Origin of the sequence: Nonomuraea sp. NPDC003709, assembly GCF_040610775.1 — a bacterium.
Lineage (GTDB): Bacteria > Actinomycetota > Actinomycetes > Streptosporangiales > Streptosporangiaceae > Nonomuraea > Nonomuraea angiospora_A.
The window spans coordinates 56,641-171,983 of record NZ_JBEXMW010000009.1; the positions used below are offsets into that span (position 1 = coordinate 56,641).

Genomic DNA, 115,343 nt, shown 5'->3' on the forward strand with positions numbered 1-115,343 from the left:
CGCCAGCAGCGCCACGGACGCGGCCGTGAGCAGCACCGTCCCCGGCAGGTCCAGCGGGGTCGACGCCAGGCGGGGCGCGCGCGGCACCAGCACGGCGACCAGCACGGCCAGCACTCCGGCCAACAGCACCGGCACGCCGAACAGGGCCCGCCACGGCAGGTACTCCATGACCGCGCCGCCGCCCACGTTGCCGACCACCCCGGCGGCGCCGGTGGCGGCGGTCCACGCGGCCACGGCGTGCCCGCGTTCGGCGGCCGGGTAGACCCCGACCGTCAGGGCCAGGGAAGCGGGCATCACCAGGGCCGCGCCCGCGCCGCTGAGCGCCCTGGCGGCGATCAGCGTGCCGACGTCCGGTGCGAGCGCCGCCAGCAGGCAGCCCGCCGCGAACACGCCCAGGCCCGCCAGCAGCACCCCCTTGCGGCCGAACCGGTCGCCGGCCGCTCCGGCGGGGATGAGCAGGCAGGCGAAGACGATGACGTACGCGTCCACGATCCAGAGGATCTGGGACGGTGACGGGCGCAGCTCGCTCGCGGCGAGCGTGGGGATGGCGAGGTTGACGGCGGCGACCAGGGCGACCGCGAGGATCACGGAGGAGGCCATCAGGGCCATGATCCGCGTCCTGGCGGGATGACCGGTTTCTAACGTCGATGCGGGCATGCGAAACCCCCGGGTTGTGGAGATGGGTGATGATTCGAGCGGAGGCCTCCCGCGGAATTCACCGTAAACTCGATCCTGACTTGACCTCAAATGCATCTTTTTCAGGTGATATATGCGTCAGACGCAACCCAGCCTGGACCTGCTGATCGCGCTGGACGTCCTGCTGGAGGAGGGCAGCGTCTCGGCCGCCGCGCAGCGGCTGCACCTGTCGGAGCCGGCCATGAGCCGCACGCTCGGCCGCATCCGCAAGGCGATGGGCGATCCCGTGCTGGTGCGCTCGGGACGGCACATGGTGCCCACGCCGCGGGCGCTGGCCGTCCGCGACGAGGTGCGGGCGCTGGTCGAGGCGGCCAGGAAGGTGTTCACGCCGCCGGGCCGGCTGGACCCGGCCACGCTGGTACGGCGCTTCACGATCCTGGCCTCGGACGCGGTGATCACGGCCATGAGCGTGGCGCTGCTGACGGAGGCCGCCGCGTCGGCTCCCGGGGTGCGCTTCCACTTCATCCCCGAGGGGTACGGCGACGCGCGGGCGCTGCGTGACGGGAGCGCGGACCTGGAGGTGACCGTGATCTCGGACCCGGCGCCGGAGACGCGGGTCGAGCCGATCATGGTTGACCGGGCGGTGGGCGTCGTCCGTCCCGGGCACCCGCTGCTCGACGGGCCGGTCACGGCGGAGCGGCTGGCGGCGGCCGAGCACGTGATCGCCACCCGGCGGGGCCGCGACGAGGGCCCGGTGGACGAGATCCTGGCCGGCATGGGGCTGACGCGCCGGATCGCGGGCTCGGTGCCGACATTCGAGGCGTCGCTGCTGGTGGTGCGGCAGTCCGACCTGGTGGGGATGACGCCGGAACGGCTGACCCGGCCGCTGGTGGAGGCTCTGGGGCTGGCGACGTTCCCGATCCCGTTCGCGTTGCCGGAGATGACGCTGTCGCAGGCGTGGCATCCCCGCTACGACGTGGACCCCGCGCACGTGTGGCTGCGCGACCTCGTACGCGAGATCCTCGGCCGGCACCGCTGATAAGTGCTCAATCGATGAGCACTTTGACCGGGAGGATGGGACGCATGTGGATCGACGGCACGGCCCGGCTCGGGATCGGCGGATGGAGCCACGGCGGATTCATGGCCGCCTGGGCGGTGGGGCGGTGCTGCCGCGGACGACGAGCTCCGGCGTCGGGGCCTGGACCGCGCGGGGCTCCGGGCGCTCGGCCATCGTGTGGAGCAGCTCGGTCGCCGTCAGCGTGCCCAGCGCGTACGTGTCTCGGGTGAGGGCGGTGATCGGGGGATGCGGCAGATGGGTGAGGATGGAGTCGTCGAAGGACACGATGGACACCTCGCCGGGCACCGGCACGGCCATCTCGGTGGCCACCCCGAGCCCTGCGGCGGCCATGACGTCGCTGTCGTAGATGATCGCCGTGCACCGCGGGCTCGCCTCCAGGAGGCGGCGGGTGGCCGAGGCGCCCTGGGTGTCGGAGTAGTCGGTGGCCACGCTGGCGATGTCGATGCCGAGGCTCTCGCGGGCGTCGCCGATGGCCCGCAGGCGGCGGCGCGTGTGCTGGTAGGACGGTATGCCGCTGACGTGGCCGATGAACCGGTGGCCGAGCGCGGCGAGATACTCGAGGATGCGGGTCATCGCCGCGTGGTCGTCGACCCAGACGCTGGACAGCGGCAGCGGGGCCCCGTGGCCGCCCAGGATGACGGCGGGGACGCGCAGGTCGGCGACGAGCCGGGGCCGGACGTCGTCGACCGTGAGGTCCAGCAGCACGAGCCCGTCGACCCGGTTCTCGGCGGCCCAGCGGCGGTAGACGGCCACCTCCGCCTCGGTGTCCTCGACGATGAGGAGCTGGGTGGCGATCCCCTCGTTGGACAGGCGGGACTGCAGGCCGGACAGGAAATGGGCGAAGAACGGCTCGACGCCGAGCGTGCGGGCCGGACGGGCGATGACGATGCCGGCCACGTCGTTGTTGGCCCCCTTGAGGGCGCGGGCGGCGCGGTGCGGGCGCCAGTTGAGCTCCTCGGCGACCTCGAGGATGCGCTTGCGCGTGGCGTCGCTGATGCCGGGGCGGGCGTTGAACGCCAGCGACACCGCCGACACCGAGACCCCCGCCAGCCGCGCGATGTCGGTGCTCCTCAGCCGGGCCGGCGCAGTGCCCGCCAGGGACGCGGGAGGCTCGGACGAACCGTCTGAGTCCTGGAGCGGAACCTGGTCGTTCGGCGGCATCGATCCTCCATGGCGGACAACCGTCGTTATGCAAACTTGATGAGCCCCCGGGTGACCGCAGCACCTAAAACGTATTAGTCTGCGGTCGCTTGCTGATCATAACGTACTAAAACGTATTAGGCCGATTGTGATATCTCCGCTACGGAGAGGTACGGAATGCACAACCACCTCAGCCGCACGCTAGAGAGGCTCGCCCGCGTGCGGCGGGAACGGATTCAGCCCCGGCTCCACACCCGGCTGGGCGGTGTCGAGGTCGAGGCCTGGACGGTCCCGGACGACGGCGAGCCGGTGCGCGCCTGCCATGCCCTCGGGCTCGAACCCGACGCCGGCCGGGCCGCCCCCGCCTACCGCCCCTTCCCCCTGGGCGCCGCCTGGGGCGAGGCCTGGGCCACGACCTGGTTCCGGATCCGGGGCACGGTCGACCCGGGGCAGGACGGCCCGATCGACCTGGTGCTGGACCTGGGCTGGTTCGACCACTCCGTGGGCGGTCACTGCGAGGGCCTGGTCTTCACCCCGGACGGGACGATCGTCAAGGGCCTGCACCCCCGCCAGTCCGACATCCGGTTACGCGGTCACGGGGCCGATCTGGTCGATGCCGGCGGCTCGTTCGTGCTGTATGTCGAGGCGGCGGCCAATCCCCTGCTGCTCGGCCTGCCGCCCTTCGTCGTCACCGAGCACGGCGAGAAGGGCGCGCAGGAGCCGTTCGAGCAATTCAGGCTGCGCCGCGCGGAGATCGCCGCGTTCTCGCCCGAGATCCACGCGCTGTGCTGCGACCTGGACGTGGCCGGCGGCCTGGCCGCCGAGCTGAGCGCGGACGAGCCGCGTCACTGGCGGCTGCTGCGCGCGATCGAGGAGGCCCTGGACGTCTACGACGAGGCGGACGCCGAGGCGAGTGCCGGGCGGGCGCGGGCGATCCTCGCTCCCGTCCTGGCCACGCCCGCGCACGCCAGCGCCCACCGGATCACCGCCGTCGGGCACGCGCACATGGACACGGCGTGGCTGTGGCCGCTGCGCGAGACGGTCCGCAAGCTCGCCCGTACGGTCTCCAACGCGCTCGCCCTCCTCGACGCCGACCCCGGCCTGGTGTACACGATGTCGGCGGCCCAGCACTTCAGCTGGCTCGAAGAACACTATCCGGAGCTGTTCGAGCGGCTGCGGCACTATGTCGAGCAGGGCCGGTTCGTGCCCGTCGGCGGCATGTGGGTGGAGGCGGACGGCGTCATCCCCACCGGCGAGTCGATGGTGCGCCAGCTGACCTACGGCAAGCGCTACTTCCTCAGCCGCTTCGGCCGCGAGCCCCGCGAGATGTGGCTGCCCGACTCCTTCGGCTACTCGGGCGCCCTGCCGCAGCTGGCCCGCAGGGCCGGGTCCCGCTGGTTCCTGACGCAGAAGATCTCCTGGAACGACACCACGGTCTTCCCGCACCACTCCTTCTGGTGGGAGGGCATCGACGGCACCCGTGTCTTCACCCACTTCCCGCCTGCGGAGACGTACGCCGCCGAGGTGACCGCGCGCGAGCTCCATCACGCGGTCGCCACGTTCAAGGACAAGGCGATCGCCTCCCATTCGCTGCTCCCGTACGGCTACGGCGACGGAGGCGGCGGCCCCACCCGGGAGATGGCCGAGCGGCTGCGCCGCTTCGCCGACCTGGAGGGGGCGCCACGCGTGATCTCCAGGACCCCGGCGGAGTTCTTCGAGGAGGCCGAGTCCGAGCTGCGGGAGGCCGGGGCGCTGGAGCCGGTCTACCGGGGCGAGCTCTACCTGGAGCTGCACCGGGGCACCCTGACCTCGCAGGCGGCCATGAAGCGGCACAACCGGCGCTGCGAGTCGCTGCTGCGGGCCGCGGAATATCTCAGCGCGGCGGCGAGCGCGCTGCGCGGGGCGCCGTACCCGCGCGAGGACCTCGACGAGATCTGGCGCACCGTGCTGCTGCACCAGTTCCACGACATCCTCCCGGGTACGTCGATCAGCTGGGTGCACCGCGAGGCCCGCGACACCTACCTGGCGATCGAGGAGCGCCTGCACGATCTGATCAAGCGAGCAGGCGCGGCGCTGGGCGACGAGCGGGCCGAGGGCGGCCTGCCCCCGTTCATCACGCCGGTGCGGCCGGGTGCGGCCCCGGTCGTGGTCGGGGTCGAGGTCTCCGACGGCGAGGCCGGCGCCACCGTGCTGGACGACGGCCTGCTGCGGGTCGTGGTGGACGGCGGCGGCCACGTCGTCTCGCTCCTCGACCTGCGCAGTGGCCGGGAGGTCGTCCCGCCCGGCCGCCGCCTCAACGAGCTGCAGCTCTTCCGCGACGAGCCGGTGCGCTGGGACGCCTGGGACGTGGACCGCCACGTGCTGCGCCACCCCCGGGCGCTCGACGACGTCACCAGCCGCAGGGTGGTCCGCAGCGGGCCCGACGCCGGCGTGGAGGTGGTCCGGCGGACCGGCGCGTCCACGGTCACGCTGACCATGTGGCTGCGGGCCGGCACCGGGCGGTTCGAGACCGAGTGCACCGTGGACTGGCAGGAGCGCGAACGCCTGCTCAAGGTCGCCGTCCCGGTGCGGGTCCTGGCGCGGACCGCGCGCTTCGAGACCCAGTACGGCTACGTCGAACGCCCGCTGCTGACCAACACCGCGACCGAGGAGGCGATGTTCGAGGCCGCGATGCACCGCTACGTGCACGTGGACGACGGCGACTTCGGCCTCGCGATCGTCAACGACACGATGTACGGGGCCGACGCCCGCGCCGACGGCGACTCCACCGTTGTCCGGCTCTCCCTGCTGCGAGGCGCGCGCTTCCCCGACCCCCGCGCCGACCTCGGCACGCACACCTTCCGATGGGCGGTGCTGCCCGGCGCGGACGTGCCGGCCGCGGTCGAGGCCGCGTACGCGTTCAACGCGCCCGACCTCACCGGCCTGCCCGCACCGCTGGTCCGGTTGGAGCTCCTCACCGGCCACGCGCTCGTCGACTGGGTGAAGCAGGCCGACGACGGCTCCGGCGACCTGGTCGTACGCGTGTACGAGACGCGGGGCGGACGGGCGGGCGCCCGGCTGAGCTGCCACGAGGAGCTCGGCGCGGGAGCCGTCGTGTGGGAGACCGACCTGCTCGAACGGGAGCTCGGCGCGGACGAGGACCTGCCCGTGGCCCTGGGCCCGGCGGGCGCGCGCCGTCCCGTGGGCGAGGCGCGGCTGGACCTCGGCCCCTTCCAGGTGGCGACCCTGCGGATCGCCACTCATGCATCACTCAAGGAGGATGTCCAATGAGAACACGGACCTGCGTCGCGGCGCTGGCCCTGGGATCGCTGCTGCTGTCCGGGTGCGGTGACGGCGGAGCGACGCCGCAGGCCTCGGGCGGGGCGCTGACGGGATCGATCAAGTTCCAGACGTGGAACCTGAAGAACGAGAAGTTCACGCCGTACTTCACCGAGCTGATCGCGGCCTTCGAGAAGGAGCACCCGGGCACGAAGATCGCCTGGGTGGACCAGCCCGCCGAGGGCTACCAGGACAAGCTGTCGGCCGACGCCGCGGCGGGGGCGCTGCCCGACGTCGTGGACATGGGCCCCGAGGCCGCCTACACGCTGGCCCAGGCCGGGGTCCTGCTCGACCTGAACAAGGCCGACCCCCAGGCCAAGGGCCAGTACCTGGACAAGGCGTGGCAGGCGATGACGTTCAGCGGGCTCGGCGGCGGGACCTACGGCTACCCGTGGTACCTGAACACCGGGCCGGCGTTCTTCAACACCGCGCTGTTCAAGAAGTGCGGTCTCGACCCGGCCAAGCTGCCCGCCACCTACGACGAGCTGTTCGACCAGGCCGAGACCATGGCCAAGAACTGCTCGGACGTGTCGATGATCGCCCGGATGCCCGTCATCGAGATGTTCGGCGAGTACGGCGTGCCCCTCATGGACGCCGCGGGCAAGCAGTTCACCTACAACGACGCCAAGGGCGCGGAGTTCGTCGAGCGCTTCCGCAAGCTGTTCGCCAGCAAGGGCCTGACCCAGGAGGCGCTGAACAACCTGCAGACCAAGGAGGTCGAGGAGTTCAAGGCCGGCCGGCTGGCGTACCTGTCGGGCAGCTCGTACACCCTCAACGACCTGAAGGACACCGCGCCCGAGATCTACAAGACGCTCGGGATCGGGCCGCGGATCAGCAACGCCGCCCCCAACATGTACATCGAGTCGCTCGTCGTGAACGCCGCCGGCAAGAACCAGCCGCTGGCCACGGCCTTCGCCAAGTACGTCACCAACACCGCCAACCAGCTCGCCTTCGCCAAGAAGGCCTCGGTGTTCCCCTCGTCGGCCGGGTCGATGGACGACGAGTACTTCACCAAGGACGACGGCGACCCCGCCACGAAGGTGCGCCTGGAGAGCGCCGCCCAGGTGAAGAAGGCGGTCGTGTGGTGGCCTCCGGCGTTCTCCGGCTCGGCCGACGCCGACACGCTGCGCGAGCAGATCGCCCAGGCGCTGCTGGGCAAGAAGACGGTGCAGCAGGCGCTGGACGAGTCGGCCAAGTACTCCAACGAGCGGCTGGCCGCGCACGGATGACCGGCTCCGCCACGCACGACGAGGGCAGCGCGCCGGCGACCCATCGCTGGCGCCTGACCCCGTGGCTGTTCCTGCTGCCGGCGCTGGCCGTCATCGTGGTCCTGGTCCTCGTGCCGTTCCTGAATACGCTGCGCCTGGCGTTCACGGACTCCACCCTGCTCAGGACCGGGGAGTTCACCGGGTGGGACAACTTCCGGCGGATGTTCACCGACGAGCGCTTCGGCACCGCGCTGCTGAACTCCACGCTCTACACGGTGTGCGTGGTGCCGCTCATGGTGGCGCTGCCGCTCGTGCTCGCGTCGCTGCTGAGCGGCGCCGGCCGGCTGATGGGCTTCTTCCGCACCACGATGTACCTGCCGGTGATCATGTCGCCGGTCATCGTCGGGCTGATCTGGACGAACATGCTCGACAAGCGCGGCCTGGTGAACGAGCTGCTCGGCACGCTCAAAGCGGTCGCCGCGCCGGTGCCCTTCCTGACCGACCGGTGGCTGCTGCTGTTCAGCGCGATGTTCGTCACCGTGTGGATGGGCCTGGGCTACTACATGGTCATCTACCTGGCCGCGCTGGCGAACATCGATCAGAGCCTGTACGACGCGGCGGCGATGGACGGCGCGGGCCCGATACGCAGCTTCCTCAGCGTCACCGTCCCGGGCGTGCGCTCCACGATGGGGCTCATCGGCGTGCTGTCCTCGGTGGCGGCCTTCCGGGTGTTCGGCGAGATCTACGTGCTCACCGACGGCACCGGCGGGGTCGGCGGCGGCGATCTCACGATGACCATGCTCATCCAGCGCGAGGGCACCGGCCTGCAGGCACGCACCGGCTACGCGGGCGCGATCAGCCTGGTCATGTTCGTCATCCTCGGCGGGCTGCTGGTCGCGCAGCTCGTCCTGCAACGCAAGCAGAGGTCCTCCTGATGTCCGGTCCGTCCGCGCGACGCCGCATCGCGGCAGGCATGGTCGTGCGCTACCTGATCCTCCTGCTGATGGCCGTGCTGCTGGCGGGCCCGCTGCTGTGGCAGGTCTCGCTGTCGCTCAAGGGCGCCGGCGACGCGCTCTACACGCGGCCGCCCGAGCTGCTTCCCGGCCATCCCACGCTGGGGAACTTCGCGACGGTGCTCGACCGCGTCCCGGTGCCGCACTACCTGCTCAACTCCCTGCTCGTGGCCGCCATGGCCGTCACCGGCAACGTGGTGGGCGCCACCTGCGCCGGGTACGCGCTGGGCAAGCTGCGCTTCCGCGGCCGCGGGGTGGCGGCGGCCATCTGCGTCGCGGCCCTGCTCGTCCCGGCCGAAACCGTGCTGATCTCCCAGTTCCTGCTGGTCAGGGCGGCCGGGCTGGCCAACACCCTGCTGGGGGTCGTCCTGCCGACGATCGTGGCCGCCCTGAACGTCCTGCTCATGCGCAACGCGTTCCGCAACCTGCCGGCCGAGTTCGAGGAGGCGGCCATCGTCGACGGCGCCAACGCCTGGCAGCGGTTCATCCGCGTCTCCGTCCCCCAGGTCAAGGGCGTCATCACGGTCGTGGCGATCTTCGCCTTCGTCGGCTCGTGGAACGACTTCCTGTGGCCGCTCATCGTGCTGTCCGACGAGGACAACTACACCCTCACCGTCGGGCTGAACCGCCTGCGCGGCACCTTCTACGACGATCCGCGCCTCATCGCGGCCGGCACGATCATCGCCCTGGTTCCCATTGTCACGTTCTTCGCCATCTTGCAGCGCTACTTCTTCCGCGGGCTCGAAGCGGGAGGCTTGAAAGGTTGAAATGCTGAGATTCGGGGTCAACTACACGCCTTCCCAGGACTGGTTCTACTCCTGGCTGGATCCGGACTGGGCGGCCACCCGGCGGGACATGGAGGCCCTGGCCGGGCTGGGCCTGGACCACGTACGCGTGATGCCGTTGTGGCCCGTCCTGCAGCCGAACCGGACGCTGATCCGCCGCCGCGCGCTCGACGACGTCCGCCGCGTCGTGGAGATCGCCGGCGAGGCCGGCCTCGATGCGAGCGTGGACGTCCTGCAGGGGCACCTGTCCGGCTTCGACTTCGTGCCGAGCTGGCTGACGGACTGGCATCGGCGCAGCATGTTCACCGACCCCGACGCGATCGCCGCGCAGGCCGAGCTGGTGGAGGCGCTCGACGGGCACCTGTACGACCTGCCCAACTTCCTCGGCCTGACCCTGGGCAACGAGGTCAACCAGTTCACCTCCGCGCTGCATCCGAGCCCGATGCCGGCCACCGCCCGGCAGGTGACGGCCTGGCTGCGGGCGCTGCACGGCGATGGGCCGCGCGACCGCCGCCACTTCCGGCTCAACGCCGAGTACGACGCCGTCTGGTACGCCGACGACCACCCCTTCACCCCGGCGCACTCCAGCCGGCACGGCCAGATGAGCGTGATCCACTCGTGGATCTTCAACGGCACCGCCCAGGGCTATGGGGCGATGTCACACGAAAGCATCACCCATGCCGCGTACCTCATCGAGCTGTCGCGCGCCTTCGCCCTCGACCCGGCGCGTCCGGTCTGGCTGCAGGAGGTCGGCGCGCCGCTCAACCACCTGACCGAGGACCAGGCGCCCGGCTTCTGCGAGGGGACCGTGCGGGCGGCGGCCGACAGCGACGCCCTGTGGGGCGTCACGTGGTGGTGCTCGCACGACGTGGAGCGCCGGCTGGCCGACTTCCCCGACCTGGAGCACAGCCTCGGCCTGATCGGGGCGGACGGCGCGGTCAAACCGATCGGCCGGCGCTTCGCCGACCTGGCCGCGGAGCTGCGGCACCGGCCGCGCCCGTCCCCGCGGACCGAGGCCGTCGTCGTCCCCGTCGGCGCCGACGACGTCCCCGTGTCCCGGGCGGAGCTCTCCCCCGGCGGCGGCGTCTTCGAGACCTGGATGGGCCGCGCCCGCGCCGGGGCCCGCCCCGCCCTGGTGACCTCCGCGACCGCGGGCGACCCGGCCGCGCTGCGCGCCCGCGGCATCGAACGGCTCGTCCACGCCGAGCCCACGGGCCGCACCTTCTACAGTTCGGTCGCCGACGACGAGGTCCTCGACCGGATGGCCGCCCATGCCGACCGCTGAGCCGGTCGAGCGGCTGCTCGCCAAGCTGTCCCCGCGCGAGAAGGTCGGCCAGCTCAACCAGCGCCTCTACGGCTGGCAGGCCGTCGAGCGGGCTCCTCGGGGCGGATTCCGGCTCACCGATCTCGCCCGCGCCGAGCTCGACCGGTGGGGCGGGCTCGGCGCGCTGTACGGGGTCTTCCGCGCCGACGCCTGGTCGGGCCGCACCTGGGCCGACGGGATCCGGCCGGAGGAACGCGCCGAGGTCGCCGCCCTCGTCCAGGACGAGGTGACGCGGGCCGGCGGCCACGGGATCGGGGTGCTGCTGTCGGAGGAGGCCCCGCACGGGCACCAGGCGCTCGGCGGGACGCTGCTGCCCACCAACCTCGCGGTGGCCGCCGGGTGGGATCCGGACCTGCTGGCCGAGGCCGCGGCCGCCGTCGCCGCCGAACTCGCCGCGAGCGGCGTGCACCTGGCCCTGGTGTCCGCGCTCGACCTGCTGCGGGACCCGCGCTGGGGCCGGGCGGAGGAGTGCTTCGGGGAGGATCCGCTGCTGGCCGCCGAGCTCACCCGGGCGCTGGTGATCGGCATGCAGGGCGCCGATCGCGGCGCGGTGGGCCGCGGCGGGGTCGCGATCGTGCTCAAGCACCTGGCCGCCCAAGGAGAGGCGGTCGGCGGGCGCAACGGCCAGTCCGCCGTCATCGGCCCCCGCGACCTGCGCGAGCTGCATCTCCCGGCGGCGCGGGCCGCGGTGGAGGCCGGGGCGCTGGGGTTCATGGCGGCCTACAACGACATCGACGGGGTGCCGTGCTGCGGCAACCGCGACCTCCTGACCGGCTTCCTGCGGGACGAATGCGGATTCGACGGGATCGTCATGGCCGACGGGCTGGCCGTGGACCGGCTGACCTCGATGACGGGCGACCCGGCGGGCGCCGCCGTGGCCGCGCTGGAGGCCGGGGTGGACCTGTCGCTCTGGGACGAGTCCTTCACCCTGCTGGAGGAGGCGGCCCTGGCGGACCCGCGGGTGGCCGAGCTGGTCGACGCCGCCTGCCGCCGGGTGCTCACCCTCAAGCACCGCGCCGGCCTGCTCGGGGACACCGAGGGTGAGGCCGCCCCAGGTGCCGAACGCGAGGCGCTCACCCTGGCCGGCCGCCACGAGGCGCTCACTCTGGCCGGGCACCGCGAGGCGCTCGTGCTGGCCGGGCGGGCCGCCGACGGCCTGTCCCGCCGCCTGGCCCGGCAGTCCCTGGTGCTGCTGCACAACGCCGGCGGCCTCCTGCCACTCGAACCTCGGTCGCTGACCAAGGTCGTCCTCGCCGGCCCGAACGCCCGCGACGTCACCGCCCTGCTGGGCGACTACGTGCCGCCCCTGCCGCCGGGGTCGGCCGCCGGCCTGGACCTCGCCCTGCGGCAGGCCCTGCCGGACGCCGAGGTGGTGTGCCCGCCGGGCGTCCCCACGGCGGCCGACCTGAGCGGCGCCGACCTGGTGATCCTGGCGCTCGGCGGGACGAGCCACCGCACGTACGCCGAGGAGTTCGCGGCCAACGGGGCGATCGCGGGCCAGGCGGCCACGGCGACCGCCGGGGAAGGCGTCGACCTGGCCGATCTCACCCTGCCCGGCGACCAGGACGACCTGGTCGCCGCCGTCCGGGCGCGGGCCGGCTGCCCCGTGGTGGCCGTCGTCGTCGCCGGCCGGCCGCATGTGCTCACCGGCGTCCTGGCGCACACCGACGCGCTGCTGTGGGCCGGCTACCCCGGCCCGCACGGAGGCCACGCGATCGCCGACGCGCTGTTCGGCGGCTACGAGCCGGTCGGCCGCCTGCCGTTCACCGCGCCCGCCCATCCGGGCGCCGTGCCGGTCCGCCACAACGACCGGCACCCCGCCGGCGACGTCTACCAGGACGCGCCGGACCCGGTGCTCTTCCCGTTCGGCCACGGCCTGCGCTACCGGCCCGTGCTCCTCGACCGCCTCACCGCCGAGGCCGGCGCGGACACGGTCCGGGTGAGCGTCGAGGTCGCCAACCCGGGCGGCGCCGCGGCCGAGGTCGTCGTGCCGCTGTTCGGGCGCCGTACCGGAGGCCGGGTGCTGCCGCGCCTGCGCGAGCTGCTCGCCTTCCGCAGGGTGACCGTCCCGGCGGGCGGCCGTACCGCCGTCGTCTGGGACCTGCCCGCCGCGCGCTGCTTCGCCGAGGACGCGGCGGACCGGGCCCGTACCGACCTGTACGTCGCGGACCTGCACGAAACCATCCGCCCGGCCGTCCACTCCCCCGGACCGGCCGACCCCCTTCCTGACAGTGAGGAGTCGTGATGGCCCGATCACATCGCACCCGCAGACGGGCGGTGACGCGCGCCGGCACCGCCGCCCTGGCCGCGATGCTCGCCGTCGCGCTGACCGCCACCGGCGCCGCGGCCAGCGACACGCTGCCCTGGACCGGCGAGAGCGCGGTCGGCGCCAGTCAGCCCTACCAGCACGGCTACTCCGTCACCGACCTGCTGCGCTGGAACCCCGCCGACGACGCGGGCGCCGAATTGCTGCGCGCCAAGGTGCCGCTCCAGCAGCGCAACGCCGCCAACGCCGCCACGCAGCGCAACCCGGCACTGCCCGCCGGCACCCAGCTGCTGACCCTGGCCGGCGACTACGGCAACGCCTTCTTCGAGAGCCACCCCTACACCAACGAGTTCAGCCAGTACCTGTTCAACTACTGGCAGTACGCCGACTTCTACGGCTCCTGGCACGGCATGCCCACCCAGGGAGTCCCGGTGAACTACTACGACCCGGCCGCCGACTGGCGGGAGAAGTGGTTCGAGTTCGGGATGCTCAACCTGCCCAACCCCGGCTACACCAACGCCGCCCACGCCAACGGGGTGCGCTCGCTGGGCTGCATCTTCTTCTCCGACAACGACCGCGGCGACCAGACCTACTCCGAGCTGCTGGTCCGCGACACCGCCGGCGGCTTCCCCGTGGCCGCCAAGCTGATCCAGGTCGCCAAGTTCTACGGCTTCGACGGCTACTTCATCAACCAGGAGGCGCGGGTCGCCCCGGCGGACATCCCGGTGTACAAGCAGTTCCTCAAGCAGCTGCGCGACGGCGGCGTCTACGTGCAGTGGTACGACTCCATCGACAACTCCACGGGCGCCATCTCGTACCAGAACGAGTTCAACGCGGTGAACGGCCCGTTCGTGCGCGACCCGCGGCTCGGCGACGTGTCCGACTCCATCTTCCTCAACTACTGGTGGAACCGGACCAAGCTCACCAACTCCAAGAGCTACGCCGCCGGTCTCGGGCTGGACTCCCGCAAGAGCGTCTTCGCCGGGGTCGAGGCCGGGCAGTACCAGTTCAACCAGCCGTACAACCTCGAGGACAACCTCGACGCCGGCGGCGCGCCGATGAACGCCATCGCCACGCTCGGCGCCGACTTCGTCTCCTCCGACTACGCGAACAAGACCGACGACGCCGCGCAGCGGGACGTCTTCGACCGGGAGCGCCGCTGGTGGACCGGCTCCTCGGCCGGCGCCACCACCCCCGAGGGCACCTGGAAGGGGATCTCCAAGTACGTCGCCGAGCGCTCCGTCATCGGCGGCACCACGTTCGCCACCTCCTTCAACACCGGCCACGGCCTGTCCACCTGGACCAAGGGCCGGCTGTCCAACCCGAAGGAGTGGGGCAACATCAACCTCCAGGACATCCCGGTGACCTGGCAGTGGTGGATCGACGCGGCCGGGACGCCGCTCAGCGCCGACTTCGACTACGGCCCCGCGTACACGCCGGCGAGCCGGTTCTCGTACCAGAAGATCGGCGCCTACAACGGCGGCAGCTCGCTCGTGCTCGGCGGCACGCTCGACGGCGACAACACCGTACGGCTCTACAAGACGGACCTGCAGGTCGCCAAGGGCTCGACCCTCGACCTGACCTACACCAAGCCCTCGGCGAGCGACGATTCCGAGCTGCGGCTCGGCCTCGTGCTCGCCTCCGACCCCACCAAGGTGGTCCAGCTGCCGCTGGCCGGCTCGGGCCAGCGCACCACGGGCTGGACCACGCGCTCGGTGGACCTGTCGGCGTACGCCGGCCGGCGCGTCGCGGCGCTCGGCCTGGTCGTCGCCGCCGGCGCCCGCCCGATCCAGGGATACCAGGTCAACCTCGGCGCGCTGGCCCTGCGCGACGGCAAGGACCGCACCCCCGCGGCACCGCAGGACCTGCGCATCACCCAGCTGCTGCCCGAGACCGGCGAGCTGTTCCTGTCCTGGAAGAGCGCCGGGTACGACAAGGTGCGCCGCTACGACGTCTACCTCGACGACACCTACCTCGGCGGGATCTACGACGACGTCTACTACGTCAAGCGCTTCACGGCCACGTCGGGGACGATCAGGCTGGTGGCGGTCGGCCCGGACGGGTCCGAGAGCCCGGCCGCGACCACCTCGTTCGACCTGGCCACGGCGCCGGCCACGGTGAAGGCGTCGGCCAGGCCGGACGGCACGCTGACCGCCTCCTGGACTCCCCCGGCGAACGGCCGGCCCGTCACGCTGAAGGTCCAGAGCCTCGACACGTCCCGCCCGTACAGCAAGGAGGTCGAGCTGCCCGGGACCGGCACGGGCACGACGCTGACCGGGGTGCCGGTCAACGGCGACGGCTACCTGCTCACCCTGCGGGCGGGGCCTGGCACGGCCACCGCGGTGCGCGGGAAGTTCGCCGACACCGAGATCGCGCCCTACCCGGCGTCGGCGGTGAAGATCAGCGGGAACACGTTCACCTTCTCCCGGCCGACGCTTCCGGACTGGCACACCCTGACCGTCCTTGAGAACGGCCAGGCGAAGTCGTTCGCGACGACGTACGGGTCGGGCGCCAAGCCGTACGTCATCCGCGGCCGCACCACCCGGGCCGCCGAGACGGTGACCCTGTCCAGCGCCGGTAGCAAGGTGGTCGCGGTGCTGGAGGACTACGCCGGCAACAAGGCCACGACAGTGCTGCGCGGCAACTGATCACGGGGGCGCCGCGGCCGTCGCGGCGCCCCCCACTACTGCGCCTCCAGCAGCGCCCGGTGCCGCCGGACGAACGCGCGGTCGGCCGTGGCCCAGGCGACGGCCGCTTCCGCGTGGCGGTGGCGCGCGGGCGGGAGCGCGGGGTCGTCGGGGTTGGCCGTCTCGACGTCGCGGGCGCGGTGGGCGGGGCGGCGATCCGGCACGATGGCCGCCATGACCTTGGGGACGATGACTGAGCCGCCGCCCGGCGTGCTGGCGGCCTTCGGGCTGACCGCGCCCGTCCGCCCGCTCGCCGGCGGCCGGGGACGGACTTTTCGGGCCGGCGACGCGGTCGTGAAACCCGTGGACGGCGCGGAAGAGGCCGAATGGTCCGCGCGGGTGTTCGCGGGCCTGTCCCCCACGGCCGGTTTCCGGGTCCCCCTCCCGCTCCGCTCCCGCGACGGGGCCTACGTGGTCGAGGGGTGGACGGCCTCCGAGTTCCTGGACGGCCGGGAGGGGCCGGCCGGGAAGTGGGGGTCGCTGATCGCCGCCGGCAGGGCGTTCCATCGGGAGCTGCGGCACCTCCCGCGCCCGGCCCTGCTCGACCGGCGCGACGATCCCTGGGCGGTCGCTGACCGCGTCGCCTGGGGCGAGGCCGCTCCGCCGCGGCCGACCAACGCCGATGATCTGCTGGGCAGGCTGGGTGAGCTCGCGGGTCCCGTCACGGCTCCCAGCCAGCTCATTCACGGCGATCTGACCGGGAACGTGCTCTTCCATCCCGGACGACCGCCCGTCGTGATCGACTTCTCGCCGTACTGGCGGCCGGTCGCGTACGCCGAGGCCGTCGTGGTCGCGGACGGGCTGCTCTACCACCGGGCGGACCCGGAGCTCATCGAGGCCGTCCTGCCCGGCCGCGAAGGGCTTCACGTGCTGGCACGCGCGCTCATCTTCCGGCTGGCCACGACGGCCGTCTGGGCGGGCCGCGTTCCCGAGGACGAGCTGACCCGCTTCGCGGGCGTCACTCACCTCGTGGAAGAGCGCGGCCTCAGGGGGTGAGGACGAGGCGCCGGTGGAGATCTCGGCGGCCGGGTCGAGCATCGCCCGTCCGCGCCCTGACGGCCGGTCTCACCGAGGCCGAGCAGGCCGCCATGGCCGCCCTCGCCGCCCGGCGACCCCCGTAGCGGCGCCGGAAATTGAGCGGCGTGCCCCGGATCGGGAGGGATAGGGTTGCCCGCGTGATTTCCTCCCGGCTCGGCGCATACCGATCATCCCAGGCAGGCCCCGTGGGCGATGCGCGCTGACGCGCCGCCGGTGAGCCGGTCGCTGTGGCGCGACCGTGACTTTCTGATCTTCTGGTGTGCCCAGACGCTGTCCGTGGCGGGCGACTCGTTCGCGCTCATCGCGGTGCCCCTCCTCATCCTCGACGTCACCGGCTCCGTCGCCCAGATGGGGCTGCTCACCGGCGTGTCGGGGGCGGCGTCGGTGGCGGCCGGGGTGTTCGCGGGGGTGCTCGCCGACCGGTTCGACCGGCGGCGGCTGCTCATCGCCTGCGACGTCATCCGGCTCGTGCTGTACGTGACGATCCCGGTGGCCTGGGCGTTCGGCCAGCACGTCTGGCTCCTGTACGCGGTGCTGCCGCTGGCCGCCGCCGTGGGCATGGTCTTCCAGGTCACGTACGTGGCCGCGGTCCGCGGCCTGGCCGGCGAGAAGCGCGTCACCGAGGCCAACAGCATGCTGTACGCCACGGCCGCCGCGGCGGGCATCCTCGGCCCCACCCTGGCCGGGGTGGTGAGCGGCCACCTGGGCTCGACCGCCGCGATCGCCATCAACGCCGCCAGCTTCGGGCTGTCCGCGCTCGGCGTCCTGCTGACCCACGCCTCCCGCTACGCCGTCGAGACCGTCGAGCCGGTGGAGCCCGCGCCCGGCCGGCGGCCGTGGCGGGAGCTGCTGGCCGGGGCGGAGTTCCTGCTCCGGCACCCGGTGCTGCGCACCCTGACCATCCTGCTGTCGTTCTTCATCTTCATGACGCTCGGGCTGACGGACATCGTCATCTACCGGCTCAAGCACGACCTCGGCCAGCCGGATTCCGTGGTGGGCGTCGTGCTGGGGGTCGGGGCGGTCGGCACGATGGCCGGTTCGGCGCTGGTGGCCCGGATGCGGCGGATGCTCGGGTTCGGACCGTTGTGGATCGGGGCGCAGATCGTGTCGGGCCTGGCCATCCTCAGCCTCGGGCTCGCCGGCTCCGTGTGGGGCGTGGCCGCCATCATGGCCCTCTATCTGGCGTGCGTGAGCCTGGCCGGGATCAACTCCATGTCGCTGCGGCAGCAGGTGACGCCCGCTCACCTGCTGGGCCGGGTGACGTCGGCGTTCTGGACGATCCACTTCTCGCTCGGGCCGGTGGGCGCGGCCGCGCTCGGCTGGGGCGCCGCGCACTACGGCGCGACGACGGTGTTCGTCGTCGCGGGGGCCTCCTGCCTGCTGCTGGCGCTGATCGCGCTGGCCACCCCGGTACGCCAGCGCCACCCCGAGAAGGCCTGAGGTCACGCCCATGACGAAGGACGACACCGCCGGCATCGCGACATGGCTGTGGCGCGAGGTGGATCCCGGCGACTGGTCCGGCGCGGCGCTGCGACCGGCGGCCGAGGGGCGCGGCCGCCTGATGCCGGTGCCGGTGGCGGAGGAGCGCGGCCCGCTGGTCCCGGTGGCGGAATGGCGCGGCCGGCTGGTGCCGGTGGCGGAGCACGAGCGGCGGTACGCGGGTGATCGTGAATATCGCGGCCTGACCGTCCCCCTCTCCCTGGAGGGCGCACCGGCCGCCGCGTTCCGGCGGCACGCCGAGGCGGTGGAGGCCGCGATCGGCCCGGCCGACAGCGTCGGCAGCCACGGCCCGACCGGCCCCTGGTACGAGCCGTCGCCGGAATGGGGAGCCCCTTTCCTGCGCTGGCGGCGGCCCGGCGCCGAATCGCTGGAACTACGTGCCACCGCGACCGGCGCAGAGCTCTCCCTGCAGCCGACAGAGCCTTATGAGGAGTGGCGACAGGCCACGTTCGAGTGGGGCGAGCCGTCGCAGTCGCCGGGTGGATTCGTCATCGAATATCTGACCCCCGCCAACGAAGGGCTCAGCACGCCGGGCGGGTGGCGGGTGCCCCGGTGGGCGGCGCTGCCGCCGCTGCTGGGGGAGTTCCTGCGCACGCTGCCCGCCGAGACCGGCGCGATCGGCAGGAACGTGAGCGTCACCCTGTTCGCCGGAACCCGCTCCGTCCTCGCCATCCGCTCCGCCGAACGGCTCACCGTCGAGGGCTGGTTCAAGCACTTCTCACCGGGCGCGGAGCAGGGCTGGTCGCAGCGGGTCGAGCGGACCGTACGCTCCTGGACGCTCGACGCGGGCGGCCCCGGCGAGGTCGACGGCGAACGGCTGGCGCGGCACCTCGCCGACGTCCTCAAGGCGGAGAAGGTGTCCTCCCCGGCGAAGCTGAGCAAGCACGTCCGCGGCCCGGAGGGCGCGCACACGGTGCTGCTCGGCCTCGGCTTCTGACTCGCGGGCGGCGTGCAAGTGCGCGGCCGTATCGAGCGCGAACGCTGCGCTGCATCCGGCCCATGTCGGGCCGATCCGCGAGGCGGGCGACGCGCCGGAAAGCGATTGCTGAGGCCGCCTGATCACCCTAGGGTGGCGGGCATGTCCCTGTTGAGCTACGACCGGATGCGGGCCGAGATCGCCGGGCAGACCGAGCTGCTGCGATCGCTGATCAAGAACGCGGACATGAAGACGCCCGTACCCACCTGCCCTGGATGGTCTCTGGGGCAGTTGCTGCGGCACGTCGGCGAAGCCCATCGCTGGATGGGGACGGTCGTGGCGTCGCGGTCCGTGGAGCCGGTCTCCGACGAACGGATCAACGACCTCGACGCGTACACGGACGAGGTGGCGGCTGAGCTCGATCCCTGGCTCGGGGAGGGCGCGGAGCGGCTGGTGGAGGCGTTGCGCGGGGCCGAGGGGCCCGTGTGGACGCCGCAGGGGCTGGACACGCCGGCGTTCTGGGCGCGGCGCGCGCTGTTCGAGACCGTGCTGCACCGGGCCGACGCCGCGCTCGGCCTGGGCACCGGCTTCGAGGTCGACGACGAGGTGGCCGTCGAAGGGCTGGAGGAGTGGCTGGGGTTCAGCTGCGTGCCGGAGGCGTACGAGGGGCACGGGCTGCTCGGCCCGGGACGGGCGCTGAGCTTCAACGGCGAGTGGCTGGTCGACCTCGGTGGGGACGCGCCCGTCTGGAGGCGCGGGCAGGGGGACGCCTCGGTGACGGTTCGCGGGCCGGTGAGTGAGCTGCTCCTGTTCGTCTACCGGCGTCCCGCGCCGAAGGTCGAGGTCTCCGGGGATGCGGCGCTGCTCGGGCGGTGGCTGGAGCGGTCCGGGTTCTGGCTGGAGGAGGAGGACGGCTGAGTCCGGCCCCATGAGCAGTCCCAGCCTGGACGAGCGCCTGGCCGCCCTCGGGATCACCGGCCTCGAACCGCTGGGGCGGGGCCTGGAGTTCTCCGTCTTCCGCGGCCGGCCGGGCGACGGCGGGCCGCCGGTCGCCGTCCGCGTAGGCGAGCGCCGCTTCGACTCCAACGCCAACGACCCTCGGGTCGACACCCGCGCCCTGCTGCGCCAGGAGTACCGGCTCACCCGCCTGCTGGGCGACCACGGGCTGCCCGTGCCCGAGCCGGTCGCCCTCGTCCTCGCCGAGACCCCGGACGAGCCGGACCTCCTGATCAGCCGCTACGTGGAGGACGACGGATCGGAGCTGGACTGCTTCCGGCTCGGCGAGCTCCTGGCGCGCCTCCACGCGGTCCCGCTGCCCGGACCGCGACCCGTCGCCGCCGAACAAGTGACGGCGTCCCGGCTCGTGGTCGGCAGGATCCTGCGCCGCTGGCGGGAGATCGCCCGCCTCAGGGACGGCTGGCCGCCGCCGCCCGCCCCCGGACGGCTGCTCCCGATCGCCGCGCCGCTCAGCCGTGGCTCCCTGCTCCACCTGGACGTCCGCAGGGCGAACGTCCGCTGTCAGCAGGGCCGGGTACGCGCCCTCCTCGACTGGTCGAACGCCCTGCACGCCCACCCCGCCCTGGAGTTCGGGCGCCTGGGAGAGTTCGCCAGGCTCCCGGAGAACCAGCTCGACCTCGAGGCGTTGCGCGCCGGCTACGCGCGCCACGCCGAGCCCCCGCCCGACGCCGGGCCGCTCGCGCTGCTGTGCCGGCTGGACGCGGCGGTGATGCTCGCCCTCGTCTTCCTCTCCGAGTCACCCGACCCCGCCCGCGCGGACACCGCCGTGGAACGGGTCCTCGAGCTGGCCGCGCCGTGAGGTCAGGCGGCCGGGTCGTCCCCGATGACCGGGGCGGTGCAGGTGTCCACGTCCACGGCCGAGCGGGCGACGATCTCCCCGTCGCTGACCAGGGCGATGTGCAGCCGGCCGCTCGTCCAGCCGTCCGGCAGCGCGGCGCCGACCTCGGCGGGGCCGCTGAGCAGGAACGGCTTGGCCTCGATCCAGGAGCCCGCCGCGCCGAAGGCATCGGGGGCGGGGCCGAACACCGGGGTCCAGGCGGTGTGCAGGTGGCCGTTGACCGGCTCGCTCCCGTGGTGCGAGACGCGGACGGGCACGGTGACCTCGCCCGACTCGCTCAGCAGGTCGCGGCCGGGCGCGACGGGGACGACGTCCAGCACGAGCGTGGTGGTGGCGTTCACGTCGGCGGGGTGCACGCCGGCCAGGTCCTTGGCGCGGCGTTCGAAGTCCAGCAGGCCCGCGGACTCGTGCTCGACGTCGTACAGCTCGGTGTAGACGTAGCCGGCCAGGCGGTCGTGGCGGCGCAGCTCCTGGGTCTGCCAGCGCAGGTGCCAGGCCCGCTCGACGCAGGTGAAGCCGCCGCCGTACTCGCTGTTGAGGTTGGGCAGCCCGCGCAGCGGCTGTGACGGGGATCCGGCCAGCTTCTTGCGCACGACGTAGTCGGGGCCGAGCCGGACGGGGAAGTCGTCCTGCTCGCCGTCCATCAGCGCGGCCACCGTCCGGCCCCAGGAGGCGGCGGACTCGTCGTAGTAGTGCCAGTCGAGCAGGTCCGTCTTCACGTGGGTCCAGCCGGAGTTGTCCACGGCCGGCCTGCTCGGGTCGAGGGCCTTGAGCAGCTCGTACGCCCGCGCCGCCGCCTGCTGCTTGGCCGGGTCGCCCGGGATGTCCCAGTCCAGGCCCCATTCCTCGTTGTACAGGCCCCAGATGACGATCGCGGGCGAGTCGCCGTCTCGCTCCACCATCGGCGCGATCTGCTCCTCGAACGCGGTCACCGACTCCGCCGAGAAGCGGCCGGTCGAGGCGGGCTCGGCCCAGACCAGCATGCCGAGGACGTCGGCGTGGTGGACGAAGCGGGGGTCCTCCAGCTTGAGGTGCTTGCGTACCAGGTTGTAGCCCGCCGCGGCGGCCAGCTCGATGTCGCGGCGGAGCGCGGCGTCGTCGGGGGCGGTGATGCCGGTGCGGGGCCAGTATCCCTGGTCGAGCACGCCGCGCACGAACAGGCGACGGCCGTTGAGATACAGGTCCTCGCCGATCACCTCGACGCGGCGCAGCCCGGTGTAGGCGGCGACCTCGTCGGTGCCGTCGGCCGAGGTCAGGCGGGCGTCCACGTGGTAGAGGTGCGGGTCGTCCGGGGACCAGAGCCGGGGCCCGGCGACGGGGAGCACCGCCCGTACCGCGCCCTCCACGACCGGGACCTCCACCGTCGTGTCCGTGCCGCGCAGGGTCAGGCGCAGCACGGACTCCGACGGCCCCGCCACCCGGGCCTCCACCTCGATGGCGTCCAGCCCGGCCGAGGGGCGCAGCTTCAGCCCGGCCAGGTGCGTGGCGGGCCGGGCCTCCAGCCAGACGCTCTGCCAGATCCCGGACGACGGGGTGAAGCAGACGCCGTCGTAGTCGTCGCGCGGGATGCTGCGCTGCTTGCCGTGCGCGAGCTCCCGCTTGTCCAGCGGCGCGCAGACCCGTACCACGATCTCCTGCGGGCCGTCGCCGCGCAGCGCGTCGGTGATGTCGGCCTCGAACGGCGTGTAGCCGCCCCGGTGCGTGACCACCTCGACGTCGTTGACCCAGACCGTGGCCTCGTGGTGCACTGCCCCGAAGTGCAGCACGACCCGCTGACCCGCCCACCCGGCGGGGACGGTGACCGGGCGGCGGTACCAGGCCACGGGCAGCCAGTGGGCCTCGATGCCCGACGCGGGGGTCTCCCAGGCGAAGGGCACGGTGATGGTCCTGTTCCAGCCGGGCTCGGTGTCGGCCCGGAAGTCCCACTCGCCGTTCAGGCTCGACCAGGAGTGCGACCGGTCGAAGTGGGGGCGGGGGTATTCCATGATGCTCTCTTCCATAAGGGTGAGGGTCAGCCCTTGACGCTGCCCGCGAGGATGCCGTTGATGAAGTGGCGCTGCAGCAGGACGAAGATCACCAGCAGCGGCAGCATGGCGATGCTGCCCGCGGCGAGCAGCTCGCCCCACACGGTGGCGAAGTCGGCGCCGATCCGGTTGCCGGTGACGTTCTGCGCGAGAGTGGACAGGACCACCTGGAGGGTCTGGTGCGAGGTGTCGTTGACGGCGACGACCGGCCAGACGAAGTCGTTGTAGACGTTCATGGTGGTCAGGACCGCGAGCGCGGCCAGCCCGGGACGGATCACGGGCAGCACGACCTTGGCGAAGATGCCGAACTCCCCCGCGCCGTCCACCCGGCCCGCGTCGATGAGCTCGTCCGGGATGGCGGCGATGGTCTGCCGCATCCAGAAGATGCTGAACGCGTCGATGCTGCCCGGCAGGATGAGCGCCTGGTACGTGTTCACCCAGCCGAGCGCGCTCATCTCCAGCAGCAGCGGGATGATCAGCACGAGCGTCGGCAGCATCAGCGTCAGCAGCACGACGCCGAACAGCAGGTTCTTGCCGGGGAAGGCGTACTTGGCGAAGGCGTATCCGGCCAGCGGGCAGAAGAACATCGTCATGGCGCCCCTGACCACCAGCACCAGCGCCGTGTTCGCGAACCCGGTGCCGATCGGCACGTCGGCGAACATGGCCCGGTAGTTGTCGAGGGTCAGCGCGCCAATCGACAGGGGGTCGGCGATGATGTCGGCCGCGGGCTTGAGCGAGGAGCTGACCGCCCACCAGATCGGGTACAGGAACACGATCGCGAGCAGCGCCAGGACCGCGTACTGCAGGGGTCCGGGGCGGGTCTGGTTCATGACACCTCGTCTTTCGGCCGCAGCAGCCTGACCGACACCAGCGACAGGCCGAAGACCAGCAGGACCAGCAGGAACGAGTTGGCGGCGCCGGTGCCCAGGTCGGAGGCGGTGATGTGGTCGTACAGGTACAGGCCCGCGGTGGTGGTGGAGCCGTACGGGCCGCCCTCGGTGACCACGAACGGCTCCGCGAACATCTGGAAGACGGCCAAGGTCTGCACGACCACCAGGAACGCCATGCTCCGCCGCACCAGCGGGACGGTGATCGACCAGAACTGGCGCCAGCGGGAGGCGCCGTCGAGGGCGGCGGCCTCGTACACGCCTCCGGGGACGGCCTGGAGGCCGGCGAGCAGGATGATGATCGCGAACCCGGTGGTCTTCCACAGGAACAGCAGGGCCAGCGTCGGCTTGGACCACGTCGTGGACGTCAGCCAGCCCACGTCGGGCAGGCCCACCAGGTTGAGCAGGTGGTTGACCAGGCCGTAGTCCTGGTCGAACACCACGATCCAGACCTGCGCCATGGCGACCAGCGGGGTCACGAACGGCGCGATGAACGCCACCCGGAACAGCCCGCGCAGCCGCAGCTTGGCGTTGGCCAGCAGCACCGCGCCGCCCAGCCCGGCCACGACCTGGATCGGCACGATCAGCAGCCACATGACGGCGCTGTTGCCGAGCGAGGCCCAGAAGTCCGGGCTGGTCAGCAGGTAGAGGTAGTTGTCCGCGCCGACCCAGTGCGCCGCGCCCGCGCCGCGCCAGCGCATGAAGCTGAGCTGGAGCGCGTAGATCAGCGGATAGATCCCGAACGCGGCGAAGACGAGGAAGAACGGGGCGATGAACAGGTACGGCGACAGCCGCGTGGCCCTCATGAGCGGTCGATCAGGTTGCGCTGGATCTTCTCGGCCGACTCGGTGATCACCTGGTCGGGCGACATCTTGCCCTCGATCAGGCGCTGCACGTTGTTGCCGAGGTAGTCCACCGACTGGGCCCACCACCAGGGGATGGGCGCGGCGGCCGGGATGGTGCCCGCGGCCTCGACGGCGACCTTCCACAGGTCCTGGCCGCCGAGCGCCTCGATGGGCTTGAACAGCGGCTTGGCCGGGTCGAGCGCGGGGGTGAAGCTGGGGATCGAGGTGGACAGGCCGCCCGGGTAGACGGCGTTGGGGCCGTACACGGAGGTGTAGCCGGGCTCCTTGAAGCACAGGAACTCGTACAGCAGCCAGGCCAGCTCGGGGTTCTTGGCCTTGGCGGGGATGACGAAGCTGCTGCCGCCCATGGCGCCGCTGCGCGCGCCGCCGGGCGTCCAGGCCGGCAGCGGCGCGGCCCGCCACTTGCCCTTGGTGGCCTTGAGCAGCTGCTGCGGCGCGAACGACCACCAGATGGCCCACGGCACGAACACCTGCTGCCCGCTGTCGAGCGTGTTGACGTCGGCGGGCTCCAGGTAGGGGGCGTGGGTGACCAGGCCGTCCTTGACCGCGCTGTCGATCCAGCCGAAGATCCGCCGGTATTCGGCGGAGTCCAGCCGCAGCTTGCCCCCGGCGTCGGTGAGGCTGGTGCCCTGCTGGTTGGCCAGCATCTCCAGCCAGAGCTGGCTGAGGAACGGGGTCTTCTCCAGGTGGATCGGCCTGGTCCTGGGGTCCTTCTCCTTGACCGTCCGGGCGGCGGCGAGCAGGTCGTCGTACGTGGCCAGGCCCGCCGGATCCACTCCGGCGCTCTCCAGCACGTCCTCGCGGTACCAGAGCAGGCCAGGGTCCAGGTCCCACGGGACGCCGTAGATCTTGCCGTCCACGGTGTTCACGGACAGCTTGTACGGCGAGGTCCGGTCCCGGTACGGCGCGATGAGGTCGGTCAGGTCGTACAGGTGCTCGGCCTGCCCGCCGATCTTGGCGTCGTCCCAGAAGCTGCCGTCGGGCACGTCGGTGCCGCTGATGAGGGTGTTGGCCAGCTTCGCGTCGATGTCCACGGCCTGGTGGTTCACCTTGACGTTCGGGTACGCCTCGCGGAACTTGCCGATGGCCGCGTCGAACACCTTGAACAGGTCGCCCGACCGGTTCCAGACGGTGATCTCACCCTTGACCGACGACGCCGACGCGGCGGGCGCGGCCAGCTTGCTCGGCTGCGCGCTCGGGCCGCCCGGCGCGCAAGCCGCCAGCGAACCGGCGGCGGCGATGCCCAGGGCGCCCTTGAGGAAACCGCGCCGGTCTATGAGGGGTGTGGACATTCTCTGACTCCTCGGCCTGGGCTCATGTTGGGGCTCTGCAACGATGCAGACATAATGCATACTTGTCTGCAACGATGCAAGAGCGGGTCTAGGATCTTCCCAGGCACGAGCCTTCGGGAGTATAGGAGACGCATGGCCGGTCCAACGCTTCGCGATGTCGCCAAACGGGCGAATGTATCGATTCGCACCGTGTCCAACGTGGTCAACGGTTACGCGCCGGTGTCAGACGAGCTGCGTGCCCGGGTGCAGGCCGTGCTGGACGAGCTCGACTACCGTCCCAACCTCATCGCGCGCAATCTCAAGCAGGGACGCACCGGGATGATCGCCCTGGTGGTGCCCGAGCTGGACGTGCCGTACTTCGCCGAGCTGGCCCGCGAGGTGATCACGGCGGCCCGCGCCCGCGGCTACGTGGTGATGGTCGACCAGACCGACGGCGACGGCGACCGGGAGCGCGAGCTGCTCGGGCGGGACTCGCGGGCCACGATGTTCGACGGGCTGCTGCTCAGCCCGCTGACGATCTCCGCCGAGGAGCTGCGCGGGCGCGCCAACCGGATCCCGATCGTGCTGCTCGGCGAGCACATCTTCAACGGCAGCTTCCACCACGTGGCCATCGACAACGTCGCCGCCGCCCGCGAGGCCACCACCCATCTGCTGGACCTGGGCCGCCGCCGGGTGGCCGCCATCGGCGACCAGCCATACGCGACCGGCGAGACCGCCCAGCTCCGCACCGCCGGCTACCGCCAGGCACAGGCCCGCGCGGGCCTGGAGGTGGATGAGCGGCTCGTCGTCTCCACCCCGCACTTCCACCGGCGGCTGGGCGCCGAGGCCATGGAGCGCCTGCTCGCCCTGCCCGAGCCGCCCGACGCGGTGTTCTGCTACAACGACCTGCTCGCCCTGGGTGCGATCAGGGCGCTGACCAGGGCCGGTCGCCGCGTCCCCGACGACGTGGCGGTGGTCGGCCTGGACGACATCGAGGAGGGCCAGTACAGCACGCCCAGCCTGACCACGATCGCCCCGGACAAGGGGGAGATCGCGCGCCGGGCGGTGAACACGCTGATGGACACGATCAACGGCTCGGCCGCCGCGCCCGCCGAGATCATCGTGCCGCACCGGCTGATCGTCAGGGAGAGCACCGCCGGCTGACCCCGGGGCGCTCTAGCCGGACAGCTCGAGAGCGGCATCGAGCAGGCTGCGGGTGTACTCGTGCCGGGGCGCCCCCAGCACCTCCGTCGCCTGCCCCTCCTCCACCACCACACCCTGGCGCATGACGGCGATCCGGTCGGCGATCTGGTGCACCACGCCGAGGTCGTGGGAGATGAAGAGCATGGCCAGATGGTGGCGCTCGCGCAGGTCGACCAGCAGCCGGAGGATCTGCGCCTGGACCGACACGTCCAGGGCGGACACCGCCTCGTCGCACACCAGCAGCCGGGGCCGGACCGCGAGCGCGCGGGCGATGCTGACCCGCTGGCACTGCCCGCCGGACAGCTCGGCCGCCCGCTGCCCGGCGACGCTCGCGTCGAGTCCGACGTCGTCGAGCAGGCGGTGCAGCGCGGCGGTGCGGTCGCCGGACGGGGCCGAACTCGGATGGGTGCGCCACGCCTCGTCGATGATCGCGGCGACGGTCATGCGCGGGCTGAGCGACGACCGCGGGTCCTGGAAGACCATCTGCGCGGCACGCTGCTGCGCCGTGGTGCGCCGCCCGACCGGCCCCAGGGGCACGCCGTCGAGCAGGACGGCGCCGGAGTCGGGCCGGACGAGGCCGACGATCGCGCGGGCCACCGTGGTCTTGCCCGACCCCGACTCCCCGACCACCCCCACGATCTCGTCGGGGGCCACCGTGAGGCTCACGCCGTCGACCGCGACGAAGTCCCCGGACCGGCGGGCGGCGCGCGACCGGAACCACGCGGTACGCCGGCCGAAGCTGACCCGCAGGTCCCGCACCTCGAGCAGATCGACGCTCATCGCTGCAGCAGCTCCTCGGCGAAGTGGCACGCGGCCCACCGGCCGGGCGCGACGGTTCTGGTCTCCGGCTCCTCGGTGCGGCACCGCTCGCGCGCCAGCGGGCACCGGGGGTGGAAGGCGCACCCCGGCGGCCGGTTCGCCGGGGTGGCCGGCGTGCCCGGCAACGGGTGGGCCAGCGCGGTACGGGTCCGCACCGCGGGCACGCTGTCGACCAGCGCGCGGGTGTACGGGTGAGCCGGGCCGGCCAGCACCGCCTCGGTCGGGCCGCGCTCGGCGACCCGGCCCGCGTACATGACGACGACCTGGTGCGCGACGTGCGCCACCACCCGCAGGTCGTGGCTGACGAGGAGCATCGCCAGTCCCTCGTCCTGCTGGATGGAGCGCAGCAGGCGCAGGATGCGCGCCTGGACGGTCACGTCCAGCGCCGTGGTGGGCTCGTCGGCGAGCAGCAGCGCCGGGCTGCCCGCCAGCGCCAGGGCGATCATGGCCCGCTGCCGCATCCCGCCGGAGAACTCGTGCGGGTAGCTGCGCATCCGGCTGTCCGGCTCGGGGATCCCCGCCCGCTCGAGCAGTTCGAGCACCCGCCGGCGCACCTGGTCGCGGGGGCGGCCGGCGCGGCGGAGTATCTCGCCCACCTGGCGGGCGATCGTCTGGGTCGGGTTGAGCGCGGCCAGCGGGTCCTGGAAGATCATCGCGATCTCGTGGCCCCGCAGCCGGCGCCGGTGGGCGGGGCTCGCCTTCAGAAGGTCCTCGCCCCGCCAGCGCAGCTCCCCGCCGGTCGCCGCCCCCTCCGGGAGCAGGCCGATGACGGCGTTCGCGGTCATCGTCTTGCCGCTGCCCGACTCGCCGATGAGCCCGACCGTCGTCGCCGGCGGGATGTCGAACGTCACCCGGTCGACGACTCGGACGGGGCCGCGGGCGCCGGGCAGGTCGACGACCAGCCCGGCCACCTCGAGCAGCCCGTCCACCTCGACCGGCGTCTCGACCGGGGTCCGCACGCCGCTCATGAGCTGCTGACCCGCACGCCGGCGAAGTCCGGCAGCCCGTTCGGGTCCGGGGTGACGCCGGTGACGCGGTGGTTCCAGGCGTAGGCGTACTTGACCGCCATCGGGAACATGCCGACCGCGTCCTGCCAGATGATCTTGCTGGCCTCGCCGTACAGCTTGACCCGCTCGTCGCTGTCCGAGCTCGCCCCGGCGGCGGCGAGCAGCTTGTCGAGCTCGGGGTTGCAGTAGCCGTTGCGCTTGGCCGCGCAGGGGTAGAGCCGGCCGAGCGTGTTGGCCGCGTCGAACGTGGGGTTCGACAGCTGCTGGAAGTTGACGTCCCAGTTCAGGGCGAGCAGGTCCTTGGTGAACACCGCCTGCTCCTTCTCCAGCAGGTCCACCTGGACGCCGATCTTCTGCAGGTCGGAGACGATCGCCTGGTTGAACGGCCGGAACTCGGCGTTGGCGAACTGCAGCCGCAGCTTCGTGGAGAAGTCGAATTTCGCGTCGGTCAGCGCGGCCTTCGCCGCGGCCGGGTCGTAGCGGACGGGCTCCTGGGGGGCGTAGCCGAGCGTGACGGGCGAGACCGGGGCGTCGGCCAGGGTGCCCGTCTGCGGATAGAGCCGCTTGATGATGGTGGCGAAGTCGACCGCCTGCCACAGCGCCCGCCGCACCTTGGCGTCCTTCAGCGCGGGAGTGGAGGAGTTGAACCACATGGTGAACACGGCGGTGCTCGGCACCGTCTCGACCTTGAGGGTGGACTCGCGCTGCAGCTCCGCGAGCTGGTCGTCGGGGATGCCCCAGGCGAGGTCCACCTCACCGGTCCGCAGCGCGGTCAGCCGGGCCGCGAGCTCGGGCATCTTGCGGATGGTCACCCGCTTGACCTGGGGCGCACCGCCGTAGTGGTCAGGGTTCGGCACCAGCACGAGCGTGCCGGACGGGTCGAACTTCTCCACCTTGAACGGCCCCGACCCGACCGGGTGCTGGAAGAACGCCGGGTTCTCGCCGGTCAGGCTGCCGGGCAGCACGTAGAAGATGGCGAGCTTGTACGGGACCGCCGCGTCCGGCTTCGGCGCCTTCAGCACGACCTCGGTGGGCGACGAGGCGGTCATCGTGTAACCGACGAAGTTGGCCGCGTTGGTGCTCTTGAGATCCATCATCCGCTTGAACGAGGCGACGACGTCGTCCGCGGTGACGGCCTTGCCGTCGCTGAACTTCACGCCCTGGCGCAGCGTGAACGTCCACTGCGAGGCTGAGCCGTCGGGCTTCCACGCGGTGGCGAGGTCGCCCTCCAGGGTGCCGTCCGGGCGGGGCCGTACCAGCCGGCTGAAGATCGCCTTGGAGGCCAGCTGCGTGCCGGTGGCGCTGCCGCCCGTGGGGCTGGCCGGGTCGAGACTATCGATCGCGTAGGTGCCGGCGACGGTGATCTCGCCGCCGGTGCCACCGCCGCCGCCCGTGCCGCCGCCGGTGGCGGCGCTGCAGCCGCCGAGCACGAGGGTCGCGGCGGCGATGAGGGCCAGTGCCGCGAGCCGCGGCCTACCTGAGGCAAGGGGTCTGGTCATGGACGTCTTCCCGCCTTCCGGGGATGGTTCTTCGGGGGGTGCTCGTGATGGAAGGGGTTATGTGCCTGCCGGACGACGGTCGCCGCAATCACCTGAGGTGTCCGCGTCCGTATCTGGCGGTGAGCTGGTCGCCGAGGATCCCGATGTTGATGATCAGCAGCGACAGCGCGACGCCGGGCAGAGTGGAGATCCACCAGGCGGTTTCGAGATACTGCTTTCCGTTCGCGATGGTCTGGCCCCAGGACACCGACGAGCCGGGCAGGCCGATGCCGAGGAAGCTGAGCCCGGCCTCGGCCAGCACGACGAGGGCGAACTCCAGCGTCGCCAGGGCCACGACCGGGCCGACCGTGAGCGGCAGGATGTGCCGGACCAGGATGGACGCCGGCCGTACGCCGAGCACACGGGCCGCGTCGATCCAGGCCCGCTCCCGCATCGACAGCGCGACGCCGCGGGTGACCCGCGCGAAGGAGATCCAGGCCGTCGCGGAGAGCGCGATCACCACCACCAGCACGCTGCGCTCGAAGGCGCCCGCGATCACGATGGTCAGCAGGATCGCCGGGAAGGCGAGCAGGATGTCGATGCCGCGGGCGAGCACCGTGTCGAGCCGGCCGCGGAAGTAGCCGGCGACGATGCCGACGGTCACGCCGATCACGCAGCAGACGACGACCGTCGAGACACCGATGATCATCGACGTGCGGGCGCCGTAGACGACCTGGGCGAGGACGTCACGGCCGAGGCCGTCGGTGCCGAGCCAGGCGACGCCGCCCGACGCGAGCCGCGATCCCGGACCGAGCAGGCGGTCGTCGAGGGAGACGCGCACGGGGTTGTAGTCGAGGACCAGCGGTCCCACCCCGGCGACCACGACGTACAGGGTCAGGACGGCGTACGGGATCCGGCTGAGCCACCGGCCGAGCACCAGCGGCCGGCGGACGGCGACGGCGGTCATGCCGCACCGTCCAGCTTGATGCGCGGGTCGAGCTGGGAGTACAGCAGATCGGCCACGAGGTTGAACAGCATCACGATGCCCGCGATCAGAAACGTGGCCGCCTGCACGACGGCGTAGTCACGGTTGGAGACCGCGTCCACCACCAGCGTGCCGAGCCCCGGCCAGGCGAAGACGTTCTCGACCACGACCGCGCCGCCCATCAGGCCGCCCATGTGCAGCCCGACGATGGTCACCACCGGGATGAGGGAGTTGCGCAGCGCGTGGCCGAGCAGCACCTGCTGTTCGGTGAGCCCTTTGGAGCGGGCCGTCTGGATGTACGGCTCGCGCATCGTCTCCGCGACGCTGGTCCTGGTCAGGCGGGCCACGATGGCGGTGAACGGCAGAGCCAGCGTGACCGCCGGCAGGACCAGGTGAGCCGGCGAGCCCGCCCCGGCGCTGGGCAGCAGGCGGAAGGCCAGCGCGAAGACGAGGATCAGCATGATGCCCACCCAGAAGGTGGGGAACGACTGCAGGGCGATGGTGCCCGCGGTGACCAGCCGATCGACCGCGCCGCCCGGGCGCGCGCCGGCCAGCAGTCCGAGCACGAGGCCGAGGGACACGGCGATGACGGTGGAGGCGAGCATCAGGTCGGCGGTCGCGGGCAGGCGCTCGAACACCTCCGACATCGCCGGCCGGTCGAACCGGTAGGAGTCGCCGAACTGTAACCGGGCCACCTCGCCGAGGTAGCCGAGGTACTGGCTGAACACCGGCCGGTCGAGCCCGAGTTTCCCGGTGAGCTCGGCCACCTGCTCCCGGCTCGCCTCCGGGCCCAGCAGGATCGTGGCCGGATCGCCCGGAGCGACCCGGACGATGAGGAAGATGAGCGAGGCGGCGCCCCACATCACCAGCACGCCCACGAGCAGTCGTTTGGCGATGACCCGGATCATGTGGGCTTACCTGGTTCGGTCACTGCTGTCTCCTTGGTGGGGCCACGGTCGCGCCCGGCATGAGGGGGCACTCGACGTTCTCTCTGCGGGCGTCCGGCTCGGTTGCCTCCAGCAGCCGCACCAGCAGGTGGGTGGCCTGCCGGCCCATCTGCTCCCGTGGGACCACCAGGCCGGTCCAGGGGGTGTCGGTGCGGTGCGCGCCGGTGGAGTCGCCCAGCACGACGACGCTCAGGTCGTCCGGGACCGACATCCCGTGCCGTCGCGCGCACTCCAGGAGTTCCTCGGCCAGGAGGACCTGCTCGGCGACCACGGCGGTGATGCCGCCGTGCCGGATCTCGGCCAGGAGGCCCGCCACGTCGTCGGCGGATTCCAGCGTCCACACCGGGCCCGTGAGCCGCCTGGCCTCACCGGCGGGCATCGCCCGCCGGAATCCCTTCTCCCGGTCCCGGCTGGGCTGGGCGTCGCCGTCACCGATGCGGGCGTACGCGACGCGCCTGTGCCCGAGCTCGAAGAGCCGTTCGGTGAGCTGCTGGGTCGCCGTGGCGTAGTCGGCCGCCACGTAGGAGACCGGCTCTCCCGACACCTCCCGGTGTCCCACGTAGACGAAGGGAAAGCCGGTGTCGCGCAGCCGCTGGATCTCCTCGACGTTCGGGTCACGCCCGAGCAGCAGCGCGCCGTCCGCGAGCGACAGCCGGGTGGACCCGTCGCGGAAGACCTGCCGCTCGCCGCCGAGGCTGGTGAACAGCAGGAGGTCGTAGCCGAGCTCCGCCGCCGCCTGCTCCATGCCGAGCAGGAACGGGAAGTAGAAGTCGACGCTGGTCGTCGGGAAGACCGGCTCGAAGGTGAACACGCCGATGATCTTGTTCTGGCCGCCGGCGAGGGATCTCGCCGAGGCGTTGGCGACGTAACCCCACTCGCGGATCGCCGCCAGCACCCGCTCCCGGGTCGCCTGGCTGATCCGGACGTCGGAGTCCCGCTCGTTCAGCACGAGCGAGACGGTGGCCTGGCTGACCCCCGCGAGGCGCGCGATGTCGGCCTGGGTAGGCCTCCGTACCGGTCCGCGACTCATTCGGGCCTCCTGCTAATGCGCCTGACCCAACGAACGCAAAGTTTGACCCTCGCTTCTGTGAGGCGTCAATGGACCTGGGCGAAAAAGAACGCGGGAAACAAGAGCGAATTACTAATACCCATTAGCATCTAGCGTCCCGCGTAGATCGCGGATACCGTCCGGAGCGTTTGCCGAGGGAGGTGCCATGGATACCGACCATCCGGTCACCGGCATGATCATCCCGCTCGTCACCGCGCTCGACCGGGGCGGGCGGCCCGACCCGCCCGCCGTCCGGCCGCTGCTGGCCCACCTCGCGTCCGCCGGCGTCACCACGCTGATGCTGGCCGGCACCAACGGCGAGGGCCCGCTGCTGCCGGCCGACGCCGTCCGGGCGTACGCGGTGGAGGTGTCCGCCATGTGGCGCGACCTGGCCGGGGCGCCCGCCCGGGTCATGGTGGCCGCCGCCGGCACGGGCACCCGGGAGACCCTGCGGCGCATGGACCGCCTCGCGGAGCTCGACCTGGACGCCGTGGTCGTCCTCGCGCCGTCCTACTTCCGGCACACCGAGAGCGAGCTGCACGCGCACTTCCGCGACCTCGCCCGCCACGGCCGCCCCGTGGTCGTCTACAACAGCCCCGGGTACACCGGCAACCCCGTCCCCGTGTCCGTGATGCGCCGCCTGCTCGACGAGCCGGCCGTCATCGGGTTGAAGGACAGCTCGGGGGACGCCGCCCTGTTCGCCGAGTTCTGTGCCCTGGCCGGAGAACGCCCCGGCTTCCAGGTGGCCCAGGGTGCCGAACGGCAGCTCGCCGACGGGCTCCGCACGGGGGCCGCCGGGCTGGTGCCGGGGGTGGGCATGCTCGCGCCCGCGCTCTGCGTCGACCTGCTCAAGGCCGGCCGTGGCGGCGACCACGCCACCGCGGCGGCACTGCAGCACGACGTCGACCGGCTGGCCGCGCTCTTCGCAGTCCGTCCCGGGGTCAGCGGCGTGGTCGTGATCAAGACCGCGCTGCACCTGCTGGGGCTCTGCCCGCCGCACGCCGCGGCGCCGTTCCTGCCTCTCACCGAAACCGAGCTCGCCGAGCTGCGCGCCGCGCTGGGCCGGATCCATGACCTCGTAGGACCCCTCGACCCGCAATAGACCCGAGCAGCCCCAAGCTCCTGCCGAGGAGAGTCGCATGACCATGCCCATCAGCCGGCGGGCCTTCGCCCTCGGGCTCGCCGCGGGCGCCGCAGCGGCCGCCCTGCCCTCCCCCGCCGCGGCCGCGCCGGCCGCGGCCCAGCCGTTCTTCGCGGAGGCCACCTTGTGGGACTCCGCCGTGGATCCGCTGGCCAGCTACCACGTGTACGGCCTGGCCGTCCTGCCCGACGACACGATCCTGGCCTGCACGGAAGGCCGGCACAAAGTGTGCGACGCCGGACCGCACGACCTGCTCGTCCGCCGCAGCACCGACGGAGGGAGGACCTGGAACCCGTCGCAGACGGTGGCGGCGTCCGTCGACGGCGAGTCCTGGTCCAACCCCACCTTCGTGGTGGACCGGGTGACCGGCGAGGTGTTCCTCTTCCACGGGCTCTGCGTGCAGTTACCCGAGAACACGAGCTGCTCCGCCGACTCCAGCACGGTGTACGTCATCTCCAGCAAGGACGGCGGCGTCACCTGGAGCGAACCGCGCAGCCTGGCCGGGCTCTTCGACCACTTCCCGTACAACTGGGCGATGCACGGCCCGGGGCCCGGCCACGGCATCCAGCTCGACTCGGGCCGGCTGCTGCTCACCGTGTCCCACCGCACCATCATCACCGGCGTCCCCACCGCCGATCGCCACTACGGCGCCTCCACCGTCTACAGCGACGACCACGGCGCCACGTGGCAGTCCGGCGGCGAGGTGCCGATGGGCGACGGCTACCCCGTCGTGGGCGAGGCCAGGCTGGTGCAGCGTGCGGACGGCACGGTGGTGATGAACAGCCGGCCCGGTTCGGGCAACGACTGGCCACGGGACATCGCGGTCAGCACGGACGGCGGCCTGACCTGGTCGCCGCCCAGGATGGACTTCAGCCCCGCACTCTTCAACGGCGTCGACACCGGCCTCATCCGCTACACCGGCGGGCCGGGCAGCGAGGACGTCAACCGCGTGCTGTTCAGCCGGCCCGACTCGCCGATGCGCTGGAACATGACGGTCGCGGTGAGCTACGACGAGGGCCACTCCTTCAGGTACAGCCGCTCGGTCAACCCGGGCCGGGGATATTACTCGGACCTGGCGTCGCTGTCCGACGGCACGATCATCCTCCTCTACGGCTGCGACGGCGACCTTGACGGCTCTCCGCGACGCGTGGCCGCCGCCCGGTTCAACCTGGAGTGGCTGACGCAGGGCCGGGACAGCCTGGTCACCGTTCCGAAGCTGGCCGAGAGGACGTACGACCTGGGCCGCCCGGCGGTGCGGGCCACCCGGTCGGGCGGGACCGTGACGGTGGTGGAGGAGGCCACCGCGCGCGGCGGCGCCCGCGCCGTCTTCACCCCCGGCGCGATCGGGGACTACATCGAGTACCCCTTGATCGTCGCCCCGGGCGGGCGGCCGGAACTGTGGCTGCGCTACTTCCGCTCCGGCGACGGGGGCCTCGTGACGGTGACCGTGGACGGGAACGCCCCGCGCACCTCCACGCTGGATCTGACGTCGTTCCGCGGCGACGGCTACGACGTCGCCTACCTGGGCCGGATGGCGTTGCTGCCCGGCCCGCACACCATCCGCTTCACGCTGGCCGGCGCGGGCCGGGGTGGCGGCACGGCCATCTCGCTCGACCAGCTGAGCCTCGTCCGGGGCTCCGCCGCGCCGGACGTCCGCGAGGAGGTCACCGTCGACAACGGCGGGCTCGGATTCGAGACCACCGGCACCTGGCCGAGCAGCAGGGGCGTCAGCGGATACTACGGCTTCAACTACCTGACGCACGCCCGCGGCATCGGCGCCAACACCGCACGATGGCGACCGGCGCTCCCGGGCGAGGATCGCTACGAGGTGCTCGTCTCCTACGCGGCCGACCCCAACCGGGCGACCAACGCCCCCTACGTCGTCCACCATGCCGCGGGCACCACTGCGGTGGCCGTCAACCAGCAGGTGCGCGGCGTGCCCGACCCGCGCATGGGCGAATGGACGTCTTTGGGCACCTTCTCCTTCCGCGCCGGCCTCGAGGGATATGTCGAGCTCAGCGACGCGGCCAACGGCGTGGTCATCGCCGACGCCGTCCGGTTCCGCCGGCAGGCGCCCGCATGACGGCCGTACCGAGCCCCGCCGCCGCGGTGGCGCTGCGCCCGCTGCCGCTCTCGGGCAGCCGCGTGGCCGGCGGGTTCTGGGCCCGGCGGCTGGACGCCAACCGGACCGCGATCCCGCTCGGGCACGAACGGCTGGGCGACGCGGGCAGCATCGGCAATCTCCGGATCGCCGCCGGCGAGGCCGCCGGTGAGGCCCAGGGCGCGAGCTTCCGCGACTCCGACGTCTACAAATGGCTGGAGGCGGTCGCCTGGGAGCACGCCCGCAGCCCCGACGGCGCGCTGCTGGACCATCTGCGCACGCTCGGCCGTACGATCGCGACGGCGCAACGCGAGGACGGATACCTCAACTCCGCCATCCAGGTCCGCGGCGAGGAGCGGTACGCGCGGCTGTGGATGAGCCACGAGCACTACTGCGCCGGCCACCTGATGCAGGCGGCCGTGGCCGCGGCCCGGGCGACCGGCGAGACGGAGCTGCTGCGGGTCGCCACCCGGCTGGCCGACCATCTGGCCGGCACGTTCGGCCCCGGCCTGCGCGAGGAGCTGGACGGCCACCCCGTGGTGGAGATGGCGCTCGTCGAGCTGTACCGGCAGACGGGCGAACGACGGTACCTGGACCTGGCCCGCCACTTCGTCGAAACCCGCGGGCAGGGTCGTGCCGTCAAGCCGGGCTTCGACCCCTCGCACTACGGCGACCCGGCCCACTACTCCGACCGGCTGCCCGTGCGCGAGGCGGAGACGGTGGAGGGACACGCCGTGCGCGCCGTCTACTTCGCGGCGGGCGCCACCGACGTCGCCATCGAGACCGGCGACACCGAGCTCCTGGCCGTGATGCGCCGGCAGTACGACGCGATGCGCCGCCGCAAGCAGCACGTCACCGGCGCCGTCGGCGCACGCTGGGACGGGGAGGCGTTCGGCGAGGCGTACGAGCTGCCGCCCGACCGGGCGTACGCGGAGACCTGCGCCGGGATCGGGGCCATGCAGTGGGCGTGGCGGCTGCTGCTGGCCACCGGCGAGTCCGCCTACGCCGACCAGATCGAGCTGCTGCTGTACAACGCCCTCCTGCCCGCGGTGTCGCTGACCGAGGCGGACTACTTCTACGTCAACACGCTGCACCGGCGGACCGGCGCCCGGGGCGACGTGCAGCGGTCACCGGCGCACGGCCGCCGTCCCTGGTTCAACTGCGCCTGCTGCCCGCCCAACGTGATGCGTACGCTGGCCGCCCTGCCGACGTACCTGGCGACCGGCACGGAGGACGGCCTCCAGGTGCACCTGTACGCCCAGAGCTCGCTGGCCTCGGGTGGGCTCGCCGTGGACGTCGGCACCGAGTACCCGTGGGACGGCCTGGTCACGGTGACCGTGCGCGAGGCGCCGCCGCGCGAGATGGAGCTGGCGCTGCGCGTACCGGACTGGGCCGAGGGCTCCACCGTGGACGGCAAGCAGGTGGAGCCCGGCGGCTACGCCCGCGTCCGCCGGGTGTTCCGGCCCGGCGATCGGGTGGTGCTGCGGATGCCCATGCCCGCCCGGTTCATGGTGGCCGACGATCGCATGGACGCCACGCGGGGGTGTGTCGCCGTCACCCGCGGGCCGCTGGTCTACGCGATCGAGCAGCCCGACCAGCCGTCCGGCGTCGTCCTGGAGGACCTCCGCATCGACACCGCCACGCAGCCGCGGCCCGAACACCGGCCGGACCTCCTCGGCGGCGTGACCGTGCTCCGCGCCGGCGGCGCGCTGGCAGGAGGGCCCGCCGAGTCCCCCTACCGGCCCCACGGGCAGCCGGCCCCTGAGGCGCGGCCCGCGGAGCTCACGCTGATCCCCTATTACGCCTGGGCCAACCGCGGCCCGCACGCCATGCGGGTCTGGATCCCCCTATGAAGGAAAAAATGCCGCATTACGCCCATGTCCAGGCCTCGCTCGCCCGGGGCTGGAACACCTGGGACACGCGCAGCGTGCTCACCCACGTCCTCCTTCCCGACTCCCTGGGCCTGTCCCTCGGCCTGAAGGAGTACTACCGGGGCACGTCGCTGCGCGCCGCCCAGATCGGCCGCCGCACCGAGGGCGCGGAGACGGTCACCCTGGGCCGGCACGCCTACGACGGCGGCTACACCGAGACCACCGTGACGTGGGCGGGCGTCACAATCCGGGTGCAGACCGCGCACGCCGGCGACGACCTCGTCGTGCTGGTGACGCCCACCGCCAACCAGCACAAGAGCGCGCTGCTGACCATAGGCGTCGCCTACCTGTGGAACCGGCCCGGCTCCGTCACCCGCGAGGGCGACCGGATCACCGCCCAATGCCCCGGCGGGACGGTCGCGGTCTTCTGCACGGCCCCGCACGTCGACGACCCCTACACCGACGTCGACGGGCCGTACCTGGCGATGGAGCTGACCGGCGCCGTCGGGATCAGCACCGGCCGTGCCCGCGACCTGCCGGAGATCGCGCGGATCGTCGCCCGCGCCTCGGCCGCGATCGGGGCGGCCGGCACCGACCCCCTGGCGCAGCACCGCGAGATCGTCAGGGACGCCATCTCCTGGAACACCATCTACGAGCCCGCGCGCTCCCGCGTGATCACGACCGTCAGCCGGCTCTGGAACGTCGGCAAGCGCGGCGGCTACGCCCTGTTCTGCTGGGACGCGTTCTTCAACGCGCTGCTGGCGGCCGTGTCGAGCAAGGAGCTCGCCTACGTCAACACCGTCGAGATGCTGCGGGCCCTGACGCCGGAGGGCTTCGTGCCCAACGTCGAGCAGGGCACCGGCCGCACGACCCACGACGGGTCCCAGCCGCCGGTGGGCTCGCCGGTGGTCCGGGAGCTCTATCGCACGTTCGGCGACCGGTGGTTCCTGGAGGAGTGCTTCGAGCCGCTGCTGTCCTGGAACCGCTGGTGGTGGCGGGTGCGCCGGGACGGTGACCTGCTGTGCGCCGGCTCGACGTACTTCGACCCCGAGTTCCCCTCGCCGCAGGACATCCCCCGCATCCACCAGCATTTCGGCGCGACCTGCGAGACCGGCTGGGACAACCACCCGGTCTTCGAGGACGTGCCCTTCGACCAGGCCAAGAGCCTGCTCGCCGCCCACGACGTGGGCCTGAACAGCCTGTACGCGGCCGACTGCGAGGCGCTGGCCGACATCGCCGACGTCCTCGGCGACCAGGAGGCCGCGGCGGAGCTGCGCGAGCGGCACGCGGCCGTCGTGGCGGCGATGGAGTCCCTGTGGGACGAGCCGAGCGGCGTCTACCGCAGCAGGCGCACCGACACCGGGCTGCCGACCGAGCGGCTGTCCACGATGAGCTTCTACCCCATGCTGGCCGGCGTCGGCGCGGGGGAACGGACCCGGCGCATGGTGTCCGGGCGCCTGATGACCGACGACGGCTTCGGCGGCGAATGGCTGCTGCCCACCTCGCCCCGCGACGAGCCGGTCGACGTCGGCGAGGGCAGCTACTGGGCGGGACGGGCGTGGCCGCCGGTGAACTTCCTCGTTTACCTGGGGCTGCTGCGCGCCGGGGAACGGCCCGCGGCCGCGTGGCTCGCCGAAGGCAGCTCCCGGCTCGTGCTGAAGGAATGGAACGAGCACCGCCACGTGCACGAGAACTACTCCAGCGTGCACGGCGGCGCGTGCGACAAGCCCAACAGCGAGCCGTTCCAGACCTGGGGCGCGCTGCTGAGCCTCATCGTCCTCATGGAACGCGGCGAGGTCGACTTCTTCGAGAAAGGTGATGTGATTTGAGCGGCGCCGAGGCGGACGTCCTGGTGGTCGGGGGCGGGATGGGCGGGGTCGCCGCGGCGCTGGCGGCGCTGCGGCGCGGCCGGACCGTCGTGCTCACCGAGGAGACCGACTGGCTGGGCGGGCAGCTCACCAGCCAGGGCGTGCCGCCGGACGAGCATCCGTGGATCGAGCAGTTCGGCGCGACCCGCTCTTACCGCAGGTTACGCACGGCCATCCGCGACCACTACCGCACCTGGTACCCGCTGACCCGCGAGTCCCGGGAGGCGCCCGACCTCAACCCGGGGCGCGGCACGGTCAGCAGGCTCTGCTGCGAGCCCCGGGTGGCCGCCGCGGTGCTGGCCGACATGGTCGGCCCGTACCTCGCCGCCGGGCGGCTGACGATCCGCTACCTGCACCGGCCGGTGGCCGCCGACGTGGACGGCGACCGGGTGACCGGGGTGACCTTCGCGGGCCCGGACGGCGAGCCGTTCCACGTGCGCGCGGCGTACGTGCTCGACGCCACCGAGCTGGGCGACCTGCTGCCCCTGGCGGGGATCGAGCACGTCACCGGCTTCGAGTCGGCCGCGGAGACCGGCGAGCCCAGCGCCCCCGCGCAGGCCCAGCCGGCCAACATGCAGGCGTTCTCCTGGGTCTTCGCCGTCGAGCACCGCGCCGGTGAGGACCACACCGTCGACCGGCCCAAGGACTACTCCTTCTGGCGCGACTACCGGCCGCCGTTCTGGCCGGACCGGCTGCTCAGCCTCGTCGCGCCCGATCCGCGCACGCTGGAGCCGAAGCCGCGCAGGTTCGTGCCGCACGCCTCGTCGGGCCCGGTCGTCGCCGACCAGAGCCGCGACCCGGGCGACACGGATCTGTGGGTGTTCCGGCGCATCCTGTGCCGCGAGGTGTTCGAGCCCGGCTTCGCGGTCAGCGACGTCGTCGTGGTCAACTGGCCGCAGATCGACTACCTCCCCGGACCGCTGATCGGCGTCACCGAGGACGAGCGGGCCCGGCATCTCCAGGGCGCCAGGGACCAGGCGCTCAGCATGCTCCACTGGCTGCAGACCGAGGCGCCCCGGCCCGACGGCGGCACCGGCTGGCCGGGGCTGCGGCTGCGCCCCGACGTCATGGGCACCGCCGACGGCCTGGCCAAGAGCCCCTACATCCGCGAGTCGCGGCGCATCCGCGCCCGCCGCACGGTCGTGGAGCACGACCTGTCGCTGGCGGTGCGCGGCGAGCACGGCGCGGTCGCCTACCACGACACCGTGGGCGTCGGGATGTACCGCATCGACCTGCACCCCTCCACCGGCGGCGACAACTACATCGACGTGGCGAGCTGCCCGTTCCAGATCCCCCTGGGCGCGCTGCTGCCCGTCCGCGTGCGCAACGTGCTGGCCGCCGGGAAGAACCTCGGCACCACCCACATCACCAACGGCTGCTACCGCCTGCATCCGGTGGAGTGGAACGCCGGCGAGGCGGCCGGCGCGCTGGTGGCGCACTGCCTGGACAACCGGCTCGAACCGGCGCAGGTCCACGAGGATCCCGCGGCGCTCGAACGGTTCCAGGCCGAGCTGGTCGCCGACGGTTTCGAGCTGGCCTGGCCGCAGGTGCGGGGATACTGACTCCTCGGGATTATTTGTCCGGACTTTTGGCCTTACGCGGCTGTTCACGGCTCAGTTAGTGTGAGCCGGTGTGATCACGAGGTGTCAACTCCCCGCTCGTGGCTCGCCGCCGCGATCATCGGCGCGGTGCTCAGCACGGCCGTCGCCGTCCCGGCAGCCGCAGCCCACTCCCCCGCCAAGGTCACCGATCCCGCCAAGGTCACCGATCCGGTACGCCACGTCGATCCGCTGATCGGATCGGCCAACGGCGGCAACACCTATCCCGGCGCCGTCCTGCCGTTCGGGATGATCTCGTGGAGCCCGACCAACACGGCGGGCGACCAGACCAACGCCGCGGGCGCCAACGGCTACTCCTACAACACGCCCCGCGTGCGGGGCTTCGCGCTCACGCACGTCAACGGCGCGGGCTGCCATCCGGGGGCCGCCGGGGACGTCCCGATCATGCCGTTCACCGGCCAGATCACCTCGTCGCCGACCGCGGACACGACCGACGCGATCTACGCGAGCACGTTCAGCCACGACAAGGAGAGCGCGCGGCCCGGCCGGTACACGGTCACGCTGGACTCCGGCGTCAGGACCGACCTCGCGGTCACGACCCGCGCGGGCGTGGGCGAGTTCAGCTTCCCGGAGGGCTCGCCGGCCAGCCTGCTGTTCCGGGTGTCCAACTCGCTCAACGGCAGCGAGGACGCCGAGATCACGATCGACCCCGCCACCCGTACGGTCACCGGCTCGGTGCTGACCGGCGCGTTCTGCGGCCGCCGGGCCAACGGCGGCGTCAACAACCGCAAGAGCTACTACCGGCTGCACTTCGCCGCCTCGTTCGACCGTGCCTTCGCCGCCACCGGCACCTGGGTGAACGGCGACCTGCGCCCCGGCACCACGACGGCGAGCGGCGGCGAGGGCTACGCCACGGGCGCCGACCGCGCGGGCCGCGGCTCCGGCGGGTACGTCACCTTCGACGGCGCCGACGTCCGCATGAAGGTCGGCATCTCCTACACCAGCCTGGCGGCGGCCAGGCAGAACCTGGCCGAGGAGATCTCCGGGCGGGACGACGTCGCGTCGGTGGCCGCCCGGGCCACCCGCGCCTGGAACGAGCGGCTGCGCTCGGTCGAGGTGGCCGGCGGCCCGGCGGACCTGCTGACCACGTTCTACACGGCGATGTACCACGCCTACCTGCAGCCCAACGTGACCAGCGACGTCGCGGGCACCTACCTCGGCGGCGACCGGCAGGTGCACCGGCTGGCCCGGGGCCAGGGCGTCCAGTACGGCAACTTCTCCGGCTGGGACCAGTACCGCGCGCACACCCAGCTCCTGGCCCTGCTCGAACCGCGGGTCGCCGGCGACTACGCCCAGTCCCTGTACAACCTGGCGCGGCAGAACGGCGGCGTCTGGGACCGCTGGGTGCACGTCAACGGCCCCACCCACGTGATGACCGGCGACCCGTCGGCCCCCGCCCTCGCCGGCTTCTACGCGCTCGGCGTGCGCAACTTCGACGTGCGCGGGGCCTTCGACTCCCTGCTCGCGCAGGCGACCGTGCCGCATCCGTCCGGCCTGTCGGACAAGGGGTGCCCGGGGCAGTGCGAGGGCCAGCGCCCGAACCTGGCCGAGTACCTGCGGCTCGGCTACGCGCCCCAGGACACCTGCCACTGCTGGGGCGGCGCGGCGGAGACGCTGGAGGACGCGACCGCCGACTTCGCGCTCGCGGACTGGGCGGGCCGGCTCGGCCGCACCGCCGAGCGCGACCTGCTGATGCCGCGGGCGAGCTGGTGGCGCAACACGTTCAACCCGTCGGCCGGGCCGGAGGGCGGCTACCAGCAGGCGCGCAAGGCCGACGGCAGCTGGCTGTGGCCGTTCTCGGCCACCTCGGACGCCGGTTTCGCACAGGGCACCAGCGCCACCTACACCTGGATGGTCCAGCACGACGTCTCGGGGCTGGCCGCCGCCATGGGCGGCCGGGAGCAGGCGGCCAAGCGGCTCGACACGTTCTTCCACCGCGCCGACGGCTCGTGGGCGACCGGCGGCGACGGCTTCCGCTACGACCCGACGAACGAGCCCGGCATCCACGTCCCGTGGCTCTACAACGCGCTGGGGCAGCCGTGGAAGACCCAGGAGACGGTACGCGCGATGGCCTCCCTCGTGTACAAGACCGGCCCCGGCGGCCTGCCCGGCAACGACGACCTCGGCACCATGTCCGCCTGGTACGTCTTCGCCGCTCTCGGCCTGTACCCCCAGACGCCGAGCCGGGCCGAGATGCTGCTGTCCAGCCCCATGTTCCCGAAGGCGTGGATCAAGCGCGGCAACGGCCGCACGATCACCGTGAGCGCCCCGCAGGCCGCCCCCGAGGCCGTCTACGTCCAGGACGTGAAGGTCGATGGCAAGGTGTACACCCGCTCCTGGCTGCCCGAGTCCCTGCTCGACAAGGGTGGCGACGTCGTGGTGAACGTCGGCGCCACTCCCGACACCTCGTGGGCGACCGCACCCGGCGACCTCCCCGTGGACCGCGTCCCCGCCGCCGAGGCCCCGATCCCGAACCTGCCCGCCGCGTGCGAGCCGTCCGGCTCCTCCTGCGCCCAGAGACTCCAGTACGACGTGGACGGCGTGGCCACCGCGGACGCCAAGCCCCAGGGCAACCTGGACGGCAAGGGCTGGAGCTTCCCGGCCGAGCAACTGCCCGAGCCGGGCCTGCGCACCGTGTCGGGCGGCGCCTACCTGATCCCGGAGACCAGGGGCACGGCGGGCAACTTCCACAGCCTGCGCGGCCAGCGCACCTACCTCACGCCGGGCCGCTACCAGGCCCTCGACCTGCTGGTCACGGCCGTGAACGGCGACCAGCAGACCGAGCTCACGATCACCTACGCGGACGGCACGACCTCCACGGCCCCGCTGAAGGTGACCGACTGGGCGAGCGCGTCACCGCGCTTCGGCGAGGAGGCGGCGATCACGGCCGGGACCCGCTACAACGTCAACGGCACGGCCGACGGGCGGAAGGTGAGCATCTGGCGGGTGTCCGTGCCGGTGGACGCGGCCCGCGAGGCGGTCTCGTTCACCAGCCCGGCGATGCCCAACGTCAAGATCTTCGCGCTCACGACCCGCGACTGACCGGCCGGGCACCCACTCGGTCATGCGCTGAAGGCGGCGCGGTCGGGGTCCGGCAGCCACTGGCGGTGCGGGTCGAACGGCCGGTAGTTGTCCGTCACGTACCGGACGAGCCGGGCCAGCACCGGGTGATGGCTGTGCCGGTGGAAGAGCAGCGAGCACGGGTACACGGGGGCGGGGGCGACGACCGGGATCTGGACGGTACGCGGGTGCCAGGGCATCCGGAGCCCCTCCCCCACGAACCCGATGCGTTGGCCGGAGCCGATCTGCTCCGTGAAGTACTCCCAGCCGAAGTCCGGCCCCGCGGTGTCGATCGGGATGTCGAACGCGGCGCTCAGGAGGCGGTAGAACTCGGCCCATTCACTGTCCGGGACGTTGCCGGGCATCCACACGGTCGTCCCTGACAGGCGTTCCACCTCCACCTCCCGCAGGCCGGCGAGTGGATGGTCGCGGCCGACCAGCAGATGCACGGGCTCGAGGTAGGCCGGCACGTGCCGCAGGTCCTCCTCCGGCGTCCCGCTGACACGGACGAAGGCGGCGTCGAGGGACCCGCGGACGAGCGCGCCGCGGGCCGATCTGAACCCGTTCGAGGTGATGACCTCGACGTCCACGTCCTCGACGGTCTCGTGGAACTCCCGGATCAGGTCGCTGGAGCGCAGCCGGGTGTCCAGGACGTCAACCCGGAGCGAGCGGCGCCGGCCTTGCAGCACTTCGCGTGCCTGGTCGGCGATGCCGACGAGGGCGCGGGCGTGGTGCAGGAACGTCTTGCCGTCCTCGGTGAGGTCGGCCCCCGTGCGGGTGCGGGAGAACAGCCGTACGCCGAGGTCGGACTCGAGCTTGGCGATCCGCTTGGAGACGGCCTGCTGGCTGATGCCCAGCCTGGCGGCGGCCTCGCTGAAGTAGCGGTCCTCGGTGATGACGACGAAGGCGCGGACGGCGGCGAGGTCCAGGTCGAACGCCGCCTCTTCCACCACTGGTGGTTGTGGCTCTTCGGTGTGTCGATTGTTGGACAACCGGGCCTGCTCTCGGGTCGAATGCTCGGGTTCGCGGGTGAGCCTACAACCAGGAGGCGTGGTCTCGGTGGGATCTTTCGTGCATCTCCACGTGCATACGGAATACAGCATGCTCGACGGCGCGGCCAAGGTCGGGCTGTTGATGGACGAGGTCTCCCGGCAGGGGATGCCCGCGGTGGCGATGAGCGACCACGGGAACGTGCACGGGGCGTACGAGTTCTACCAGGCGGCGCGCAAGACGGGGATCAAACCGATCATCGGCATCGAGAGCTACGTCGCCCCGCTCTCGCGGCACCACCGGCAGCCGGTGTACTACAGCGACAACCTCGCGCTGCGCCGCTCCAACGACGAGACCGGCGAGGGTGGCGACGTCTCCGGGCGCGGCCTGTACACGCACATGACGATGTGGGCGACCGGGGCGCAGGGCCTGCGGAATCTGTTCCGGCTGCAGTCGCGGGCCTGGCTGGAAGGACACGTCCAGAAATATCCGCGTATGGATGATGAATTGCTTGCCGAGTACGGCCAGGGCATCGTCGCCACGACCGGCTGCCCGTCCGGCGAGGTGCAGACCAGGCTGCGGCTCGGCCAGTACGCCCAGGCCGTCGAGGCGGCGGCCCGCTGTCGCGACATCTTCGGCAGGGACAACTATTTCCTGGAGCTGATGGATCACGGCCTGGCCATCGAGCGCCGGGTCCGCGAGGAGCTGCTCAAGCTCGGCAAGGACCTCGGCCTGCCGCCCCTGGCCACCAACGACTCGCACTACGTCACCGAGAACCAGGCCCCGGCGCACGACGCGCTGCTGTGCGTGGGCACCGGCAAGCGGCTGGCCGACGCCGACCGGTTCCGGTTCGGCGGCAGCGGCTACTACGTCAAGTCCGCCGCCGAGATGCGCGCGCTGTGGGACGCCGAGGTGCCGGGGGCCTGCGACAACACGCTGCTGATCGCCGAGCGGGTCGGCGACTACGGCGAGGTGTTCGCCCACCGCGACCTGACGCCGCGCTTCCCCGTGCCCGAGGACGAGAGCGAGGCCGGCTGGCTGCGCAAGGAGACCCTCGAGGGTGCCCGCCACCGTTACGGCCGGCCGTCGCAGGAGGTGCTCGACCGCATCGACTACGAGCTGTCGGTCATCGAGGCCATGGGCTTCCCCGGCTACTTCCTGGTCGTGGCCGACATCTGCCGCCATGCCCGGGAGCGCGGCATCGGCCTGGGCCCCGGCCGCGGCTCGGCCACCGGGTCGATCGTCGCGTACTGCACGGGGATCACCCAGCTCGACCCGATCGAGCACAAACTCATCTTCGAACGCTTCCTCAACCCCGAGCGCATCTCCATGCCGGACGTCGACCTCGACTTCGACGACCGGCGGCGCGACGAGATGATCGACTACGTCACCCGCAAGTACGGCGACGACCGCGTCTGCCAGATCGTCACCTTCGGCACCATCAAGGCCAAGGCCGCCGTCAAGGACTCCTGCCGCGTGCTGGGCCTGCCGTACGCCTTGGGCGACCGCATCACCAAGGCGTTCCCGGCGGCGGCCGGCGGCAAGGAGATCCCGCTGGCCGCCGTCCACGACAAGGGCCACCCCCGGCACGGCGAGGCGGCCGAGCTGCGCCAGATGTACGAGCAGGACCCCGACGTCAAACGGGTGCTCGACACCGCGGCCGGCATCGAGGGCCTCACCCGCGGCACCGGCATCCACGCCGCGGGCGTGATCCTGTCCAGTGAGCCCCTGATCGACGTGATCCCGCTGGTCAAGCCCAAGGCCGGCGGCCCGATCGTGACCGGCTTCCCCTTCACCCAGGCCGAGGACATGGGCCTGCTGAAGATGGACTTCCTCGGCCTGCGCAACCTCACGGTGATCGGCGACGCGATCGCCAACGTCCGGGCCAACAAGGGAGTCGACATCGACATCCTCGGCATCCCCATCGACGACGCCACCACGTACCGGCTGCTGGCGCGCGGCGACACGCTCGGCGTCTTCCAGCTGGACGGCGGCGGCATGCGGGTCCTGCTGAAACTCATGCAGCCCACCACGTTCACCGACATCGCCGCGGTGAACGCGCTGTACCGGCCCGGGCCGATGGAGATGAACGCCCACACCAACTACGCCCTGCGCAAAACCGGCAAGCAGCCGGTCGAGCCGATCCACCCCGAGCTGGAGGAGGCCCTGGAGCCCATCCTGGGCGACACCTACCACCTGGTCGTCTTCCAGGAGCAGGTGATGGCCATCGCCCAGCAGCTGGCCGGCTACTCCCTCGGCGCCGCCGACATGCTGCGCCGGGCCATGGGGAAGAAGAAGAAAGAGGTCCTGGACGCCGAATGGGACCGCTTCTCCGCCGGCATGAGCGGCCGCGGCTTCTCCGCCGAGGCGATCAAGGCGGTCTGGGACGTCCTCGTCCCCTTCAGCGGCTACGGCTTCAACAAGTCCCACACCGCCGGGTACGGCCTGGTCTCCTACTGGACCGCCTACCTCAAGGCCAACCACCCCCAGGAGTACCTCGCCGCGCTGCTCACCTCCGTCGGCGACGACAAGGACAAGATGGCCGTCTACCTGTCGGACTGCCGCCGCCTGGGCATCAAAGTGCTGCCCCCGGACGTCAACGCCAGCCGATTGGACTTCGCCGCCGTCGGGTCCGACATCCGCTTCGGCCTGGGCGCCGTACGCAACGTCGGGGCCGGCGTCGTGGACGCCATCGTCGCCGCCCGGGAGGCCCAGGGGCCCTACCTCGACTTCAACGACTTCCTCGGCAAGGTCCCGACGGCCGTCTGCAACAAGCGCGTCATCGAGTCGCTGGCCAAGGCCGGCGCGTTCGACAGTCTCGGGCATCACCGCAAGGCCCTGGTCGCCGTCCACGAACAGGCCGTCGACTCGATCATCGACGTCAAGCGGAACGAGGCCCGCGGCCAGGACTCGCTGTTCGGGGAGCCGAGCCGGAGCGGCGCCTTCTCCATCGCGATCCCCGAGGGCGAGTGGGACGGCGTCACCCTGCTGGCCTTCGAGCGCGAGATGCTCGGCCTGTACGTCTCCAGCCACCCGCTCGACGGCGCCGAACGCGTCCTGGACGCCAACCGCGACACCACCCTCGCCGACCTGCTGGCCTCCGGGCGGCAGGACGGGGCGACCCGGATCAGCGGCATCGTCTCCGGCCTGCAGCGCAAGGTCACCAAGCAGGGCAGCCCGTGGGCGATCGTCACCCTCGAGGACCACGACGCCGCCATGGAGGTGCTCGTCTTCCCCAAGACCTACACCCTGTACGGCGAGGCGCTGGCCCAGGACCGCGTGATCTCCGTGCGCGGCCGGATCAACGTGCGCGACGAGACGATGAGCGTGTACGGCGAGGAGATCGCCCTCCTCGACGTCTCCCGGGCGGACACCGAGCCTCCCGTGGTGATCTCGATCCAGGAGACCCAGCTGAGCCCGCGGCTCGTCCAGGAGTTCAAGCACATCCTGACCACCCATCCCGGCCGCGCGCCCGTACACGTGCGCCTGCACCGCCCCGGCGCCAGAAGCGTGCTGCTGGACCTCCAGCCGTTCCGGGTCACCGCCGAACCGGCGCTCTACGGCGACGTCAAGGCCCTGCTGGGCGCGGACGCGATCGGCGGGGCATGACCGGCGACCCGCCCTGCCCCCGGTGCCGCACCGACAGCGTCCTCGCCGTGCTGCGCCTGCCGCGCACCTGGACGAGCGCGTCGGGGAACGAGGTCCGGGGTGTCAGCGAGGTCCTGCTGTGTGCCCGCTGCGACGCCGGCGATCCCGTCGCCGGGCCGATAGTCGCGTACTTCGCGGTGCACGGATGCGTGCGACCGGAGCACACCGCCGAGCTGGCGCGGGCGCTGCGCCACTGGGCCGATCGGGCCCGGCCCCCGCGCCCGGACGAGAACGCGCCGGCGGCCGAGACCGAAGCCTCCTACCGCGGCGACCTGTGAGCGGCCTCATCGGGCGGCCTCACTGGGCAGCCTCACTGGGCGGCGGCGGCGTACTGTGCCACGCCCTCGCCGAATGACCAGTCGAGCAGCGAGTTCTCGCTGACCGTGACGAACACGTTGCGCGGCTCGGTCCCCGCGTACTGCTCGGCGAGCTCGGCGATCCGGCGGTAGAGGGCCTGCTTCTGGTCGGCGGTGCGTCCCGCTCGCATGGTGACGGCCACGAACACGAGGTCGTCGTCCCGGTGGATGCCGAGGTAGCCGTCGTCGTAGCGGAACGTCCCCCGCGTGCCGTCATGGCTGGTGAGCACCTGGAACAGGTCGTCCTGCGGGATGCCGATGGCCTCCACCAGGGCGTCGTGCACGGCCCGGCCCAGGGCCTCCAGCCGCTTCGGGTCCGCACGGAGCGCGTCGATCCGAACAAAGGGCATGGGTTCCTTCTTTCACAGCGATTCGATGAGTGGCTGGTCACCGGTGAGCAGGTAACTGGCCACGAACGTGGCCGGCTCGGTGGCGGAGAGGTTGTCGAAGCGGCGGACGGTCGCGCCGGCGGGCTCGAAGAAGGCGCTCCCGGTGCGGAGCTCCTGCGCGGGGTGCCCGTCGAGCTCGTACACGATCCGGCCTGCGGTGACGTAACCGGCGACGCCGCCGGGGTGGGTGTGCGGGCCGCTCGCCGCCCCCGGCGGCAGGGTGACCCGATGCGTCTCCACCCGGTCGATCCGCCCGGGCCGGCCGGCCAGGTCGCCGGTCACCAGGTGCTCGCGGCTGATGGCGCTCATGGGGGTGCTCCCTTCACGTACTCACTTCACGTGCTCACTTACTGGGCATGTCCGGCGAGCAGGCCGAGCGCGCCGTCGACGGCCTGCGCGTACACCTCCGCGTCGGCGGCGGCGCGGGCCAGCACGTATCCGCCCTGCAGCACCGCGACCAGCGCGGTGGCGGTGGCCGCCGGGTCGAGCCCGGCGGCGAGCTCGCCGTCGGCGCGCGCTTCCGCGAGGACGGCGGCGAGCCGGGCCCGCAGCCAGGAGAAGGCCTCCTCGACCGGACGGCGCAGCTCGGGATCGGCCATCACGTCCGGGTCCTGGGTCAGCCGGCCGACCGGGCAGCCCCGCAGCGCGTCGCGCTCCCGGCTCAGGTAGGCGGTGATCCGCTGGAGCGGGGTGCCGGGGCCGGACAGCTCCGCCTCCGCGCGTCCGCGCATGTCTTCGGCGCTCCGGGCGATCGCGGCCAGCGCCAGGTCGGGCTTGCCGCGGAAGTGGTGGTACATGCTGCCCTGGCCCGCCCCGGACCGCTGCTGGATCGCCTTCGGCGAGGTGCCCACGTAGCCGCGCTCCCACAGCAGCTCGCGGGTGCTCTCGATCAACCGTTCCCTCATGTCCACGCCACGAGCGTACATACTAGTAGGTACAGAGGGCAACTAAGTCGTGACGACGATCTTGCCGAACTGGGTGTTGGACTCCATGTGCCGGTGCGCCCCCACGATCTCCTCCAGCGGAAACAGGCGGTCCACCACCGCGCGGAAGGCCCCGGTACGCAACCCCGAGGCGACGAACGCCGCGGCTCGGCGCATCCGCCGCGGATCCCTGGTGATCTCATGCACCGTGTACGTGCGCATATTCAGCGCCGGCATGCCCAGGTCGAACCCCGGATAGGGCGTCGGCTGCCCACTCTGCGCACCCCACAGGAACAGCGTCCCGCCGGCCGCCACCGCTCTGGCCAGCTCCGTCACACCCGGCCCGGCGACGGCGTCGAAGACGTACTCGGCGCCCCGGCCGCCGGTCAGCGCCAGGATGCGGCCCGCCACGTCCTCCTCGTCCGAGACGATCACCTCGGCCGCGCCCTCCTCGATCAGCCGCCGCCTCTTGGCATCGGTGCGGGTGACGGCGATCGGCGTGGCGCCCAGGCGGTCGGCCGTGCGGATCGCGGCCAGGCCGACGCTGCTGGAGGCCGCGTTCACCACCGCCACGTCGCCCGCCCGCATCCCGCCGACCTCCGCCATCGCGCCGTAGGCCGTCAGGTAGGGCATCCACACCGCCGCGCCGGAGACCGCGTCCACCCCGTCGGGGCGCGGCACGAGCGAGGTCGCCGGCGCGATCGCCCGTTCGGCGTACATGCCGTAGTCGTTGTAGGAGAAGTTCGGCACGACGCTGACCGCCTGGCCCTCCTCGAACCCGGTCACCTCCGGGCCGATCGCCTCGATCACACCCGCGGCCTCGGAGCCGAGCCCGGCCGGGAACCGCTTGACGGGCTCGATGTACCGGCCGCTCCGGAACAGCGCCTCCGCCCGGTTGACCCCGATCGCGTCCACCCGGATCCGCACCTCGCCCGGCCCCGGCTCGCCTGGCTCCAGGTCCTCCAGCCGCATCACCTCGGGCCCGCCGACCTCGTGGAACCGCACAGTCCTCGCCATGACAACATCCTTCTCTCTCAGCTCGAACGCGGCTCACTGTAGAGAGAAGTACGATCGTCGTCAAACTTCGATGCCTGTCGTACTATTGGCCCATGGGACGTACACCACCGCACCCCGAGGTGTCGCAGTTCGGCCTCCAGCAGGTGCTGGAGGCCCTCGTCGATCCGGTACGCCGGAGCATCGTCACGCAGCTCGACGCCTCCGGCGAGGACATCAAGTGCGGCGACTTCGACATACCGGTCAGCAAGTCCACCGCCACCCACCACTTCAACGTGCTGCGCGAGGCGGGCCTGATCCGGCAGTACTACGTCGGGACCGCACGGATGAACACCCTGCGCCGGGAGGAGATGGACGAGGCGTTCCCCGGCCTCCTCGCCGCCCTCACCACCCCCCAGGCCCGCGCGGCCCAGCCTCTCGCCGGCTGACCCCGGCTTCAGAAGCCGATGCGCTCCGGCGCCTGGGCGACAGGGCCGAGCACGAAGCCCAGGGCGGTGCGGAGCTCGGCGATCGTCTCGGGCGGCAGTTCGAGGCGGGCCTCGAACGTGGTCTCGGCCCCCAGGGCGTCGGCGGCCTCGGGCGTCAGCTCCAACCGGAGCGCCGACTCATCCAGGGCGATGGAGCGCACGCCCTCGCTGGTGCCGCGGGTGCCGGGCCGGACCACCCAGTAGACCTCCTCGTAGCCCATCACGTAGAGGTGCTCGGACTCGTCGTCGCCGGCCGACTCCGCCAGGAGGACCACGCGCTGGCGATGCTCGTCGCGCCGGCCGAAGTCGCGGCAGGTCATGGCCGCGGCCGGGACGTAGGCGACGTCCCCCTGGATCGGGGGCGGAGGCGGCGGGCGGTGATCGGAGCGGTCGTCGCCCCATGAGTTGTAGCGGCGGTCGTAGTGTTCGCCGTACGTCGTGGGCATGCCGATCGGCGCGGCGGTCGGCAGCGCGGCCAGCAGCCAGCCGGGCGACTCCGTGCGGGGGAACGTGGTCAGCTCCGCCAGCGCCGCCTGCGCGGGCACGTCCTCGAACGGCGGCGCGGAGGAGTCGACGCACCCCGTGTAGCCCCGGCTGCCGGCCGGGAACGCCAGGTCGCAGGTGAACCAGGTGCCGGAATCGGCCTGGTAGGAGAGCTCGCGCAGGCGCTGGAACGGCTCGTCCAACCCCTCGGCGGCGATCTCTCGGCCGTCGCGGGTGAGCGTGGTCCGCGCGTACGAGCCGACCTGGGCGCGGCGGACCTCCAGCCGCGTCCAGCCCGGCTCGGCGGCGTCGCGGGCGAGGTCGCCGATCTCCAACCGCAGGGCGTGGCCCTCGTCGTGCCGGGTCCGCCAGTGCTTGTTCTTTCGGGATCGTCTGGCCGCCATGGTCATCCTTCCTGGCCGTTGTCGCCGGTGAGCAGGTCATGCAGCCGGCGGATCTCGCGCAGCAGGCCGCTGCCGCCCCTGCGGGCGGCCATGGCGCGTACCTCGGGGATCTCGCCGCGCGCCCCGGACCACTCGGCCGCCGCGGCGGCGAGGGCGACGAAGCCGGCCAGGCCGTTGCGGGGGCGCTCGCCCGGCGCGGGCAGCAGGGCGGGCAGGGCGGTGGCGGCGATCCGCCACACGTACGCATGGGCGCCTCGCCGGGCCGCGGCGTCCAGCGCGGCGACCATGTCGATCATCCGCACCTCGCCGCTCGCCACGAGGAGCCCGGCCTGGCGGCCGACCTCCTCCGCGGGCAGTTCGCCACGCGCGGCGGTCTCCAGCAGGACGTCGACCGACTCGGGCACCCGCGGGTCGCCCAGGACCCGGGCGAGGACGACCGCGAACGCCGCCCCGACCGGCCCCTCCGCGCGGGCGAGCTCGCGGGCCTGCTCCGGCCCGACGGTGTCGTGCACCCAGTAGCGCCTGAGCGCGTGCGGCATGAGGTACGCGGCGGCGACCTCGCGGTGGGAGGGCAGCGTCGAGGTCCACCATTCGCGATGCTCGCCGCCGCCAGAGTCCTCGGGGACGCTGAGCATCAGGTCGACCAGCGGCAACCCGGTGGGCGCGACGGTGGCCGACGGCACCAGGCGTATGTCGTGGCTGTGGCTCCGATCGTGCCAGTCGTGGCCTTCGCCTTCGCCGTTGCACCGCCACTCGAGCTCGATCGCGACCTCCGGGCAGGTCCACCCGGCGACGATCCGCCCCGCGCCGGACGTCAGGCGCGCGGCCCGCCGCACGGCCTCGGGATCCGGGGTGCGCGGCAGGCGCAGCAGCGCCTGCTGGAGGTCGGCGGCCAGCGGCTTGGCCCCGGCCGCCTCGATCACCTCCAGCCGCCGGACGAGCTCGGCCGCCGCCACGTGCCCGGTGCTGTGCGTGGGCGTGGCCAGCAGCAGCGGCGGGAGGGTGTCCTCCTCGACGGCCCGCAGGATCTCGGCCGCGCGATGCAGCAGGAGCCGGAGCGGGGCGGCCAGCCGGGTCTTCGGCATGTAGCGCGTCCAGGCCTGCCGGACGGCCGCGGTCCCGGTCAGGGAATGCGTGGCGCCATCGAACCACAGGCCGACCCACTCCCAGGCCTCCTCGCGGTACGTCCAGCCGGGCCCGCCGATCAGCCGAGGGCGCAGCTCCGCCACCACGCCCGCCCGGTCGCGGCCGACGAGCGTGACGAACCCGGCGAGCCGCCGTTCCCAGGCCTGCCAGGAGCGGGCCCCCTCCGTCATCAGCTCCTCGATGGACTCGATCGGGGCCGGGAAGGCGTGGACGCGTTCGGGCGCCGCGGGCAGCGGCGGCGGCACGAACGCGGGCTCGGCCTCGGCGACGCTGCCGCCCGCGAAGGCGGCGGAAGCCCGCAGGCCGAGGTGGGGCGGGAGCAGCTCGATCGCCTCGCGTACGGTGGCGCGACCCTCCTCGGTCATGCGGCCGGCATGGGCGACGGCCAGCTCGACGGCCTTCTCCTGCAGCTCTGCCGAGTCGGCGGCGAACGCGCTGGCCAGCGACGCGGCGACCAGGCCGGCCAGCTCGGGCGCGCGCCGCACGGAACGGTCGAGCCACGACATCCCGGCGCGCACCAGCTTGCGCTCGGGGCGGAACAGCAGCGACTCCCACGCCTCGACCAGATCGTCGGCGGTGAGCTCGCCGCAGGCGCGCAGGCGCTTCAGGGCCAGCTCGGCGACCGGGCCCGGGGAGGCGGGCAGCAGGCGCAGGTAGTCGCGGGCGCGGGCGGCGGCCTCGGCGGGCGAGGGATCCAGCGCCTCGTGCAGGCGTACGAAGAAGCGCAGGTCGATGGCCGTGCCGCCGAGCAGGAAGCGGCGCACGCAGCCGTCGATCAGCGCTTCGCGCCGCACCCGGCCCGACTCGGCCGCCTCCAGCAGCGCCCGCAGCCAGCCCTTCTCCGATGCTTTGTCCCACTGGAGCACCCGGCCCACGCCCTGGGCCTCGAACAGGCGCGGCAGCAGGTGGTCGAGCAGCGGGTCGTCGGACAGCGACGGCTCACGGCTCACCCAGCCGGCCACCAGCGGCTCGTGCGGCGGCGGCTCGATGCCGGTCTCGCGGAGCAGGGCCAGGGCGAGCCCCATGCCGCGGTCGTCGGGCACGCGCATGCGCAGCACCAGCCGCTCGGCCAGATCGGCGCGCCAGGCGGCGGGCCGGTCGGCGAGCACCTCCAGGACGAGGCCGACGTCGGCGTCGGGGCCGTCCCACTGCGGCGCGAAGTCGCGCCGGTAGAGCCAGGACGCCACGGCCGCCGCCCCGCCGAAGGTGGCCGCGCCCGCCACCCGCAAGGCGCTCCCGTAGGCGACCAGCCCGTCGTCCCACCGGTCGAACCGGGCGCGCAGCTCCTTCAGCAGCTCCGGCAGTCGGGCGGCGGCCTCCTTGCGCCCCTGCTCGTCCAGCGCCTTGACCTGCTCGGCGACCCGGTCGGCCTGGCGTGCGACGATCAGCTTCTCGATCTCTCCGCAGTGATCCACAGCGGGGACATTAACCACCGCCGCCGACACTTTTGGCCACACTATTAAATCAGTCGCTTGACTTACGTATTCCCACCTGGTTGGCTGGTGAGAAGGGGTCCACTCGGGGAGGTCATGGTGGGTCAAGGATGCGGTGAGAGCCGCGCCTTCGAGCCGCGGGGGCCGTACGGTCCGGCTCGGTGGCGACCATGACGGTGCGGGCCGAGCGGGCCTGCGCGACCCGCGAGCAGATCCTGACGGCGGCCGAGCGGCTGTTCGCCGAGCACGGGGTGTTCGCCGTCTCCAACCGGCAGGTCAGCGAGGCCGCCGGGCAGGGCAACAACGCCGCCGTCGGCTACCACTTCGGCACGAAGACCGACCTGGTACGCGCGATCGTGCGCAAGCGCATCGAGCGGATCGAGCGCGTCCGCCGCCGCATGCTGGCCGAGACGGCCGGGTCCGGCGAGGTACGCGACTGGGTGGCGTGCCTGGTGCGCCCGGTCACCGAGTATCTGGCCGAGATGGGCAACCCCACGTGGTTCGCCCGGTTCGGCGCGCAGGTGATGACCGACCCCGTCCTGCGCGACATCATGATCGACGACGCGCTGAGCTCCCCCACGCTCGTCGAGATCCTCGGCGAGCTGAAGCGGTGCCTGCCCGAGCTGCCGCCCGACGTACGGGCCGAGCGCAGGGACATGACGAGCCACCTCATGGCGCACGTGTGCGCCGAGCGTGAACGCGCGCTGGCCGAGGACACGCCCACGCCCCGTGCCGACTGGCACGACACGGCGACCGGGCTGATCGACGCGACCGTCGGACTGTGGACAGCACCTGTCACAGCGCCCACCACTGGGCCCGGCGGCCGGACCACCTCACGCAAAGGAAGCCGGCGATGACCGAGATCCACGAGTTTCCCATGGCCAGAGCGGCGGGCTGCCCGTTCGACCCGCCGCCGCCCCTGCGCGACCTGCAGAAGGAGGGGCCGCTGGCCAAGGTCAGGTTGTGGGACGGCAGCACCCCGTGGCTGGTGACCACGTACGCCGAGCAGCGGGCGCTGCTGGCCGACCCCAGGGTCAGCGCCGACGTCACCCGCCCCGGCTACCCGATCCAGGCGCCCCGCATCGGCGCCGGCGGCACGATCAGCTTCATCATGATGGACGACCCCGAGCACTCCCGGCTGCGGCGGATGGTGCAGGCCCAGTTCACCGTCAGGCGGACGGAGTCCCTGCGCCCGGCCGTGCAGAAGATCGTGGACGACCTGATCGACGACCTGCTGGCCGGCCCCAATCCGGTGGACCTGGTGGAGGCGTTCGCGCTGCCGGTGCCCTCGCTGGTGATCTGCGCGCTGCTCGGCGTGCCGTACGCCGACCACGACTTCTTCCAGGAGAACAGCAAGACCGTCATCAGGCGCAGCACGCCGCCCGAGGAGCGGGCCGCCGCCGGCGCGGGGCTGTTCGAGTACCTGGACGCCCTGATGGGCGAGAAGCTCGCCGACCCGGCGGACGACCTGCTGTCGAAGCTGGCCGAGCGGGTCAAGGCCGGCGAGATGACCCGGCAGGAGGCCGCCCAGATGGGTGTGCTGCTGCTGATCGCCGGGCACGAGACCACCGCCAACATGATCGCCCTGGGCACGCTCGCCCTCCTGCGGCACCCGGGCCAGCTCGCCCTCCTGCGCCACAACGACGACCCGCGGCTGGTCGCCAGCGCGGTGGAGGAGCTGCTGCGCTACCTCAACATCACCCACAGCGGGCGCCGCCGGGTCGCGCTGGCGGACATCGAGATCGGCGGCCAGGTCATCCGCGCGGGCGAGGGGATGATCATGGCCAACGACATCGCCAACCGCGACCCCGCGATCTTCCCCGACCCCGACGAGCTGGACATCCGCCGCGACGCCCGCCGCCACGTGGCCTTCGGCTTCGGCGTCCACCAGTGCCTGGGCCAGCCGCTGGCGCGGATGGAGCTGCAGGTCGCCTACCGCACGCTCTACCGGCGCATCCCGTCCCTGCGCCTGGCGGCGGACCTGGAACAGATCCCCTTCAAGCACGACGGCCAGGTCTACGGCGTCTACGAGCTCCCCGTCACCTGGTGACCCGCCGGCACCTGCTCAGCGACAGAAGGGCGCCATGCCCATGACGGACTTCACGCCGCCGAGCAGGTGCTGGACGAAGTACTGGTCGCCGTCGAGCGGCTCGTCCGTCCACGCCTTGACGTCGTGGCCGAGGGTGGTGAGCCAGGCCCTGCCGCCGTCGTAGTACTGGCACCAGCTGACCGGGTGATCGACGCCGTGGCCGGGGTGTCCGAGGTTGCCGCGCACGCCGCGGGCCAGCGTGCTCTCGTCCACCTTGGCCAGGACGCGGACGCGCGTGGGGAACGGGACGAGGTTGTACCACTCGTCGGTGAAGGCCCAGCGCTGCGGCAGCCCCTGGGTGGAGGCGTCGCGCCGGTCGGCGGTGACGACGGTGCCCGGCTGGTTGGCTGCGTGGTCGTAGAAGTTGGCGTTGCCGAGCAGCCCTTCGTACCAGGGCCAGTTGTACTCGGTGCCGAAGGCGTTGTGCACGCCGACGAACCCGCCCCCGGCCCGGATGTACTGCCGCAGCGCGGTCTGCGCGGCGTCGTCGAGGGTGTCCCGGGTGGTGCTGAGGAACATCACCGCGTTGTACGGCAGCAGCCGCCCCGCCGAGGACAGCTGGGCGACGTCCTCGGTGTAGTCGACGGCGAAGCCGTTGTCCTGGCCCAGCTTGAGCACGGCCTTGATCGCGACGTTGTCGTCGTTGAGCGGCGGGTTGAGCCCGGGACCGAGCGGGGTGCCGAGGTGGGCGTGGCGGGGGCCGGCGGTGCGGCTGTAGACGAGCAGCCGGTAGCCCTTGGCGGGGTCGAAGTTGCCCCAGTCGTGGTAGCAGCGCGGGTCGGTGCCGCGACAGACGCCGTAGTCGGGGTCGCCGAGGTTCTGTGCCCCCTCGCGCGAGGCGGCGGAGCCGGGAGCGGTGGCGGTGAGCAGGAGTGCCGCCGCGCCGGTGAGGGCGGCGATCGACAGTCTGGTACGCATGGGCACCTCACGCCTCGATCCACTAGACGGATCGGATGGTCCACTAAGAGGTTCGAGCGTAACCACGGCCCGGCACGAGAACAAGCTCTTGCCTTCACGTTCGGCCGAGGCTTATGGTGCGTCCGTCATATGGATCAATAGGTCCATGTAGCGGACCGCTGAAGGTGTGTGGTGCCAGTGGAACGACGTAACTTCCTCATCGGCGCGGCCGCGGCGCTGACCACCGCCGCCACGGTCGCGGAACCCGCCACGGCCGCCACGGAACGCCAGCCCGCCTCCCTGGGCGTCGCCGGCAAGGACTTCCCCAAGGTCTGCGGCAACCTGGGCAACCACAACCACTCGCCGCTCAAGCAGATCACCGCCCGGAACCTGAGCCGCCTGGGCGGCGCCTGGCACGTCAACCTCGAAGGCGGCAGCACCGCGGCGCACCAGCAGAGCACGTGCGTCGTCGAGAACGGCGTCCTGTACGTGCAGACCACGCAGCAGAACGTCTTCGCCGTGGACGGCCGGACCGGCGCGATCAAGTGGAAGACCAACCTCGGCACCAGGCAGACCAACATGCGCGGCGTCGCCCTCGGCGAGGGCCTGGTCTTCTCCGCCTCGGGCGCCAACATCGTCTATGCCTTGAAGAAGGACACCGGCCAGGTCGTCTGGCAGCGCCCGCTCATCACCGACGACGAGGGCGGCGGCGACACCGGCGGCTGCGACCCGCAGAACGGCCAGTGCGGCGGCCTGACCGGCACCCTGGCCGGCGCCGTCGTCTACCACGACGGGCTGATCTACGTCGGCATGCAGGGCAGCACCGGCGGCGCGCGCGGCCGGGCGTACGCGCTCACGGCCGCCACCGGCGAGGTCGCCTGGACCTTCTGGGCGTGCCCCGGCGAGGGCCAGTTCGGCAACGACACCTGGGAGGGCGAGTCCTGGAAGACCGGCGGCGCGGTGCCGTGGATCCACCCGGCCGTCGACCCGGAGCTGGGCCTGGTCTACTGGACGTTCGGCGGCTCCTACCCGCGCCTGGACGGCTCCGGCCGGGGCGGCGACAACCTGTTCGCCAACTCGATCGTGGCCATCGAGGCCAAGACCGGCAAGCGCAGGTGGCACTTCCAGTCGGTGCACCACGACATCTGGGACCTGGACAACGTCATGGCGCCCGTGCTCGTGGACATCAAGGTCAAGGGCAGACTGCGTAGAGCCGTCGTCTACGGCAGCAAGGCCGGCATGTTCTACATCCTCGACCGGGAGAGCGGCGAGCCGCTGCACGGCGTGGAGGAACGCCCCGTGCCGCAGGACCCCCGGCAGAAGACCGCGCCGACGCAGCCCTTCCCCGGCGGCGAGCCGTTCATCACGCAGGCGCCCGAGTTCGGCAAGGCGACCAGGCCGGTGCCGTTCTATGCCTGGGGCGGCCTCTACACGCCGCACTGGGACCGGGCCACGATCATCTTCCCGGGCGCGGGCGGCGGCGCGGACTGGGCGCACCTGTCGTACAACCCGCACACGGGCTGGATCTACGTCGGGTACGGGCTGATCAACTCCGGCTTCTCCAACACCCACGACGGCCGGGTCAACACCTCGCGCCCGCTGGGCGAGTACTTCGCGGGCGGCATCGCGGCCGTGGACCCGCGTACCAACGAGCCGGTGTGGACCCTCGACCGCGAGTGGTCGCTGGCGCACGGCAACGGCATCCTGACCACCGGCGGCCGGGTGATGTTCCAGGGCGGGCCGGACGGGCTGCTGCACGCCATGGACGACACCGACGGCCGGATCCTGTGGAGCTTCCAGTGCGGCGCCGGCGTGCACACCAGCCCGATCAGCTACGAGATCGACGGCGAGCAGTATCTCGCGGTCCTGGCCGGCGGCAACGGGCTGCCGTATCCGGACATCCCGCGCGGCGACCACCTGTGGGCGTTCAAGCTGGGCGGCAAGGTGGCCCCGGCGGCCACGCCCACGCCGCCCAGGAAGCGCAACGACATCAGGGCGGCGGCCGTGGCCGGCAGCACCGTCACGCTCGGCCGGATCTGGGACGCCGCGAACCAGCGGCCCGGCGCGACCGAGAACACCGTCGCCCAGAACGCCATGTCACCCCAGCACCTGCGGGTGCCGAAGGGTACGACGGTCACCTTCGCCAACCCGGCCGACAACAAGTCCGCGCACGCCGCCGTGTCGTTCTTCGAGTACGAGTTCGACAGCGGCGTGCTGATGCCCGGCCAGTCCTTCACCCACACGTTCGACACCGCGGGCGAGTACTTCTACAACGACGCGATCTTCCCGCAGAACACCGGCAAGATCGTCGTCTACTGACGGCGCTCAGGCGAGGGGGTGGTCGAAGCCGCGTTCGGACATGCGCTTGGCCACCTCCCGCAGGTCCGCGGCGAACTCCGCGACGCGGTCGTCGCCGAAGCGCACCGTCGGGCCGCTGAGCGTCAGCGCCGCCACGGTCGCCCCCGAGCCGCTCGTCACGGGCACGGCGACCGCCGACAGGCCCGGCTCGCGCTCGCCGTGGCTGGCCGCGTAGCCGTCGCGCGCCGCCTGGTCGATCCACTCCCGCAGGGTGGCCGTGTGGGACTCGCCGTACGGGGAGGAGCGGGCGACCCGGGACAGCAGCCGCTCGGGGGCGTCCTTGAGCAGGATCTTCGAGGAGGCCCCCGCCCACAGCGGCAGCTCGTCGCCGACCCGTACGACGTGGCGCAGCGGCTGCGGGCTCTCCTGCTGGGCGATGCAGACGCGGTGGACGTCGCGCAGCACGTACAGGTTGACGGTCTCCCGCTGCCGCGCGCCGAGCTCGCGCATGAGCTGGACGGTCTCCGGCGGCAGCTCCCACGCCGTGCGGGCCAGATGCGCCCACCGCCACAGGGCGGGGCCGGCCGCGTAGCCCTTCGGCGTGCTCCACAGCAGCCCCATGTGCTCCAGGGTCTGCAGCAGCCGCAGCGCCGTCGTCTTGGCCAGCCCCGTCTCCTCGACGACCTCGCGGATGGTCAGCGTCCGCCGCTCCTCGGTGAGCAGCGACAGGATGTCGAACGCCCGCTGGACGCTGCGCACGCCGCCGCTCTCACCGGACTCTGCGGGAAGGTTCGAAGGCACGGGTCCTCACTTGTGGGTAGAAGGTGAACCTGCTGCCCACCTTCTCATGCGGTCCGCAGGCTAACATCCGGTCCGCTTGATGGTCCATATGATCCGCTATGTGGATCAGGGTCTTGCCAGAACCCGTACCGCCCTCATACCGTGAGGCCATCCACAGTGCGGTTCATGAGAACCGCTTAGCGGATCCCTGGAGCCGCCATGAACGCAATCCACGACACCGGCTGCCTGGTCGCCGGCCAGTGGCTCACCGAAGGATCGCGGGCCGAGCGCGTCGGCCCCTACGTCCGCCAGGTCGTCAGCCGGGCCAGAACGGCGCAGGCCGACGACGTCACCACAGCTCTCGGCTACGCTCAGCGGTCGGCGAGGACGATCGCGCGGCTGGCCCCGGCCACCCGCGCGGACATCCTGGAGCGCGCCGCCGCCGCGCTCACCGATCGCGGCGGCGAGCGCGGCGAGGAGTTCGCTCGCCTCCTGGCGCTCGAACTGGGCAAACCGCTCAAGGACGGGCGCGGCGAGGTGCTGCGGGTGGCCGACACGCTGTCCGTCGCGGCGGCCGAGGCCAGGCGGATCGGCGGCGAGGTGCTGCCGGTGGCGGGCTGGGCGCGCGGCGTCGGCAACACCGCCCTCACCCAGCGCGCCCCGGCGGGCCCGGTGCTGGCGATCACGCCGTTCAACGCGCCCGCGAACCTGCTGGCCCACAAGCTCGCCGCCTCCTTCGCCGCCGGCAACACCACCATCGTCAAGCCGCCGCCGCAGGCCCCGGCCGTCTCCACGGCGCTGGTCGAGCTGCTGCTCGACGCCGGCATGCCGGTCGAGGCCGTACAGGTCCTGCACGGCGGCGGCGAGGTGGGCGCGCGGCTGTGCGCGGCACCGGAGATCGCCGTGGTGAGCTTCACCGGCGGCGTCGCGGCCGGGCACGCCGTTGCCCACGCCGCCGGGCCGAAGCGGGTGCTGCTCGAACTCGGCGGCAACGCCGCGACCATCGTGTGCGAGGACGCGGACGTCGCCGAGGCGGCCCGGGTCTGCGCCCGCACCGGCTTCAGCAACTCCGGCCAGAGCTGCATCTCGGTGCAGCGCGTCTACGTCCAGCGCTCCCGCTTCGAGGACTTCGCCGACGCCCTGACCGGCGAGGTGAAGGCCCTGGCCGTGGGCGACCCCCTCGACCCGGCGACCGACGTGGGCTCGATGGTGGACGACGCCGCGGCCGAGCGCGTGGTCCGCTGGAGCGCCGAGGCCGCCGGGGCGGGCGCCCGCATCACCGCGGGCGGCAGCCGCGACGGGGCGGTGATGGCGCCCACCGTCGTGGTCGCGCCGCCCCGCGACGCGCGGGTGGTCAGGGAGGAGGTGTTCGGCGCGCTGGTGGCCGTGCTCCCCTATGACGGCTTCGACGAGGTGATCGAGGAGTGCAACCGCAGCTCGTACGGCCTTCAGGCCGGGATCTTCACCCACGACGTGCGCCGCATCCTCACCGCCTGGCGGGAGCTGGAGGTCGGCGGCCTGATCGTCAACGGCTCCTCCAACTTCCGCCTCGACCACGTCCCGTTCGGCGGCGTGAAGGACTCCGGCATCGGACGCGAGTCGCCCCGCTGGATGATCGAGGACTTCACCGTGACCAAGACCCTCATGCTCAAGGGGCTGACGATCTGGGGAGATCAATGACCACCGCCGCCCACGCGCTCGTCGCGCAGCTGGAGGAGCTCGGCGTCGAGTACGTCTTCGGCACCTGCGGGCACACCAACATCGCGGTGCTCGACGCGCTGGCCGACAGTCCCATCCGCTTCGTCATCGCCCGCCACGAGCAGGCCGCCGCGCACGCCGCCGACGGCTACGCCCGCGCCGGCGGCAAGCCCGGCGTGCTGCTCGTGCACGTCGGGCCCGGCCTGACCAACGCCGCCACCGGCGTCATGACCGCCGCGCTCGACTCGGTGCCCCTCATCGTGATCTCCGGCGACATCCCCTCCTACTACCGGGGCCGCCACCCGCACCAGGAGATCAACCTGCACGCCGACGGCGACCAGGCGTCGGTCTTCCGCCCCTTCGTCAAGCGGGCCTGGAACGTGCACCGCGCCCAGGACCTGGGCCGGGCCGTGGAGCGGGCCTTCTGGACGGCATTGTCGGGACGGCCGGGCGCCACGCTCGTCAACGTGCCGATGGACGTCTTCTCCCGGCCCGCGGCGCCGTACCCGCCGATCAGCCACGCGGCGCCGCCCGGCCTGCCCGAGGCCGGCGCCGAGCTGATCGCCGCGACGCTGGCGGCGGCCGAACGGCCGCTCATCTACGTCGGCGGCGGCCTGCGTGAAGAAGCCGACGCGCTGATCGCGCTGGCCGAGCATCTGGACATCCCCATCGCGCACTCGCTCATGGCCAAGGGCACCGTGCCCGACGCCCACCCGCTCGTGCTGGGCATGCCCGGCTTCTGGGGGCTGGAGCTGACGAACGCGTACGCCCGGGAGGCCGACGTCGTGCTCGCCCTGGCCACCCGCTTCGCCGAGACCGACGCCAGCTCCTGGGACCCCCGCTTCACCTGGGACTTCTCCGCCGGCAGCACGCTGATCCAGATCGACATCGACCCGGCCGAGCTCGGCCGCAACTACCCGGTGGCGATCGGCGCGGTCGCCGACGTGGGGCTCGCGGTCAGGGCGCTGGCCGAGGCCGCCAAGGCCCATCCCCCGGCCGACAGGCCGGAGCTGAGGGAGCAGATCCGCGAGGCCAGGTCCGGGCTGTTCACCGCGAGCAGGGAGCGCGGCCGGAGCGAGGACTTCCCGCTGCGGCCCGAGCGCATCCTGGCGGACCTGCGCGAGGCGATCCCCGCCGACGCCGTGCTGGTCACCGACGTGGGCTGGAACAAGAACGGCGTCGCCCAGTGCTACGAGCTGCCGCCACAGGGACGGTTCATCACCCCCGGCGGCGCCTCCACCATGGGGTTCGGCCCGGCCGCGGCCGTGGGCGTGCAGCTGGCCCGGCCGGAGCGGACGGTGGTCGCGCTCATCGGCGACGGCGGCATGAGCGCGCAGCTGCCCGCCGTGCCGCTGGCGGTCGAGCAGGGCGCCCCCGTGATCTTCGTGGTGATGAATAACAGGTCGCACGGGACCATCTCGGACCTGCAGGCGGCCCACTTCGGCCGCAGCCACGGCTGCGACTTCACCGACCCGGCCGGGCGGCCCTACAGCCCGGACTTCGCCGCGCTCGCCGTCGCGTGCGGCGCCGACGGTCACACCGTCACCACGCCCGCCGAGTTCGGCGCGGCCCTGCGCGCGGCCGTCGCGAACCGGCGTCCCGCGGTCATCGACGTCCCGATGGTGAACGAACCGGTGCCGACACCCGGCCACTGGAACATCAAGGACATCTATCAGGGGATGTTCTCCGACTGAAACCGTTGCGCGTTCGATATTTCCTCCGCTTCCGTGCGGCGCTATAACGAACGTACTAGTCCGTGAATTAACTCTCTCACCTACCCCCAGAGGTGAATCGTGAGATTTCCGATCGTCGCGGCCGCGTTCATCCTGCTCGCCGCCTGTGCCCCGCCCGGACAGTCGAACCAGCCAGGCGCCGGCGCCACCGGACCCATCAAGATCGCGAACGTCGACGCCCAGAGCGGGCAGCTCAGCTCGCTCGGCCAGTGGGAGCACAAAGGCGTGAAGCTGGCCATCGACGAGGCCAACAAGGCCGGCGGCGTCGACGGGCGGCAGATCCAGCTCGACCTGTTCGACAGCCAGGGCGACCCGACCGTCGGCACCAACCTGGCCAGGAAGATCGCCGGCGAGGGCTACGTCGCCATGCTCGGCACCGCCGAGAGCGCGGTCACCCTGGCCATGGCGCCCATCCTCAAGGACGCCAAGATCCCGAACATCACCTCGGGCCAGTCGCCCAAGCTCGCCGAGCTGAAGAGCCCGTTCCTCTTCCTCAACGCGCCGACCAGCGTCACCTTCGACGAGACGCTCGCCAAGTACCTGGTCGACGAGAAGGGGCAGAAGAAGATCGCGCTGATCAGCAACAACGGCGCCTACGGCAGCGGCGAGCACGACGCCTTCCTCGACGCCCTCAAGACCAGGAGCGTCACCCCGCTGGCCGACGAGGTCGTCACCCCCGACCAGAAGGACTTCAACGCCAACCTCGCCAAGATCCGCGAGAAGGACCCGGAGGTGCTGTTCATCGGCGCCGAGGAGGTCCAGTCGGGGCTGATCGCCAAGCAGGCCCGCGAGCTGGGGCTCAAGGCCGTCTTCGCCGGCGGCGCCCCGATGGGCACCGACGTGTACGCCACCACGGCCGGGCTGAAGAACGCCGAGGGCTCGATCGTCAGCTCGCCCTACCTGAGCAACGACGCCAGCGACGCCATCAAGGCGTTCGCCGCCAAGTACAAGGCCGCCTACAACGAGGAGGCCCGCATGCACGTCGCCAAGGCGTACGACGGCGCGTCGATCCTCATCGAGGCGCTCAAGCAGACCATGGGCGAGGGCGGGCAGAAGCTGGCCGACGCCATCCGCGGCGTCAAGCGCGCCGGGCTGCTGGGCGACTACGACTACGACGCCAACGGCGTCGGCATCCACACCACCAAGATCGGCCTGGTCAAGGACGGCAAGGTCGTGCCCGAGGCCGCGAGCTGACGTGCAGGTATTCCTCCAGACCCTGATCGGCGGGGTCACGTTCGGAGCGGTGTACGCGCTGGTGGCGATGGGGTTCTCGATCGTCTACCGCACCATGGGGCTGGTCAACTTCGCCCACGGCAGCGTCGTCATGATCGGCGCGTACGCCGCCTCCACGTTCTACCTGGCCAGCCGGCTCCCCTTCGCCGTCGCGATCGTCGTGGCCATCGCGGTCACCGGCCTCATCGGCCTGGTGATCGAGCGCTTCCTGCGCCCCCTGGAGAACAAGGACTTCACGCTGATGCTGATCGGCACGATCGGCTTCGGCGCCGTCCTGGAGGCGGGGGCGGTCCTCGTCTGGGGGGCCACCGGCCACGCGGTGCCCTCCCCCGTCGCCACCGAGCCGATCGACCTGGCCGGCGTCCGCATCCCCACGTACAACGTGCTCGTGATCGCGGTCGCGGCGGCGGCGACCGGGCTGCTGGCGCTGTTCCTGCAGCGCACCAAGCGCGGCGCGGCCATGCAGGCGGTCGCCATGGACCACCAGGCCGCCACCGCGGTCGGCATCCACGTCGGGCGCAGCAACGCCATGGCCTTCGCCATCGGCGCGGGCCTGGCGGCGCTGGCGGGCAGCCTGGTCGGGCCCATGCTGTACGTCAACCCGACCATGGGCGGCACCCTGGGCATCAAGGGCTTCGCGGCCGCCATGCTGGGCGGCTTCGGCAGCATGCCGGGGGCGATCGTCGGCGGGCTGGCCTTCGGGCTGCTCGACGCGTTCGCCGCGGGCAACTTCCAGGAGTACTCGGAGCTGGTGACGTTCCTGGTGTTCGCCGCCGTGGTCATGATCCGCCCGACCGGCATCTTCGGAGAGGCCACGGTGAACCGCGCATGAGACGTCTGGCCTGGCTCGTCCCCGTCGCCGTGGCCGCCTGGCTGCTCCCCTACGGCCTGGGCGGCTACTCGATGCACGTCGCCGACGTGGCGATCATCTTCGCGATCCTGGCCGTCGGCCTCGGCCTGACCATGGGCGTGGCCGGGCAGATCAACCTGGCCCAGGTCGCCTTCTTCGGCGTCGGCGCCTACACCGTGGCCATCCTCACCACGCAGGCCGGCTTCGGCTTCTGGACCGCCGCGGTCCTGGCGGTGGTGGCCGCCGTGGTCTTCGGCGCGCTCGTGGGGGTGCCCGCGCTGCGGATGCAGTCGCACTACCTGGGCATCGTGACGCTCGGCCTGGCCCTGGCCTTCACCAACTGGGTCACCAACGCCACCGTCGCGGGCCGCGCCGAGGGCATCAGCGATGTGCCGGTGCCGCCGATGTTCGGCCTCGACCTGTCCAGCGGCTACCTCTTCTACTACGTCGAGCTGATCGTCTTCGCGCTCGTCCTGGCCTTCGCCCTGCTGGTCGCCCACTCGCCGCTGGGCCGCAGACTCCGCGCCATGCGCGACGACGACCTCGCGGCGGGCGCGCTGGGCGCGGAGATCCCGCTGCTGCGCATGACCGCCTTCGTGCTGTCCGGCCTGTACGGCGGTGTCGCGGGCGTCCTGTACGCCGGGCTCATCCGTTTCGTCGCTCCCGAGTCGTTCAACATCGCGAACATGTTCCTCCTGCTCGCCATGGTGATCATCGGCGGCCGGAGCAGCGTCCTGGGCTGCGTCGTCGGCGCCGTCGCGCTCTCCCTGGTCAGGGAGGCGCTGCTGGACGCCTCCGCCTACGCCCAGCTCGGCTACGGCCTCGTGGTCGTGCTCGTGGTGGTGTTCGCGCCCAAGGGCCTGGCCGGGCTGCCCCGCCAGCTCCTGCGGCGCCGTCGCGACGGCTCGCGTGCCCAGCTCGGCCCCTTCCGGCCGTACGAGGCCGCCGCGCCCGCCCCTTCGGACGGCGACGTGCTGGAGGTCCGGGACGTGACCAAGCGGTTCAAGGGCCTGGTCGCGCTCGACGGGGTGTCGCTCACCGTGCCCGCCGGGCAGATCCGCGGCATCGTGGGGCCCAACGGCTCCGGCAAGACCACGCTGTTCAACGTCATCAGCGGCTTCTACACGCCCACCCAGGGGTCGGTGCGGCTGCGCGGGCGCGACGTGACGGGGGCGGCGCCGTACCGGCTGTCGCACCGCGGCGTGGCCAGGACCTTCCAGAACCTGCGCCTGTTCGAGGACCTCAGCGTGCGCGAGAACCTGCTCGTCGGCCTGGACCGCACTCCCACCACGTGGATCTGGCGCTATCCGGGCCTGCCCTGGAAGGTGCTGGGCTACGAGCGGGAGCTGCGCGAGCGGGCCGGGGAGCTCATCGAGCGGTTCGGGCTGGGCGAGGTCGCCGACGCCGAGCCGCGCTCGCTGCCGTACGGGATCCAGCGGCGCATCGAGCTGGCCCGCGCCATGGCCATGCGGCCCGGCCTGCTCCTGCTGGACGAGCCCGCCGCCGGAATGAATGGTGAGGAGGTGCGCCGGCTCGGCGAGATCGTCCGCTCCATCAGGGACTCCGGCGTGACCGTCGTGATCATCGAGCACAACATGGGCCTGGTCATGTCGCTGTGCGAGCAGGTCACCGTGCTGTCGGGCGGCCGCGTCATCGCCGACGGCCCGCCGGCCGAGGTGGCCGTGCACCCCGACGTCGTGGCCGCCTACCTCGGCGACTCGATGACCGCCCCCACCGCCGAGGAGGCCACCCGTTGAGCACGCTCACCGTCGAGAACCTCTCCGTCCACTACGGCGGTGTACGCGCCGCCCACGACGTCTCCTTCACCGTCGAACCCGGCCAGTCGCTGGGGATCATCGGCGCCAACGGCGCGGGCAAGACCTCCACGCTCAAGGCCGTCATGGGCCTGGCGCCCCGGCGGGCCGGCGCGATCCACTTCGGCGGGCACGACCTGCTGCGCACGCCCGCGCACACCCTGGTGCGGCACGGCATCGGCTACGTCCCCGAGGGCCGGCACGTCTTCCCGGGCCTGAGCGTCGAGAAGAACCTCCTGCTCGGGGCCTACACGCAGAGCTGGAAGCGCACGCCTGTCGACGAGGTGTACGAGGTCTTCCCGGTGCTGCGCGAGATGCGCCACCGCCTGGCGGGGGCCCTGTCCGGGGGCCAGCAGCAGATGCTGGCCGTCGGACGGGCGCTGATGTGCCGCCCCAAGGTGATGCTGCTGGACGAGCCCTCGATGGGGTTGTCGCCGATCCTCGTCGCCGAGATCGCCGCCGTGCTCAAGCGGCTCAACGCCGATGGCCTGGCCATCCTGCTCGTCGAGCAGAACGCCAAGCTCACCTTCGACGTCACCACGACCTGCCTGGTGATGGAGAACGGCGAGATCGCCGCCACCGGCACCTCGGCCGAGCTCCGCGACGACCCCCAGGTCCGCCGCATCTACCTCGGCCTGTGACCCCCCGGCGGCGGTACCCCGCGGCCGGGAGGTGGGTCAGCCGGCGATCTCCGCGATGTCCGGCTCCAGCAGGGGGAAGCGCTTGAGCACCTCCGGGTCGTGGCCGGCGACCACCAGGTGGGGCCCGTCGGCCAGCTCGTTGATCCGGTCGAAGGCGCCGTACATGCCGGTCATGCTGTGCAGGATCGGGAACGGCCGGTCGCCCTCGATGTTCTCGTAGAAGTGGCTCGCGTCGGAGGCCAGCACGACGTGCCCGCGGGCGGTGCGCACGCGCACCACCTGCATGCCCGCCGTGTGGCCGCCGACCAGGTGCACGCTCAGACCGGGCACCACGGTCGCGTCGCCGTCGAGCAGGGACACGCGGCCGTCCCGGCGGGCGGCCTGGAGGTGGGCGAGGTCGTCGTCGTTCAGCAGCCAGCGCTCCCCCGTGACGCGCTCGGCCCAGGGTCCCGTCCAGTAGTCCAGTTCGGCCTGCTGCAGGACGTAGCGGGCGGAGGTGAACTCGCCGGCGGTGCCGGTGTGGTCGTAGTGCAGGTGGGTCAGCACCACGTGATCGACGGCGTCCGCCGCCACGCCCAGCCGGGCCAGCGCCTCCACCGGCGAGGCCAGGTAGCGCAGCCCCGCGGCCCGTTCGGCGCGCGCCCGGCCGATGCCGGTGTCGATGACGACCGTGTGCTCGTCGTTGACGGCCAGCCAGACGTAGTACGCGGTGGGGTGCGGCTCGGCTCCCCGGGTGTCGTAGCCGTGGAAGTGCTCGCCACGCCGGGCATCGCGCTCGGCGTAGCGCAGGGCGTACACGCGGAAACCGGTCACACCCGCACCGGTTCCTTGAGCCCGAGCTGCTCGGTGGGGACGCGGTAGGTCTCCCGGGCGGTGGCCACGGCGGCCACGTTGACCAGGCACACGACGGCGGTGATGACCGACACGCCCAGCCAGCTGCCCTGGCCGGTACCCGCCAGCGCCGTGGCCACGGTCGGCGCGAAGCCGGCGATCGCGAAGCCGATCTGGGTGCCGATCGCCATGCCCGACAGGCGGACCCGGGTGGTGAACATCTCACCGTAGAACGACGGCCAGACGCCGCTGGTGGCGCTGTGCACGATGCCGAACATCAGGATGCCCACAACGAAGATCAGGGGATAGCTGCCGATGGAGATCGACCACAGGTAGGCGAACATCAGCGCCGCGCAGCCCAGCGAGCCGCCGATGAAGACCGGCTTGCGGCCGATCCGGTCCGACAGCCGCCCCCACAGCGGGATCGTGATGACCGCGGCGACGTTGGCCAGCACGCCGACCCACAGCATGGGGCCGCGTTCCAGGTGCATGGTGTTGACGGCGTACGACAGCGCGTGGACGGTGAAGATCGTGCTCACCGAGGCGATGACCGCGGCCACGACCACGCGCAGCACGTCCCCCCGCTGCTCGCGGAAGAGCACGGCCAGCGGCATCCTGGCCACGTTGTTGGTGGCGACCTCCTGCTCGAAGGCGGGCGTCTCCTCCAGCGTGCGGCGGATGACCAGCCCGACGGCGGCCACCCCGATGCTCAGCCAGAACGGCACCCGCCAGCCCCAGCTCAGCAGCTGGTCCTCGGGCAGCGCGGCGATCGGCAGGAAGATCGCGGTGGCGATGATCTGCCCGGCCTGGGTGCCGTTGAGCGTGAAGCTGGTGTAGTAGGCCCGGCGGGTGTCGGGGGCGTGCTCGAGCGTCATCGAGTTGGCGCCGGCCTGCTCGCCGGAGACGGAGAAGCCCTGCAGCAGGCGCAGGACCACGAGCAGGACCGGGGCGAGCACGCCGACCTGGTCGTAGGTGGGCAGGCAGCCCACCAGGAACGTCGAGGCGCCCATCATGACCAGCGTGGTGACCAGGACCTTCTTGCGGCCGAACTTGTCGCCCACGTGCCCGAGCACGAACGCGCCGACCGGCCTGGCCAGATAGCCGACGCCGAAGGTGGCCAGGGCCAGGAGCGTACCCGTGGCGGGCGAGCTGGACGGAAAGAAGATCTTGCTGAAGACGAGCGCGGCCGCGGTGCCGTAGATGAAGAAGTCGTAGTACTCCAAGGCACTACCGATCCATGCAGCTATAGCCGCTTTGCGAGGTTTGCCCTGCACCGTCACGATTATGCTCCTCACGGGGGGAATGGCATAGCGCAGTGGCAGGAAACTAACTCACTGGTTCGTACATTACAAGGGTGTTGCCAATCGGTTACCTGGGATTCGGCTCTCAGGCCTGACCGCGGAGGTAGGCGACGACCATCTCGCCCACCATCCGGCGCAGCCGATCGCGGTGCTCCGGCGCCGTCATGTCGCGCCCGAACAGCGCGCCGAACGTGTGCTGGTTGGCCACCCGGAAGAAGCAGAACGAGCTGATCATCATGTGCACGTCGATCGCGTCGGCGTCGGTCACGAACTCGCCCGAGGCCTGCCCCGCGTCCAGGATGCGCGAGATGACGTCGAGCACCGGCGTGCCGAGGTTGGCCAGCACCTCGGACTTGCGGATGTGCTCGGCCTGGTGGACGTTCTCGATGGCGACGAGCTTGATGAAGTCGCGGTGCAGGTCGTGGTGGTCGAAGGTCAGCTCCGCCAGGGTGCGGATCGCCTCCACCGGGGCCAGGTGCTCGACGTCGATCGTCCGCTCCATCGCCCGGACCTCGGTGTAGGCCTTCTCCAGGACCGCGATGTAGAGCCGCTCCTTGCTGCCGAAGTAGTAGTAGATCATGCGCTTGGTCGTGCGCATGCGCTCGGCGATCTCGTCCACGCGCGCGCCCGCGTACCCGTGCCGGGCGAACTCCTGCTGGGCGACCTTGAGGATCTCCGCCTTGGTGCGCTCGGCGTCCCGCTGGCGTTCGGAGGCGACGGGTTGCGTGGTCATTCGGTCATCTTAGTGAGGTCCGGCGTGCTGTACGGAGAGCCGGATCGGGGCGTTCCCGGCGCCGTACCCCTGGTAGCCGCCCGTGCGCTGGACGAGCTCGAAGAAGACGCGGCCCACGGTGACGGTGTACAGGTGCAGGAACTCGCCGTGGGCGTCCCGGTCGTACAGCACGCCCAGCTCCCTGAGCTCGGGGTCGACGTCGTCGTGGCGGGCCTCCAGGTCGTCGTAGTAGTTGGCGGGGATGGGCAGCAGCAGCTCCGGATGCTCGGCCCGCAGGCGGCGGGCGACGGCCACGACGTCGTCGCAGGCGAGCGCGACGTGCTGCCACGGCAGGTCCCTGGCGCCGACCTGGGTGAGGTTGATGACCATCCGGACCGCGCCCTCGGCGGCCGACATCGCCTTGCTGCGCAGCAGCCCGTACGGGTCGGGCAGCTCCAGGCTCTCCTGGGGCCGCAGGCCGAGCACGGTGCGGTAGAACAGCTCGGCCTCGTCGAAATAGTGGAACGGCTGGGTGAGGGCCACGTGGTCGATGCGGGTGATCTCCCCGGCGACCGGCCCAGAGAGCGGCCTCGCGGGGTCGAAGTCGTCGAGCCAGGCCGTGTCGCAGAAGAAGATCTCGGTGCCGTCGGGGGCGGCGACGGCGTCCAGGCGCGCCTCCCTGGGCGCGCGCTCGCGCGGCAGGACCGGCGACAGCAGCGACTCGGCGTGCTTGACCGCCGCGCCGGGGTCGGGGCTGTCCAGCCCGATGGCGACCAGCGCGGGGTCCCCGCCTGCGGCGTTCAGCAGCAGCCGCGCGCCGCCCTGCTCCCACAGCTCGACGGGTTTGGTGGGATGTGTCCCGGTACGTTGGAAGCCGAGCGCGCTCAGGACTCCGCCGAGAGCTTCGGGGTCGGCCAGCTCCGCGAAGGCGAACCCGGTGGGGACGGCCGGATGGGCGGCCCCGTACAGGGTGTCCTCCAGGGCGATGAGCGAGCGCATGCCGTCGCGGGCCGTGCGGGCGGTGCCGGCCTGGCGGAAGTGGTCGTTGAAGACCTCCAGCGAGAGCGGGCCGGTGTATCCGGCGTCGAGGACGTGCCGGACCAGCCCCGCCACGTCGAAGTTGCCCTGGCCGGGGAAGCAGCGGTAGTGGCGGCTCCACTGCAGCACGTCCATGGCCAGCAGCGGCGCGTCGGCGAGCTGGAGGAAGAAGATCTTCTCGCCGGGGATCGCCTCGATGCCGATCGGGTCGGAGCCGCGCGACAGGATGTGGAAGCTGTCCAGGCAGGTGCCCAGGTTCGGGTGGTCGGCCATGCGCACCAGGCGCCAGGCGTGCAGGTACTCGTTGACGTGCCGGCCCCAGGCCAGCGCCTCGTAGGCGATGCGGATCCCGTGCTCGGCGGCCCGTTCGGCGAGCAGCCGCAGCTGGGAGGCGGCCAGCTCGTCGTCGCCGATCGCCTCGGGCGAGACGTTGGAGCAGACCAGCAGCAGGTCGGCGCCCAGCCGCTCCATGGTCCGGAACTTGTGCTCGGCGCGGCGCAGGTTGCGGGCCAGCAGGTCGGCGGGCACGGCCTCGAAGTCGCGGAAGGGCTGGTAGAGGTCGATGGAGAGCCCCAGGTCCGCGGCGCGGGCCCGGATCTCCTCGGGCGGCAGCGGGCAGACCAGCAGGTCGTTCTCGAAGATCTCCACGCCGTCGAACCCGGCGGCGGCGATGGCGTCCAGCTTCTCGGTCAGCGTGCCGCTCACCGACACGGTGGCGATGGACTTGCGCATGACTTCTCCTCAGACGGTCACCAGGTCGGTCAGGTGGGCGAGCATGCGCTCGGTGTCGGGTTCGCGGCCGGTGAACAGGCGGAAGGCGTGCGCGGCCTGGAAGACGACCATGCCGCCGCCGTCCAGCGTCCGGCAGCCCGCCGCGCGGGCCTGCTTGAGCAGCTCCGTCTCCAGCGGCCGGTACACGATGTCGGCCACCCACAGGCCGGGGCGCAGCAGCGCCGCGGGCAGCGGCAGCCCCGGGTGGTGGGCCATGCCGGTGGGCGTGGCGTGCGCCAGCCCGTCCGCCTCGGCGAGCAGTCCGGGCAGCTCGTCCTGGGTGGCGGCGCCGGCCCGGCCGGCGCCGAACCGGGAGCTCAGCTCCGCCGCCAGCCGCACCGCCCGGCCGGGGTCGGCGTCGACGATCGTGACCCGGTCGGCGCCCAGGGTGAGCAGCGCGTGCCCGACCGCCGCCCCCGCGCCGCCCGCGCCGAGCTGCACGATCCGGCGGGTGGGCGCGTCGGGCAGGCCGCGGGCGAACGATTCGGCGAACCCCGTCCAGTCCGTGTTGTGCCCGATGGCGCGCTCGCCGTCGAACACGACGGTGTTGACGGCGCCGAGCATGCGGGCGTCCGGCGACAGGTCGTCCAGGTGCGGGATGACGCTCTGCTTGCACGGGTGGGTGATGTTGAGCCCGTCGTAGCCGAAGCGGCGCGCGGTGCGTACCAGCTCTCCCACGTCGAGCCCGAGCACGTCCGTGTCGAGCAGGCGGTAGACGTAGTGCAGCCCGTGGTGGACGGCCTCCCGCTCGTGCAGCGGCGGGCTGAGCGAGGGGCCGATGCCCGAGCCGACCAGCCCGGTCAGGAACGAGGCCATCAGTTCTTCCTCTCCGGCGGATGGGACAGGTGCGTTGGACGCCTCCTAATGTACGTACTAGTGAGTTAGCTGGCTAGACGAGGGCCGGCACCGGCCCTTCCCCGGCCCCGGAGTCAGGCGAACGGCTGAGCCATCTGGTCCAGCACCTCTTCCGTGATCTCCCGCATCGTCCGGGTCTCGTCGTCGAGCCACTTCTGCGTGGCGATGCGCATCGCGACCAGGAAGGCGGCGGCGATCACCTCGGGACCGACGCCCCCGGCCTGCTCGCGCCCGGCCACCGCCGCGTCCAGCTCCCGCTCCAGGCGCATCCGGCTGGCCAGCTGCCTGGCCAGCAGCGAGGGGTGGCGCATGACCAGCCTCGTGCGCACCTGCCACTCCCGGTCGGGGGCGACGGTCTCGACCTCGAAGATGTCGAGCGCGCTGCGCAGCGCCCGCCAGGCCGACAGCTCGGGCGGCTGCTCGCGCACCCGCCGCACGAGTTCGAGCAGGCGCTGCTCGTCGCCGTAGAGCAGCGCCTCCTCCTTGCCGTCGAAGTAGTTGGAGAACGTCCGGCGCGAGATGTTGGCGGCGTCGGCGATGGCCTCGACCGTGACGTTGTCCAGGCCGTGCTCGATCGCCAGCCGCAGCGTGGCCTCGTGCACCGCTCTGCGGGTCTCGGCCTTTTTGCGCTCGCGCAACCCCATTGTGCTGTCCATGACGGAGGCAAGCTTACCCGGCGGGAATAGATGCCCAGTGCGCAAAGTTTCCCATTGAGCATGTATGGTGTCCCGGTCCCACGTACTCACTTGGAGGTTCGCGCATGAGCGCACAGACGGCAGCGCCGTCGCCGGCGGCGGAGCCGATGGCCCACCGCCAGGTTCTGGAGGCACTCAGCGGCCTGTTGCTCGTCCTCTTCGTCGCGATGATCAGCGGCACGGTCGTCTCGGTCGCGCTCCCCCAGATCATCGGCGCGCTCGACGGCAGCCAGTCGCAGTACACGTGGGTGGTCACGGCCTCCCTGCTGGCCTCGACCGCCTCCACCCCCATCTGGGGCAAGCTGGCCGACCTGTTCGACAAGAAGCTGCTCCTGCAGATCTCCATCGTGATCTTCATGGTCAGCTCGCTGGCCTGCGGCTTCGCCCAGAACACCGGGCAGCTCATCGCCTTCCGCGCGATCCAGGGCCTGGGCATGGGCGCCCTGCAGATCCTCACGCAGGTGATCATCGCCGCGATGATCACTCCCAAGGAGCGCGGCCGCTACAACGGCTACCTCGGCGCGGTCATGGCCGTGGCCACCGTCGGCGGCCCGCTGCTCGGCGGCCTCATCTCCGACACCTCCTGGCTGGGCTGGCGCTGGTGCTTCTTCATCGCCGTGCCGTTCACCGTCGTCGCCTTCGCGCTGCTGACCAAGACCCTGCGCGTGGCGACCGTGCGGCGCTCGGACGTGAGCATCGACTACTGGGGAGCCACCCTCATCGCCGCCGGCGTCAGCGTCCTGCTCATCTGGGTCACCTTCGTCGGCAACGAGTTCGACTGGCTGTCCTGGCAGACCGCGGCCATGGCGGGCGGCGGCGTGCTCCTGCTCGCCCTGGCGACCTGGGTCGAGTCCCGGGTCACGGAGCCGGTCGTGCCGCTGCACGTCATCAGCAGGCGCACCCCCGCGCTGGCCATCCTGGCCAGCCTGGCGGTCGGCATGGCGATGTTCGGCGGCTCGGTCTTCCTGGGCCAGTACTTCCAGATCGGGCGCGGGTACGGCCCGACCGCCGCAGGTCTGCTGACCATCCCGATGATGGCCGGCGTGCTGCTCTCCTCGACGATCAGCGGCCGGATGGTCTCCAGGAGCGGCCAGACCAAGCCGTACATCCTGGCCGGCCTGGTCGTCCTGACGCTGGGCTTCGCCGGGCTGGCCACGATCGACCACCAGACCTCGATGGTGCTGATCTCCGCGTACATGCTGGCCGTGGGCGTCGGCGTGGGCATGTCGATGCAGAACCTCGTCCTCGTCATCCAGAACACCGTCCCGCTGCGCGAGATCGGCGCGGCCAGCGGCGCGATCACCTTCTTCCGCTCGCTCGGCGGCACCGTCGGCGTGTCGGTGCTCGGCGCCGTCCTGGCCAACCGGGTGGCGTCCAACATCGCCGAGGGCCTGGCCAAGGCCGGCATCCCAGCCGGCGGGCAGGCGGCGGGCGGCAGCCTCAACCTCGCCGCGCTGCCCGAGCCGATCAAGGTGATCGTCAGGTCCGCGTACGGCGACGCCACCGGCCACATCTTCCTCATCTCAGCCGCGATCGCCGTCGTCGGCCTCGTCGCCGCGGCCTTCCTCAAGCCGGCCAAGCTCCGCGACAGCCTGGACCTGCCCGAACCCGCCATGGAGCAGGCCCCGGCGAACGCCTGACCTGCGACGGCAAGGATTCGCCAGTTCATGGTCAGCCGCGGGTCGCTCCGGAGTGGGGCGGGTCCCGGCGCGGTAAGAGGAGGTCGCGAGGGATCGGGGGGAGGGTCCAATGGCGGAGGCGGGTGGTGGCGATGGCCCCAGTCAGGACATCGCCCGCGTGGGTCGCATACTCGCCCAGATCGTCGCGCCGACCACCGTCATCACGTCGCTCCTGATGTACATCGGGACGATCCGCCTCAACACCATGTACTCGGAACTCGGGATCAACTCCAGCATGCTGAGCTTCCCCTTCCAGGAATACGTGATGGGTAGTGTCAAGGTGGCCGACGAGCCACTGGCGATAGTCCTCCTGCTGCTCCTGGTGGCGCCCTTTGTGCACGGGGTACTGATCCGATTCACCCTCTGGCATCGCACCGCTCTGGGGTGGACCATCCTGGCACTTTCCACGCTCGGAGCCGTCAGCCTAGCGGTGGCCGTGGCAGCCATGGCTGATTGGCCCAGGTCTTGGCATCAGCCACTCTTCGTCAAGCCCCTCTTCTTGAGCCTCGGCGCGATCTTGCTGGTTTACAGCATTTACCTATACACCACGCTCCACTCTGGCCAGGTGATGTCCTCCACCGGTCAGATCGTCCAGCGCACAGCCCTCGTGGCCCTGGCGCTGCTCCCGATGCTGTGGTACATGGATGACCACGCGAGGGAAATGGGAAAGGAGGATGCCAAGCAGATCCGGGAACACCCGGAAGAAATACTGGTGGCCGTGGTGGTCTACGCGCCGCAGCAACTGAACCTGGAGGGTCCGGGAATCCAGAAGACCCCGCTCACGGAGCCGAATGCGAAGTTCCGCTACCGGTACACCGGCCTGCGCCTCCTGATCGAGTCCAACCAGCAATACTTCGTCGTGCCCGCCTGCTGGGGCACCACCCCCGGCGCCCGGGCCATCGCCCTTCCGGCCGACGGTTCGATCAGGCTCGAGACCTTGAACGTCGCGAACAAGCCGCCCTGCTCCCGAGGCGGGCGGTAGTCGGTCAGGCCCAGCCGTAGACCGAGCGGACCGCCGCGGCGACCTCGTTGACCAGGCTCATGTTGTTGCCGTTGGACAGGATCGCGTACCCGGCCCCGAGCTCCGGATAGCCCTTGAACACGGACTTGAAGCCGTAGTTGGAGCCGTCATGGGTGTAGGAGAAGTTCTTCGTCCCGGAGCCGGCGACGAAGAAGCCCCGCCCCATGGTGGGCTCGGGCCCCGCGGTGAGCAGCGTGCGGACCGAGGCCTTGGTGAGCGGCCCGGCGATGTCGCCGGAGGCGGTCCACGCCTTGTTGAGGTGGCACACCAGGCGGCACAGGTCGAGGACGTTCGTGTAGAGGCCGGCGGCGGCCGACTCCGGGTAGCGGTTGCGCTTGCCGGAGATCACCGTGCCGGTGGCGGTGTGGCCGGCGGCCAGCTCGAAGCCCGGTGACAGCGCGTAGGAGCTGTTCTTCATGCCGAGCGGCCCGAACACCTCCTTGTCCATGTACGACGCCAGCGACAGCCCGCTCTTCTGCTCCACCATCCGCTGCGCCAGAACGAACCCGGCGCCGGAGTAGTGGAACTCGGCCCCCGGGGCGGTGGTGAGCTCGATCTTCGGCGAGTTGCCCTCGCCGTTCATGACCTGCAGCAGCGAGGGCACGGTCGCGCCGGGACCGTAGCCGGCGAAGCCGCCGCCGCCGGTGTCGAAGCCGGTGCAGGCGTCGGCCGGGGACGTGGAGCCGCGGCCGATGAGGCCGGCCCGGTGCGTGAGCACGCGGTCGATGGTCGGCACCGCCGTCGAGGTGACGCAGTCGCGGCGCGGCAGGGTCCAGCCCAGGTGGGGCCGGATGTCGCCGGTCAGGGGCAGCTTGAGCGTCTGCGCCAGGCGCATGACGCCGACCGCGGCCACGGCCTTGCTGATGGAGGCGGCCTGGAAGGCGGTCTCGGGGTGCGCGGCGGCGCCGCTGCCGGCCTCCAGCCAGCCGTACCCGGTGGACCAGGCGATCTTGTTGCCGACCACCACCGCGACGGCCACCCCGGGCGTCTTCCACGCGTTCATCCGCTGCCAGATGGTCGCGCCGCCCACCGCGTTCTCGACCTGCCGCACCCGGTCGGCGGGCAGCGCGGGCACCTTGCCGCGCGTGCTCGCCACCCAGCCGCCGGCCGCGGAGAAGGCGACGTTGTGCAGCTGCCAGCCGGCGGCGGCCAGCTCGTTCAGCTTCTTGAAGCAGGCGTCGTCGATGGCGCGCGCGTGGAACTCGTCCTGCGCCACGACCACCCATCCGCCGCCCTTGGGGAAGGCGACGCCGGTCAGGCGGCGCCCGCCCTGCGTCAGGTTGCGCATCATCTGGTAGCACTCGTCGTCGACGCCCCGGGCGTAGAAGCCCGTGGTGTCGGCCACCGCCCAGCGGTCGCCGCCGGCCGGCGGGAACGAGACGTGCACGACCTGCCGGCCGGCGGTGTAGGAGTCGCTGACGCGCTGGTGGCACGCCTCGGGCAGGCCGCGCGCCGCCATCCCCTTGTCACTCGTGATCACCCAGCGGTCGCCGCCCTCCGGCGGGAAGGCCACGCAGTGGATCTTCGCCCCGGCCTTGACCATCTTTCCGAGCTCGGCGAAACACGCGTCGGGCACGCCTCGGGCGAAATAACGGCCGTCCTGGGTGACGATCACCCAGCCGCCGGACGGCGTGAACGCAACCGTGGTCACGCCGTACGGCGCCAGCTCCCCCATCTTGGCATGCAGCTCATCGGGAACACCCGCGTCGGCGAACGGGTAGCCCGCCGCCAGCGCCGGCCGGGCGAAATCCACGGCGGCCAGGCCCGCGGCGCCGGTCAGGGTGAGGAAATGTCTGCGGTCCAAGGGGGAACTCCTCAGGGGGCAATGGTCACCAACTGCGTTTGAATCATGGCAGACCGCAGACACTCCTCGATTCACCCCACGGTGGGCGGGCCCTGCTCGATGCGGCGCAGCACGGGCGCGAGCCGATCCAGGTCGGCGCCGTCGATCGGCTGGCGCTCGTCCCACCAGGTGGCGCCCGCGTCCATGAGCGGGCCGAGCAGGTCGCGGGACTGGGCGGCGCCCGTGGGGCTGACGCCGCCGACGACGAGCTCGAAGGGGCCGTCGTCCTCGCGCTGCTCACGTACGTACGCGGCCAGCTCCCGCACCTGGTCGACGGGCGGCCCGTATCCGTGCGAGCCCGGCCCGAACAGCGGGACGGCACCGTCCCAGCGAGCGGCCCGGCGCATCGGCCTGCGGTTGGGCCAGAACCCGGCGACCCACACCGGCGGGCGGGGGCGTTGCACGGTCGGCGGCAGCAGGGTCACGTCCTCGGCCCGGAAGTGCCGCCCGTGATGGGTGACCGGCTCGCCGCTCCAGTAGCGGGCGAGCAGGTCCAGGCCCTCGTCGAGGAGCTCGGCGAGCACGACCGGGTCGGTGGGCTCGCCGAAGCTGCCGTACTCGTCCTCGATCGGCCCGCCCAGGCCCGCGCCGAAGATCACCCGGCCGCCGCTGAGCGCGTCGAGCGTGGCGACCTGGCGGGCCAGCTGCTGCGGCCGGCGCCGGGCGACCGGGGTGACCAGGGTGCCGAGCCTGATCCGGGTGGTCGCCAGCGCCGCCGCCGTCAGCAGCATCCAGGGGTCGCCGAACGCCCGCCGCCTGCTCTTGACGTGGACGACGTGATCCCAGACGAACAGCGCGTCCCAGCCCGCCTGTTCCGCGGCGACGGCCACCGAGGCGACGGTCCTGGGGTCGGCGAAGTCGCCGAAGTTCGGAATGTTGATCGAGAAGTGCATCCCGCCATGCTGCTGGCCCGCGGCGGGGGACGGCAATCGTTTTAAGGTGTGTCGGCGATGTCGTTGGCGGCCACGTACCCGAAGGTCATGGCGGGGCCGATGGTCGAGCCGGAGCCGGCGTAGCTGTGGCCCATGACGGCTCCGCTGGCGTTGCCGGCGGCGTACAGGCCGGGGATGACCGACCCGTCGGCCCGCAGCACGCGCGACCGGGCGTCGGTGCGCATCCCGCCCTTGGTGCCGAGGTCCCCCGGGACGATCTTGAACGCGTAGAAGGGCGGCAGCCACAGCGGCGCGAGGCACGGGTTCGGCTTGACCAGCGGGTCGGCGTAGTAGCGGTCGTAGGCGCTGTCGCCGCGGTGGAAGTCGAGGTCCTTGCCGGTCGCGGCGAACCCGTTGAAGCGGTCGATGGTGCCGCGCAGCGCCGCCTGCGGGACGCCGATCTTCTGGGCCAGCTGCTCGATCGTCCACGCCTTGAACGCGGCGCCGCCGGCGAACCATTCGTCGGGCAGCGGCAGCAGCGGCGCGACGTCCCGGAACAGGTACTTGTTGCGGTAGTTCTGGTCGACGATGAGCCAGGCGGGGATGTGCGGCGCGGACGCGCTGTTGCGGTCGTACATGACGTGGACGACGTCGCTGTAGGGGGCGCCCTCGTTGACGAAGCGCACGCCGTTGCCGTTGACCAGCAGGCAGCCCGGCAGGGTGCGTTCGGCCAGGCAGAAGTACGGCTGGCCGGGCAGCGGGATGGCCGGGCCCCACCAGGCGTCGTCCATCAGGTCCAGCGCGGCGCCGACCCGTTCGCCGGCCTCGATGCCGTCGCCGGTGTTCTCCTTGGCGCCGACGGTCCAGCTCGTGCCGATGGGCTGGCGCTGGAACTCCGTGCGCATGGCCGCGCTGTGCTCGAACCCGCCCGAGCCGACGATCACGCCGCGCTTGGCCTTGACCAGGCCACCGGGCGTGACGACGCCGGTGACGCGGCCGGACTCGACCTTGAGGTCGAGCAGCGGGGTGTTCAGCAGCACCGGCACGCCGGCCGAGAGCAGCCCCGCGCGCAGGCCGGCGGCCAGGGACTGGCCCATGGTCAGCGGCTTCTCGCCGCGCAGCGCGGCCTCGGTGCCGCGCAGCAGGCACGCGGCGCTCACCTCGAGGCCCTTGGCGTTGACGGCGGCGAGCGTCAGCCACTTGTAGTCGGCGCTGTAGACCACCAGGCCCGCGGGGGTCTGGATGTACGGGCCGTTCAGGTGGGCCAGCTCGGCGCCGAGGATGTTGCCGTCGAGCTGGGCGGGCTCGATGGAGCGCCCGTTCGGCATGCCACCGGTGAACTCCGGATAGTAGTCGGAGTAGCCCTCCATGAACCGGAAGCGCAGCGGGCTGTTGCGCATCACGAACGAGATCATCGCCGGCCCGGCCGACAGGAAGGCCCGCTGCCGCTCGATCGGCACGGTGTCGCCGACGACGCGGGCCAGGTAGGCGGCGGCCTTGGCCGGGGTGTCCTGGACTCCGGCGGCGAGGATGACCTCGTTGCACGGGATCCAGATGCCCGCGCCCGATCGGGCGGCCGAGCCGCCGAACGTCGGGGCCTTCTCCACCACGACGGTACGCAGCCCGCGTTTGGCCGCCGTCAGCGCCGCGGCCATCCCGGCGGCTCCGGCGCCGACCACCACGACGTCGTACTCGACCTCGGCACGGGCCGGCGCGCTGCCGAGCGCGGCGCCCGCGACCATTGCGCCGCCCGCCACGGCGGCCCCGCGTAACAGGGCGCGCCGGCTCTGGCCCTGGGGGGTGAGGCTGGATTCGACCATGACGGCAAGCATGCGCTTGGTTGTTTTCACTGTCAATGCAGCCGGGTGTTGACGCCGCCGCCGAAGCCTGGTGCCATGATCGGGACGGTCCGTAGAGGAGATGCGATGCGACGATTGGCCGTCGTGCTCCTGTTCGCCGCGGCGCTCGTGGCGCCCGCGACGACGGCGTACGCCGAGACGTGCTCGACCACGCTCCCCCAGCCGGACGGCCACGGCATCACCTGCGTGCGGGTCGAGCGACATCTCCAGAACGACGGCTCCGAGCTGCGCGACGTCGTCATGACCTCGACGGCGATCTTCCAGGCGGCCGGCGGCACCCCCGCGATCGACCCGCTCGCCCACGAGATCAGCGTGCGCGTCTATCTGCCCCCGGGGTACGACCCCGCCAGGAGCACCCGCTACCGCTCCCTCTACCTCATCAACGGCGGCGGCGACGACTACGACGAGTGGACGACCAAGACCGACCTCGTGTCCCTGATCCGCACCACGCCCGGCCACCCGTACGACGGGATCGTGGTGATGCCGACCGGTGGCATGACCGGCTGGTACAGCGACTGGGCCGGGCGTACGGACGGATATTTCGCGCCGAAGTGGGAGACGTACCACATCTCGCAGCTCATCCCCTGGATCGACGCCAACTTCAACACGATCGCCAACCGGTCGGGGCGGGGCCTGGCGGGGCTGTCGATGGGCGGGTTCGGCACGCTGAAGTACGCCGCCGCGCACCCCGACGTGTTCTCCGTCATCGGCGCCTTCTCGCCGGGCATCGACCTGCGCGGCAAGCCCGCCCAGCGGACGGTCTCCGACTCGATGTGGCAGTCCGGGGCCGCGATCACCGTGCTGGACCCGGGGCCGTACCGGGTCAACAAGTACGACGGCTGGCTGCCCGTGCTCGACCAGCAGCAACAGCTCGTCTACCGGCTGGACACCCTGTTCGGGCCGCACACCACCAGCGCCTCCGGAGACCTCGACTGGCCCGCCGCCAACCCGGCGGTGCTCGTGACGGAGGGCAGGTACGCGCCCTTCAGCGGCAGGCTCGGCCTGTACGCGGGCGGCTGCCAGTCGCTGCCGCGCGACCCGTCGGGCCGGTACATCCTCGGCGACGGCCACGGCCCCGCGCCCGCGGAGTGCGCCTACAGCACCACGTCCCCGGCGAACACCGACGCCCTCGCGGTGAACGAGGCCATCCTCGGCTCGTACGCGAGCGTCTTCGACCAGACCCTGACCGGCCTGGGCGTCGGCCACCGCTACTGCTACGGCACGGGCGGCCACGACTGGAACTCCTGGCCCGCCATGCTGACCGACTTCCTCCAGTACGCCTACGGCACGGCCCCGCCCCGCTGCCCCAACGCCTGACGCGCCGGACCTTCCGTCCGCTGGCGCTCATGCCGTGCAGAGCCACCGCGCCGCCGGTCGCCGCGACCATCCAGCGCCCGGCCGCGTGGCGCCGGGACAGCAGCAGCGCTCCCGTCGCGAGCACGACCGCCTCCGCCACGCCCACCATCAGGTTCGCCAGCATCGACCAGACCGGCAGACCGGGGTCGAGGAGGAGTGCGGCGGCCTGGAAGACCATGGCCAGCAGCCCCGGAAGGCACAGCAGCGCCGGCGTCGCCGCGGCGGTCGCGGTGCCGCCACCGGGCTCGGTCGCCGCCGCCGGGCGTTCCGCCTCGCCGGCGCCCCGCGCAGGGGGCTCCGGCGGTTCGGGGTCGCCGGGCGGGGTCAGGGTAGGGATCGCCGTGCGCCGTTCGGTGATCATGGCGGTGACGTCCGGTGGGAGCCAGTGGGTGACGGCGTCGGGCCCCTCCAGCCGGTCGCGCGGTGGACCAGGCCCGTCGAGTGGATCGCGGCCGGCCCCTCGGTCAGGCCCGCCCCCAGCACCCGGACCGCCGCGGGCGGCCTCGACCTCGGCGGCGAACCGGCGCCGGAACTCCGCGTCGCCCCCTCAGTGAGGCTTTCGGAGGCGTGCGGACGGGCAGACGGGGACGGGCAGCTCGTCGGGCGAGGGCCGCACGCCGGACAGCAGCAGGGCCAGGTAGCGGCGCGGATCGGCGTGCTCGGGGTCGCGCGGGTGCACGGTCGCCAGGGCCATCACGACGATCGCCGCCAGGTCGCGCACCATCAGGTCCGCCCGCACCCGCCCCTCCCGCTGCGCCCTGGCCAGCACGACGCCCAGCGGCCCCATGAACCGCTCGGCGATGTCGACCGTGAACGCGCCCGACTCCCGGGCCGCCCGCAGCAGCCCGTGGTGGGCGGCCAGGGTGTTCACGGTGGCCGCCAGCGCCTCGGTGAGCGCGCTCCCGGCGTCGTCGGCGTCGCGGGCGGCCAGGGCGAGCGGTTCGACCTCCTCGGCGAAGTACGTCTGGAACGCGGCCCTGATCACCCCGTCCCGGTCGCCGAACCTCCGGTAGACGGTCGCGATCCCGATCCCGGCGCGCCGGGCGATCTCGTCGAGGGACAGCGCCGGGCCGCTCTCGCGCAGACTCGCGATCGCGGCCCGGACGATCTTGTCCGAGTTACGCAGCGCGTCGGCTCGCTGTCCCTGCTCGTGCACGATCCGTCACGTTAGCAGCCGGTCACCAGGCCACCGGGAACGAGCGCAGCCCGTACACCACGTTGAAGGCGCGGAACTCGGCCGGCTCCCCGGCCTCGCGCAGTCCGGGGAAGCGCTCGAAGAGGGCGGGGAAGGCGATCTGCATCTCCATCCTGGCCAGCGGCGCACCCAGGCAGTGGTGCACGCCGTGGCCGAAGGCCACGTGCCCCATGTCGCCGCGGCCGATGTCGAGCCGGTCGGGGTCGGCGATGTAGGCCGGGTCGCGGTTGGCCGCGGGCAGGGCGCACACCACCAGGTCGCCCGCCGCGATCGGCTGCCCGGCCAGCTCGGTGTCGGCGGTGGCGACCTTGAACGTGCCCGTGTGGACGATGCTGAGCCAGCGCAGCAGCTCCTCCACGGCGGCGTTGATCCGCTCGGGCTCCCGTCTGAGGAGCTCCAGCTGTTCAGGGTGGCGCAGCAGGGCCAGGGTGCCGATGCCGAGCATGTTGGAGGTGGTCTCGTGGCCGGCCAGCAGGAGCAGCGAGGCGATGCCGGCCAGCTCGTCGGTGCTCAGGTCGTCGCCGTGCTCGCGGACGAGCATGCCGAGCAGGTCCTCGCCCGGCTCGGTCCGGGTGCGGGCGACCAGCTCGGCCATGTAGGCGCGCGACTCGAGCTGGGCGGCGCCCCGCTCCTGGATGGGCAGCGAGACGTCGAGCATCTTCCCCGTACGCTGCTGGAAGTCGCCCCGGTCGGCGTACGGGACGCCGAGCAGCTCGCAGATCACCAGGGACGGGACCGGCAGGGCGAAGGCCGAGACCAGGTCGGCGGGCGGCCCGGCGGCCTCCATGGCGTCCAGGTGCTCGGTGACGATGTCCCGGATGCGCGGCTCCAGGCGGCGCATCCGGCGCATGGTGAACTCGGGCGTCAGCATCCTGCGCAGCCGGGTGTGCTCGGGAGGGTCGAAGGCGAGCAGGTTGCCCGCCCGGAACCGCTCGATCTCCTCGGGGCTCGCCTTCGGCATGCCGGGGGCCCTGAAGACGTTGCGCTGGGCGTTGCTGAAGCGCCCGGAGTCCCCGAGCACCTCCCTGACGTCGGCGAAGCGGCTGACCATCCAGACGTCGAGGCCGAACGGGGACTTCTCCCGCCGGACGCCGTCCTTGTCGCGCGCCACCGCGACCTCGGGATCCGGGTCGAACGCGTTCCGGCGCATGTACAGGGGCAGGGTTACAGGCTCGCTCATGCCAGCTCCTCGGGGGATCGACCGTGGCCTGAAAACGATAGAAGTCTATTGCTTTCGGGCCCGGAGCGAGCGGAGCCGGTCAGCGGGTCGCGCCGGTCCGGGTGTTGTGGTCGCGTCCAGCTCACCCAGGGCCTCGTATCAGCGGGTGAGCAGCTCCCGCAGGGCCTTGGCGATCTCGGCAGGCGCCTCCTCGGCCATGAAGTGGCCGTGGCCGACGGTGTCGTGCCGCAGCCGCGGCGCCCACGCCCGCCACACCGCCGCCGCGTCGTAGCCGAGGGCGGCGCCCCAGTCCTGCTGCAGCACCGTCACCGGCATCTCCAGGCGCCTGCCCGCCTCCCGGTCGGCCCGGTCGTGCTCGGCGTCGATGCCGGCCGAGGCGCGGTAGTCGGCCACGATCGAGGGGATCGCCTCGCGGCAGGCCTCCAGGTACGCGGCACGTACCTCGGCGGGGATCGCCTGCGCGTCGCCCGTCCAGGCGTCGAGGAAGTGGCCGAAGAACACGTCCGGGCAGGCCGCGATCATCGCCTCCGGCAGCCCGGGCGGCTGGGCCATCAGGTAGAGGTGGAAGCCGACCGCCGCCGACGCCCCGCGCATCACGTCCCACATGTCCACGGTCGGCAGCACGTCCAGGCAGGCCAGGTGGGTGATCGCCGCCGGGTGGTCGAGCCCGGCGCGGAAGGCCACCAGGGCGCCGCGGTCGTGCCCGGCCAGGGCGAACCGCTCGTGCCCGAGCGCCCGGGCCAGCGCCACGACGTCGGCGGCCATGGTCCGCTTGGCGTAGGTGCCGGGCCCGGTCTCGGCGGGTTTGTCGCTGGCGCCGTAACCACGCAGGTCGGGGCAGATGACCGTGTGGTCGGCGGCCAGGTCGGCGGCGACGTGCCGCCACATGAGGTGCGTCTGCGGGAAGCCGTGCAGCAGCACGATCGGGCTGCCCTCCCCCGCGACGGCCGCGCTGAGCGACACGCCGTCTGCGACGGGGACGCGGTGATAGGTGAAGCCTTCGATGACCACGATGGCCCTCTCTTTCGGTCGGTCTGTTCCGGTGGGGGCGGGCTCCAGCGTGCCGGGCGTGAATGAGCATCCGATCAGCGCGCTACCGTGACCTGAGGCCGGCTGACCGCTCGGCGCCGAGGCACAAAAGGACGCCCGCCACCAGCGGGGACGCTGGTGGCGGCCGACGGATCGGTCGGCCAGCATGACCGGTAGACGGGGGTGACGGGAGCAGTGCAGGTGACGTTCGGCGTGCTGGGGCCGGTGGCCGCCTGGGACGGGGCAGGGGACCCCATCGCCTTGAAGGGGCCGCGCCATCGCGCGGTGCTGGCCCGGCTCATCGTCGCCCGGCGACGCGTCGTACCGGTCGCCCACCTAGTGACGGACCTGTGGGAGGACCCGCCGCCGGACGCGGTGGGCGCGCTGCGCACGTTCGTGGCGGCGCTGCGCCGGGCGCTGGAGCCGCAGCGCCCGCCCAGGTCCCCGGCCCGGCTGCTGGTCACCGAAGGGCCGGGGTACGCGTTGCGCGCGGAACCGGACGCGGTGGACGCCTGGCGCTTCGAACGGGCGGTGACCGCCTCGGGGTCGCCCGCGGACGTGCTCCCCCGCGTCGAGGAGGCGCTTGGATCGTGGCGCGGGCCCGCCTACGCCGACTTCTCCGACGAGCCCTGGGCCCGTGCCGAACGCTCCCGCCTGACGGAGCTGCGGCTGCACGCCGTCGAACGGCAGGCCGAGGCCCGCCTGGACCTGGGACTGGCCGGGGAGGCGGTCCCCGACCTGGACGCCCACGTCGCCGAACATCCCTGGCGGGAGGAGGGCTGGCGGCTGCTGGCTCTGGCGCTGTACCGTACCGGCCGCCAGGGCGACGCGCTCGCGGTGCTGCGCCGGGCGCGGGAGCTGCTGGTCGAGCACCTGGGCGTGGACCCCGGTCCCGGGTTGAGCCGCCTGGAGGCGGACATCCTCCACCACGCCCCTCACCTCGCCCCCGGCAGTCAGGGCCCGGCGGACACGGTGTGGGCACGGGCTGCCGCCGCCTACGACCGCAGCGTGCCATCGGGTGCGCGCGCCCGGCTGGAGTCGACGGTGGGGCTGATGCGCGACCTCGCGGTGACGGGTGGCGGCGGCCTGCGAGCGGCCCGCGAACACCGGGTGGCGGCCATCGCGGCGGCCGAGGAACTGGGGGACGTGGAGCTGACGGCCCGCGTCATCGGCGCCTACGACGTACCCGCGATCTGGACCCGCCTCGACGACCCCGACCAGGCAGGCCACGTGATCGCAGCCGCCGAACGCACCCTCGCCACCCTCCCCCCGAGCACCCCGACCACCCTCCCACCGAGCACCCCGAGCGCGGCCACCACCCTCCCACCGGACACGGCCGCTACCCCAGCGGGGATGACCGCTGTCCCAGCACGCACGGCGCCGCTCCTGAAGCATGCGGCTGCGGCCTCAGAGAGCAGCAGCGCTGCCGGCCCCGCTGACGGGGCACGTTCCCCGCTGGGAGCCCGTGACGCGGTGCGAGCCCGCCTGCTGGCCACCATCGCCCTGGAGTCCCGCGGCACGAACGCGGCACGAGGCCCCATCGCCGCCCGGGAGGCGGAGGTGCTCGCCCGCCGCCTGGACGACCCGGGCCTGCTGGCGTTCGCGCTCAACGGCGTCTTCATGCAGACGTTCCACCGTACGGGCCTGGCGCCCGACCGGGACGCCATCGGCGCCGAGCTGATCGCGCTGTCGGCCCGGCACGGCCTGGTCACCTACGAGGTCCTGGGCCACCTCATCCGTCTCCAAGCCCGCAGCGCGCTCGCGGACTTCCCCGGAGCCGACACCCACGCGACCGCCGCCGATCACCTGGCCGCGCGGCACGAGCTGCCGCTGGTGGGCGTGTTCACCCAGTGGTATCGAGCGCTGCGCCTCGACGCGACCGGCCAGGCCCCGCCGCAGAAGGTCGAGGCGGCCTACCGATCCGCCGCCGCCCGCCTGGACGGCGCCGGCATGCCCGGCCTGGAACACGGTCTCCTGCCGCTCGCCCTTCTGTGCCTGCGCCTGCGGCACACTTCACCCACCTCGGCCGACGACGGCGCCGACTTCGGCCCCTACGATCCGTGGACGCGCCCGCTGGTCCTCCTCAGGCTCGGACACCGCCACGAGGCTGCGGCGAAGCTGCGTGACGTACCCGACCCACCGCGCGACCTGCTCTTGGAGGCCATGTGGTGCCTGGTCGCGCGGGCCGCCGCGGCCGTCGGCGACAGGGAGACCATGGCGCGCGCCCGCACCGCACTCGCACCCGCGCCGGCGGAGCTGGCCGGAGCGGGCAGCGGCCTCCTCACCCTGGGCCCGGTTTCCCACCACCTCGATCTCCTCCGCTGAGTGCTCCCCAAGCCCTCAGGCCTCGGCGGGAGCGTCGTAGACCAGGGTGTACCGCCAGAACAGGCGACGCCGGACCCGGGCGCCGGGCAACTCCTGCGCGGCCGCGGCCCTGATGTCGGCCAGGGTCTCCTGCGCCTCGGCGGTGGGCGCCGTCATGTGCGGGGGCGGCGCGTCGGCGCGGGCAGGATGCTTGACCAGCCCCATGATCGGGTTGGCGACCATGGCAGGCAGGGCGGCGAGCAGATCGGCGGGCCCCGCCTCGCGGTAGCAGCCGACGACCACGAGGCGCCCGCCCGGGGCGAGGCAGCCGCGCAGTTCCCGCAGCGTGGGCACCAGCGGGAGATGGTGCAGGACGGCGACGAGGGTGACGGCGTCCCAGCGCCGCTGCGGGTCACGCCCGGCGAAGTCGCTCTGGACTATGGTGACCGCGGGGTCGTCGGCGAAGCGCTCCGCCACGGCCCCGGCGGTCGCGGGGTCGGGTTCGAGCCCGGTGACGGTGGCGGCGCGGCGGCGGAGCAGGGCGACGAGGTTGCCCGTGCCGCACCCGACGTCAAGGACGTGGCCGGCCCCGGACGCGGCCACCTGGCCGACGACCCAGCCGCCATAGTGGTCGTTGTGGCTCCACGGGTGCCGCTTGTTGAAACGGTCGAGGTGAGACAGCAGCGCCATGACGACCAACCCTAGCGATCATCATTCACGGTCGCGGCCCCGTTGCACCGCCACCCGGCGGGGTATGGCGACCCAGCCGGGCGATGGGCACGTCTGTCAGGAGGTCGAGCCGAGGACCTTCGCCTCGTGCTCGGGCCCACTCCAGCATCCCTGCTCATTGCCGTCATGATCCCGGCCCTCATCGTCTTGCCGTTCTTCTCGGCGGGACGAGATCCACACGTCCTGGGCCGGCTTGACGAGCCGACCCGCGCGCTCTCCGACGGGTGATCACGATCGCGCGAAAATCGATCGAGACCCGCCGACGAGTGCGCTAGCGTCGTACCTCGCTGGTCCCTCACATCCGTTGGGCCTGGTGCGAGTACGGGTCGAACTGCATCGGTTATCTCTTTCTGCAAAAAAGATCACATCCGGTGCCGCTTCTCATATCCGTACTCGTTCTCAGCTCGGCGGCCACCGGTGTGGTTCGGTGAGGGCACGGGTCGAAGTTCGTCGGTTACCACTGATAACGGGGCGGTCGCAGGTTCGAGTCCTGCCCGGGGCAACGCTCCGGTAGCTCAGTTGGCAGAGCACCTAATACCGGTGAACATCCCATATCCGCGCCTTCTCCGGACCTCACCGGCCCCCTCGTCGGCTTTGCCGGCGGCACGGGTCGAATCTGGTCGGTTACCTGAGGTTCGACTCCTTCCGGCCGCTCTCTCGTGCGGCCGGCGCCCAGATCGGTTGGGCACCCGGCCGGAGCTCCATATCCGTGCCTCCGGCAAAGCTGACGATCAGGGGAGGGCGGGTCGAAGTCGTTCGGTTATCTCCGGCACCGGCGGTCGCGGGGTTCAAGTCCCCGCTGCGCGCCTTTTGGCGCGCAAAGCTCAGCGGTAGAGCTCCGGTCATGATCCGGTCGGCACACCCATATCCGCCCTCCCCTCCCCCGCATTCGCCACCTGGCGGGGCCGCCAGAATGTCAAAGGCCGACCACAGCGACGCGAAGATCACGCTGATCGCCGACACAGCGGCGTCGGACCAGCTGCGGCCCGAGCGGCCGGCGACAGCTCCTTGATCGCGTTCTCGAGCCTCCCTAAGAGCGGCCTGCACCCCGTACAGGACCATTGACAGCCGGCCGCCCCGGGCAGGCAATGGGAGCGAGCGCCGTCCCCGGCGAGACGACACCGCGGGCGGCGGCGACCACGACGGCCGTGCCCATCCGCACGACCGAGGCGGTGACGGACCGTCGCCGGCTGGATCCGTGAACGCCGCCTGGAACAATGCCGGCGCGATCTCGCCGACCCCCAGCTGGCCACCCGCCCGATCAACGCGATCGCGGCCCGATGGGGATTCACCAACGCCGCGCATTTCAGCCAGGCCTTCCGCAACGCCTATGGCCTGCCGTCGCGCCAATTCCGCGAGCAGTCCGCGACAGTGCATTCAGACTGAAGATGCCCGTAGCGACAGGCCCGGCCACCGCCCGCACCTGCTGATTACCGGTGATGGGAAGGCCGTTTGCCCGGCAGGGTGCGGTGACCCCACCGGGCAAAGAGCGCCGCCTCTGTCAGGAGGTCGGGGTGAGGACCTTCGCCTCGTGCTTGGGCTCGGCCGGCTTGCGCCGCATCCGCTCCTTCGCCCGCTCCACCATCGTGTACAGCGTCGGGACCAGCACCAGGGTCAGCAGCGTCGAGCTGATCAGACCACCGATCACCACGATCGCCAGCGGCTGCGAGATGAACCCGCCGGAGCCGGTCACCCCCAGCGCCATCGGCGTCAGCGCGCAGATCGTGGCCACCGCCGTCATCAGGATCGGCCGCAGCCTGCGCCGCCCGCCCTCGATGACCGCTTCCACCACGCCCATGCCCTGCTCGCGATACTGGTTGATCAGGTCGATGAGCACGATGGCGTTGGTCACCACGATGCCGATCAGCATCAGCATGCCGATCAGCGCCGGCACGCCCAGGGCGGTGTCGGTGGCGATCAGCAGCCCGATCGCGCCCGTGGCCGCGAACGGGATCGACACCAGCAGGATCAGCGGCTGGACGAAGCTGCGGAACGTCGCCACCATGATCAGGAAGACGATCGCGATCGCCGCCAGCATCGCCAGCCCCAGGTCGGAGAACGCGTCCGACTGCTGGGCCGACGCGCCGCCGATCTCATAGGTGGCGCCCGCGGACAGCGACAGGCCGTTCAGCTTGGTCGTCAGCGTCTGCGTCACGGCGCCGAGGTTGCCGGCGTCGGCCGCCTTGGCCGACACCGTGGCCGAACGCTCGCCGTCGATCCGCGTCACCTGCGTCGGCCCGGCCACCTCCTTGACGTCCGCGACCGTCGACAGCTTGATCATGCCCGCCGCCGTCGGCAGCTTCAGGTCCTTGATCGCCTTGATGTCGTCCGGCGCGTCCGCGCCGCGCAGCACCAGGTCGCTGGAGCGGCCGTCCAGGGTGATCTGGCCCAGCGGCGCGCCGCGGAAGGCCTGCGCCACCGCCTGCCCCACCTGCGCCTCCGACAGGCCCCGCTCCGCGGCCTCCTGCCGGTCCACCACGACCTCGACCCGCGGCGCGCTGGTCTCCATGTTGGAGGACACCTCGGTGAGGCCCGACACCTCGCCCATCGCGGTCTTGACCGTGTCGGTCGCCGTGCGCAGCGTCTCGGCGTCGGGCGCCTGCACGATCACGTCGATCGTGTCGGAGGAGAACCCGCCCCCGCCGGCGCCGCCCACCGTGACCTCGCCGACGCCCGACAGGCCGTCGATCCGCTCGCGCAGCGCCTGCTGCACCTTGTCGGGGTCGGCGCCCTCCTTGACCGTCACCGAGTACGACGCCCGGTCCGCGCCACCGCCGACCGCGCCGCCCTGCATGGCGTTGCCGCCACCCACGTTCACCTGGTACGTCTCCACGCCGTCCAGATCCTTCAGCACGCCCTCGACCTGCTGGGCGGCCTTGTCCGTGGTCGCCAGGTCAGTGCCGACCGGCATCTTCTGCGACAGGGAGATCGTGTTCTGGCCCGAGGAGTCCAGGAAGTTCGTCTGCAGCCCGCCGGCCAGGCCCATCGTGCCGATGAACACCGCCACACCGATGAGGATCGTCACCAGCTTGAACCGGGTCGCGAACCGCAGCACCGGCAGGTAGGCCCGCTGCAGCGGCGAGCGCAGCTCCTTGGCCTCGGCCTCCTCGCGCTGCTTGCGCGCCTGCTCCGGCGTCAGGTCCGGCGCCTTCAGGAACCAGTACGCCAGCACCGGCACCACCGTCAGCGACACGACCAGCGAGGCCAGCAGCGCCACCGCCACCGTGATCGCGAACGGGCTGAACAGCTCGCCCACCATGCCGCCCACGATCGCGATCGGCGCGAACACCGCCACCGTCGTCAGCGTCGAGGCCGTCACCGCGCCTGACACCTCGCGCACCGCCGTCAGGATCGCCTGCAGCTTGGCCTCGCCGTACGCGAGATGTCGCTTGATGTTCTCCAGCACCACGATCGAGTCGTCGACCACCCGGCCCACCGCGATCGTCAGCGCGCCCAGGGTCAGCATGTTCAGCGAATAGTCGCCCGCCCACAACACGATCAGCGCGATCACCACCGACAGCGGGATCGACACCGCCGTCACCAGCGTCGAACGCACCGACAGCAGGAACACCAGGATGACCAGCACCGCGAACGCCAGGCCCAGCAGGCCCTCCGTGGTCAGGCTCCGGATCGACTCCTCCACGTACGGCGCCTGGTCGAACACCACCGACACCGCCGTGTCCGAGCTGTCGCCCAGTGACCTGGTCAGCTCGGGCAGCTTCTCCCGGATGTCGTGCGAGATCGACACCGCGTTGCCGTCGGGCACCATCGTCACCGACACGCCCAGGCTCGTCTTGCCGTCCGTACGGGTGATCGTCGTCGCGTCCGCCAGCCCCTGCTTGATCTCGGCGACATCGCCCAGCTTGACCGGCTTGAGCGGCTTGGGCTTGGGCACCTGCTGCTGCGCGAGGGCCGCCGGGGACTGGCCCGGCCGGCCGGGCTGCCCGGTCTGCGGGCGGGCCTGGGCCTGGGCCTGGCTCGGCTGCTGCTGCTGGGTGGCCGCCGGCTGGGCCGGGGTCAGGTACAGGTCCTTCAGCTTGGCCACCGAGTCGACCCGCGCACCCACCTGCACCGTGAGCGACTTGCCGTCAGCGGTCAGGGTGCCCGCCGGGATCGGCGTGCCGTTCGCCTTCAGCACATCGGGGATCTGCGAGGCCGACACGCCGGCCTTCGCCATCTTCTTGGTGTCCGGCTCGATCGTGACGACCTCGTCACGGGTGCCCGTGACCGACGCCTCCCGTACGCCCTCCACGCTCTGCAGCTCCGGCACCATGATCCGGCGCAGCTTGTCGGCCATCGCCCGCTCGTCGCCGCCGTCGCCCACCGCGAGCACCACCACCGGGATGTCGTCGGTGTTGCCCGCCACGACCTGCGGATCCACCCCGTCCGGGAGGGAGACGCGGGTGATGGCCTGCTGCATCTTGTTCAGCGAGGACTCGACGTCCGTGCCGTACTCGAAGGCCACCTGGATCTGCGCCAGGCCCTCCTTCGACGTCGAGGTCATCTGCTCCATGCCGTCCAGGCCCTGGAACGAGTCCTCGATCGGCTTCGTCACCTGGTCCTCGACGATCTCCGGCGAGGCACCCGGATACGCCGCGACCACGAACGCGCCAGGGAAGCTCAAAGACGGCAGCAACTGCTGCTTCAACTGCGGAATCGTGAACGCGCCGAACGCGCTGAGCACGAGCGCGAGCAATATCACAAGGCTGCGATTGACCAGGCTCAAACGGGCGAATGCGGTCATAGGCGTCCCCTCCAAGAGTTCGCCCCAGACTAACACTTCGCCTCGAACGAATATTTAGACAGATCGAGCTTTCCTGATAACCTTCTCAGGAAGCGAGAGGTGAGTGTGAGCGACGAACGCGAAGACCTGATCCGTCGAATCAGCGAAACACAGCGTGGCATGGGGCGGCTGTTCGCCCAGCATCAGTCCCCGCTGTTCACCTCCAACCTGACCATGCGACAACTCCACGTCATCATGCTCCTGGCCTTCAACGGCTCCGCCTCCGGCCAGGAGCTCGCGCACCACCTCGGCGTCAGTCTCGGCACCGTCACCGGCCTCGTCGACCGACTCGTCGCCCACGGCCTCGTCACCCGTCACGAGGACCCCCACGACCGCCGCGTCCGCCGCGCCGAGCTCTCCCCCGCCGGCACCGCCCTGATCGAGGAGATCCAGGACTCCGGGTTCGAACACTATCGCCGCATCCTGGACCACCTCGACACCGAGACCCTGCGCTCCCTCGACCACATCACGCGCACCATCCGCGCGGTGGCCGACAAGCTCTACAACGAATGACCTGTACTTCAGGCCGGCGCCTTTACGTTGTAGATTCGGAAGCCAGCCCGGACAGGACCTCGGGCAGCTCCCCCTCGTACACGACGGTCAGCCGCCGGGTGGCCCGCGTCACCGCCACGTACAGGTCCTGACCTCCCATCGGCGACTGCCCCATGATCCCCGCCGGATCCACCACCACGACCGCGTCGAACTCCAGCCCCTTGGCCTGCCCCACCGTCAGCACCACCACCGGCGCGTCCAGGTCACCCTCCGGGAACAGGCCGGCCACCTCCGCGTGCCGCGCGTCCGAGGTCACCACGCCCACCCGGCCCTCGCCGATCGAGGCCAGCTCCCCGTCCACCAGGCCCGGCAGCCCGGCCACCGGCAGGCGCACCGCGAGCGGCCGTGAGCCGCCCTCGCGCACCGACTCGGGCGGCTCCTGCTCGGGCGCGAAGGCCCGCAGCACGTCCGCCGCCACTGTCATGATCTCCACCGGCGTGCGGTAGTTGACCAGCAGCCGCTCCTCGCGCCAGCGCCCCTCGAGGTACGGGTCCAGCACTTCCCCCCACGACCGCGCCCCGGCCGCCGACCCCGTCTGGGCCAGGTCGCCCACGACCGTCAGCGACTTCGCCGGCACCCGCCGCATGATCATCCGCCAGGCCATCGCCGACAGCTCCTGCGCCTCGTCCACGATCACGTGGCCGTACGCCCACGTCCGGTCCGCCGCCGCCCGGTCGGCCGTCGTCAGCCCGAGCCCGTCGTCCGCGTGCCGCTCGGCCAGTACGTCGGCCCGGTCGAAGATGCCCTCCTCCAGCACCCCCGTGCTCTGCAGCACCTCCAGCGCGTACAGCTCCTCCGACGCCTGCTCCTCGGACGCCCGCCTGGTCGCCACCCGGCGCTCCGAGTCGTCCTCGCCCAGCAGCTCGGCCGCCTCGTCCAGCAGCGGCACGTCCCCGGCCGTCCACGGCGCGTCCACCGGGCGGACCAGCTCCTGCCAGTCCAGCCCCGACGGCGCCACCGACCACAGCGTCTCCGGCGAGGCCAGCACCTCCGAGATCAGCCGCCGCGGCGTCAGCTCCGGCCACAGGTCGTCCACCGCCCGCCGGATCCCCGGCTCGCCCCACAGCCGCCGCGAGGCCAGCTCCAGATCCAGCTCGTCCAGGTCGCCTTCCAGGTCGAGCGGCTGCGCGAGCTCCGGTTCGTCCTCGATGACCAGTTCCTCGATGTGCAGCGACTCCTCCAGCGCCCGCGCCTCGGCCTTGGCCAGCTCCTTGAGCAGCTCGGTGACGTACAGCTTGCGCGCCATGTTGTGCGGCAGCCGCACCGCCCGCGCCCGGTCGCGCAGCCGCACGCACGTCACGTGCGGCACCCGCAGGTTGAGCCCGTCCAGCTCGACCACCAGATCGCCCTCGGGCGCGCGCTGGCGCAGCTCCAGCGCGCGGGCGACCACGTCGGCCATCCGCGCGTCGCCCTTGACCACCGCCGTCGCCGGCCCGTCGGCCGCGCTCGCCCGCACCCCCGGGAACATCTCCCCGACCGTGGTCATCACCACCTGCGTCTCCCCCAGCGCCGGCAGCACCTGGCTGATGTAGCGCAGAAACATCGAGTTGGGGCCCACCACCAGCACGCCGCGCCGCTCGAGGGTGTCACGGTGGGTGTAGAGCAGGTACGCCGCCCGGTGCAGCGCCGCCACGGTCTTGCCGGTGCCCGGGCCGCCCTGCACCACCAGCGCTCCCTGGAGCGAGGCGCGGATCACCCGGTCCTGCTCGGTCTGGATGGTGGCCACCACGTCGCCCATCCGGCCCGTCCTGCCCCGGCGCAGAGCCGCCAGCAACGCCGCCTCGCCGACGAGCGCGCGCCGGTCGCCGTCGCTCATCCCCTCCAGGTCGAACACCTCGTCGTCGATGCCGACCACCGTGCGGTCCTTCAGGTGCAGGTGCCTGCGGCGCACCAGCCCGCCCGGGTCGGTGGCCGTGGCCACGTAGAACGGCCGCGCGGCAGGGGCCCGCCAGTCGATGAGGACCGACTCGTGCTCCTCGTCGCGCAGCCCGATCCTGCCGACGTACGTGCTCTGCCCCGTGCCGTCGTCGATGCGGCCGAAGCACAGGCCCCGCTCGACCGCGTTCAGCTGGGCCAGCCTCCTGGCCTGCTCCGAGGCCATCGCCTCGCGTTCGACCATCGCCTGGCGGGTGCCGCCGGCCCTGGCATACACGTCTCGCAGCGCCGCCTGCGCCCGCCCTCTGGCGACGTCGAGCCGGCCGTACAGCCGCGACACAGTGCGCTGTTCGCTGTCAAGGGCTTCCGCAAGACCATCTTGACGATTAGCCATTCGCTGGTATACTCCTAACCGGAGGATTGTGAAGCCTTTGCCTGAATTGGGCAATCGAGCTTAACGCCGCACGCGCGTGCGCGCAATCTCCTCGTTGTGTCATTCAGGGCGTTATTCGGGCAACATGCCGGAAGGTGCAGGGATTGCCGGGAACGGATTGTCCGGCAGCAGGATCACCCGCCGTCCCCGCCCCACCGCCTCCAGGTGCAGCAGCGCCGTGCCGATGCCCGCCGCGCCCGCCATGTACCCGGTGTCCGCGCTCACCACGCCGGGACGTACCCGCTCGAAGGCCTGGTACCACCGCAGACCCCCGCCGTCGCCGCTCGCCCTGCCCGCCAGGTGCTCGCCCAGCGTCCGGGCGAAGCCCAGGTACGCCTCCCGCCCCGTCACCGCCCACAACCCGATGAACAGCTCCACCAGCCCCGCCAGCCCGCAGCACTGGCAGGCCGTGTCCCACAGCCCGGGCACCCGCCGGCCCGGCACGCCGCTCGTCACGATCCCCGTGGCCAGCCGCTCGGCCCACTCCAGGTCGGCCGGGTCACCCCCGGCCCGGTACAGCTCCACGAACATCCGCGCCACTCCGGCGGAGCCCGAGCAGAACCCCAGGTAGTGCAGGCCTCGCCCCTGCGGCAGATGGTGCGGCACCAGCGCGCGCCGGCCGCTCAGCACGCTGACCGAGCGCACGAAATCCGCGCCCCTGCGCGCCGCCTCCAGGAACCGGGCATCCCCGCTCACCCCGTACAGGCGGGCCAGCAGGAACGCCGTCCCCGCCGTACCGGCCAGGAAGCCCGGCGTGACCGCGTCCGCCGGCAGGCCCTCGCAGTCGCCGAAGCGGTGCCCGGGCACCGCCAGCCGCGCCGCCCGCAGCCCCGCCTCTGCCGCGAGCTCCGCGTACGACGGCACCCCCAGCATCGAGGCGCCGTGCAGCAGCGCCAGCACGACACCGCCGTCGCCCCGCTGCGCCGGATCTCCCGACCAGCCGGGACCGCCGTCCATCGGCCGCGCCGCCCGCGCCACCCGGTCCAGCGCCGCCACGGCCGCCTCCTCGGCCACACCGTCGCCCAGCACCCACCCGGCCTCGCACAAGGCGACCGCGATCCCGCCCAGCCCGTGGTGGAACGTCACGTCTCCGACCCCGGGCCCGGCTTCGACCAGGTAGCGCATGCCCGACCGGGCGTCCTCCAGGTACTCCTCCCGCCCGGTCGCGGCGGCCAGCTCCAGGAAGAACAGCACGATGCCGGCCGCGCCGCCGTACAGGGAGGCGGGCTCAGGCGTCAGCGCGGAGCGGCCCCGCGGGTCGGGGTTGCCCACCCAGTGCCGCGCCCGCGCGTCACCCGCGGCCGCCGTCCTGATCCACCGCGCGGCCCCGATCGCGGCACGCAGCGGGGCTCCGGCGGACGCGCGGGTCGGATCCAGGCTCATGACGCACCCGAGGGCTCTTCCCGATCAGTGAACGACCTCAATTCTCCCCCATCCCACCCCGCCCGCCAATCGGCGGTCGAACCCCTCGATCGGTGTACCGGTTCTTGTGGTACCCCACCACGACGCCGGGCTCGAGGGCGAGGAAGTCGTCGCCCGAGTCCCGCTGCTCGCTCGTCCCCGCCGGTGGGGATCGGCTCACACCTGGCCGATGTCGCCGTGGACCCTGCGGTAGGCGCCCGCGACGAACCCGATGCCGTCGTGGGATTCGAAGCCCGCGTCGTGGGCGAGCATCAACTCGCAGCCTCGACGCACCTCGATCATCGCCATGCCTACCCGGCGCCCGGCAGGGCGTCTCGGACCTCGCCGCACGCGCGAAGATCAGTCCACGCCACCTGCAACGACGCTTCACCAGCGAGCTGGGCATCGACGAGCGCCCGCTGTCGCGCGAACGCTTCAGAACCGCGCTCTGAGCACCCGCGCCCTGCCGATCCCCGTCGAGCCGACCGACTCTAGGGCTCTCTGCTATAGTGCAAACTGCAATATAGAAAGGAGCAATAAGATGAAGCTCTTAGTGATCGGCGCGGCCGGTCGCACCGGCAAGCACGTCCTGGCGCAGGGCATCGAGCGCGGGCACGAGATCACGGCCTTCGCCCGCCGTCCGGACTCGTTGCCCGATCTTCCGGGGCTGACCGGCGTACACCAGGGCGACGCCCACGACCTCGACACCGTGCGCACGGCCGTACAGGGCCAGGACGCGGTGGTCGCCGCCGTCGGCGGGAGTCGCATCGCGGGCAACCTCATCACGGCCATGCGGGAGCGCGGCGTGTCGCGGCTGGTGATGACCAGCAGCCGCTCGGTGCCCGCCACCCGTCCTCGCGTAGCGGTCGCCCTGGCCTGGCTGTTCTTCCGCGAGGCGTACGTGGACCTCGCGCGGGCCGAGGGCATGCTGCAGGTCAGCGGCCTGGACTGGAGCATCGCACGCGCCACCATGCTCAATGACAAGCCGCCGTCCGGGCGGGTGCACGTCGACTTCGAGGCCAACGCGACCGGTGGCGCGATGCAGCTGTCCCGCGCCGACTATGCGATGGCGCTGCTCGACACCGTCGAAAACGCCGACCTCATCGGCAAGGCGCTGGGGATCTGCGGACCTCGGTAGCAGCCACCCCGGCGAATGCGTGAAAGCAGAAAGGTCATCCATGAAACACGGCATCAACTACGACACCGGATTCCTGCCTGGAGAGCAGCTGTCGCGTAAGACGTTCGACGTGGAGGCCGTCAGGCGCGACATGCGCACGATAGCCGATGATTTACATTGCTCCGTGGTCCGCGTCTCAGGCAGGGATCCTGAGCGGCTGAGCGTGGCCGCCGAGGAAGCGGCCGCGGCCGGTCTGGAGGTGTGGTTCGCGCCGTTCCCGGTTGACCTCACGCCCGAAGAGACCATGGACTGTCTGATCGAGTCTGCGGAGCGGGCCGAGGCGCTGCGCGGGAACGGCGCCGAGGTGATCTTCGTGGCCGGGTGCGAGATGAGCGCGTACTGCGGCGGTTACCTGCCCGGTGACACCTTCCTCGATCGATTCGAAGCCATGCGGGGCGGGCCGGAATTCTGGGCGTCCCTCGGTCCGATCATGCAGCGGCTCAACGGCCGGCTGGGCGAGGTGGCCGAGGCCGTGCGGAAACGATTCGGGGGCCGCGTCACCTACGCGTCCGGGCAATGGGAGCTCGTCGACTGGTCCCCGTTCGACCTGGTCGGTGTCGGGGGCTACCGGGCCGCGTACAACGCCGGTCGATTTCGTGAGGACCTGCGCCGGCATTTCGCGCACGGCAAGCCGGTCGTCGTCACCGAATTCGGGACCTGCGCCTACACCGGCGCGAGCGAGCTCGGCGCGATGGCGTGGCAGCCGCCGAACGCGGCCGTGCGAGACGAGGGCGAGCAGGTGCGTTACCTCACCGAATTGCTCGACCTCTTCCACGACGAGGGCATCGACACGGCACTCTGGTTCACGTTCGCGGCATTCACTCTGCAGGGCGAGCAGGACCTCAGCTCTTACGGCGTGGTGAAAATGCTCGACGAGACCCGGTGGACGCCCAAGGAAATCTTCCATGCCATGGCCGCCAGATACGCGCGCGCATAACGTCGCGGCGCTTCGGCGCCGTCAACGGCGGGCGTAGCCGCCCAAGGCAGGTTCCAGCAGGCCGAATGCGCGGTCGGCGGTGTCGGCGAGCATCGCGAAGATCTCGTCGGAGGTCCTGCCTTCGAGGACCAGTCGCTGCCCCTCGAAGAACAGCAGCCGGTCCACGGCGGCGAGCTGGGCGGCGGCGAGTTTCGTCGTGATTCCCGCCTCGCCGGTCTCGTCGGCCAGCACGGCCGCCAGAGCGTGCTCGGCCTGCTCGTGGATCTGCCGGAGGCGGGCGCGGAGCGCCGGGGTGTCGCGCACCAGGCGCTGCCAGGCGATGTCGTCGTCGGGGATGAGCGGGTCGCGGCGGCGTACCCGTTCGAGATAGTCGCGGCGCAGGGCGGCCAGGGCGGACTCGCCCGGCTCGCGCTGTCCGACGGCCCGGGTGAGCGTGGTGACGTGTTCCTCGCCCATGTCGAGGACGAGGTCCTCCTTGAGGGGGAAGTAGTTGGTGACCGTCATCTTGGCGACGCCCGCGGCGCTCGCGATGTCGGCGATCGTCACCTTGTCGAAGCCGCGCTCCTTGAACAGCTGGGTGGCGACGTCGGAGATCATCTGACGCGTCCGGCGCTTCTTGGCCTCCCGCAACCCCTCCGCTCGCACACTCACGGTCTCATGCTACCCGCGGTCACAAGGACGAACCCAAAATTAGGTTGGACCTAATAAAGTGCCCGACCTAGATTTGGGTTCGACCTAACCGATGACCGTGAGAGGGTGACCATGGCCGCGGACACGCTCGCGTCGGCGCGCGAAAGGCTCGATCCCCGGTTGACGCGCATGGGGCTCGTCCTGATCGCCGCCCCCATCCTGGCCACCGTGGACGCGACGGCCGTCGGGGTCGCGACGCAGGCGATGGCCGCCCACTTCCGCACCTCGCTGGCCGACGTCCAGTGGGTGGCGACCGGATACCTGCTGGCGATCGCGATGGTGATGCCGTTGTCGGGCTGGCTGAGCGAGCGCTACGGCGCCAAGCGCATGTGGATCACCGCCGTGGCGCTGTTCACGGTGGGCTCGGCCCTGTGCGGCCTCGCCTGGTCGCTGCCCGCGCTCATCGGTTTCCGGCTGCTCCAGGCGCTGGGCGGCGGTCTGATGAACCCCATCTCCCAGGCGATCGTGGCCCGAGCGGCCGGGCCGTCCCAAGCCGGCCGGGTCCTCGGGCTGCTGTCGATCCCGGCGATGTTCGCGCCGGTTCTCGGGCCGGTCCTCGGCGGGCTGGTCGTGCAGAGCCTGGACTGGCGTTGGATCTTCTACGTCAACCTGCCCATCTGCCTGACCGTCCTCCCGCTCGCCGCGCGCCTGCTGCCCGCCGACGGCGCCGAACGGGACGCCGGCCGTCCGCTCGACGTTCTCGGCCTGCTCCTGCTGTGCCCGGGGGCGACGGCCCTGATCTACGGCTTGTCACTGGCGGGCGAACGCGGCGGACCAGGATCGTCCGCCGCCACCACTGTCCTCGGCGCCGTCCTCGGCGCCGGGCTGCTGCTGGTCGGCGGTTACGTCATCCACGCGCTGCGGGCCGGCGACGCGGCGATGATCGACGTGCGGCTGTTCGCCCGCCGTGGCTTCGCGGCGGCGACCGCGACCTCGTTCCTGCTCGGCGCCGCGCTCTACAGCTCCATGGTCCTGCTGCCGCTCTTCTACCAGCAGGTCCATCACACGGACGCGTTCCGTACCGGCCTGCTCCTCATCCCGCAGGCGCTCGGCGCCGCCGTCGGCGCGTTCGCCGCGGGGCGGCTCGCCCACCGTTACGGCGCGCGCGCCGTCGTACTCACCGGCCTCCTGCTCATGGCCGCGGGAACGGCCGTGTTCACCCAGACGGGCGCGGGACCGGCGGCGTGGTCACTGAGCGTGTCGCTGGTGGTCCAGGGGCTCGGCCTCGGAAGCGTGATGGGCCCGACGATGGGAGCCGCCTACGCGTCTGTCGACGAGCGGGAAACACCGCGCGCCGCGAGCGCCCTGAACGTCCTCAACCGGATCGGTGGATCACTGGGCACCGCGATTTTCCTGATCGTGCTGGAGAATCAGCTCGCCGGCGCCCACGCCGGCCCCGAGTCCGCGTTCGGCGTCACGTTCGGCTGGGCGCTGGCCCTGGCCGTGCTCGCCCTCGTCCCCGCGGCGCTGTTCCCCCGGAGGAGAACGCCGCCATCCTGAGCCGGCCGGCTACTTCGGTCCTGCGCTTCCGCGATCCTGTCGCAGGGATCGGAGCACCGCATGGATGGACGGCCGCCGGTCGGCATCGGTGCGCCACACCGCGTAGATGTGGCGGGTCAGGCGTGGCCGCACCTCGACGAAACGGACCCCGTCGGGGACGGGGTCACGGCCGAGTCTGGGAATGATCGCCACGCCGAGGCCGGCGGCGACGAGGGCCAGTTGGGTGTGGTGTTCGCCGGCGGTGTAGGCGATATCCGGTTCGGCCCCGCGAGAACGCAGCGTTTCCACCAGCCAGGAGTTGCAGATCCAGCCGTCACTCCAGGTGATCCATGGCTCGCCGGCGAATCGCTCGATCTCCACGGTGGTCCGCGAGGCCAAGGGATGCCCCTCCGGCACCGCGATGTCGGCGACGTCGTCGAGCAGCCTGGCCCTGCTCAAGTTGCCGGGCAGGGACAAGGGAGAGTCCCACCAATCCTGGACGATGGCCATGTCCAGATCGCCGCGGCTCACCCCCGGCACCGCTTCGTGCGGCTCGCACTCCTGCAACATGATCCGCAGCCGCGGGTGATCACGACGGAGATCCCGCAGCGCGGGCGGGACCAACCCGCGCGCGGCCGTCGCGAAGGCGGCAAGCGTCAGCTGCCCGGCGACGATGCCACGGCAGGCCTCCAGGTCCGCCTCGGCCCGTTCGGCCAGCGCCAATATCTGCCCCGCGTGGACGGCGAGCAACTCGGCGGCCTCGGTGAGACGCACGCCGCGGCCCTTGCGCTCCAGCAGGCGCTGCCCGACCTCTTGCTCCAGTTTCGCCATTTGCTGGGAGATCGCCGAGGTGGTGACATGCAGGATGTCCGCGGCTGCGGTGACCGACCCGTGGGTGGCGATCGCGTACAGAGTACGAAGCCGATCCAGATTCAACATCTTAGAAATGCTACGCAATATGTCGCAGAAAGAGTCGCTTGTCCTTTGTAATTGCGTACGGCAAGGTGCTGGCTATGGCTGACGAGACCATTGACATCGGTGGAGACCTGTCTGTGCGCCGGCTGGGGTTCGGTGCGATGCGGCTGACAGACTGGGGGCCGCCCAGGGACAGGCCCGCCGCGATCGCGGTGGCGCGGCGAGCCGTCGAGCTCGGCGTCACCCTTGTCGACACCGCCGACGCGTACGCCCTGGGCGCCAATGAGGAGCTGCTCGCCGAGGCGTTGCACCCGTACCCATCCGGTCTGGTCATCGCTACCAAGGCGGGGCAGAGTCGCCCGGGGCGCGACCGTTGGAAGCCGCTGGGCCGCCCGGAGTACCTCATCCAGCAGGCCGAGCTGAGCCTTCGCCGCCTCCGGCTGGAGCGGATCGAGCTCTTCCAGCTTCATCGTGTGGACCCCCAGGTCCCCTTCGCCGAACAGCTGGGGGCGCTCAAGCAACTGCGGGACGACGGCAAGATCCGCCACATCGGACTGTCGGAGGTCGGCGTCGCCCAGCTTGAGGAGGCCCGCCGGACGGTGCCCATCGCCAGCGTGCAGAACCTCTACAACCTCGCCGACAGGCGGCACGAGGACGTGCTCGACTACTGCGAGACCGCGGGCATCGCCTTCATTCCCTGGTTTCCGGTGGCCGGCGGAGCGCACGCCCTCGCGGGAGGACCGCTCGCCAAGGTCGCACAGAAGATCGGTGGCACCCCCGCGCAGGTGGCACTCGCCTGGCTGCTGGCCCGCTCACCCGTCACCTTGCCGATCCCCGGCACCAGCTCCGTCGTGCACCTGGAGGAGAACATGGCGGCCATGGACATCAGGCTGACCGGTGAACAATTCGGCCGCCTGGATGCGGTGTGGCGCGAAGCCCAGAGCCTGGAGCCGGCCGGTTGACCGGTCCGTTCGCGAGGCCACGGGCGGACTGTTCACGGGCGGGCCGGCTGCTCCAGGCCTGTCTACGTGGGGTGGAGCTCCGCCAGGCCGAAGCCGAGGTGGCTGTACAGCTCCAGCTGGTCGTAGTACTCGCGGTGCGAGATGATCTTCCCGTTCTCGACGAACGTGGCGCAGGTGGCCCGGACGGTGATGCGGCGGCCCGTTCCCGCGATCTCTCGCCCGTCGGGCAGCAGCAGGGGGCCCTTGTGGGTGCCGGTGTACGTCCATTCCGTGACGGCGGGGTTCTCGCAGTCGCCGAGTTCGTACCAGGCCGTCATGTGGAAGTCGGGGAACGCCTCGAGAATCTGCTCGTGGAGCCACGCGATCTGGTCAAGTCCTTCCGCGACGCCCGCAGGCGAGACGTACACGGCGTCCGGACTGTAGCAGGCGAGCACCCTCGGCAGGTCGTGCGCGTTAACCGCGTCGGCCAGCTGGTGTTTGAGATCCCAGAAGGTGGACATGGGGCCTCTGAAGTGGGTCGGGTCGTAGTTTGACCACTCACGTTACCGAGAGGCAGGTAAGCCGCCGGTCATGGCCGCGTGAGATGGGGGCCAAGGCGGCATGTGCCCGATCCATCCGCGGTCGGGCGAAGGCGTCGTGTCCGGGGAGGTCGTTCCGAGTGCTGCCGTGCGTACACTCTGTGACCTGGGGTTTTGCCGACGGTGAGGAACCCGGCGGACCCGAGACGGAGCCCGACGTACGCGCGGCCCTCGGGCTCTACCGCGAGAACTTTCCCGCCACGACGTTCGGAACCGATCAATGGGAGGTGGGCAAGCTGCCGGCCGGCATGCCCACCCAGCCCACCCTCCGAAGGCTCGGACGGTGTTCTCCCGCGGGGCGTGGGCCACTTCCCCTTCCCGGAGGCGCCCGTAGAGGTCAACGATCGGGTTCTTCGACTTCTGGCGAGGTAGCGCCGACCACGTGCGGTCAGAGCCGGGATTATGACCGCCCCACGAGTCCTGGTCCTGCCGGATTCCGATCCTGATCGGAACGATGTGCGCCACTCGGAAGGACGGCGATCAGGTCATTTGGTCTGGGCCTGGTCGCCGTCCGTGGTCGTCCGCATCGGTGGCGGTGGACTCATGTGGCAGCACGACGCGAGCCGCATACTCGGCGTCGGCGGTGATAGCGTCCGGTCCCGACTCCCCCATTCAGAACGAGCCGCAGACGCTGACGATCGGACAGGACTATGGCCGAATTCGCCTTCAGTTTGGTAGAGGTCTTCAGCCGCACGCCGATGACCGGAAACCTGCTGCCGGTGATACACGGAGCGGACGCTGTCGACACATCGACGATGGCCCTGATCGCCCGCCGATTCCTGCAGCCCGAGACGTCGTTTCTCGTGGCCTCCGATGACCCCTGGTGCGACTACACGCATCGAATCTTCACGGTCGCGCGCGAGGTTCCCTTCGCCGGGCATCCGTCGCTCGGCGCCGCGGCCGCTCATGTCTGGCATTCCGGCCTCGGTTCGACCGAGCTGACACAGCAGACCATGAGCGGCCGCCAGCGGCTCGTCGTCGAGTCGGCAGGCGATGAAGCCATGGTGGCCATTGCCCAGAATTCACCGGTCTTCGGGGCGACCGTACCGTCTTCACACGTTCTCGCGGCGCTCGGAGTCGCACCGGAGGACACCCACCCCGAACTGCCGGCGCAAATAGTGTCGACCGGGCTGCCCGCATTGATTCTGCCGCTGCGCGAAGTCTCCGCACTGGCTCACGCGACTTTGGATCGCGATTCCCTGTACAAGGCGCTTGAGGGTTTCGCCGAGCCGGACAGTCTGAACTGCTATCTGGTGGCCGAAGAAGGTCCCGGCCGGTGGCGCTCCCGCTGCTTCGCCTTGGACTTCACGACCGGCGAGGATCCGGCTACGGGATCAGCCGCGGGAGCGTTCGGCGCGTATCTTCGCGAGCACACCGGCCAGGCCCGGTTGACGATTGATCAAGGCATGGAGATGGGATTCCCCAGTCAAATCATCGTGGACGTCTCCGGTGAGATCATGGTGAGCGGGCTGGTGCGATTCTTCGGAAAGGGCATGATCAATCTGCCCTCGCACTGAGCCGGCCGGGCGCGCGCTGGTCGCACGCCGGTTCCACGTCCGCCCGGAGGCGGGCCCTTCGACCGTGGTGCCGCCTCACCGAGCTGGGCCGGCGGCGCTGGAGCCAGGCCACCCGTGACCGCACCACTCGCGAACGGCGCCTGCTCACCGACGCATTGGCGTCCGACGACCTCGATCAGCTCAATCGACTGCTCGCCCAACTGCTGGCCCGCCTGGAGGACGAGTTCGGCCCGGCGCCTCGCCATCAACAAGCTCGGTAGATGTCCGGTCGGTGACCTGTGCGGTGCTCATCAAGAGGCTTCAGCCGCTTCTTCCCGCACCACCGGCGGCTGGATTCCCGAAAGTGAACGCCCCCTCTGGGATCGGGCGACGGCGTGGTTCGCCGGCGATGGCCTGCCGGAGCCCCGAGGCGGCACGCTCAGGACGGCCCGTACGTGTAACCCCGCGCCCATCAGCCTATTGAGCCCGGCGATCGCGGATGGGCGCGGGCCGGTTGACCAGGTCAAGGTCGTGGACGGTGAGGCGAGGACCATCGCGGCGAGTGAACCTCACCCGAGCAGAGCGTCCTCCCCGTTCGGCGTGCGTCTCCTCAAGCGGTGGGTGACCCCTTCACTCGAGCGGTAGGGCGTGTCGTCCGGCAACCTGGCGGATCTCCTCCAGCGGGTACGGCGTCTTCCTGCTCTCACTCTGCAGATCGTGGTAGAAGCCGTTCAGCACGGTGGCCAGTGGGCTGTGCCGCGACAGCAGGGTCGCGACCCCGCCGGGCACGCCGGCCGGCCGCTCTCCTGCCGCCCATTCCCGCACCAGTTCGCGACGCCCCGGCCAGTCGACGCCGTGAAAGGCGCCGGCCAGCCAGTTCACCAGGTACGTCAGCGTGTAGGTGCGGTCGAAGGTGAGGTGCCGGCGAAAGAAGGCCTGTTCCTCCTCTGACAGGTCGAACCGGGTCGACACGGCCTGCCCGAAGTCGGTCAGGTAGAAGTGGTGCCCGTCGGTGAGGATGTTGTCGAAATGCGCGTCGAAGTGCAGAAGGCCGCCCGCGTTCATGAAGGACACGGCCTCACGCAGCCCATGGTCCGCCAGGGCGCAGGCGCGGTCGGCGTCGCCCGCGCGCACCCGCTCGTCCAGCCACTGGTGCAGGTTGTATGGGAAGTACTCCAGGAAGAGCGTCAGGCTCGCCGGAGCCTCTGCCAGCGCTTCGAGGCGGCGGCGCACGCCGGGCGCGCTCTCCCAGAAGGTGACCGCCCGATCGATGTCGGCCAGCTCTCCGTACAGCGGGGCGGGCTCGGCGTTGGGCAGCACCCGCCAGTGATACAGCAGCGGGAAGCCAGGGAACCGGCCGGTCAGCACCCACTCGGTGGTCATCGTGTGCGCGGCCAGCTCGCGCCAGGCGCCGAAGCCGGGCGAGCCGATGCCGTACTGGCAGAAGGGCGGCAGCCCGAACAGGTTGGCCGTCGAGTGCGGGTGGCGCAGTTCGGGCTCGGTGAGGGGCACGCGTTTGACGAAGACCGAGGTGCCGCCGACCGCGAGCCGAGCGGACGCCCCGCCGATGCCGGTGCCGAGGGGTACGGCCTCGCGCTCCAGCAACTCGGCCAGTTCCCGGTCGTCGTAACGGGCCATGGCCGTGGAAACGTCACGGTGGGTGATCAGCCGGGTGTCCGTCATCGTGATCACTTTACTGACCGATGACGGCCGCCCTTGCCTGGCGGCCACCGTGCCGCACTGCTTGCCGAGCTCGGCGAGCTGGTCGTTGAGCTCTTGCCAACCGTGTACCGCGGGACCGTGGCCCATTCGTTACCCGCCCCCGGAATGATCACATTCTATGAAGAAGACGATCACAGTTCTGGTTACCGGCTGCGCTTTTCTGGTGACTGCCGCTCCCGCGCAGGCTGCGCCCAAGGATCCCGTCCGAGCTCTGAAGAGCAAGCTGGTTTCCGGGCACGGCGTACGGTTCACCGAGACCACCACTCTCATCGGAGACGGCAAGGTCAAGCTGCAGAGCCGTAAGGGAACGTTCCAGTTCAACGCCAAGGGCATCGCCGCCTCAGACATCACCTGCAAGACGGGCCCCGCCGAGCCTGAGCGGACCATCAGCGTCGGCAAGGTCAGCTATACCTCGGGCGGCATCTGGAAAGAGCGCCTTCCAGATGGCAAGACGTGGCTCAAGACCGGCGGCATGCCCGGGGGCGCCGGCGGTTTCTACGGGCAGGTCATCAACCCCGCGGAGCCGGGAACGTTATCCGCGCTGATCAAGAAAGGCAAGCTGAGCGGAAGCACCATCACAGGAAAGATCACGTTCAAGGAACTGGAGAAGGTGTCGCGCTGGTTCGACGCGTCGATCCCGCTGCGCATGCACGACGACACGAAAGTCACCTACACCCTCAGCCTCACCTCGGCCGGGCTCGTGAGCAGGGTGAGGAGCTCGTATGCGGCAACAGGAGTGTTGGACAACAGCGGCTTCGACGGCAAGACGATCACGATCGACAGCCGCTTCACCGGGTGGGGAGGCAAGGTGTCGATCAAAGCGCCGGCCCCGGAGACGGTGACCGCTGACGCGGGTTCCTGATTGTTCCACTGACCGGGCCTGGGCCTTTCGCAGATGAGCGATGTGTCGCGGCGGGCCCACCTCTTGCGCACTCAAGAGGGCCATCTCACCCGCTTCCGCGGCTGACTGAGAACGGCTGATTGCGTTATACCGCAAACCTGTTCTCATCCCGGTCGCGGCGGCGCAGATTCTGGGCATGAGCTCGAGGTTTGATGCGAGGCATCACGGCAGCCGGCTTGCTGGTCGGCATTCTCGCCGTCCCGCCCGAGGCCCGCGCCGCCGGGCCCGGATGACCGGACCGTTCGCACTTGGCGCAAGCGCTCCGGCGGGATGATACGTGAAAGTTTCAGTTCGAAAATCCCAGGATGAGCCCCTGATCGGGAATGGCGGCAGGTGAAGCCGTGGTCGATGCGCAGGCTCTGGCGCAGGCCGGTTCCCGCATTGACCCCGGTCTTCCAAGAGAGGTACCTCCGAGGGGAAGCGTTCCTCGGTGCCGGGCCGTGCCCGCTCCTGCCGAAGGGTTGGTCATGACGAGACGACGTACATCGCGGTTGGCTCGGGTGACGGCGGCTCTCGCCGGAGCGATCGTCTTGATCGCCACGTACGCCTCCCCCGCGCAAGCGACGATCATTGCGTGCGAGTGGGAGAAAGCCAGCTCGTGGACCAACGGTTTTCAGATCAAGGTCACCCTCATCAACGACCCGATACCGGTCGATGGCTGGACGGCCACCTGGACGTGGGACGACGGCACCAAGGTCACCAACGCGTGGGATGCGATCGTGACCCAACCAGGCCAGAGCGTGTCGGCCGGCAACCAGTCGTACAACGGCTATATCCCGTCTTACGGCCGGGTGAGCTTCGGCTTTCTGGCCACCGGCGTCAGCGACGGCCACGGCGGCGGCCTGAGGGTCAACGGCGGACCCTTGTTGCCGTGCTGAGCTGCCCGCACCGGCAGCTCGTCGCGAGCCTGCACGACCGGTTCCATTGCGGCGTACCGCAGCGCTGGCGAACAGTAGCGTCCCTTTCCATGGCCAACACAAAGGACCACGGGTCGGCCAAGTGATGTGCGCACTCGACCGCCAATAACCCCACTCCTCGAACGCGTTCTCAGACCGCTCGAACTTCGGCGAGCCGCTTGACCGCGAACTCGTCGTCCCAGCAGATGGCGGCTTCCCTTGCGGCAGACGCTTGCGCGGCGATGTCGTACGCGCCGTCGTCCAGCCCGGCGGCGTTGTCGGGCAGCACGAGGCGGGGTCGTCGACGTGCGACTCGTCCCAGTCGATCAGCGCGGCTTGATTCGCGGTCATGCGGACGTTGCCAGGGTTGTTGGGGTCGCCGTGGACGACGCATGTCTGACGTCCGGTGAGCCGCGCCCACGCTGCCCGGCATCGAGCAATCCTCTCGGGGGGCATCGCGCCGAGGTCGATCCTCGTCCCTGTCTCGGCGTGCAGGAGGTCGGTCGACGATCGCCAACCTGGGCGCCGCGGCCGGCCCTGCGTCAACCGATGCAGCTCGCGGAGGGGGATGGCTTGGCACGGTGGGATGTGATCCCCGCCGGTGGGTGGCAAGGATCACGGTCCTTGATCATCCGGCAAGGGCCGCGGCGTGCTCCAGCCAGACTCCGTTGCAAGCCGGCCTCGTGGCGCATGTGTCGTCGGCTTTCCGGGTACCCACACATCAATCCCCGGCCGGGGCCGGCGAAAGACGATCTCCCCCGTCGCGCGGGCGGGGAGAATAGTTGTGAGGTAATGGATCGACGCATCTTCGGTCTGGAGAACGAGTACGGCGTCACGTGCACCTTCCGGGGTCAGCGCAGGCTGTCTCCGGACGAGGTGGCGCGCTACCTGTTCCGGCGGGTCGTGTCCTGGGGCCGGTCGAGCAACGTGTTCCTGCCCAACGGCTCCCGGCTGTATCTGGACGTGGGCAGCCATCCCGAGTACGCCACCCCCGAGTGCGACAACGTCGTGGAGCTGGTCACCCATGACAAGGCCGGTGAGCGGATCCTGGAGGGGCTGCTGGTCGACGCCGAGAAGCGGCTCCGCGAGGAGGGCATCGCCGGCGACATCTACCTGTTCAAGAACAACACCGACTCGGCCGGCAACTCCTACGGCTGCCATGAGAACTACTGTGTGGGCCGGCACGGGGAGTTCGGGCGGCTGGCCGATGTGCTGATCCCGTTCCTGGTCACCCGGCAGATCATCTGCGGCGCGGGGAAGGTGCTGCAGACCCCGCGGGGCGCGGTCTACTGCGTGTCGCAGCGCGCCGAGCACATCTGGGAGGGCGTGTCGTCGGCGACGACCCGGTCCCGCCCGATCATCAACACCCGTGACGAGCCGCACGGCGACGCCGAGCGGTTCCGCCGCCTGCACGTCATCGTCGGCGACTCCAACATGAGCGAGACCACCATGTTGCTCAAGGTCGGCGCGACCGATCTGGTGCTGCGCATGGTGGAGGCCGGGATCGTGATGCGCGACATGAGCCTGGAGAACCCGATCCGGGCGATCCGCGAGGTGTCGCACGACATGACCGGGCGGCGGCGGGTCCGGCTGGCCAACGGGCGTGAGGCGTCGTCGCTGGAGATCCAGCAGGAGTACCTCGGCAAGGCCAAGGACTTCGTGGACCAGCGGGGCGGCGACGTGATCGCGCGGAGGGTGCTGGAGCTGTGGGAGCGCACCCTACGGGCGGTGGAGACCGGCGATTTGGACACGGTGTCCCGGGAGATCGACTGGGTCACCAAGTACCAGCTCATCGAGCGGTACCGGAAGAAGTACGACCTGCCGCTGTCCTCGCCCCGGGTGGCCCAGCTTGACCTTGCCTACCACGACGTGCACCGTAAGCGCGGGCTGTTCTACCTGCTGCAGCGGCGCGGCGCGGTGGAGCGGGTGACCTCCGACATCAAGATCTTCGAGGCCAAGTCGGTGCCGCCGCAGACCACCCGGGCGCGGCTGCGTGGCGAGTTCATTCGCAAGGCGCAGGAGAAGCGGCGCGACTTCACCGTCGACTGGGTGCACCTGAAGCTCAACGACCAGGCGCAGCGCACCGTGCTGTGCAAGGACCCGTTCCGGAGCGTCGACGAGAGGGTGGACAAACTCATCGCCAGCATGTGACCGGCCGGACCGATGTCCGGGCCGGCCCCTCCTCCGCCCAGGAGAACGCCGTCGGTGCGGTCAAGGTGCGCGGCCAGGTCGACCATCCGCGCTCGTTCAGCATGGCGCCGCATCAGCGGGTTGGGCGTACTTGTGGGACTGGCCGGCCTTGCGCTCGCCGGCCAGGGTGGTCACGGAACCGATCGGGGACCACCGCATTTGCCAGGTTCGAGGCGCCCGCTTCTCAATCGACCTGGAGCCCCGAGATGACGCCGCGCTAGCTCTCAAGCCCCAGCATCACGTCGGACGCCTTGATCACGGCGATAACCTCACTGCCCTCCACCAGTCCCAACTCATTGGCGGCCTCTACGGTGACGGAGGCGACCAACCGCATCCCACCGGCGTCCAGTTCCACATTCGCTGTCGCTTCGCCTTTGGTGAGCCCGGTCACCCGGGCCGGGATCTTGTTACGCGCGCTCAATCGCATGGCGTCCACTCCTGACTCGGCACTCGCCTCCTAATGCCGCCTTCCCCCAGGTGGAGCATTTACGTCCTCCCCGGCCTGACGGCTTCGCACCTGAACCGTCATTCACCGCTGTCCTGTCTCGTTCGGCTTGAGGCATGAGGCCTCCTTGAACTGCGGTGCCTCAGAATCGATGAAGTCATGTCTCATTGATCATGAGGCAGCTCTGTGGATGTCCCCGCCCCGGCTAGATCGGGAAGCGGCCGCGGCGGATCTGCCAGTGGCGGCCGGCCTTGAGGTGGTCGACGATCGCGCGCTGGAGCACGGTGCGGCGTGGTAGCTGGTCGAGCGGCGTGGTCAGGGTGCGGAACACGAACCGCAGCACCTCGACGTCGGCGTCCTGCCCTTCCGGCTCCTCGTAGGGCTCCAGTTCGAACC

Annotated in this window: 92 protein-coding genes and 2 pseudogenes (2 of these 94 only partly in view); 46 read left to right on the forward strand and 48 right to left on the reverse strand. The window is 71.5% G+C overall.

Annotated elements, in window-relative coordinates; genetic code table 11:
* Positions 1–600: the 5' end (the start) of an MFS transporter gene (locus ABZX61_RS26930; RefSeq protein ID WP_355198678.1), read on the reverse strand. It extends 684 nt beyond the left edge of the window; the window shows 600 of its 1,284 coding nt (coding positions 1–600); it begins with the start codon at positions 598–600; the stop codon falls past the left edge of the window.
* Positions 601–769: 169 nt separating this feature from the next.
* Here ABZX61_RS26930 and ABZX61_RS26935 point away from each other — a divergent pair, with 169 nt between their 5' ends.
* Entirely contained in the window at positions 770–1,675 is a 906-nt protein-coding gene (locus ABZX61_RS26935) for a LysR family transcriptional regulator (protein ID WP_355198680.1), read from the forward strand.
* Positions 1,676–1,774: 99 nt separating this feature from the next.
* Here ABZX61_RS26935 and ABZX61_RS26940 read toward each other — a convergent pair whose 3' ends face one another.
* A complete protein-coding gene (locus ABZX61_RS26940) occupies positions 1,775–2,875 on the reverse strand; it encodes a LacI family DNA-binding transcriptional regulator (protein WP_355198682.1) in 1,101 nt (366 codons plus the stop codon).
* Positions 2,876–3,073: 198 nt separating this feature from the next.
* Between ABZX61_RS26940 and ABZX61_RS26945 the strand changes: the two genes are divergently transcribed.
* Genes ABZX61_RS26945 through ABZX61_RS26975 form a run of 7 tightly spaced genes read left to right on the forward strand, consistent with a single transcriptional unit; the run spans position 3,074 to position 15,416 of the window.
* Positions 3,074–6,124 carry a glycoside hydrolase family 38 C-terminal domain-containing protein gene (locus tag ABZX61_RS26945; protein WP_355198684.1) on the forward strand — a complete coding sequence of 1,017 codons (3,051 nt, stop codon included), beginning with the start codon at positions 3,074–3,076 and terminating at the stop codon, positions 6,122–6,124.
* On the forward strand, positions 6,121–7,401 hold the full coding sequence (locus ABZX61_RS26950; protein ID WP_355198686.1) for an extracellular solute-binding protein: 1,281 nt from the start codon (positions 6,121–6,123) through the stop codon (positions 7,399–7,401). The genes ABZX61_RS26945 and ABZX61_RS26950 overlap by 4 nt, the downstream gene beginning before the upstream one ends.
* The gene (locus ABZX61_RS26955) at positions 7,398–8,315 is read left to right on the forward strand and encodes a sugar ABC transporter permease (RefSeq protein ID WP_355198688.1); all 918 of its coding nucleotides are present in this window, start codon (positions 7,398–7,400) and stop codon (positions 8,313–8,315) included. The genes ABZX61_RS26950 and ABZX61_RS26955 overlap by 4 nt, the downstream gene beginning before the upstream one ends.
* Entirely contained in the window at positions 8,315–9,160 is an 846-nt protein-coding gene (locus ABZX61_RS26960) for a carbohydrate ABC transporter permease (RefSeq protein ID WP_355198690.1), read from the forward strand. The genes ABZX61_RS26955 and ABZX61_RS26960 overlap by 1 nt, the downstream gene beginning before the upstream one ends.
* A gap of 1 nt (position 9,161) precedes the next feature.
* Positions 9,162–10,463, forward strand: coding sequence for a glycosyl hydrolase (locus ABZX61_RS26965; RefSeq protein WP_355198692.1), 1,302 nt, complete (start codon positions 9,162–9,164; stop codon positions 10,461–10,463).
* Entirely contained in the window at positions 10,450–12,747 is a 2,298-nt protein-coding gene (locus ABZX61_RS26970; protein ID WP_355198693.1) for a glycoside hydrolase family 3 N-terminal domain-containing protein, read from the forward strand. The genes ABZX61_RS26965 and ABZX61_RS26970 overlap by 14 nt, the downstream gene beginning before the upstream one ends.
* Positions 12,747–15,416, forward strand: a complete 2,670-nt coding sequence (locus ABZX61_RS26975) for a hypothetical protein (protein WP_355198695.1) — start codon at positions 12,747–12,749, stop codon at positions 15,414–15,416. The genes ABZX61_RS26970 and ABZX61_RS26975 overlap by 1 nt, the downstream gene beginning before the upstream one ends.
* Positions 15,417–15,451: 35 nt before the next feature.
* On the opposite strand, the gene ABZX61_RS26980 is transcribed toward ABZX61_RS26975, so the two are convergent.
* Positions 15,452–15,631 carry a hypothetical protein gene (locus ABZX61_RS26980; protein ID WP_355198697.1) on the reverse strand — a complete coding sequence of 60 codons (180 nt, stop codon included), beginning with the start codon at positions 15,629–15,631 and terminating at the stop codon, positions 15,452–15,454.
* Between the two features lie 13 nt (positions 15,632–15,644).
* Between ABZX61_RS26980 and ABZX61_RS26985 the strand changes: the two genes are divergently transcribed.
* The 5 genes from ABZX61_RS26985 (at position 15,645) to ABZX61_RS27005 (ending at position 20,725) form a co-directional block, all read left to right on the forward strand.
* Positions 15,645–16,451, forward strand: a complete 807-nt coding sequence (locus tag ABZX61_RS26985; RefSeq protein ID WP_355198699.1) for a TIGR02569 family protein — start codon at positions 15,645–15,647, stop codon at positions 16,449–16,451.
* Positions 16,452–16,685: 234 nt separating this feature from the next.
* The gene (locus ABZX61_RS26990; RefSeq protein ID WP_355198700.1) at positions 16,686–17,933 is read left to right on the forward strand and encodes an MFS transporter; all 1,248 of its coding nucleotides are present in this window, start codon (positions 16,686–16,688) and stop codon (positions 17,931–17,933) included.
* 10 nt (positions 17,934–17,943) lie between these two features.
* The gene (locus tag ABZX61_RS26995) at positions 17,944–18,930 is read left to right on the forward strand and encodes a hypothetical protein (protein WP_355198702.1); all 987 of its coding nucleotides are present in this window, start codon (positions 17,944–17,946) and stop codon (positions 18,928–18,930) included.
* 141 nt (positions 18,931–19,071) lie between these two features.
* Positions 19,072–19,827 carry a maleylpyruvate isomerase family mycothiol-dependent enzyme gene (locus tag ABZX61_RS27000; protein ID WP_355198704.1) on the forward strand — a complete coding sequence of 252 codons (756 nt, stop codon included), beginning with the start codon at positions 19,072–19,074 and terminating at the stop codon, positions 19,825–19,827.
* 10 nt (positions 19,828–19,837) lie between these two features.
* Positions 19,838–20,725 carry a phosphotransferase gene (locus ABZX61_RS27005; protein ID WP_355198706.1) on the forward strand — a complete coding sequence of 296 codons (888 nt, stop codon included), beginning with the start codon at positions 19,838–19,840 and terminating at the stop codon, positions 20,723–20,725.
* Between the two features lie 2 nt (positions 20,726–20,727).
* Here the strand turns inward: ABZX61_RS27005 and ABZX61_RS27010 are convergent, their stop codons facing one another.
* Genes ABZX61_RS27010 through ABZX61_RS27025 form a run of 4 tightly spaced genes read right to left on the reverse strand, consistent with a single transcriptional unit; the run spans position 20,728 to position 25,833 of the window.
* A complete protein-coding gene (locus ABZX61_RS27010) occupies positions 20,728–22,764 on the reverse strand; it encodes a sugar-binding domain-containing protein (RefSeq protein WP_355198707.1) in 2,037 nt (678 codons plus the stop codon).
* 11 nt (positions 22,765–22,775) lie between these two features.
* The gene (locus ABZX61_RS27015; RefSeq protein ID WP_355198709.1) at positions 22,776–23,618 is read right to left on the reverse strand and encodes a carbohydrate ABC transporter permease; all 843 of its coding nucleotides are present in this window, start codon (positions 23,616–23,618) and stop codon (positions 22,776–22,778) included.
* Complete coding sequence (locus ABZX61_RS27020) at positions 23,615–24,481, reverse strand: sugar ABC transporter permease (protein ID WP_355198711.1); 867 nt, start codon at positions 24,479–24,481, stop codon at positions 23,615–23,617. Before ABZX61_RS27020 ends, ABZX61_RS27015 begins: the two co-directional genes overlap by 4 nt.
* Complete coding sequence (locus ABZX61_RS27025; protein ID WP_355198713.1) at positions 24,478–25,833, reverse strand: extracellular solute-binding protein; 1,356 nt, start codon at positions 25,831–25,833, stop codon at positions 24,478–24,480. Before ABZX61_RS27025 ends, ABZX61_RS27020 begins: the two co-directional genes overlap by 4 nt.
* A gap of 132 nt (positions 25,834–25,965) precedes the next feature.
* Here ABZX61_RS27025 and ABZX61_RS27030 point away from each other — a divergent pair, with 132 nt between their 5' ends.
* The gene (locus tag ABZX61_RS27030; RefSeq protein WP_355198715.1) at positions 25,966–26,976 is read left to right on the forward strand and encodes a LacI family DNA-binding transcriptional regulator; all 1,011 of its coding nucleotides are present in this window, start codon (positions 25,966–25,968) and stop codon (positions 26,974–26,976) included.
* A gap of 12 nt (positions 26,977–26,988) precedes the next feature.
* Here ABZX61_RS27030 and ABZX61_RS27035 read toward each other — a convergent pair whose 3' ends face one another.
* The 6 genes from ABZX61_RS27035 to ABZX61_RS27060 form a co-directional block, all read right to left on the reverse strand.
* On the reverse strand, positions 26,989–27,795 hold the full coding sequence (locus ABZX61_RS27035) for an ATP-binding cassette domain-containing protein (RefSeq protein ID WP_355198717.1): 807 nt from the start codon (positions 27,793–27,795) through the stop codon (positions 26,989–26,991).
* A complete protein-coding gene (locus ABZX61_RS27040) occupies positions 27,792–28,802 on the reverse strand; it encodes an ABC transporter ATP-binding protein (protein ID WP_355198718.1) in 1,011 nt (336 codons plus the stop codon). The genes ABZX61_RS27035 and ABZX61_RS27040 overlap by 4 nt, the downstream gene beginning before the upstream one ends.
* Complete coding sequence (locus ABZX61_RS27045; RefSeq protein WP_355198720.1) at positions 28,799–30,340, reverse strand: ABC transporter substrate-binding protein; 1,542 nt, start codon at positions 30,338–30,340, stop codon at positions 28,799–28,801. The genes ABZX61_RS27040 and ABZX61_RS27045 overlap by 4 nt, the downstream gene beginning before the upstream one ends.
* An 88-nt stretch (positions 30,341–30,428) precedes the next feature.
* Complete coding sequence (locus tag ABZX61_RS27050) at positions 30,429–31,286, reverse strand: ABC transporter permease (protein WP_355198723.1); 858 nt, start codon at positions 31,284–31,286, stop codon at positions 30,429–30,431.
* Positions 31,283–32,212: an ABC transporter permease gene (locus ABZX61_RS27055; RefSeq protein WP_350734438.1), complete on the reverse strand. Its 930-nt coding sequence runs from the start codon at positions 32,210–32,212 to the stop codon at positions 31,283–31,285. Before ABZX61_RS27055 ends, ABZX61_RS27050 begins: the two co-directional genes overlap by 4 nt.
* 19 nt (positions 32,213–32,231) lie before the next feature.
* Positions 32,232–33,281 (reverse strand): LacI family DNA-binding transcriptional regulator, encoded by a 1,050-nt coding sequence (locus ABZX61_RS27060; protein WP_355198725.1) that lies wholly within the window; start codon positions 33,279–33,281, stop codon positions 32,232–32,234.
* Between the two features lie 184 nt (positions 33,282–33,465).
* On the opposite strand from ABZX61_RS27060, the gene ABZX61_RS27065 reads away from it, so the two are divergent.
* The 6 genes from ABZX61_RS27065 to ABZX61_RS27090 all read left to right on the forward strand — a co-directional run bounded on the left by ABZX61_RS27065 (position 33,466) and on the right by ABZX61_RS27090 (position 44,941).
* On the forward strand, positions 33,466–34,401 hold the full coding sequence (locus tag ABZX61_RS27065; protein ID WP_355198727.1) for a dihydrodipicolinate synthase family protein: 936 nt from the start codon (positions 33,466–33,468) through the stop codon (positions 34,399–34,401).
* Between the two features lie 37 nt (positions 34,402–34,438).
* Positions 34,439–36,523: an exo-alpha-sialidase gene (locus tag ABZX61_RS27070; RefSeq protein WP_355198729.1), complete on the forward strand. Its 2,085-nt coding sequence runs from the start codon at positions 34,439–34,441 to the stop codon at positions 36,521–36,523.
* Positions 36,520–38,394, forward strand: coding sequence for a beta-L-arabinofuranosidase domain-containing protein (locus tag ABZX61_RS27075; protein WP_355198731.1), 1,875 nt, complete (start codon positions 36,520–36,522; stop codon positions 38,392–38,394). The genes ABZX61_RS27070 and ABZX61_RS27075 overlap by 4 nt, the downstream gene beginning before the upstream one ends.
* Before the next feature lie 8 nt (positions 38,395–38,402).
* Positions 38,403–40,241 (forward strand): trehalase family glycosidase, encoded by a 1,839-nt coding sequence (locus ABZX61_RS27080; RefSeq protein WP_355198733.1) that lies wholly within the window; start codon positions 38,403–38,405, stop codon positions 40,239–40,241.
* Positions 40,238–41,842 carry an FAD-dependent oxidoreductase gene (locus ABZX61_RS27085; RefSeq protein ID WP_355198735.1) on the forward strand — a complete coding sequence of 535 codons (1,605 nt, stop codon included), beginning with the start codon at positions 40,238–40,240 and terminating at the stop codon, positions 41,840–41,842. Before ABZX61_RS27080 ends, ABZX61_RS27085 begins: the two co-directional genes overlap by 4 nt.
* Positions 41,843–41,923: 81 nt before the next feature.
* Positions 41,924–44,941, forward strand: coding sequence for a GH92 family glycosyl hydrolase (locus ABZX61_RS27090; protein ID WP_355198737.1), 3,018 nt, complete (start codon positions 41,924–41,926; stop codon positions 44,939–44,941).
* Between the two features lie 20 nt (positions 44,942–44,961).
* On the opposite strand, the gene ABZX61_RS27095 is transcribed toward ABZX61_RS27090, so the two are convergent.
* Positions 44,962–45,951, reverse strand: a complete 990-nt coding sequence (locus ABZX61_RS27095; RefSeq protein ID WP_355198739.1) for a LysR family transcriptional regulator — start codon at positions 45,949–45,951, stop codon at positions 44,962–44,964.
* 79 nt (positions 45,952–46,030) lie between these two features.
* Between ABZX61_RS27095 and dnaE the strand changes: the two genes are divergently transcribed.
* Both dnaE and ABZX61_RS27105 read left to right on the forward strand, forming a co-directional pair.
* Positions 46,031–49,558, forward strand: a complete 3,528-nt coding sequence (dnaE, locus tag ABZX61_RS27100; RefSeq protein WP_355198741.1) for a DNA polymerase III subunit alpha — start codon at positions 46,031–46,033, stop codon at positions 49,556–49,558.
* Positions 49,555–49,875: a DUF6300 family protein gene (locus tag ABZX61_RS27105; RefSeq protein WP_355198743.1), complete on the forward strand. Its 321-nt coding sequence runs from the start codon at positions 49,555–49,557 to the stop codon at positions 49,873–49,875. Before dnaE ends, ABZX61_RS27105 begins: the two co-directional genes overlap by 4 nt.
* Before the next feature lie 32 nt (positions 49,876–49,907).
* Here ABZX61_RS27105 and ABZX61_RS27110 read toward each other — a convergent pair whose 3' ends face one another.
* From ABZX61_RS27110 to ABZX61_RS27125, 4 genes are read right to left on the reverse strand one after another with little or no spacing between them, the layout of a single operon-like run.
* Entirely contained in the window at positions 49,908–50,303 is a 396-nt protein-coding gene (locus ABZX61_RS27110) for a tautomerase family protein (protein ID WP_355198745.1), read from the reverse strand.
* 12 nt (positions 50,304–50,315) lie between these two features.
* On the reverse strand, positions 50,316–50,651 hold the full coding sequence (locus ABZX61_RS27115) for a cupin domain-containing protein (RefSeq protein ID WP_355198747.1): 336 nt from the start codon (positions 50,649–50,651) through the stop codon (positions 50,316–50,318).
* 38 nt (positions 50,652–50,689) lie between these two features.
* Positions 50,690–51,247 carry a TetR/AcrR family transcriptional regulator gene (locus ABZX61_RS27120; RefSeq protein WP_355199307.1) on the reverse strand — a complete coding sequence of 186 codons (558 nt, stop codon included), beginning with the start codon at positions 51,245–51,247 and terminating at the stop codon, positions 50,690–50,692.
* Between the two features lie 42 nt (positions 51,248–51,289).
* The gene (locus ABZX61_RS27125) at positions 51,290–52,282 is read right to left on the reverse strand and encodes a zinc-dependent alcohol dehydrogenase family protein (RefSeq protein ID WP_355198749.1); all 993 of its coding nucleotides are present in this window, start codon (positions 52,280–52,282) and stop codon (positions 51,290–51,292) included.
* 92 nt (positions 52,283–52,374) lie between these two features.
* On the opposite strand from ABZX61_RS27125, the gene ABZX61_RS27130 reads away from it, so the two are divergent.
* Positions 52,375–52,707, forward strand: a complete 333-nt coding sequence (locus tag ABZX61_RS27130) for a helix-turn-helix transcriptional regulator (protein WP_355198751.1) — start codon at positions 52,375–52,377, stop codon at positions 52,705–52,707.
* A gap of 8 nt (positions 52,708–52,715) precedes the next feature.
* Here ABZX61_RS27130 and ABZX61_RS27135 read toward each other — a convergent pair whose 3' ends face one another.
* Complete coding sequence (locus ABZX61_RS27135; RefSeq protein ID WP_355198753.1) at positions 52,716–53,633, reverse strand: hypothetical protein; 918 nt, start codon at positions 53,631–53,633, stop codon at positions 52,716–52,718.
* Between the two features lie 2 nt (positions 53,634–53,635).
* Positions 53,636–56,194, reverse strand: a complete 2,559-nt coding sequence (locus ABZX61_RS27140) for a DUF6493 family protein (RefSeq protein WP_355198755.1) — start codon at positions 56,192–56,194, stop codon at positions 53,636–53,638.
* Between the two features lie 188 nt (positions 56,195–56,382).
* Here ABZX61_RS27140 and ABZX61_RS27145 point away from each other — a divergent pair, with 188 nt between their 5' ends.
* Together ABZX61_RS27145 and ABZX61_RS27150 are read left to right on the forward strand one after the other, a co-directional pair.
* Positions 56,383–57,069 carry a TetR family transcriptional regulator gene (locus ABZX61_RS27145; protein WP_355199309.1) on the forward strand — a complete coding sequence of 229 codons (687 nt, stop codon included), beginning with the start codon at positions 56,383–56,385 and terminating at the stop codon, positions 57,067–57,069.
* On the forward strand, positions 57,066–58,262 hold the full coding sequence (locus ABZX61_RS27150; RefSeq protein WP_355198757.1) for a cytochrome P450: 1,197 nt from the start codon (positions 57,066–57,068) through the stop codon (positions 58,260–58,262). The genes ABZX61_RS27145 and ABZX61_RS27150 overlap by 4 nt, the downstream gene beginning before the upstream one ends.
* A gap of 15 nt (positions 58,263–58,277) precedes the next feature.
* On the opposite strand, the gene ABZX61_RS27155 is transcribed toward ABZX61_RS27150, so the two are convergent.
* On the reverse strand, positions 58,278–59,219 hold the full coding sequence (locus ABZX61_RS27155; RefSeq protein ID WP_355198759.1) for a ThuA domain-containing protein: 942 nt from the start codon (positions 59,217–59,219) through the stop codon (positions 58,278–58,280).
* Between the two features lie 177 nt (positions 59,220–59,396).
* On the opposite strand from ABZX61_RS27155, the gene ABZX61_RS27160 reads away from it, so the two are divergent.
* Complete coding sequence (locus ABZX61_RS27160) at positions 59,397–61,517, forward strand: PQQ-binding-like beta-propeller repeat protein (RefSeq protein ID WP_355198761.1); 2,121 nt, start codon at positions 59,397–59,399, stop codon at positions 61,515–61,517.
* A gap of 6 nt (positions 61,518–61,523) precedes the next feature.
* On the opposite strand, the gene ABZX61_RS27165 is transcribed toward ABZX61_RS27160, so the two are convergent.
* The gene (locus ABZX61_RS27165; RefSeq protein ID WP_350734405.1) at positions 61,524–62,297 is read right to left on the reverse strand and encodes an IclR family transcriptional regulator; all 774 of its coding nucleotides are present in this window, start codon (positions 62,295–62,297) and stop codon (positions 61,524–61,526) included.
* 198 nt (positions 62,298–62,495) lie between these two features.
* Between ABZX61_RS27165 and ABZX61_RS27170 the strand changes: the two genes are divergently transcribed.
* The 6 genes from ABZX61_RS27170 to ABZX61_RS27195 all read left to right on the forward strand — a co-directional run bounded on the left by ABZX61_RS27170 (position 62,496) and on the right by ABZX61_RS27195 (position 70,245).
* Complete coding sequence (locus tag ABZX61_RS27170) at positions 62,496–63,956, forward strand: aldehyde dehydrogenase family protein (RefSeq protein WP_355198763.1); 1,461 nt, start codon at positions 62,496–62,498, stop codon at positions 63,954–63,956.
* Complete coding sequence (locus tag ABZX61_RS27175) at positions 63,953–65,668, forward strand: thiamine pyrophosphate-binding protein (protein WP_355198765.1); 1,716 nt, start codon at positions 63,953–63,955, stop codon at positions 65,666–65,668. The genes ABZX61_RS27170 and ABZX61_RS27175 overlap by 4 nt, the downstream gene beginning before the upstream one ends.
* Positions 65,669–65,767: 99 nt before the next feature.
* Positions 65,768–66,901 carry an ABC transporter substrate-binding protein gene (locus ABZX61_RS27180; protein WP_355198767.1) on the forward strand — a complete coding sequence of 378 codons (1,134 nt, stop codon included), beginning with the start codon at positions 65,768–65,770 and terminating at the stop codon, positions 66,899–66,901.
* Position 66,902: 1 nt separating this feature from the next.
* Positions 66,903–67,772 carry a branched-chain amino acid ABC transporter permease gene (locus ABZX61_RS27185; RefSeq protein ID WP_350734399.1) on the forward strand — a complete coding sequence of 290 codons (870 nt, stop codon included), beginning with the start codon at positions 66,903–66,905 and terminating at the stop codon, positions 67,770–67,772.
* A complete protein-coding gene (locus ABZX61_RS27190) occupies positions 67,769–69,547 on the forward strand; it encodes a branched-chain amino acid ABC transporter ATP-binding protein/permease (RefSeq protein WP_355198769.1) in 1,779 nt (592 codons plus the stop codon). The genes ABZX61_RS27185 and ABZX61_RS27190 overlap by 4 nt, the downstream gene beginning before the upstream one ends.
* Complete coding sequence (locus ABZX61_RS27195) at positions 69,544–70,245, forward strand: ABC transporter ATP-binding protein (protein ID WP_355198771.1); 702 nt, start codon at positions 69,544–69,546, stop codon at positions 70,243–70,245. Before ABZX61_RS27190 ends, ABZX61_RS27195 begins: the two co-directional genes overlap by 4 nt.
* Before the next feature lie 36 nt (positions 70,246–70,281).
* On the opposite strand, the gene ABZX61_RS27200 is transcribed toward ABZX61_RS27195, so the two are convergent.
* The 6 genes from ABZX61_RS27200 to ABZX61_RS27225 all read right to left on the reverse strand — a co-directional run bounded on the left by ABZX61_RS27200 (position 70,282) and on the right by ABZX61_RS27225 (position 76,409).
* On the reverse strand, positions 70,282–71,058 hold the full coding sequence (locus ABZX61_RS27200; RefSeq protein ID WP_355198773.1) for an N-acyl homoserine lactonase family protein: 777 nt from the start codon (positions 71,056–71,058) through the stop codon (positions 70,282–70,284).
* Positions 71,055–72,371 carry an MFS transporter gene (locus ABZX61_RS27205; protein ID WP_355198775.1) on the reverse strand — a complete coding sequence of 439 codons (1,317 nt, stop codon included), beginning with the start codon at positions 72,369–72,371 and terminating at the stop codon, positions 71,055–71,057. Before ABZX61_RS27205 ends, ABZX61_RS27200 begins: the two co-directional genes overlap by 4 nt.
* A gap of 91 nt (positions 72,372–72,462) precedes the next feature.
* Complete coding sequence (locus ABZX61_RS27210; RefSeq protein ID WP_185074454.1) at positions 72,463–73,110, reverse strand: TetR/AcrR family transcriptional regulator; 648 nt, start codon at positions 73,108–73,110, stop codon at positions 72,463–72,465.
* A gap of 9 nt (positions 73,111–73,119) precedes the next feature.
* On the reverse strand, positions 73,120–74,859 hold the full coding sequence (locus tag ABZX61_RS27215; protein WP_355198778.1) for a TIM barrel protein: 1,740 nt from the start codon (positions 74,857–74,859) through the stop codon (positions 73,120–73,122).
* A 9-nt stretch (positions 74,860–74,868) separates the two neighbouring features.
* Entirely contained in the window at positions 74,869–75,714 is an 846-nt protein-coding gene (locus ABZX61_RS27220) for a shikimate dehydrogenase (RefSeq protein ID WP_350734385.1), read from the reverse strand.
* 113 nt (positions 75,715–75,827) lie between these two features.
* Complete coding sequence (locus ABZX61_RS27225; protein WP_350734384.1) at positions 75,828–76,409, reverse strand: TetR family transcriptional regulator; 582 nt, start codon at positions 76,407–76,409, stop codon at positions 75,828–75,830.
* Positions 76,410–76,555: 146 nt separating this feature from the next.
* Between ABZX61_RS27225 and ABZX61_RS27230 the strand changes: the two genes are divergently transcribed.
* Positions 76,556–78,088, forward strand: coding sequence for an MDR family MFS transporter (locus tag ABZX61_RS27230; protein ID WP_355199311.1), 1,533 nt, complete (start codon positions 76,556–76,558; stop codon positions 78,086–78,088).
* Positions 78,089–78,197: 109 nt separating this feature from the next.
* Complete coding sequence (locus ABZX61_RS27235; RefSeq protein WP_355198780.1) at positions 78,198–79,109, forward strand: hypothetical protein; 912 nt, start codon at positions 78,198–78,200, stop codon at positions 79,107–79,109.
* Positions 79,110–79,113: 4 nt separating this feature from the next.
* On the opposite strand, the gene ABZX61_RS27240 is transcribed toward ABZX61_RS27235, so the two are convergent.
* From ABZX61_RS27240 to kstD, 3 genes are all read right to left on the reverse strand, one after another.
* Positions 79,114–80,952: a serine hydrolase domain-containing protein gene (locus ABZX61_RS27240; RefSeq protein WP_355198782.1), complete on the reverse strand. Its 1,839-nt coding sequence runs from the start codon at positions 80,950–80,952 to the stop codon at positions 79,114–79,116.
* Positions 80,953–81,023: 71 nt separating this feature from the next.
* Positions 81,024–81,884, reverse strand: a complete 861-nt coding sequence (locus ABZX61_RS27245) for an LLM class flavin-dependent oxidoreductase (RefSeq protein ID WP_350734380.1) — start codon at positions 81,882–81,884, stop codon at positions 81,024–81,026.
* Between the two features lie 41 nt (positions 81,885–81,925).
* Positions 81,926–83,683 carry a 3-oxosteroid 1-dehydrogenase gene (kstD, locus tag ABZX61_RS27250; protein WP_355198784.1) on the reverse strand — a complete coding sequence of 586 codons (1,758 nt, stop codon included), beginning with the start codon at positions 83,681–83,683 and terminating at the stop codon, positions 81,926–81,928.
* A 105-nt stretch (positions 83,684–83,788) separates the two neighbouring features.
* Between kstD and ABZX61_RS27255 the strand changes: the two genes are divergently transcribed.
* A complete protein-coding gene (locus ABZX61_RS27255; protein ID WP_355198786.1) occupies positions 83,789–85,039 on the forward strand; it encodes an alpha/beta hydrolase-fold protein in 1,251 nt (416 codons plus the stop codon).
* A 586-nt stretch (positions 85,040–85,625) separates the two neighbouring features.
* Here the strand turns inward: ABZX61_RS27255 and ABZX61_RS27260 are convergent.
* The 3 genes from ABZX61_RS27260 to ABZX61_RS27270 all read right to left on the reverse strand — a co-directional run bounded on the left by ABZX61_RS27260 (position 85,626) and on the right by ABZX61_RS27270 (position 88,464).
* Entirely contained in the window at positions 85,626–86,234 is a 609-nt protein-coding gene (locus ABZX61_RS27260; protein ID WP_355198788.1) for a helix-turn-helix domain-containing protein, read from the reverse strand.
* Between the two features lie 22 nt (positions 86,235–86,256).
* Positions 86,257–87,453: a cytochrome P450 gene (locus ABZX61_RS27265; protein WP_355198790.1), complete on the reverse strand. Its 1,197-nt coding sequence runs from the start codon at positions 87,451–87,453 to the stop codon at positions 86,257–86,259.
* Positions 87,454–87,591: 138 nt separating this feature from the next.
* Positions 87,592–88,464, reverse strand: coding sequence for an alpha/beta hydrolase (locus tag ABZX61_RS27270; RefSeq protein ID WP_355198792.1), 873 nt, complete (start codon positions 88,462–88,464; stop codon positions 87,592–87,594).
* A gap of 213 nt (positions 88,465–88,677) precedes the next feature.
* On the opposite strand from ABZX61_RS27270, the gene ABZX61_RS27275 reads away from it, so the two are divergent.
* Positions 88,678–90,807 (forward strand): BTAD domain-containing putative transcriptional regulator, encoded by a 2,130-nt coding sequence (locus ABZX61_RS27275; protein ID WP_355199313.1) that lies wholly within the window; start codon positions 88,678–88,680, stop codon positions 90,805–90,807.
* Positions 90,808–90,822: 15 nt separating this feature from the next.
* Here the strand turns inward: ABZX61_RS27275 and ABZX61_RS27280 are convergent, their stop codons facing one another.
* Complete coding sequence (locus ABZX61_RS27280; protein ID WP_355198794.1) at positions 90,823–91,476, reverse strand: class I SAM-dependent methyltransferase; 654 nt, start codon at positions 91,474–91,476, stop codon at positions 90,823–90,825.
* A 1,230-nt stretch (positions 91,477–92,706) separates the two neighbouring features.
* Here ABZX61_RS27280 and ABZX61_RS27285 point away from each other — a divergent pair.
* A pseudogene (locus ABZX61_RS27285) lies at positions 92,707–92,901 on the forward strand (helix-turn-helix domain-containing protein); the annotation flags it as partial.
* A gap of 115 nt (positions 92,902–93,016) precedes the next feature.
* Here ABZX61_RS27285 and ABZX61_RS27290 read toward each other — a convergent pair.
* Positions 93,017–96,259, reverse strand: a complete 3,243-nt coding sequence (locus tag ABZX61_RS27290) for an efflux RND transporter permease subunit (RefSeq protein ID WP_355198796.1) — start codon at positions 96,257–96,259, stop codon at positions 93,017–93,019.
* A gap of 105 nt (positions 96,260–96,364) precedes the next feature.
* Between ABZX61_RS27290 and ABZX61_RS27295 the strand changes: the two genes are divergently transcribed.
* Positions 96,365–96,811 carry a MarR family transcriptional regulator gene (locus ABZX61_RS27295; protein WP_355198798.1) on the forward strand — a complete coding sequence of 149 codons (447 nt, stop codon included), beginning with the start codon at positions 96,365–96,367 and terminating at the stop codon, positions 96,809–96,811.
* A gap of 22 nt (positions 96,812–96,833) precedes the next feature.
* Here the strand turns inward: ABZX61_RS27295 and ABZX61_RS27300 are convergent, their stop codons facing one another.
* The 4 genes from ABZX61_RS27300 to ABZX61_RS27315 all read right to left on the reverse strand — a co-directional run bounded on the left by ABZX61_RS27300 (position 96,834) and on the right by ABZX61_RS27315 (position 100,862).
* The gene (locus ABZX61_RS27300; RefSeq protein WP_355198800.1) at positions 96,834–99,119 is read right to left on the reverse strand and encodes an ATP-binding domain-containing protein; all 2,286 of its coding nucleotides are present in this window, start codon (positions 99,117–99,119) and stop codon (positions 96,834–96,836) included.
* Between the two features lie 111 nt (positions 99,120–99,230).
* Positions 99,231–100,541 (reverse strand): lanthionine synthetase LanC family protein, encoded by a 1,311-nt coding sequence (locus ABZX61_RS27305; RefSeq protein WP_355198802.1) that lies wholly within the window; start codon positions 100,539–100,541, stop codon positions 99,231–99,233.
* Positions 100,542–100,578: 37 nt separating this feature from the next.
* Positions 100,579–100,740, reverse strand: a complete 162-nt coding sequence (locus tag ABZX61_RS27310) for an arginine deiminase family protein (RefSeq protein ID WP_355198804.1) — start codon at positions 100,738–100,740, stop codon at positions 100,579–100,581.
* Positions 100,737–100,862, reverse strand: a complete 126-nt coding sequence (locus ABZX61_RS27315) for a hypothetical protein (protein ID WP_355198806.1) — start codon at positions 100,860–100,862, stop codon at positions 100,737–100,739. Before ABZX61_RS27315 ends, ABZX61_RS27310 begins: the two co-directional genes overlap by 4 nt.
* 238 nt (positions 100,863–101,100) lie before the next feature.
* Between ABZX61_RS27315 and ABZX61_RS27320 the strand changes: the two genes are divergently transcribed.
* The gene (locus ABZX61_RS27320) at positions 101,101–101,697 is read left to right on the forward strand and encodes an NAD(P)H-binding protein (protein ID WP_355198808.1); all 597 of its coding nucleotides are present in this window, start codon (positions 101,101–101,103) and stop codon (positions 101,695–101,697) included.
* 40 nt (positions 101,698–101,737) lie between these two features.
* Entirely contained in the window at positions 101,738–102,673 is a 936-nt protein-coding gene (locus tag ABZX61_RS27325; protein WP_355198810.1) for a hypothetical protein, read from the forward strand.
* A 21-nt stretch (positions 102,674–102,694) separates the two neighbouring features.
* On the opposite strand, the gene ABZX61_RS27330 is transcribed toward ABZX61_RS27325, so the two are convergent.
* A complete protein-coding gene (locus tag ABZX61_RS27330; RefSeq protein ID WP_355198811.1) occupies positions 102,695–103,324 on the reverse strand; it encodes a TetR family transcriptional regulator in 630 nt (209 codons plus the stop codon).
* A gap of 111 nt (positions 103,325–103,435) precedes the next feature.
* On the opposite strand from ABZX61_RS27330, the gene ABZX61_RS27335 reads away from it, so the two are divergent.
* Positions 103,436–104,863, forward strand: a complete 1,428-nt coding sequence (locus ABZX61_RS27335; RefSeq protein WP_355199315.1) for an MDR family MFS transporter — start codon at positions 103,436–103,438, stop codon at positions 104,861–104,863.
* A 9-nt stretch (positions 104,864–104,872) separates the two neighbouring features.
* Here the strand turns inward: ABZX61_RS27335 and ABZX61_RS27340 are convergent, their stop codons facing one another.
* Entirely contained in the window at positions 104,873–105,781 is a 909-nt protein-coding gene (locus ABZX61_RS27340; protein ID WP_355198813.1) for a LysR substrate-binding domain-containing protein, read from the reverse strand.
* Between the two features lie 74 nt (positions 105,782–105,855).
* On the opposite strand from ABZX61_RS27340, the gene ABZX61_RS27345 reads away from it, so the two are divergent.
* Complete coding sequence (locus ABZX61_RS27345) at positions 105,856–106,719, forward strand: aldo/keto reductase (protein ID WP_355198815.1); 864 nt, start codon at positions 105,856–105,858, stop codon at positions 106,717–106,719.
* 62 nt (positions 106,720–106,781) lie between these two features.
* Here ABZX61_RS27345 and ABZX61_RS27350 read toward each other — a convergent pair whose 3' ends face one another.
* Positions 106,782–107,219, reverse strand: a complete 438-nt coding sequence (locus ABZX61_RS27350; protein WP_355198817.1) for an ester cyclase — start codon at positions 107,217–107,219, stop codon at positions 106,782–106,784.
* Positions 107,220–107,947: 728 nt separating this feature from the next.
* Here ABZX61_RS27350 and ABZX61_RS27355 point away from each other — a divergent pair.
* The gene (locus ABZX61_RS27355) at positions 107,948–108,814 is read left to right on the forward strand and encodes a PhzF family phenazine biosynthesis protein (RefSeq protein ID WP_355198819.1); all 867 of its coding nucleotides are present in this window, start codon (positions 107,948–107,950) and stop codon (positions 108,812–108,814) included.
* 609 nt (positions 108,815–109,423) lie between these two features.
* Here the strand turns inward: ABZX61_RS27355 and ABZX61_RS27360 are convergent.
* On the reverse strand, positions 109,424–110,476 hold the full coding sequence (locus tag ABZX61_RS27360) for a protein kinase family protein (protein ID WP_355198821.1): 1,053 nt from the start codon (positions 110,474–110,476) through the stop codon (positions 109,424–109,426).
* A 157-nt stretch (positions 110,477–110,633) separates the two neighbouring features.
* Here ABZX61_RS27360 and ABZX61_RS27365 point away from each other — a divergent pair, with 157 nt between their 5' ends.
* Entirely contained in the window at positions 110,634–111,377 is a 744-nt protein-coding gene (locus ABZX61_RS27365; RefSeq protein WP_355198822.1) for a hypothetical protein, read from the forward strand.
* 569 nt (positions 111,378–111,946) lie between these two features.
* Positions 111,947–112,294, forward strand: coding sequence for a cellulose binding domain-containing protein (locus tag ABZX61_RS27370; protein WP_355198824.1), 348 nt, complete (start codon positions 111,947–111,949; stop codon positions 112,292–112,294).
* A 169-nt stretch (positions 112,295–112,463) separates the two neighbouring features.
* Here the strand turns inward: ABZX61_RS27370 and ABZX61_RS27375 are convergent, their stop codons facing one another.
* Both ABZX61_RS27375 and ABZX61_RS27380 read right to left on the reverse strand, forming a co-directional pair.
* Positions 112,464–112,601: a hypothetical protein gene (locus ABZX61_RS27375; protein ID WP_350734335.1), complete on the reverse strand. Its 138-nt coding sequence runs from the start codon at positions 112,599–112,601 to the stop codon at positions 112,464–112,466.
* Positions 112,602–112,615: 14 nt separating this feature from the next.
* A pseudogene (locus ABZX61_RS27380) lies at positions 112,616–112,924 on the reverse strand (phosphotransferase); the annotation flags it as partial.
* Positions 112,925–113,104: 180 nt separating this feature from the next.
* Here ABZX61_RS27380 and pafA point away from each other — a divergent pair.
* A complete protein-coding gene (gene pafA / locus ABZX61_RS27385; protein ID WP_355198827.1) occupies positions 113,105–114,463 on the forward strand; it encodes a Pup--protein ligase in 1,359 nt (452 codons plus the stop codon).
* Between the two features lie 256 nt (positions 114,464–114,719).
* Here pafA and ABZX61_RS27390 read toward each other — a convergent pair whose 3' ends face one another.
* Together ABZX61_RS27390 and ABZX61_RS27395 are read right to left on the reverse strand one after the other, a co-directional pair.
* A complete protein-coding gene (locus tag ABZX61_RS27390; RefSeq protein WP_350734333.1) occupies positions 114,720–114,929 on the reverse strand; it encodes a TOBE domain-containing protein in 210 nt (69 codons plus the stop codon).
* A gap of 223 nt (positions 114,930–115,152) precedes the next feature.
* Positions 115,153–115,343 carry the 3' end of an acyltransferase domain-containing protein gene (locus ABZX61_RS27395; protein ID WP_355198829.1) on the reverse strand. Its footprint extends 754 nt past the window's final position, so only the last 191 of its 945 coding nucleotides appear in the window; its start codon lies off the right edge, out of view; the stop codon is at positions 115,153–115,155.

Excerpts from the sequence above, each read along its gene's own strand:
- ABZX61_RS26935 (WP_355198680.1), top strand. The coding sequence starts at position 770 with ATGCGTCAGACGCAACCCAGCCTGGACCTGCTGATCGCGCTGGACGTC.
- ABZX61_RS26940 (WP_355198682.1), bottom strand. The coding sequence starts at position 2,875 with ATGCCGCCGAACGACCAGGTTCCGCTCCAGGACTCAGACGGTTCGTCC.
- ABZX61_RS26950 (WP_355198686.1), top strand. The coding sequence starts at position 6,121 with ATGAGAACACGGACCTGCGTCGCGGCGCTGGCCCTGGGATCGCTGCTG.
- ABZX61_RS26955 (WP_355198688.1), top strand. The coding sequence starts at position 7,398 with ATGACCGGCTCCGCCACGCACGACGAGGGCAGCGCGCCGGCGACCCAT.
- ABZX61_RS26960 (WP_355198690.1), top strand. The coding sequence starts at position 8,315 with ATGTCCGGTCCGTCCGCGCGACGCCGCATCGCGGCAGGCATGGTCGTG.
- ABZX61_RS26965 (WP_355198692.1), top strand. The coding sequence starts at position 9,162 with ATGCTGAGATTCGGGGTCAACTACACGCCTTCCCAGGACTGGTTCTAC.
- ABZX61_RS26970 (WP_355198693.1), top strand. The coding sequence starts at position 10,450 with ATGCCGACCGCTGAGCCGGTCGAGCGGCTGCTCGCCAAGCTGTCCCCG.
- ABZX61_RS26975 (WP_355198695.1), top strand. The coding sequence starts at position 12,747 with ATGGCCCGATCACATCGCACCCGCAGACGGGCGGTGACGCGCGCCGGC.
- ABZX61_RS26980 (WP_355198697.1), bottom strand. The coding sequence starts at position 15,631 with ATGGCGGCCATCGTGCCGGATCGCCGCCCCGCCCACCGCGCCCGCGAC.
- ABZX61_RS26985 (WP_355198699.1), top strand. The coding sequence starts at position 15,645 with ATGACTGAGCCGCCGCCCGGCGTGCTGGCGGCCTTCGGGCTGACCGCG.
- ABZX61_RS26990 (WP_355198700.1), top strand. The coding sequence starts at position 16,686 with ATGCGCGCTGACGCGCCGCCGGTGAGCCGGTCGCTGTGGCGCGACCGT.
- ABZX61_RS26995 (WP_355198702.1), top strand. The coding sequence starts at position 17,944 with ATGACGAAGGACGACACCGCCGGCATCGCGACATGGCTGTGGCGCGAG.
- ABZX61_RS27000 (WP_355198704.1), top strand. The coding sequence starts at position 19,072 with ATGTCCCTGTTGAGCTACGACCGGATGCGGGCCGAGATCGCCGGGCAG.
- ABZX61_RS27005 (WP_355198706.1), top strand. The coding sequence starts at position 19,838 with ATGAGCAGTCCCAGCCTGGACGAGCGCCTGGCCGCCCTCGGGATCACC.
- ABZX61_RS27010 (WP_355198707.1), bottom strand. The coding sequence starts at position 22,764 with ATGGAAGAGAGCATCATGGAATACCCCCGCCCCCACTTCGACCGGTCG.
- ABZX61_RS27015 (WP_355198709.1), bottom strand. The coding sequence starts at position 23,618 with ATGAACCAGACCCGCCCCGGACCCCTGCAGTACGCGGTCCTGGCGCTG.
- ABZX61_RS27020 (WP_355198711.1), bottom strand. The coding sequence starts at position 24,481 with ATGAGGGCCACGCGGCTGTCGCCGTACCTGTTCATCGCCCCGTTCTTC.
- ABZX61_RS27025 (WP_355198713.1), bottom strand. The coding sequence starts at position 25,833 with ATGTCCACACCCCTCATAGACCGGCGCGGTTTCCTCAAGGGCGCCCTG.
- ABZX61_RS27030 (WP_355198715.1), top strand. The coding sequence starts at position 25,966 with ATGGCCGGTCCAACGCTTCGCGATGTCGCCAAACGGGCGAATGTATCG.
- ABZX61_RS27035 (WP_355198717.1), bottom strand. The coding sequence starts at position 27,795 with ATGAGCGTCGATCTGCTCGAGGTGCGGGACCTGCGGGTCAGCTTCGGC.
- ABZX61_RS27040 (WP_355198718.1), bottom strand. The coding sequence starts at position 28,802 with ATGAGCGGCGTGCGGACCCCGGTCGAGACGCCGGTCGAGGTGGACGGG.
- ABZX61_RS27045 (WP_355198720.1), bottom strand. The coding sequence starts at position 30,340 with ATGACCAGACCCCTTGCCTCAGGTAGGCCGCGGCTCGCGGCACTGGCC.
- ABZX61_RS27050 (WP_355198723.1), bottom strand. The coding sequence starts at position 31,286 with ATGACCGCCGTCGCCGTCCGCCGGCCGCTGGTGCTCGGCCGGTGGCTC.
- ABZX61_RS27055 (WP_350734438.1), bottom strand. The coding sequence starts at position 32,212 with ATGATCCGGGTCATCGCCAAACGACTGCTCGTGGGCGTGCTGGTGATG.
- ABZX61_RS27060 (WP_355198725.1), bottom strand. The coding sequence starts at position 33,281 with ATGAGTCGCGGACCGGTACGGAGGCCTACCCAGGCCGACATCGCGCGC.
- ABZX61_RS27065 (WP_355198727.1), top strand. The coding sequence starts at position 33,466 with ATGGATACCGACCATCCGGTCACCGGCATGATCATCCCGCTCGTCACC.
- ABZX61_RS27070 (WP_355198729.1), top strand. The coding sequence starts at position 34,439 with ATGACCATGCCCATCAGCCGGCGGGCCTTCGCCCTCGGGCTCGCCGCG.
- ABZX61_RS27075 (WP_355198731.1), top strand. The coding sequence starts at position 36,520 with ATGACGGCCGTACCGAGCCCCGCCGCCGCGGTGGCGCTGCGCCCGCTG.
- ABZX61_RS27080 (WP_355198733.1), top strand. The coding sequence starts at position 38,403 with ATGCCGCATTACGCCCATGTCCAGGCCTCGCTCGCCCGGGGCTGGAAC.
- ABZX61_RS27105 (WP_355198743.1), top strand. The coding sequence starts at position 49,555 with ATGACCGGCGACCCGCCCTGCCCCCGGTGCCGCACCGACAGCGTCCTC.
- ABZX61_RS27110 (WP_355198745.1), bottom strand. The coding sequence starts at position 50,303 with ATGCCCTTTGTTCGGATCGACGCGCTCCGTGCGGACCCGAAGCGGCTG.
- ABZX61_RS27115 (WP_355198747.1), bottom strand. The coding sequence starts at position 50,651 with ATGAGCGCCATCAGCCGCGAGCACCTGGTGACCGGCGACCTGGCCGGC.
- ABZX61_RS27120 (WP_355199307.1), bottom strand. The coding sequence starts at position 51,247 with ATGAGGGAACGGTTGATCGAGAGCACCCGCGAGCTGCTGTGGGAGCGC.
- ABZX61_RS27125 (WP_355198749.1), bottom strand. The coding sequence starts at position 52,282 with ATGGCGAGGACTGTGCGGTTCCACGAGGTCGGCGGGCCCGAGGTGATG.
- ABZX61_RS27130 (WP_355198751.1), top strand. The coding sequence starts at position 52,375 with ATGGGACGTACACCACCGCACCCCGAGGTGTCGCAGTTCGGCCTCCAG.
- ABZX61_RS27135 (WP_355198753.1), bottom strand. The coding sequence starts at position 53,633 with ATGGCGGCCAGACGATCCCGAAAGAACAAGCACTGGCGGACCCGGCAC.
- ABZX61_RS27145 (WP_355199309.1), top strand. The coding sequence starts at position 56,383 with ATGACGGTGCGGGCCGAGCGGGCCTGCGCGACCCGCGAGCAGATCCTG.
- ABZX61_RS27150 (WP_355198757.1), top strand. The coding sequence starts at position 57,066 with ATGACCGAGATCCACGAGTTTCCCATGGCCAGAGCGGCGGGCTGCCCG.
- ABZX61_RS27155 (WP_355198759.1), bottom strand. The coding sequence starts at position 59,219 with ATGCGTACCAGACTGTCGATCGCCGCCCTCACCGGCGCGGCGGCACTC.
- ABZX61_RS27170 (WP_355198763.1), top strand. The coding sequence starts at position 62,496 with ATGAACGCAATCCACGACACCGGCTGCCTGGTCGCCGGCCAGTGGCTC.
- ABZX61_RS27175 (WP_355198765.1), top strand. The coding sequence starts at position 63,953 with ATGACCACCGCCGCCCACGCGCTCGTCGCGCAGCTGGAGGAGCTCGGC.
- ABZX61_RS27190 (WP_355198769.1), top strand. The coding sequence starts at position 67,769 with ATGAGACGTCTGGCCTGGCTCGTCCCCGTCGCCGTGGCCGCCTGGCTG.
- ABZX61_RS27210 (WP_185074454.1), bottom strand. The coding sequence starts at position 73,110 with ATGACCACGCAACCCGTCGCCTCCGAACGCCAGCGGGACGCCGAGCGC.
- ABZX61_RS27215 (WP_355198778.1), bottom strand. The coding sequence starts at position 74,859 with ATGCGCAAGTCCATCGCCACCGTGTCGGTGAGCGGCACGCTGACCGAG.
- ABZX61_RS27220 (WP_350734385.1), bottom strand. The coding sequence starts at position 75,714 with ATGGCCTCGTTCCTGACCGGGCTGGTCGGCTCGGGCATCGGCCCCTCG.
- ABZX61_RS27225 (WP_350734384.1), bottom strand. The coding sequence starts at position 76,409 with ATGGACAGCACAATGGGGTTGCGCGAGCGCAAAAAGGCCGAGACCCGC.
- ABZX61_RS27230 (WP_355199311.1), top strand. The coding sequence starts at position 76,556 with ATGGCCCACCGCCAGGTTCTGGAGGCACTCAGCGGCCTGTTGCTCGTC.
- ABZX61_RS27235 (WP_355198780.1), top strand. The coding sequence starts at position 78,198 with ATGGCGGAGGCGGGTGGTGGCGATGGCCCCAGTCAGGACATCGCCCGC.
- ABZX61_RS27245 (WP_350734380.1), bottom strand. The coding sequence starts at position 81,884 with ATGCACTTCTCGATCAACATTCCGAACTTCGGCGACTTCGCCGACCCC.
- kstD (WP_355198784.1), bottom strand. The coding sequence starts at position 83,683 with ATGGTCGAATCCAGCCTCACCCCCCAGGGCCAGAGCCGGCGCGCCCTG.
- ABZX61_RS27255 (WP_355198786.1), top strand. The coding sequence starts at position 83,789 with ATGCGACGATTGGCCGTCGTGCTCCTGTTCGCCGCGGCGCTCGTGGCG.
- ABZX61_RS27265 (WP_355198790.1), bottom strand. The coding sequence starts at position 87,453 with ATGAGCGAGCCTGTAACCCTGCCCCTGTACATGCGCCGGAACGCGTTC.
- ABZX61_RS27280 (WP_355198794.1), bottom strand. The coding sequence starts at position 91,476 with ATGGCGCTGCTGTCTCACCTCGACCGTTTCAACAAGCGGCACCCGTGG.
- ABZX61_RS27290 (WP_355198796.1), bottom strand. The coding sequence starts at position 96,259 with ATGACCGCATTCGCCCGTTTGAGCCTGGTCAATCGCAGCCTTGTGATA.
- ABZX61_RS27300 (WP_355198800.1), bottom strand. The coding sequence starts at position 99,119 with ATGGCTAATCGTCAAGATGGTCTTGCGGAAGCCCTTGACAGCGAACAG.
- ABZX61_RS27305 (WP_355198802.1), bottom strand. The coding sequence starts at position 100,541 with ATGAGCCTGGATCCGACCCGCGCGTCCGCCGGAGCCCCGCTGCGTGCC.
- ABZX61_RS27315 (WP_355198806.1), bottom strand. The coding sequence starts at position 100,862 with ATGATCGAGGTGCGTCGAGGCTGCGAGTTGATGCTCGCCCACGACGCG.
- ABZX61_RS27320 (WP_355198808.1), top strand. The coding sequence starts at position 101,101 with ATGAAGCTCTTAGTGATCGGCGCGGCCGGTCGCACCGGCAAGCACGTC.
- ABZX61_RS27325 (WP_355198810.1), top strand. The coding sequence starts at position 101,738 with ATGAAACACGGCATCAACTACGACACCGGATTCCTGCCTGGAGAGCAG.
- ABZX61_RS27335 (WP_355199315.1), top strand. The coding sequence starts at position 103,436 with ATGGCCGCGGACACGCTCGCGTCGGCGCGCGAAAGGCTCGATCCCCGG.
- ABZX61_RS27340 (WP_355198813.1), bottom strand. The coding sequence starts at position 105,781 with ATGTTGAATCTGGATCGGCTTCGTACTCTGTACGCGATCGCCACCCAC.
- ABZX61_RS27345 (WP_355198815.1), top strand. The coding sequence starts at position 105,856 with ATGGCTGACGAGACCATTGACATCGGTGGAGACCTGTCTGTGCGCCGG.
- ABZX61_RS27350 (WP_355198817.1), bottom strand. The coding sequence starts at position 107,219 with ATGTCCACCTTCTGGGATCTCAAACACCAGCTGGCCGACGCGGTTAAC.
- ABZX61_RS27355 (WP_355198819.1), top strand. The coding sequence starts at position 107,948 with ATGGCCGAATTCGCCTTCAGTTTGGTAGAGGTCTTCAGCCGCACGCCG.
- ABZX61_RS27360 (WP_355198821.1), bottom strand. The coding sequence starts at position 110,476 with ATGACGGACACCCGGCTGATCACCCACCGTGACGTTTCCACGGCCATG.
- ABZX61_RS27365 (WP_355198822.1), top strand. The coding sequence starts at position 110,634 with ATGAAGAAGACGATCACAGTTCTGGTTACCGGCTGCGCTTTTCTGGTG.
- pafA (WP_355198827.1), top strand. The coding sequence starts at position 113,105 with ATGGATCGACGCATCTTCGGTCTGGAGAACGAGTACGGCGTCACGTGC.
- ABZX61_RS27390 (WP_350734333.1), bottom strand. The coding sequence starts at position 114,929 with ATGCGATTGAGCGCGCGTAACAAGATCCCGGCCCGGGTGACCGGGCTC.